This window comes from Rhodoferax bucti (assembly GCF_005876985.1).
Classification (GTDB): Bacteria; Pseudomonadota; Gammaproteobacteria; order Burkholderiales; family Burkholderiaceae_C; genus Allorhodoferax; species Allorhodoferax bucti.
In genome coordinates this window covers 1,176,947-1,291,394 of the sequence record NZ_VAHD01000001.1, presented here as the reverse complement: position 1 = coordinate 1,291,394, position 114,448 = coordinate 1,176,947, and the positions used below count along the sequence as shown (strand labels likewise).

Sequence of the window (114,448 nt, the reverse complement as noted above, 5' to 3'; positions counted from 1 at the left end):
GGCCAATAACCTGAGGGGTACACACCATGGCAAGCGCAATCACCAGCAGCACCGCACTGAGCGGCACCAGTTCCAGCACAAGCACCACGGGTACCGTGAGTGCCAAAGAGCAAACCGACCGCTTCATGAAGCTATTGGTGGCACAGCTTAACAACCAGGATCCGATGAACCCGATGGACAACGCGCAAATGACTAGCCAGATTGCGCAGATCAACACCGTGTCCGGCATCCAAGAGTTGAACGCCACCATGCAAAGCATGGCCAGCCAGTTCACTTCCATGCAAGTGCTGCAAGGGGCCAGCATGGTCGGCCGCGGCGTCATGCTGGAATCCAACACCCTGTCCATCGACGGCGGTGTCGCTAAAGGTGCACTCAATTTGACGAACAAGGCAGACAAAGTCACCGTCAACATCACAACACCGGGCGGGCAAGTGCTAGATACCCTGGAGCTGGGCGCGTTACCAGCAGGCCAGAGCAACTTTGAGTGGGATGCCTCCAAATACCCGGGGCTGACCAGTGCCAACATCACCGTCAAGGCCACACAAGCCGGCCAGACCGTGAGTACCACCACGCTGGCGAAAGACACGGTAACGGCAGTGGGCACCGACAACGGCGCCATGTCTCTGCAGCTCAAAGGCCGCAGCGCTGTGGCCTACAGCGCCGTGAAATCCATTCTCTGACCCAGTACCTATTTAGAGGACACCACCATGAGCTTTCAAACAGGACTCTCCGGCCTGAACGGCGCCAGCAAAAGCCTGGACGTGATTGGCAACAACATCGCCAACGCCAACACCGTGGGCATGAAGTACTCCCGCACCGAATTTTCTGCCTTGGTCGCATCTCAACTGGGTGCCGCTGGTGGCAGCACAGGCCCTGGCATCGGGGTAGCGGTGGGCACGATTGCACAGCAGTTCACGCAAGGCAACATCAGCATCACCGGCAACAATCTGGACGTCGCTATCAACGGCGGCGGTTTTTTCCAGATCACACAGCCCGATGGTTCAACTGCCTACACACGTGATGGTCAGTTCAAGCTGGATGCCACCGGCAACTTGATCACCAATGGTGGCGCCAACATCATGGGCTACCCGACGGACCTGCTGGGAAACCGCACCAGTATCACTCCACAGAATATGGTGATTCCAACTAACGCGCCGATCCCCGCCAAGGCGACAACTGCGATTACCGCAGAATTCAATTTGGACGCGCGTACGAAACCAGCTATTCAAACCTCACCGCCCACACCCATATCAACTTACGGGACAACTCTGACTGCATTTGATTCGCAAGGAAATGAGGTTCCCGTCAATTTGTATTTTGTAAAACGCGGACCAGACACCACCGTCAACCCAGCAGTGACTGTAGATACATGGGATGTTTTTGACGCGACAACTGTGACTGCAGGAACTACCGCGCTAAATACCAACGCAGCAACGTACGCAACACACAAGGCCAACGTGGCCTACAACACGGCCAATCCGGCACCTGCAGATCAAAAACCTACTTTCGCAGTAGTAGGGACTGGGGCATTCGCGGCAGCACGTTTAGCGACTGTAGCTACAGGCGCACTATTCCAACTCAATTACGACGTCAATGGAAAATTGACATCCCCGTCAACGACACAGAACCTAACGCTGACGTCGTCTAATACAGCCATTGGTCCATTTACTGCAACACTCGACGTCAGCAAGACGACGCAGTACGGAACTGCTTTTGCAGTGTCAAATTTGACACAAAACGGCTACACCGCAGGGGACTTGACCGGCATCACCATTGATGAGACCGGTGTCATCACCACCAAGTACTCCAACGGAGAAACGCAGGCGCGCGGCCAGTTGTTGTTGGCAGACTTCCGCAACGTGCAGGGTTTGACGCAAATTGGCGGCGGCAACTGGATCGAGTCCTATGCCTCCGGCCAACCAGTGTTAGGCAGTCCAGGGCAAGGAAAGTTTGGCGCTGTGCGCTCTGGCTCTCTGGAAGACTCCAACGTCGACCTCACCGGTGAGTTGGTCAACATGATGACCGCCCAGCGCAACTACCAAGCCAACGCACAAACCATTAAAACGCAAGACCAGATCATGTCGACCCTGGTCAACCTGCGTTAATTCCAACCACTGGAGCTGAACCATGGACCGTCTGATCTACACCGCAATGACCGGCGCCAACGCGGCGGCAAGCCGCCAGTCGGTCCTGGCCAACAACCTGGCCAATGTCTCGACCAATGGCTTTCGTGCCCAGTTGGCCACCTATCGCGCAGTACCGCTGCGGGGCGATGGGGCCACAACGCGCGTCTTCGCTTTGGAAGCCACGGCCGGCCACCTGAACACCCCCGGCCCCGCCATGCGCACCGATCGCAGCCTGGATGTGATGGCCAAGGGTGACGCATGGTTCGCAGTGCAAGGCCTGGACGGCACCGAGGCCTACACGCGCAATGGCCATGTGGAAGTAGCCACCGACGGCACCCTGACCACCGGGAACGGGCTGCAAATTTTGTCCAGTGATGGTTCGCCCATCACAGCCCCGGCAGGAGCGGATTTGACCATCCAGCCAGATGGCACCGTGAGCGCCAAAGTCGGCAACCAACCCGCCAACGCCATAGGGCGGCTCAAGTTGGTCGTGCCCACTGGCGAAGACCCACTGGTGCGTGGCCGTGATGGCCAGTTCCGCACACTCTCCGGCGATCCGTTGAACAACGAAGATACTGCTCGCGTGCAGGCCGGCATGCTGGAAGGCTCCAACGTGAATGCGATTGAAGCCATGGTCGGCATGATCCAGACCGCACGCCAGTTTGAGGCACAAACCCGCCTCATGCAAACTGCCGAATCCAATGACCGCTCTGCCGGTCAGCTCCTCAACATGCAAGGATAAACACCATGATTAACTCGCTCTGGATCTCCAAAACGGGCATGGAAGCCCAGCAAATGCAGTTGGACGTGATCTCCAACAACTTGGCCAACGTCTCGACCAATGGCTTCAAAAAATCGCACGCGGTGTTTGAAGACCTGATGTACCAGAACCTGCGCCAAGTCGGCTCGAACACGTCGGAGCAGTCCACCCTACCCACCGGCCTGCAACTGGGCTTGGGGGTGCGCACGGTGGCGACCAGCCGCTCCTTTTCACAAGGCAATTTGCAACAGTCCAGCAACAATCTGGACGTGGCCATTCAAGGCAATGGCTTCTTCCAGGTCACCATGCCCGACGGCACCACCGGCTACACCCGTGATGGAGCTTTCCAGATCGACAATGCCGGCCGTATGGTCACATCCAACGGCCTACCCATCTTGAACGGCATCAACATTCCGGCCAATGCCACCAGCATCGCCATTGCCCAAGATGGCGCCGTAACAGCACAAGTCCCCGGTAACGTGGCTCCCCAGCCCATAGGCACCATCACCTTGGCAAGCTTCATCAATCCGGCAGGACTAGAACCTAAAGGCCAGAACATTTATGCGGAAACCACCGCATCAGGCCAGCCCAATGCCGGCACCGCCGGCGCCAATGGGCTGGGCACCCTGGCGCAGGGCTTTGTAGAAACCTCCAACGTGAACGTCGTGCAGGAGCTGGTCACCATGATCCAGACCCAGCGCGCGTATGAGATGAACTCCAAAGCCATTCAAACCTCTGACCAGATGCTGCAAAAGCTCGGCCAGCTGTAAGGAGCCGCCATGTCACACCCCGTTTTCAACCGCCTCGCTGTGGCCGTCGCCGTGGCGCTGTTGGCCAGCGCGTGCCAGCAAATGCCGCAGAAAGTGGCCGTGGACTTTGTGGAGCCCCGCGTGCCCGCTGCCCCCATCACCTCAGTGGTGTCCAAACCTGCCAATGGCAGCATTTACCAAACTGCTGCATTCCGCCCCGCGTTTGAAGACCGGCGCGCCCGCCTGGTGGGCGATGCGGTAACCATCCAGATTGTGGAGAACGTCACCGCCAGCCAGAAATCGACATCCACCGTCAACCGCAACACGTCGGTGGACTCCGCCATCACCGCCCTGCCCGACCAAACCCTGGCCGGTCTGGGCAAATTGAATGTGGGCGCGGCCACCAACAACAACTTCTCGGGCAAAGGCGGCACCGAGAGCGCCAACACGTTCTCAGGCTCCATCACCGCCACCGTGATCGAGACCCTGCCCAATGGCCACTTGGTAGTCACCGGTGAAAAACAAATCGGTGTGAACCAGAATGTGGACGTGCTGCGCTTCTCTGGCACCATCGATCCGCGCATGCTGCAGCCAGGCAGCGTCATCAGTTCCAACCAAGTCGCCAATGTCCGGGTTGAGTCCCGGGGACGTGGTGCCCAAGGCGAAGCGCAAACAGTTGGATGGTTATCACGGTTCTTTTTGAGTTTTCAGCCCTTCTAAAGAAATCCAGAATAGTGCCGAGGGGTAACAGATCCAGTCGGATCGCCCCGTTAACCGACTCGGCACATGACACACTGGAACCAGCTCTCAAACACCTTCCGCCTGCGGCGCTTGGGCGGCTTGTGCGTGGCGTTTTGCGTCGCCGTGCTCCCTGTGGCCCACAGTGCCACCCGCATCAAGGAAGTAGCCGCCATTGAAGGCGTGCGCAGCAACCAGCTGACCGGCTTCGGCCTGGTGATCGGCCTGGATGGCACCGGCGACCAGACCACCCAGATGCCCTACACCACCCAGGGCCTCAAAAACTACATGGAGCAGCTGGGCCTCACGCTCACGCCCGCATCGCTCACCCAGTTGCAAATGAAAAACGTGGCCGCCGTGCTGGTGACCGCGCAACTCCCCGCCTTCGCACGCCCCGGCCAGTTGCTGGACATCAACGTCTCTTCCCTTGGCAATGCCAAATCCCTCAAAGGCGGCACCCTGATTGCCACCCCCCTCAAGGGCGCAGATGGCGAGGTGTATGCGCTCGCGCAAGGCAACCTGATCGTGGCCGGCGCTGGTGCTGCTGCCGGTGGCAGCAAAGTACAGGTCAACCACCTGAGCGCAGGCCGCATCCCCGACGGCGCCCAGGTAGAGCGCGCAGTGCCCACCAGCCTGCAAGACGGCCCTACCATCAACCTCAGTCTGAACGCCTCCGACTTTCAAACCGCCCGTAAAGTTGCGCAGGCTGTCAACAACAAGTTCGGCCCCGGCGTTGCCCAGGCACTCGATGGCCGCACTGTGCAGGTGAAGGCGCCCACCAACCCGAATGACCGGGTGAACTTTATTGCCGACATGGAAGAGCTGCCGGTGGACAACTCCATCGCTGCGGCCAAGATCATCATCAACTCCCGCACCGGCTCCATCGTGATGAACCAAGCCGTGACCTTGGGCGCCTGTGCGATTGCACACGGCAACCTGTCGGTGAGCGTGTCGTCCAGCCCTGTCATCAGCCAACCCAATGCGCTGTCCAACGGCCAGACGGTGGTCGGTGAAAAAGCCAATATCGAAATCAAGCAGGACGCCGGCAAACTGATTCAGCTGCCCCAAGCCGCCCAGCTCACCGATGTGGTGAAGGCCCTGAATTCGCTCGGTGCCACCCCGCAAGACCTGCTGGCCATCCTGCAGGCCATCAAATCCGCCGGTGCGCTGAATGCGGAGTTGGAGGTGATCTGACATGGGCTACGGTTCACTCAACGGAATGTCCATTGCGCCCAGCGCGCAAGACCTCGCTGCCGACGCACGCTCACTGGGCAACCTTAAAGCCAGCGCGGAGCAGGCCACGCCGGAAACCATCCGCGAGACGGCCAAACAGTTTGAGTCGCTGTTCATGCGCGAGCTGATCAAAAGCATGCGTGAGGCCAGCAGCAGTATGAAATCCGGCATGTTGGACAACCCCGGCAGCGACCTGGGCACCGACTTGCTGGACCAGCAGTTCGCCGTGAGCATGTCGGGTCAGCCCGGCGGCCTCTCCGACCTGATTGCCCAGCAACTCGGGCGCCAGATGGGGGTAGACATGCCTGGCAGCGCCGGCACCAGTGGCAACTCCATCACCCCGGTGACCGTGCGGTCACCCGACACCCTGAGCAGCAAAACCGGCAGCACCGACAAGGTCACGGCATCGGACGTGGCGCTCACTCCCGTCAAAACCAAAAAGGCACCGACCGCCACCCAGGCCGAGTTTGTAGCCAAACACTCGGAGACTGCCAGCAAGATAGAAAAAGCTACCGGCATTCCTGCCAGCTTCATGCTCGGCCAAGCCGGCCACGAAACCGGCTGGGGCGCACGCGAAATCAAGACCAAAGGCGGCGAAAACTCCTTCAACCTGTTCGGTATCAAGGCCGGCGCCAGCTGGACCGGCAAGGTTGCTGAAGTCACAACGACCGAGTATGTGAATGGTGTCGCGCAAAAGAAAGTGGCCAAGTTCCGCGCCTACGACTCGTTTGAAGACTCTTTCAAAGACTACGCGCGGCTGATTTCCGACAGCCCCCGCTACGCCAAAGCCAAGGCGCAGACCGGCTCCGTCACCGCCTATGCCAGCGGCCTGCAAAAAGCGGGCTACGCCACCGACCCCGAGTACGCCGCCAAACTGAGCCGCGCCATCAACACCACCTTGCAACTGCGCCGTGCGCAGGTGCAGGTGTAACCGCACGAGCGACGGACCATGAGCATCCTCAACATCGGCACCCGCGCCCTGCAGGCCAATCAGATTGCCCTGCAAACCACGGGCAATAACATTGCCAACGTCAACACCGCAGGCTACTCGCGCCAGAGCGTGGTGCTCAACACCGTGGCCGGCCAGTTCAGCGGCGGTGGCTATGTGGGCAAGGGCGTGGAAGTCAAAACCATTCTGCGCAACTTCAGCAGCTTTCTGACCCGCCAGGCCACGCTGGCCAGCGCCACCCAGAACGCGGATGTCGCCCGCTCCAGCAAGCTCAACCAGCTGCAGGACATCTTCTCAGGCGGCAGCACCGGCCTGGGCGCTGCAGTGAGCGACATGATGAACGCCTTCTCGGATGTGGCCAGCGCGCCTACCGACCTCACTGCCCGCACCGTGGCCCTGACCCGGGTCGATGAAACGGCAGGCCGCTTCCGCTCCGCCTCGCAAGCGCTGGACGACCTGATGACCGGCGTGCAACAGGAGTTGAGCCAGAAGGCAGACGCCATCAACACCCTGGCCCACAACATCGCCGACGTAAACCAGGAAATCGCCCGCGCCCAAGGCTCTGGCCAACCACCCAACGACCTGCTGGACCGCCGCGACCAACTGGTGCGCGAGCTCAACCAGTATGTCCAAACCACCTCCATCCCTGCGGATGACGGCACCGTCGGCATCTTTCTGGCTGGCAGCCAACCGCTGGTGCTGGGGACCACGGTGTCGCCCGTCTCCATCGTGAACGATGACTTTGGCGACCCGCTCAAGAGCAAACTGGCCATGACCCGCGATGGACAGCAAATCCTGCTGGACGAAAACGCCTTGGGCGGAGGCGAAGTGTCCGGTCTGCTGCGTTTCCAGAACACCGATCTGGCCGAGGGCCGCAACCTGCTGGGCCGCCTGACCATGGCCATCACCACCGAGATGAATACCCAGCACGCACTCGGCCTGGACTTGGACGGCAATGCCGGAGGCCCCCTATTCACGACCGTGAACCTGAACACCACCGCCAACATCCGTGCCCCTGAAGCCCCCGCCAAGCTCAACTCCAACCCACTGGTGCAAATCACCATGACGATCACGGACTCCACCCAGCTGGCGGCGTCGGACTACACCCTGAACTTCAACTCGGCCACGACCGGCACCATCACTCGCTTGTCGGATGGCAAGGTCACCAATTTCACCCAAACCCTCCCCTCCACCACCCTGGCCACGGTGGACGGCATTCGGTTCGACATGCCCAGCTCCACGCTGGCCACTCCCCAAACACCCGCCGTGGGCGACCGATTCCTGATAAAGCCGTTCTCCACCTCCGCGAGTAACGTGGCCCGGGTGTTCTCCACCCCACGCCAGCTGGCGGTCGCCAGCCCGATTGCCGGCGCCATGGGCACCACGAACAAGGGCAGCTTGCAGCAGGTATCTCTCACCGCGCTGAGCAACAACCAGAGCGCAACGCCACATGCAGCGATCACGCTAACTTTCGCAGTGAATGCCACCACAGGCGCAGTGACCTATACCCGTTCTGACGATACTGGCCTACCGCCAACTGCTTTTGCATTCAATCCAAACACGGCAATCACCTCTGCTGATTGGAGCCTTAAATTAAGTGGCACACCTAAAACCGGCGATACGTTTACCGTTGTGGACATCAAGGATCCGGCGTACAAACTGGACCTCAAACTCAATGGCGGCAACGCCACGTCCATGATGAACCTGCGGGACAAACCCATGTTTGACGGCGCCGTCATGACCGATGGCTACGCCAGCGCGATTTCGCAAATCGGCATCCGCACCCAGAGCGCGAGCTACTCCGCCACCGTATCCAGCTCCATCGCGGCCAATCTGGAGAAAGACCGCACCGCTGTTTCTGGCGTCAACCTCGACGAAGAAGCAGCCAAGCTCATCCAGTACCAGCAGGCCTACCAGGCCTCGGCCAAGATGATCCAGATTGCACAAAACATTTTCGACACCCTGATCCAAGGACTCGGCCGTTAAGGCCTGAAGGAGTCACCCCATGGCCGTCAATCTCTCCCGCCTCGCATCTGCCAACACTTACGACAACGGACTGGCAAATCTGTCCCAGCGGCAAAATGCCTTGTCTAACTTGCAGGAAAAACTCACGTCCGGCAAAAAAGTGGTGCGTGCCAGCGACGACCCCACCGGCGCCGCCCAGGCCGAGCGCGCGCTTACGCGGCTCTCCCGCATCGCCACCGACCAGCGCGCCCTGGAAGCCCAGCGCAATACCATTGCCAACGCCGAAAGCACCCTCGGCGATGTGGTGGACGCCCTGCAACAGTTCCGCGAACTGGTGGTGAGCGCCGGCAACGGCAGCCACACTGCGGCAGAACGCAAAACCATTGCCGGCCAGCTACAAGGCTTGCGCGAGCAAATTTTGGGCTACGCCAACCGCACCGACACCAATGGCCAACCCCTCTTCGGCGCCTTGGCCAGCGCGGCGGTGCCCTTCAGCGGTCCGACTGCAGGCACCCCCGACTACGCCTACAACGGCCTGCCCGGCCAAACAGCGACCAGCGAAACCGCCATCGCCAGTGCGCTGGATGGTGAGAGCGCATTCATGAGCCAGCCTTCGCGCGACGGGGTATTCAACGTCTCCCTCAGTGTGATTCCTGTCGGGAGATCGCTGCAGACAAGCGGCGTCAGCATCAGTAATTCCGCATTGGTGAAGGGTTCTGCTTACACCTTACAAATCACCGCTGTTGATACAACGACGACGCCGGGAACCACAAGCGTGACGTACTCCGTCACTGAAAACCCCAGCGTTAGCGGCCCCATTCCCGCGCAAACCGGAAGTTTTCCTACTGGGCAACTGACTCCCATGACCATCACCGGCATACCAGGTTTGACCCTCTCCCTCACTGGCACACCGGCTGTCAACGACGTCATCACCATAGACCCCAACCCCAGCATCTTCAGTGTGATGGACGATGCCATTCGCGACATCGGCGGTGCGACCAACGCCAACGCGGCCACCCAAGCGGTGGGGCAGGCGCTGTACAACCTGGATGTGGGCATGAACCGCGTATCGGCCATCCGCGGCCAGGCGGGTGACCTGCTCAACCGCGCAGACCGCATTACCTCCAACCAGGAGAGCAAGAGCATCCAGCTCGAAGCCGACCGCTCCCGCGCGGAAGACCTGGACATGATCAAGGGCGTGGCGGACTTCCAGAACCAGACCACGGCCTACCAGGCCGCCCTGCAGTCCTACGCGCAGGTGCAAAAGCTGTCGCTGTTCAACTACCTGGGCTGATGCCATGACCCAATCGGTACTGGGCAGCATCACCATGGGCTACGAGCCCTTGTGGAACCAATGGCGCAAACGCATCGGCGTGCGCCTGTGGCTGGACCCGGAAAGCAGCAGCGCGGTGGATGCCAGGCACCTCATCGAGTCGCTGCAAGAGCTGTGGCCGGCACCCAAGGAAATTTGCCTGCTGCACGCCCGCTCGCCGGGCCTGCTGTCTGACCTGCTGGACCACACCACCGCGCACAACATCTGGCTCGAAGTGCCCCAGCTCTGGCTGAGCGACGCCCTGCTGGCCGGCCGGGTGCGCAAGGCGCACCAACGCGGCGTGAAGCTGGTGTGGCTCGGCGAGCCGGGCCAACACCCGGAGCCGGAAACCGCAAGCTGGTTTCACACCCACATCCTTTCGCTCACCGCGCAAGAGGCCTTGGCCTCGCTGCGCGCTGCGCTGCGCCACGGACATGACGGCGGCAGCCACGGCCCCCAGCACATTCCCAGCCCGGTGCGCGCCGGCGCTTTGTACGAGGCCCTGGCCAGCCAGGCCCTGGTGGAACACGCGCTGGATCAGCAGCATGTGCAGGGCGTCGCCGGTTGGCCCAACGAGGAAATGCTCTACGCCTACCGCTACCGCCAGATCCAGCCCGCCCGCCAGATTCTGCTGGACCTGGTGCATGCGATTGAGGCGGACGAATCACTCGAAGCGCTGGAGCACACCATGGGCAACGAGCCGCTGCTTTGCTACCGCTTTTTGCGCTACGCCAACTCTGCCGGCTTGGGCCTGCGCAATGAGGTGAGCAGCCTGCGCCAAGGCCTGATGACCCTGGGCTACAGCCGCCTGCGCGCCTGGCTGATGGAGCAATTGCCCCACGCCAGCGCCGACACCAACCTCGACCCCATCCGCCACACCATGGTGCTGCGTGCCCGCATCATGGAGCACATGGCCGATGCGGGCGTGGAAGACGACTTGCGGCGCGAAGTGTTTTTATGCGGCGTTTTCTCGCAGGTCGATTTGCTGCTAGGTGAAAACCTGGGCGCCGCCCTGCACCGCCTGCCCTTGCCGGGGCGGGTGGCGTCTGCCGTCGTGGGCCAAACCGGCCCCTACGCCCCGTGGCTGGAAGTGGCCGCCGCCCTGGAGGGCCGCAACACCAAGGTCATTCGCGAGGTATGCCGCGCCCACCAGATGCCGGCGGACGAGGTAAACCGCGCCCTGCTGCGGGCGCTGGCCCAGAGCTAAGCACCACAAAATAAAGTGCCAAATAAGCCGTTAGCGCTCGTGCGGCATGCGCAAGCAGCTATTCATTTCATAGCAATCAGCTCTTTCCCAGCTGCTCATCCCGCAGCCGGGCAAAAGTCTTCCAGAACTGCGCCTCCTGGGTGCAAGCGAAGTTGATGCGCATCAGGCTGCTCGGCGTACGCCGCGCGTGAAACAGGGCGCCCGGCGCCAGCAGGTAACCCTCGTCGAGCATGCGCTGGCTCAGGGCGTCGGTGTCCACCCCGGTTTCCACCCAGCCGAACAGGCCCACCGGGTCGGCTGCAAACGTGCAGCCGTGGGCCAGCGCCAGCTTCACGCTGCGGGCGCGGGCGCCGTCGAGCTGGGTGCGGATGCGCTCGGCGTGGCGGCGCAGCTGGCCCTGGTCGATACACCAGGCCATGGCTTTTTCCAGCAAGGCCGGCGTGGTCAGGGTAGAGAGCAGCTTGGTGTCCAGCAGGCGCTCGGCCAGGTCTTTGGGCGCCGCCAAGTAGCCGATGCGCCAGTTGGGCGCCAAAATTTTGGCAAACCCTGCCACGTAAATAGTGCGCTGCAAGCCATCCAGCGCGCACAGGCGGGTGGCGTGCTCGGGGGCGAAGTGGCTGTAGGTGTCGTCCTCCACGATATGGAAGTCGTGCTGGTGTGCCAGCTGCAGGATGCGGTAGGCGCTGCTGGGCGAGAGGCAAAAACCCGTGGGGTTGTGGTACACGCTCACACTCACAAACAGCTTCGGGCGGTGCACCTCGCAATACTTGGCCATGACCTCCAAATCCGGCCCATCGGCCCGGCGCGGCACGGGCAAGATGCGGGCCCCCAGCGCATCCAGCCGGGCGAACTCAATCGCCCAGCCGGGCTCCTCCACCATCACATAGTCGCCGGCACGCAGCAGGGTGCGGCTCACCACATCCAAGGCGTTGGTCGCCCCCACGGTGGTGATGATTTGCTCCGGCGCCGCGTGCACCGCCAGCCCCGCCAGCTTGGTGGACAAGGCGCGGCGCAGGCCCACATCACCCGCAGGCTCCCCGTATTGCAACGAAAACGCGTTCAGCGCCTCCACGCTGCAACTGCGCCGCACCGCCGTGGCCAGAAAGGTGCTTTGCAGCCACGTCTGCGGCAACACCCCCATGCCGGGCTGCGGCTTGTTGCTGATGCCCTTGAACATGCCTCGGATCAACGCGGTGGCATTCAGCGGCGCACGGGGTGCAGGCGCAGCCGGTGTGGCAGCCGCACCGGCGGTGGTGCTTCCCGCTACGGAATTCATAGCTGCTCGCGCACTGTGCACGGGCGCTGAAGGCACATCGCGCACATAAAACCCGCGGTTGCGGCGCGCCTCCACCAGCCCCTGCGCCAGCAACTGGTCGTACGCCGCCACCACCGTTGACGGGCTGACCCCCTGCTGCTGGGCACACAGGCGCACCGAGGGCAGGCGGGCCCCGGGGGCCAGCAGCCGGTCGCGGATGCGCTGGGCGAACACTGCACACAGCTGTTCGGCCAGGGATTGGGCGGCGGTTTTCATCAACATGGGCAGTCCTTTGTCACGGCGCTGTAACGGTCGAGTCAGCAATACAGTTTGCAGAGTGTTTGCCAAAACTGTACTGCAAGTGTGCTGTTTTTCAAAGTACAGTGAATCGCATGAATTCCAAAAACGAAACACGCGGCCTCTGGCTGGGCTTGCTCGGTGTGGCGATCTTTGCCGTCACCCTGCCCATGACCCGCCTGGCCACTGGCACCGTCGATGCGCCGCAGCTCAGCCCCTGGTTTGTGACGCTGTGCCGCGCCGCGCTGGCCGGCGGTTTGTCGATGGTGTTTCTGCTGGCCACCCGCTCGCGCTGGCCCACACCGGGCGAGTGGCGCCCGCTGGCCGTGGCCACGCTGGGCAATGCGCTGGGTTTTCCGGTGCTCATCGGCTATGCGCTGCGCACCATCAGCGCCAGCCATGCGGCGGTGATCATTGCACTGCTGCCGCTGGCCACCGCCGTGGTGGCGGCCCTGGTGATGCACCAGCGCGCACGGCTGGGCTTTTGGGTGAGCGCCTGTGCGGGCGCCGGGCTGGTGGTGGTGTTCTCGCTCTACCGTGCGCTGCAGCACGGCAGCGGCATGGCGCTGGAGTGGGGCGATGTGCTCATGCTCGGCGCCGTGGTGTCTGCGGCCCTGGGCTATGTGTATGGCGCCAAGGTCACGCCCTCGCTGGGTGCGGAGCAGGTGATTTGCTGGGTGTGCGTGCTGGCGCTGCCCGTCACCCTGCCGGGCGCCTGGCTCACCTGGCCGGAGCACGCGGTGCAAACCACCTCCTGGTGGGCGCTGGGCTACGTGGGTGTGTTTTCCATGTGGGCGGGCTTTTTCGCCTGGTACCGCGGGCTGGCACTGGGCGGCACACTCAAGGTGAGCCAGGTGCAGCTGCTGCAACCGTTTTTGAGCATTCTGGCGGCCATCCCCCTGCTGGGCGAGTCGCTGGACGGCGTGACCGTGGGCTTTGCCATGGCGGTGGTGGCCACCGTGTTCATTGGCAAGCGTTTTGCCGGCGCAGCGCCGGCCAGCACACCGGCCCCAGCACAGGTGAGAACCGCATGACCCCTGACACCCTGATCGCCGCCGGCCTGTTTGCCGTCGTCAGCTCGGTCACCCCGGGCCCCAACAACACCATGCTCATGGCCTCGGGCGTGAACTTCGGGTTTCGCCAGTCGCAGCGCCATCTCTGGGGCGTGAACCTGGGCTTTACCTTCATGCTGCTGTGCGTGGGCCTGGGGCTGCACTCGGTGCTGGACCGGTTTCCGCAGTTTTACGATCTGCTGCGCTACCTGGGCTCGGCCTACATGCTGTGGATTGCCTGGAAGCTCGCCAGCGCGAAGCCTGCGGCCCCTAGCGGATCGGCAAACGCAAACACAACAACCCCGGCCGCCAGCGGCACGGCCCGCCCCATGGGCTTTCTGGCAGCCGCCGCCTTTCAGTGGGTCAACCCCAAAGCCTGGGTGATGGCCGTGACCTGCATGAGCACCTACCTCGCCCCCACCGCCGGCATGGCACAGGTGGCGCTGTTGGCGGGCGTGTTCATGGTGCTGGGGGCACCCTGCTCGGCGTTTTGGGTGGCATTCGGGCAGGCCATGCGCGGCCTGCTGCAAGACCCGCTGCGCCTGCGCATCTTCAATATCAGCATGGCCTTGGCCCTGGTGGCCTCGCTCTACCCTATGCTCAAGGCTTGAACCCGCATTTTCACGAGAAGACAACCATGACCCACGAAACCCACTGGACCCTGGCCGAACGTGCCGCCAAGATGAACCCCTCGGTGATCCGCGAGATCCTCAAAGTCACCGAGAAGCCCGGCATCATCAGCTTTGCCGGCGGCCTGCCGAGCAGCAAAACCTTCCCGGTGGCCGAGTTTGAAGAAGCCTGCGCCAAAGTGCTCAAGGATGACCCCGCAGGCGCCCTGCAATACGCCGCCTCGGAGGGCTACGGCCCGCTGCGCGAACTGGTGGCCGCCCAACTCAAGGCGCAAAGCGCCGCCGCCGGCGTCACCTGGAATGTGGACCCCAGCCAAATTCTCATCACCACCGGCTCGCAGCAGGGCCTGGACCTGGTCGCCAAAATCTTGATCGACGCGGGCAGCAAGGTGCTGGTCGAGTCGCCCACCTACCTGGGCGCCGTGATGGCCTTCACCCCCATGGAGCCGAATGTAGTGAGCGTGGCCAGCGACGCCGACGGCATCGACATGGCCGACCTGGCCGCCAAGTCTGCCGATGCCCGCTTTTTGTATGTGCTGCCCAACTTCCAGAACCCCACCGGCCGCAGCATGACCGAGGCGCGCCGCGCGGCACTCAGCGCCGAAGCGGCCCGCAGCGGCCTGCCCATCATGGAAGACAACCCCTATGGCGACCTGTGGTTTGACCAGGCGCCCCCAGCCCCGCTGACGGCACGCAACCCCGAGGGCGGCATTTACCTAGGCTCTTTCTCCAAGGTGCTGGCGCCCGGCCTGCGCATGGGCTTCATCGTGGCGCCCAAGGCGGTGTACCCCAAGCTGCTGCAAGCCAAGCAGGCAGCGGACTTGCACAGCCCCAGCTTCAACCAGCGCCTGATTTTTGAGGTGATGCAAAACGGCTTCCTGGACCGCCATGTGCCCACCATCCGCAGCCTCTACAAATCGCAGCGCGACGCCATGCTGCAAGCACTGGCACAGCACTTCCCGAACGCGGCCACCCAGCCCGAGCAGTCGCTCACCTGGAACACTCCGGCCGGCGGCATGTTCCTGTGGGCGCGCCTGCCTGAAGGCATGAACGCGGTGAACCTGCTACCCCACGCGGTAGACAAGGGCGTAGCCTTTGTGCCCGGCGCGCCTTTCTACGCCGGCGAGGCCGATGCGCGCTCCATGCGCCTGAGTTTTGTGACCCCCAGCGTGGAAGAAATCCACCGCGGCGTGGCCGCACTGGCCGAAGCCATCCAGGCACAACGGGGCTGACCATGGCACTGCACATCTGGGGCCGTCTGAGTTCGCTGAACGTTCGCAAGGTGGTGTGGGCCGCGCAGGAAACCGGCGTCGCCTTCACCCGCAGCGATGCGGGTCTGGCCTTCGGGGTGGTCAAAACCCCCGAGTACCTCGCCATGAACCCCAATGCGCTGGTGCCCACGCTGCAGGATGGCGACTTCACGCTCTGGGAGAGCAACGCCATCGTGCGCTACCTCTGTGCAAAGTATGGAGCCCCCACGCTCGGCACTAGCGTGTCCTCGCTGCCCCCCGAGGGGGCGTCGCCTGGCTTGGGGCGGCCCGGCGCGGCGGCGGGCAACGCACATCTCTACCCCCAGGACCTGGCGCAGCGTTTCGACGCCGAGCGCTGGATGGACTGGCAGCAAACCACCCTGAACCGCGAAAGCGGCGGCGCCTTTGTGCAGTGGTTTCGCACGCCTGCAGACAAGCGCGACCCGGCGGTGATTGCCCGCTCCACCGCCGCCACCGAGCCGGCCCTGGCCCAGCTCAACGCCCACCTGGCCGACCGCCCCTGGGTGTGCGGCGAGCATTTCAGCATGGCCGACATTCCTGTGGCCTGCGATGTGCACCGCTGGTTTGGCCTGCCCCAGCCGCGCCCGGACTGGCCGCACCTGGAGCGCTGGTTTGCCGCCATCCTGGCCCGGCCGGCCACACGTGGTGTTTTGGATCTTCCTCTTTCATAGGTTTCAACCGTTTCACACAGAAAGGTTTCTCGTGCCCCAGCAACGCCCCTACTCCCAAGTGGATGTGTTCACCGCCCAACCGTACCTGGGCAACCCGCTGGCCGTCGTGCTCGACGGCGCCGGGCTGAACGAGGCAGACATGCAAGGCTTTGCACGATGGACCAACCTGAGTGAAACCACCTTTTTGCTGCCCCCCAGCCCCGAAGCGGCGGCGCGAGGTGCCGACTACCGGGTGCGCATCTTCACCCCCGGCGGTGAACTGCCCTTTGCCGGCCACCCCACGCTGGGCAGCTGCCACGCCTGGCTGGAGGCCGGTGGCACGTCCCAAGCCCCTGACCGCATCGTGCAGGAGTGCGCCAAGGGCTTGGTGCAAATTTGCCGCGACGGCACCCGCCTGGCCTTTGCTGCGCCAGACTTCACCCGCAAAAACCCCAGCCCGGCCTTGCTGGCCCAGGTCGCCCATGCGCTGGGGCTGACCGCCAAGCAAGTCATCTCCGCCCAGCACCTGAGCAACGGCACCGACTGGCTGGGCGTGCTGGTGGACGACCGCCAGACCGTGCTGCAACTGCAGCCCGACCACCCCGCGCTCAAGCACTTGGGCGTCAAAGTGGGCGTAGCCGCCATGGACAGTGCGCCAGCAGCTCCTGATTCGATAGCAAACCACCTCGAAGTACGCGCCTTTGCCGCGCTCAACGGCATCAACGAAGACCCGGTCACCGGCAGCCTGAACGCCAGCCTCGCCCAGTGGCTGATTGCCGATGGCTACATGCCTGCGCAGTACACCGTGAGCCAGGGCACCTGTATCCAGCGCGAAGGCCGCATCCACATCCGGCAGGACGCGCGCGGCCAGGTCTGGGTGGGAGGCGACTCGGTGACCTGCCTGCGCGGCACCGCCCTGCTCTGACTCTTTTTCTCCGGGAGGCCCCATGCAAGAACGCCCCTACAGCCAGGTGGACGTGTTCACCGACCAGCCCTACCTCGGCAACCCGCTGGCCGTGGTGCTCGATGGCACCGGCCTGAGCACCGAGGCCATGCAGGCCTTTGCCCGCTGGACCAACCTCAGCGAGACCACCTTTTTGCTGCCCCCCAGCCCCCAAGCGGCGGCGCAGGGTGCGGACTACCGGGTGCGCATCTTCACCCCCGGCAGCGAGCTGCCGTTTGCCGGCCACCCCACCCTGGGCAGCTGCCACGCCTGGCTGCAGGCAGGCGGCCAGCCCCAAGCCCCGGACCGCATCGTGCAGGAATGCGCCAAGGGCCTCGTGCCCCTGCGGCGCGAGGGCGCACGCCTGGCCTTTGCCGCCCCCAGCCTGCAACGCAGCACACCGGACGACGCCTTGCTGGCCCGCGTGGCCGCCGCGCTGGGCCTGCAACCCGGGCAGATCGTGGCAGCCCAATGGCTCAACAACGGCCCCACCTGGCTGGGCTTGTTGCTCGACAGCATGGACACCGTGCTCAGCCTGCAGCCGGATGCCGCCCTGCTCCAGGGTTTGGTGCCTGGTGTGGGTGTAGCCGGCATGGACCAAGCCCCACCCGCTCCTGATTTGATAGTGCGCAGCAACCGCGAAGCCCGTGCTTTCGGCGGCCGCGAGCCCGCCACCGCGGAGACAGACGACGACACCCCCACGGTGGAAGTGCGCTTTTTCGCGCCCGACATCGGCGTGCTGGAGGACCCGGTCACTGGCAGCTTCAACGCCAGCCTCGCCCAGTGGCTGATTGCCGACGGCATCACGCCCGCCCGCTACGTGGCCGCCCAAGGCACCTGCATAGGCCGCGCAGGGCGGGTATTCATTACGCAAGACGCGGCCGGCCAGGTGTGGGTAGGCGGCCACTCGGTGACCTGCATTGACGGAAAGGTTTTTCTATGAACGCACTGCTCCCCACCCTGCACGACATCGAAGCCGCCGCCCAGGTGGTGTACCGCGAGTTCGGCCCCACGCCGCAGTACTGCTGGGGCCAGCTCAACGCCCTGTTGGGCACCACTTGCTGGGTCAAACACGAAAACCACGCACCGGTGGGCGCCTTCAAAATACGCGGCGGCCTGACCTACTTTGACCAGCTCGCCCGGCGCGGCACGCTGCCCACCGAGGTCATCAGCGCCACGCGGGGCAACCATGGCCAGAGCATCGGCTGGGCCGCCCGCGCCCACGGCGTGCCCTGCACCATCGTGGTCCCACACGGCAATTCGGTGGAAAAAAACGCGGCCATGCGGGCGCTGGGTGTCACGCTCATCGAGCACGGTACCGACTTTCAAGAGAGCCGCGAATTCGCCATGCAGTGGGCCCGGGAGCGCGGCGCCCACATGGTGCCCAGCTTTCACCCCGACTTGCTGCGCGGTGTGGCCACCTACTGGTGGGAGTTACTGAAAGCCGCGCCCGACATCGCTGTCATCTACGTGCCCATCGGCCAGGGCTCCGGCGCCTGCAGTGCTGTGGCCGCCAAGCGGGCACTTCAGCACAAGACACGCATCGTCGGCGTGGTGAGCGCCCACGCAACCACGTACGCCGACTCGCTGAAAGCCGGCAAGGTGGTGGAGGCGCCGGTCACCACCCAGCTCGCCGACGGTATGGCCTGCCGCGTGGCCGACCCCGAAGCGCTGCACATCCTGCTGGGTGAGATCGACCACATCGTGCAGGTGACCGACACCGAAGTCGCCCAAGCCATGCGCGACCTCTTCGCCTGCACCCATAACGTCGCGGAAGGCGCCGGCGCCGCAAGTTTTGCGGCGGCAATGCAGGAACGCACCAGCCTGCAAGGGCAGACGGTGGGGATCACGCTGTGCGGGGGGAATGTGGACTCGGCGGTGTTTGCAGAGGTGCTGCGAGGTTGACGCCTATTCAAGGCTAGCGCCGTCCAAGCGGGCAAAAACACCCTCCGCATCGCTGAATTCACCTCGTTCAATTTCGTCATTGCCGTGGCGCAACAACCGAAGCAGCAGTTGCGCCTCGTCATGTAGCGCAGCAGCTTTCGCCACAATGTCCAGAGATACATGCCGCTCTTGACTACTCATAGTGCGTCCACATCCGCAGTACCCGCACGATGCGTTCTTCGGGAAAAACCTCGTACACCAGCCGGTGCTGGATGTTGATGCGGCGTGAATACGCGCCGGCCAAATCGCCCACCAACTTTTCAAACGGGGGCGGCTTTTGAAAAGGGTCCGCAGCAAGTACCGCCAACAGCTCTTGGGCTTTGGGTTTGAGTCCTCCAGCCGCCAGCTTTTGCGCATCTCTGAGCGCCTGCTTGGCGAAGACCAGCTCCCAGCTCACCACGCCAAGGCTTTCGCGCTCTCCGCCAAGGGCTCGGCCATGCCCTCCTTGATGGACTCGCGCATGCCGGGCACGGCCAGCAAATACAGAGTTTCCTGGATCGCGCTCCAGTCTTCGGCGGACACCAACACCGCACTGTTGCGCTTGCCGGAAATCATGACGGGCTCGTGCGACTGCGCGGTTTCGTCCATCAAGCGGTACAAATTGGCGCGGGCTTCGCTGGCGGTGAGTGCGTGCATAGGTTGTCCTTTTTTCAAAATGGTACGGAATGACGTACGTTTCGTCAATTACTGAAACCCAATGCATCTCTTGGGATTGCCTCGGGTCAAATCAGTTAAATTCACGTAGTCAGGTATTCACTGCCGTGAATACCCACATCTATTGGGTCTTCCACATGAAAAAAATCAGTACGTTGGTGATCGAGTCGTCTATTTGGAAACCGGCCGCACGGCTGATGCACCAGTTGCGGTTCAGTTCAAAAATGGCGTTGATCTCCACCGCCTTCCTGCTCCCGCTTGGGTGGCTGATGTTTTCTTATGTGAGCTTGCAAATGGAGCAGCTCCGTTTTGTGGAGCGCGAACGCCAAGGCGTACGCTATGCGCAGGCCACCTACGCCGTATTGGACAAAGCCAGCAGCTGGCAGCACCAAGCCCTCAGCGCAGCCTTGGGCGACAGCGCGGACGTTGCAACTGCAAGACAGGCACTGCAGGACGCCCAGCAGAAGCTGGTAGCGGTGCACGCAGAGCTCGGGACGCTGCTGCAAAGTGATGGCGCCTTGGGCCAGGTCACGTCCGCATTGCAAGCAGCATCCGCCGGAACCACCAGCCCGGACACCCTGGCGCAGGTGCCGTTGTCCCTGTTTGCACTTTTGGCCACCATCACGGACAACTCCGGTTTGGCGCTGGATCCGGATCTCGCCTCGTACTACCTGATGAGCGCCGCCCTCATGCATGGCCCGGTGGTCATCGAAGGCACCATGTCCCTGCGTGGCTTGGGGTACGCAGCACTGAAAACCGGGCAAATGTCGCCGGAAACTGCCGCACGCATCAACGCTTTTGCGGCCACCACGCTGCACGAACTCCATGGCGGCAAGGACGCGCTCGCCAAAGTGAAACAAGCATCTGCCGTGGCCGCCGAGCGCATGCTCAGCAACGCACCCGCAGCCAGCGATACGTTTTTGCACCTGGTGCAAAGCCAGTTCCCTCCAGGCAGCCAGAACGTCTCCGGGGATCCGGCGGCCTGGAATCGCAGCGCCCAGGAGACCCTGCAGATCCAGTTCACCCAGGTAGGCAAAAACCTGGAGGTACTGGATCTTTTGCTGGCGCAGCGGCAAGCCGGTTTGACCCACACCATCTGGATTACCTTGGTGATTACCCTGGGGGGCTTGGGTGTAGCCCTGTTTTTGTTCATGGGGTTTCAAAAGTCCTTGCGCGGGGGGTTCAAGGCATTGCGTCGCCACCTCATCAGCCTCTCCATGGGAGATTTGCGCACCCCGATAGAGACCAAGGGGCGCGACGAGGTGGCCGGCTTGCTCAAAGAGCTGCGCAACGTCCAGCTCGCGCTGGCAGAAACCATCTCACAGGTGCACCATGCCAGCGACACCGTGGTGCAATCCAGCTTTGAGATTGCACAAGGCACTCAAGACTTGGCGACACGCACCGAGTCTGCGGCGGCAGCGCTGGAGCAATCATCTGCGGCCCTGGAGCAGACGACATCCACCGTACAAATGACCGCGGAGTCTGTCCAAAAAGCCTCGGAGATCGCCGCACGCAATGCAGACACCGCAGAACACGGCGGGCGCACCATGCACGAGGTAGCCCGCACCATGGAGCGCATCCAGGTGTCCTCCCAAAAGATCAGTGACATCATCGGCGTGATCGATGGCATCGCCTTCCAAACCAATATCCTGGCGCTGAATGCAGCCGTGGAAGCCGCGCGGGCCGGCGAGCAGGGGCGCGGCTTTGCGGTGGTAGCCACAGAGGTACGTGCCCTGGCGGGCCGCAGTGCTGGTGCCGCCAAGGAAATCAAAACGCTGATCCTGGGTAGCTCCGAAGAGATCGAGGCGGGCGCCACCGTAGTGCGCAATGCCGAAGAGACCATGAAAGACATCGTTTCCAGCACAGAGCATGTGCGCAAGCTGCTGGATGATGTGGCCAACGGTGCCCGGGAACAGAGTCTGGGCATTGCCCAGGTGGGGCAGGCCGTGCAAGAGCTGGACCGGAATACCCAAAGCAATGCAGCGCTGGTGGAACAAACCGCCGCCGTTGCAAGCTCGCAGCGCACCGTGGCCGTGCGGATGGCTGCGCAGGTGGATGAGTTCCGCCTGCCCGGGCACCGGCCGGCGGCTGCGGTCGAAGGTATCGATGTAGACACCATCATCGACGCGCACCGGCAGTGGAAGGTCAAACTCCGCGACGCCATCGAGAGCGGCGCCCCGGTGGATGTAGGCACCCTGTCACGCGATGACTGCTGCGCACTGGGCAAGTGGATTTACGGTGACGGACAGCGCTTGGGCAACCGCGCTTCCTTCACGGAACTGATTCAGCGCCATGCCCATTTCCACCGGATAGCCGGACAGGTGGGCACCCTGATCAATGAAAAACGCTTGGCCGATGCAGAAGACGCACTCGCGCCCGGAACCCCGTTCTCCAGCGCTACGGCGGCGGTGGTGCAGGTGCTGTCTGGCGTGAAGCGTTTGGGATTTCACTGAAATTGCTATTAAAAGCATAGCTACTGTCGCGCATTTCACATGGGCTCAGTGCCGTTTCAGCTTAAATTCTGTGCATGGGAAATCTCTACCTCGTCCGCCACGGGCAAGCCTCTTTTGGGGCGGCCGATTACGACCAGCTGAGCGAGCTCGGCCACCGGCAGAGCGTGCGGCTGGGGGAATATTGGGCGGGCAAGGGGCTGCAGTTTGAGGCGGTGATCACTGGCACGCTCAAGCGCCATGCCCAAACCTGGGCAGGCATCGCCCAAGGCGCGGGCCTGACCCACCAGGCACTCGAATGGCCGGGCCTGAACGAGTACGACAGCGAGGCGGTGATCAAAGCCATCCACCCCGGGCCGCTGGCCAAGCCTGACACGCCCGAGATGTACCGCCATCACTTCCGCCTGCTGCGCGACGGGCTTACGCAGTGGATGAACGGGGTACTCAGCCCGCAAGGCATGCCGAGCTACGACGACTTTGTGCACGGCGTCACCAGTGCGCTGGACCATGTGCGCAAGTCGCATACCGGCAATGTGCTCATCGTGAGCAGCGGCGGGCCCATCTCGACCGCCGTGGGCCATGTGCTGGGCACCACGCCGGAGACCACCATCGAGCTGAACCTGCGCATCCGCAACAGCTCAGTGACCGAGCTGGCCTACACCCCCAAGCGGCACATGCTGGTGACCTACAACACCCTGCCGCATCTGGACGACGCGGCCTACGCCGACTGGGTGACCTACTCCTGAGCGACCTGGGCGCAGCCCCGCGCTGACTGGCACGGCTCGTGCTTTGAAGCCTCTGTTGGACCGCACAGAGGAAAACAATGCACCGATTCGGAACGAAGTGGTTGGCCCCTTGCTTGGGCTTGTGTATCTGGGTTTGCGCTCTGGCGTCCTACGCGCAAACAACGCCTTTGTCCAAACCCGGGCTGGTAGCGCAAAGCACGCTGAACGCGGCCGATACCGCCTGGATGATGACCAGCACCGCACTGGTCTTGCTGATGACGCTGCCCGGTATTGCCTTGTTTTACGGCGGCATGGTGCGCAAAAAGAGCGTGATCAACACCATGGCCAGCGTGGTGGCGATTGCCGGCCTGCTCAGCTTGCTGTGGTTTGCGGTGGGGTACTCGCTGGCCTTCACACCTGGCAGCCCTTGGCTGGGCGGCACCGAGCGCATGTGGTTCAGCGGCCTGAACTACATGAAAGAAGCCGGCATGGTGGCGGTGAGCCACGTGGCGCCGAATGTGCCTGAGTCGGTGTACGCCATGTTTCAGCTGACCTTCTTCATCATCACCGGGGCGTTGATTGTGGGCGCGCTGGTGGAGCGCATGCGCTTCTCGGCCATGCTGTGGTTCATCGGCATGTGGTCGGTGCTGGTGTATGCCCCGATTGCCCACTGGGTGTGGGAGCCCGGCGGCTGGCTGGTGCAAATGGGCGTACTGGACTTTGCGGGTGGCGCGGTGGTGCACATCAATGCCGGCATTTCCGGGCTGGTATGCGCCTACATGCTGGGCGCCCGCCGGGGCTATGGCAAAGAGCCGTTTGAACCCTTCAACCTCGGCCTCACCATGGCCGGCGCAGGTTTGCTGTGGGTGGGCTGGTTCGGCTTCAACGCCGGCTCGGCAGTGGCCTCGGATGGCCGCGCAGGGCTGGCCATGGCAGTGACGCACATTGCCGCAGCCGCAGGGGCCATGAGCTGGATGCTGGGCGAGTGGGTGATGCGCGGGCGGCCCTCGTTGCTGGGCTTGTGTTCCGGCCTGGTCGCCGGTTTGGTGGCGATCACGCCCGCCGCCGGTTTTGTGACGCCGCGTGCCGCGCTGGTCTTCGGCCTGGTCGCCGGCCTGGCCTGTTACTGGGGTGCCACCGGCCTCAAGCGCATGCTCAATGCCGACGATTCGCTGGACGTATTCGGCGTGCACGGCATCGGGGGCATTGTGGGCTCGCTGATGACGGGCTACTTCGCCAGCAAAACAATTTCCGGGGTGAATGGCAGCGTGGCCACACAAGCCTTGGGCGCGGTGGTGGTCATTGTGTACAGCGGTGTCATGAGCGCTGTCTTGCTCTGGGTCACCAAACTGATCGTGGGCCTGCGGGTGGACGATAACGCGGAGCTGGTGGGCCTGGATGTATCGCAACACCGGGAGCACATTGCCGGCTAGCTTGAGGCCAAGGAGGACCCCATGTTGAACAGCGAAAAACTGGCCATTGCCGCCCACCTGCACGTGCTGCTGCGCCGCAAAACCGGCCGCGTGACCGACACGGAGTGGATGGCGGCCAACACCGAGTACGCAGCCGAAATCATCCGCTTTGCCCGGGCCGCCGCGCAAGACGATGGCCATGCCGACCTCGGCGAATGGGCGGCCAAGCTGGAGCTGGCCATGGTGCCTCACACCCCCCCGCGCACCAGCCACCGCGACCGGCTGCTGGGCGTGCTGGGCGGCAACTCCCGCCCGGCCCCTTTTTCGGGGGCGGCACCCGGCGCATCGGACTCGCTGATCGGCGCCACGGAGAGCGACGCACACCGCTACATACGCGGCATCCGCTAAGCCGGAGTGCCCTACTGATACAAACTCAGTGTTTACCCTATAAGCAAAAAAAGTATCAATAAATAGCCCGCTGCGCAGTAGTGCGCACATGGCTCCGTTCGTAAGCTTGCGCCATTGATTCGCCAAGAGCCACAACGATACGGAGACAAGCCATGGCACCTTACCTCGAGCTGGTGGGTATTCAGGAACAGGAGTCCTTCAAGGTCTGGACGCACGGGTACCCGTACGAGACCGTGCGTTGGCATTTCCACCCCGAGTACGAGCTCAACCTGGTGACGCACACCTCCGGCCGTTTTTATGTGGGCGACCAGACCGGCACCTTTGCTCCCGGCCAGCTCTACATGGTGGGCCCCAACGTGCCGCACAACTGGATCAGCGAAGTGCCTGACCACTAGCCCGTGCCCGAGCGCTGCGTGGTGCTGCAGTTTTCCCACAAAAGCATGCTGGGCGGCATGGAGGCCTTTCCCGAGCTGGGCCAGATTGAGCGCCTGCTGGCCGACGCCCAACGCGGCATCCTGTTCTCCGCCGCTACCTCTGCCAAGGCCGAGCCCTTGATGCGCGACCTGCTGCACGTCAAAGGCTTTCAGCGCGTGCACAAGTTTTTGAGCCTGCTGGAAATTTTGACCACTGCCTCGGACAGCACGCTGCTGGCCAGCCCCAGCTTCCGGCCCGACACGCAGGACTACCAGTCCTCCACCATCAACCAGGTGCTGTCGTATCTGGCGGACCACCTGGACGAGCAGCTCAGCGAATCCGACATGGCCCGCTACGCCGGCATGGAGCCCAGCGCGTTCTCGCGTTTTTTCCGCCGGCATACCGATGTGCCCTTCATCCAGTACCTCAACCGTCTGCGCATCAACAAGGCCTGCGAAATGCTGATCTCCAGCGACACGCCGGTCACCGACATTTGCTACGCCTGCGGGTTCAACAATGTGTCCAACTTCAACCGGCAGTTTTTGACCCAGAAGAACATGCCGCCCTCGCGCTTCCGGCGCTACTACCGCCTGAACGAGGACTGCGAGGCCGCAGCCTAAGCCCCCCACCCACCGCCCGCCCCTGATTTTTTGGAAGGCTTGCCGCCTTCCCGGGGGAAGGCTTTGCCCGAATTTTGTTTAACCACTTGTAGAACGACATGAACACCTCGCTCCCCCTCACCGGAAAAGTCGCCGCTGTCACCGGCGCAGCATCGGGCATTGGCCTGGAATGTGCCAAGTCCATGCTGGCAGCCGGCGCCACCGTGTTTTTGGTAGACCGCGCCACAGACCGCCTGGCCACCCTGTGCGCCGAGTTGGGTGAGCGCGCCATCCCGCTGACCATTGACCTGCTCGACGGTGCCAGCGTCGCCACCATGGTGCCCAGCATCCTGGCGCGCGCCGGGCAGCTCGACATCTTCCACGCCAACGCCGGTGCCTACATCGGCGGTGAAGTGGCCACCGGCGACCCCGACGCCTGGGACCGCATGCTCAACCTCAATATCAACGCCTGCTTCCGCTCCATCCAGGCGGTGCTGCCGCACATGAAAGAGCGCAAGACGGGCGACATCATCGTCACCAGCTCCATCGCCGGCATGGTGCCTGTGGTGTGGGAGCCGATCTACACCGCCTCCAAATTCGCCGTGCAGGCTTTTGTGCACACCGTGCGCCGCCAGATTGCGCCCCACGGCCTGCGCATCGGCGCCGTGGCCCCCGGCCCGGTGGTCACCGCCCTGCTGGACGACTGGCCTAAAGCCAAGATGGACGAAGCCCTGGCCAACGGCAGCCTGATGCAGCCCAAGGAAGTGGCCGACTCGGTGATGTTCATGCTGACCCGCCCGCGCAATGTGGTCATTCGCGACCTGGTAATCCTGCCCCTGAGCGTGGACCTGTGAGCATGAGCACCGCAGCCTACGTCATCGGGGTCGATATCGGCACCCAAAGCACCAAGGCGGTGCTGGTGAGCACCACCGGCGCCATCGTGGCCCAGCACTCCCACGCCTACCAGGTGGAAACGCCCAAGCCGCTCTGGGCCCAGCAGTGGCCCGATGTGTGGCTGGATGCGGTGGAAATATGCATCAAAGGCGTGCTAGCGCCCGCCGGTATTGCGCGGAGTGCTATCAAATCGATATGTGTGAGCAGCTTGTACGGTGGCAGTGGCATTCCGGTGGATACCGCTGGCAAGGCCTTGTACCCCTGCCTGATCTGGATGGACCGCCGCGCTACCGCAGAGGTGGAGTGGGTGCAGCGCACCGTGGACCTGGAGCGCCTGTATGACATCACCGGCAACAGCGTGGACAGCTACTACGGCTACACCAAGATGCTGTGGCTGCGTGAGCATGAGCCCGCGGTGTGGGCCGCCACCAACAAGTTCCTGCCGCCCAACAGCTACGTGAACGCCCGCCTGACCGGCGAAGTGGCGGTGGACCACAGCTCGGCCGGCAACATCGGCGGGGTGTATGACGTGAAGGCCCGCACCTGGTCTGACGAGGCCTTGGCCATGCTGGGCATTCCCCGCCGCATGATGCCGGACCGCTTGGTGGAGTCCAGCGGCGTGGTCGGCCCCTTGCTGCCCGCGTGGGCCGAGCGCCTGGGCCTGGAGGCCGGCACCCCTGTGGTGGCTGGTGGCGTGGATGCAGCCGTGGCCACTCTGGCCGCCGGTGCCGCCCAGCCCGGCAACCATGTCGCCATGATCGGCACCAGCATGTGCTGGGGCACCATCCGCCCCGGGGTGGATGCCCGCCACGGCCTCATCAGCATGCCGCATGTGTTCAACGGCGCGCAGGATTTGTATGTGTTCGGCGGTGCCATTGCCGCCGGTGCCTCGGTCACCTGGTTCCGCGAGACCTTTTGCCAGGCCGAAATTGCTGCCGCCAAAGTCCAAGGCGTGGACCCGCACAGCCTGCTGGAGCACGACGCAGCCCCGCTCCCCCCCGGCAGCGACGGCCTGCTGTTTTTGCCCTACCTGATGGGCGAGCGCAGCCCCGTGTGGGATGCCAAGGCCAGCGGCGCCTTTGTGGGCTTGGGCTTGCACCACGGCCGCGCCAACCTCTACCGCGCGGTGCTCGAAGGTGTGACTTACGCGCTGCGCCACAACATCGAAGCCGGCATCCGGGGCGTGGGTGCGCTGGACGAGCGCCTGGTGGTAGTAGGCGGTGCCGCCCATTCCGACCTGTGGATGCAGATCATTGCCGACGTCACCGGCCGCCCCGTCTACACCCTGCAAGAAGAGGTGGAAGCCTCGCTGGGCGCCGCCCTGCTGGCCGCCTATGGCGCAGGGCTGATCACCGCCGATGCGGTGCGCCAAGGCTGGGTCACCCCGGTATTGCGCACCACCCCTAACCCCCAGGCACAGGCCGCTTACGACGCACTGTTTGCGCAGTACGTGGCCCTGTACCCGGCCCTGAAACCCGCCATGCACGCTTTGCGTGGCGCACCCACCACGTTAACCTGAGGAGACCCCGCACCGACCCTGACCGCTTTTGCCTTGCCTGTGTTTATTGCATTGATACGACTAACAACTCACGATATTGGAGACAACCATGAAAGTTCATTCCTGGAAATTGGCACGCGCTGCCGCATTGACATCCCTGGTACTGGGCGCCGCTTCGGTGTACGCCCAAACCATCACCCCCGCCAAAGTGGCGTTCCTGATGCCCGACCAATCGTCCACCCGCTATGAGCAGCACGACCGCCCCGGCTTCGTGGCCGAGATGAAGAAGCTCTGCGCCGCTTGCGAAGTGATTTACCAAAACGCCGATGGCGACGCTTCCCGCCAGCAACAGCAGTTCAACTCCGCCATTGCCCAAGGTGCCAAGGCCATCGTGCTGGACCCAGTGGACTCCACCGCCGCCGCCTCGCTGGTGAAAGCCGCCCAGGCCAAAGGCATCAAGGTGATTGCGTATGACCGCCCCATTCCTGCGGCCAAGGCAGACTTTTACGTGTCGTTCAACAACGAAGGCATCGGCAAAGCGATTGCCGACTCGCTGGTGGCCCACCTGAAGGCCAAGGGCGTGTCGCCCAAGGACGTCGGCCTGCTGCAGATCAACGGCTCGCCCACCGACGCGGCTGCCGGCCTGATCAAGAAGGGCATCCACTCCAGCCTGGACAACAGCGGCTACAAAATCCTGGCCGAGTACGACACCCCTGATTGGGTGCCCGCCAAGGCGCAGCAATGGGCTGCCGGCCAGATTTCCCGCTTCGGCAAAAAGATCGTGGGCGTGGTCGCTGCCAACGACGGCACCGGCGGTGGCGCCATCGCTGCGTTCAAGGCCGCTGGCGTGAACCCCGTGCCTCCGGTGTCGGGCAACGATGCCACCATTGCCGCACTGCAACTCATCATTGCCGGCGACCAGTACAACACCATCTCCAAGCCCAGCGAAATCGTGGCGGCGGCGGCTGCCCAAGTGGCCGTGAAGCTGCTGGCCGGCGAAACGCCCAAGGCCGAAATGATGTTGTATGACACCCCCTCGCAACTGTTCACCCCAGCGGTGGTCACTGCCGAGAACCTGAAGGCCGAAATCATCGACAAGATGGTCAGCGGCAAGCCGATCCAGACCGCCGCCGAACTCTGCGTAGACCGCTACGCCGAAGGCTGCAAGAAGCTGGGCATCACCAAGTAAGTACGCACCATGACAAACCAACCAAAGCCAACAACCGCTCCCGCACAGTCCAAGCGCGAGCCGGTTCTGAGTCTGCGAGGCGTGTCCAAGCGCTTCGGCGCGGTGGCCGCGCTCACCGACATCGATCTGGACGTTCATGCAGGAGAGGTCGTTGCCTTGGTTGGCGATAACGGGGCCGGCAAGTCCACACTGGTCAAAATTTTGTCCGGTGTGCACCAGCCAACCTCGGGCACCATGTCCTTCTGCGGCCAGGAGGTCGTACTGGACGACCCCGGCGCCTCGCTGGAACTGGGTATTGCCACCGTGTTCCAGGACCTCGCCTTGTGCGAGAACCTGGACGTGGTGGCCAACATCTTCCTCGGCCGCGAAATGAGCCCCCTGGCGCTCAACGAGGTAGACATGGAAGTGAAGTCCTGGCAACTGCTCAACGAGTTGTCGGCCCGCATTCCGAGTGTGCGCATTCCGGTGGCATCGCTCTCCGGCGGCCAGCGCCAAACGGTGGCGATTGCCCGCTCCCTGCTATCTGCCCCCAAACTCATTTTGCTGGACGAGCCCACCGCCGCCCTGGGCGTGGCCCAGACCGCCGAAGTGCTGGACCTGATTGAACGGGTGCGCGCCAAAGGCCTGGGTGTGGTCATGATCAGCCACAACATGGAAGACGTGCGCGCCGTAGCCGACCGCATTGTGGTGCTGCGCCTGGGCAAGAACAACGGCGTCTTCCTGCCCGATGCCTCCAACCAGGAGCTGGTCAGTGCCATTACCGGGGCCTCGGACAACTCCGTATCCCGCCGCTCCAACCGCCGCCAAACCGCCTCCACCCCGACCGCGTGAGAACCCTCTATGACAAGCGCTAACACTCCTCCCGCCGCGGCCGCCCCTTTGCTGGACCGCAGCGACGAACGCTACCAGGTAGAAACCGGCGTTGCCGGTGCCATTCGCACCTTTATCGACCAGGTCCGCTCGGGTGACCTGGGCTCGCTGCCCGTCATCGTCGGGCTGGCCATCATCTGGACCATCTTCCAGAGCATCAACCCCATCTTTCTCTCCAGCACCAACCTCATCAACATGCTGTTTGATGCCTCGACCATCGGCGTCATTTCGCTGGGTATCGTCTGCATCCTCATGGTGGGCGAGATCGACCTCTCGGTCGGCTCGGTGAGCGGCTTTGCCTCTGCCATCGTGGGCGTGCTCTGGGTCAACCAGGGTTGGCCGGTAGGCCTGGCGATTGCGGCTGCCGTGGCCACCGGCGCCGTCATCGGCCTGTTGTATGCCCAGCTGTTCAACCGCTTCGGCATGCCCAGCTTTGTGTCCACCCTGGCGGGCTTGCTGGCCATTCTGGGCGCGCAGCTCTACATCCTGGGCAGCACCGGCTCCATCAACCTGCCCTACGGCTCGCCGCTGGTGGACCTGGGCCAAAGCCTGTTCATGCCGGCGTGGCTGGCGTACAGCCTGGTCGCACTAGCGGGCTTGGTAATGTTTGTGAGCGGCAAGCGCACCTCTGACCGCCGCCGTGCGGCCGGCTTGTCGGGTGAGAGCATGGGGCATCTGCTGTTCCGCACGCTGACCCCGACGGTGGTGCTGGAAGTGATTGCGCTGTACTTCTACCAAGACCGTGGCATTCCGTGGCTGTTCGGCATCTTCATCAGCCTGGTGGTGGGCCTGAACTACCTGCTCACCCGCACCCAGTGGGGCCGCATGATTCACGCTGTAGGCGGCAACCGCGAAGCCGCGCGCCGCGCCGGTATCAATGTGCGGGCGGTGTACTCCAGCGCCTTCGTGCTGTGCGCGGTGTTGGCCGCTTTCGGTGGTGTGCTGGCCTCGGCCCGCTTGGCGTCGGCCAGCCAGCAGGCCGGCACCGGGGATGTGAACCTGAACGCGATTGCAGCAGCCGTCATCGGCGGCACCAGCCTCTTCGGCGGGCGGGGCAGCGCCTACTCGGCCTTGCTGGGCATCATCGTGATCCAGTCCATCTCCAGCGGGCTCACGCTGTTGGATTTGTCGTCCTCCCTGCGGTACATGATCACCGGTGCCGTGCTGGCGGTGGCCGTGATCGTGGATTCGCTGGCCCGCCAGTCCCGCGTGTCCCACGGACGGGCATAAGGATCGATAAGGTGACGCTCCACCGCCCCATCCGCGCCATCGTGTTCGACATGGATGGGGTGCTGATCGACTCCGAAGTCATCTGGCAGCGCGTGCGTGCCGACTACGCCGCAGCGCTGGGCCACGTCTGGACGCATGAGGACCAGATGGCCATGCTGGGCTGCAGCACCTCGGTATGGTCAGAGCAGATGCGCCAGCGCTTGGGGCTGCTGCACCTCCAGGCGCAGGACGTGGCCGATCAGGTCAAGCAACGGGTACAAGCCGCGTTTGAGTCGGCCTTACCCACCCGCCCCGGTGCAGCCGAGGCGTTGGAGGCCTTGGCGCAGCACTACCCGCTTGCGCTGGCCTCGGGCTCACCCCGCAACCTGGTGGACTGCGCCATGCGGCTCACCGGCTTCGGGCGCTATTTCCAGAGCATCTGGACTGGCGATGACGTGCAACACGGCAAGCCTCATCCCGAGATTTACCTGCGTGCAGTGGCGACCTTGGGCGTTGCGCCCGGCGAGGCCCTGGGCATTGAAGACGCGCCCAACGGCCTCTTGGCCTTGCGCGCGGCCGGCATGCGCGCAGTGGCGGCGCCCTGCCCGGAGTTCCCGCTGGATGCCCCCACCCTGGCGCTGGCCGATGTGACTATCGACAGCCTGCGCTCCCTGACCCCTACGCTGGTGCAATCGCTGTAAGCGGCGCCGGCGAGCGAGCGCAGCCATGCACAATGCGCGCATGACTGCGGCACCTGACTCCCCCACTTTGCATCGTGTTGGCCGGCTCGCGCTGGGCCTGCTGGCCCCGGCCGTATGCGCCAGTGCACTCCATGCCAGCCCCTTGCTGCGCTGCGAGCTCACCTACGCCGGCAGCACCCAAACGCTGGACGCCACGCCGGTGGAAGACCCGTACCCCGTAGCCTCGGTGGAGGTGGGCGGGCGCTTCCGGTTCAAGGCCGTGGTGGTGGGGCGAGGTGCGCAGCCCGACTACATCAAAACCTACGCCTACCTGGATACGCGTACCCAGCCGGTGCTGGTGCAGCAGGTGACCTACCTGCCGCCCTTTCCGGCAAGCCCGCACGGGCAGCGGCTGAGCGGCAAGCAGTTTGTGTATGCAGGCCCGGTCGAGCGCGAGCTGCAGTACGAGTGTGTATTGCACGGGGTGCAGCCATGAGCCGCCGCCTCTCCAGCGCGCTGTTCGGCGTACTACTTGCCTGTGCTGGTTGGCTGGGTAGCGGACACGCTCTCGCGCAGCAGCCAACCACCGCGCCAGAAAAGGCGGGCGTGGTCACCCTGGTGTTTGCCGGCGATATCGTGCTGGACGACGTGGCCGGCGCCATGATCGCGCGGGGGGACGACCCCTTTGGCGGCTTCAGCCATTTTTTCAAGAATGCGGACATCCGCATCGGCAACCTCGAATGCGTGGTCGCCACCACCGGCTCGGCCGGTGACAAAAACTACACCTTCCGCGCCCACCCGCGCACCCTGCCAGTGCTCCGGCGCCACTTTGACGCGCTGGCCCTGGCCAACAACCACTCGGGCGACTACGGCCGCGAAGCCTTTGATGAAATGCTCTCCCTGCTGCCCGCAGCAGGCTTGCAGTACTTTGGGGGCGGCCGCAACCTCAAAGAGGCGCACACCCCGCTGATCCTGGAGCGCAAAGGTTTGCGCATTGCGCTGCTGGGCTACAACGAGTTCATGCCCCGAAGCTTCGAGGCCGACTTTGACGCCCCCGGCAGCGCCTGGAGCGAAGATGAGCAGGTGGTGGCCGACATACGCGCGGCCCGCACCGTACACCGGGCCGACCTGGTTATTCCGGTGATGCACTGGGGGTGGGAAAACGAACCTGCCGCCAACACCCGCCAGCGCCAACTGGCCCGCTTGATGGTGGAGGCCGGGGCGGACGCCGTCATCGGTGGTCACCCGCATGTGACGCAAGACACCGAGCAGTACCGCGGCAAACCCCTCATATACAGCGTGGGCAACTTCGTGATGAAGGAAACCGACAACGACAACCAGCGCCGCGCCTGGGTGCTGCGCCTGCGTATGGACCGGCAGGGAGTGCAGGCTTTTGACACCCGCGCCGTCTTGAAGCAACACAGCTAGCGGCACTACGCCGCTTGCGCTGAACGAGACTTAGCCGCGCGGGCGCACCGTGTCTGCGGGCAGGGCGTTGATTTCTGCCAGCAACTGCGCCAAAGCCCGGCCTGCGGCAGCCAGCACCGCCTGCCCTTTGTCCACCGTGGCGGCCGCCGCGTTGCCCACCGCTCCGGCGGGGTGGTAGTCCTGCATCTGCCAGCCCAGCTTGGCGCTTTTGCCGTTGCCCAGAATCGGGAAGGCTTTGGCGCGCTCTTCCGAGGTGGAGGCAAAGTTTTCTGCCCGGGCCATGTCCACCAGATCGGGGCGCAGGGCCCGCATCATGGAGGTTTCGATATCGCCGGCATGGATGCCGAAGCGGTGTTCGTGCGCACTGAAAAGCGCATGCACATCGCTGCCATCCGGGCCCGTGAGCGGCAGGCCGAACCAGTTCACGCTGTACACCAACATGCCCAGCCGCGCTCGCAGATCGCGCGCCACCACGTCCATCAAGCCCACCTGACCACCATGGCTGTTCAACAGCACCAGGCGCTTGACGCCGGCGGCAGCCACGCACTCACCGATCTCAGTCCACAGGCGGATCACCGTCTCGGCCTTGAGCGTCAAGGTGCCGGGGAAGGCCGCATGCTCGGGGCTGAAGCCCACAGCCTGGGTGGGCAAAAACAAGGCCGGCAGCTCGGGCGTCAGGTGCGGCAGCGCATGGGCAATCACGCCATCGACCAGCGCCGTGTCCACTTGCAACGGCAAGTGCGGGCCGTGTTGCTCGGTAGCGGCCACCGGGAGCACGGCAATCAGGCGGTCCAGAGACCCGGCGCTGCGCGCTGCTTCAAACTGCGGACTGGTCCAGTCCGCCCAAAACCGGGAGAGTGTGTGCATGGAAACGATTCAAAAGGCGCTGGTCGGGTAGCCATCCGGAACGATGACCGGCGCTTGCAGCGGCAAGGACATGCTGAACGTGGAGCCGCTGCCCGGGGCACTTGCCACATGCACCGTACCGCCCAGCGTCTTGGTGACCAGGTTGTAAACAATATTGAGCCCCAGGCCACTGCCCCCCTGGCCGAGCTTGGTGGTGAAGAACGGGTCGAACACCCGCGCCAGATGCGCCTGCGGAATGCCGGAACCATCGTCCTGCACCAGCAGGCGCACGCGGTCGCTGCCTTCCATGCTGGCGCTGATGGTCACCGTGCCGTGCTCCTTGCCTTCAAAGGCGTGCAGCAAGGCGTTGTTGATCAAATTGGTGAGCACCTGCCCCAACGGGCCGGGGAAGCTGTCCATCACGATGCTGGCCGGAATCTCGCTGAGCACCGTGTGCGAGGACTTGCGGATGGAAGGCCCCAGGGTCAGCAAAATTTCGGTGACGGTGCTGTGCAGGTCAAAGGCCCGGCGGTTCACACTGGTCTGGTCCACCGCCACCTGCTTGAAGCTGGACACCAGCTCCGCCGCATGCTGCAAGCCGCGCATCAGAATACCGGCCCCTTGCTGGGTGTTGGCCACGAACTCGTCCAGCCGGCTGCGCGTCAGGCCCTTGCCCATGGTTTCCGAGAAGTTGCTGGCGTGGTCTTGCAAGGTGCTGGCCACGGTAAGGCTGTTGCCGATGGGGGTGTTCAGCTCGTGGGCAATACCGGCCACCAGCGAGCCCAGGGCCGACATTTTTTCGGTGCGTACCAGCTCCGACTGGGCAGCCCGCAGCTGGCCCATGGCATCGGTCAACTCCTGGGTGCGCTCCTGCACCCGGTGCTCCAGCGTGGCATTGAGCTGGAGGATGTTTTCTTCGTAGCGGTGTTTTTCGGTGATGTCTTCAAACGCCATGATGAGCACCCGCTCGTCCCCGAGGGTGACCAAACGACCGGAGAGGTCGCAGAACATGTCAACACCGGTGTCGCCCCGGCGCATCCAGGCCTTGAAGTTCGACACCTCCCCGCGCTCCTGGATGGTGCGCAGCGCGAGCTTGCGTTGATCCACATCGCGCCAGATGCCGGTGCGCGCGCCGTTGGAGCCAATGGCAGTTGCGCGGTCGATGCCGAACACCCGCACCCAGGCGCTGTTGACATCAACGGTAGTGACCTCGCCCTCCAGCAAAGACACCGACATGGCCATGGGCGAGGCATCAAAAATGGCGGCAAATTTGGTCTGGCTGACGCGCAAGGCCTCTTCGGTGCGGGCGCGCTCTTCGAGCTCGCGCTGCAGGGCCTGGGTTTTTTGCTCCCGCTCAGACAGCAGCGCCCCGAGATCAACGCGCATGGTGTCCAGGGCATTGGAGAGCTGGCCGATTTCGTCCTGCTTGGTGCTGGCGAGCGACCCCGTCAGCTCCCCCCGCGCCAGGCGCAAGGCACTCTCCCGCAAACTCAGCAAGGGGCGCACGATGCGTGAGTTAAACAAAGGCCAGATAAACGCAAACGCCAAGCCCACCTGCAGCAGCAGCGCCGCCGCAAAACGCAGCAGCTCGGCACGGGCCTCGCGCTCAATGCGCTGGGACGACATCACCACCGACAAGGTGCCTACCTTGGCGCCGTTGTAGGCAATATCGCGCTGCTCCTGGAGCAGGTTTTCGCCGGCATCCAGCAAGTCGCCGCGCTTGACAAAGGTTTCGCCGAATTCGTCGGTCACCGTCACATTGACCACATCCGGGTTGCGCATGACGGCTTCGACCAGCTCAATCGCCACGCCCCGGTCGAGGTTCCACACCGCCACCGCCATGCCGCGCGACAGCACGTCGGCATATTGTTTGAGAGGGGCCTCTACCCGCAGGGCCACCTCGCTTTGCAATTTGCTGGTGACCTGGAAGCCGGCAAAAAACAAGGCCGGCAACAAAATACCCAGCGCCACCCCCACCATCAAGGTTTGCCGGAAGGACAGGCTGGGTAATTTCACGGTCAACGCCTTGGTTGCGGGTAAATCAAGAAGCCGCACGCATCAGAGCGACAGCGCGAGCGTGTTTCCATACAAAGGGCATCGTTCTCTCTCCTGAAGGTGATGGCGCACCGCACAGCTTGCGGGCACCGCTGTTATAACCTCAACCGCCCCGTCTTGGCGGCCCCCACACCGCAGGAACTTTCAGGCCCCTAGGGCCTCCGACTACTGATGACCGCCCGCCTCCCACTGCCTACCGCCGCCCCTGCACTCTGGGCACGCGCGGTTTTTGCTCTTTTTTTGATAGCTGCTTGCGCACTATTCACGGGTGCAAACGCCCAAATCAACCCCATTTCCAGCAGCACAGCGGCCTCCGCCTTGGGTGGCAACGCCTCGGCCCGCGTCAGCACCGAGCAGGTGCAAGCCGAATTGGTGGTGCACGCGCCGGACGGCGTCACCCCCGGCAAAACGCTGTGGCTAGGCTTGTTGCTGCAGCACCAGCCGCATTGGCACACGTACTGGAAGAACCCCGGCGACTCCGGCCTGCCCACCCAGTTGCAATGGACACTGCCTGCAGGCCTGAGCGCGGGCGACATCGCCTGGCCGGCTCCACGCAAAATTGCCATTGGCACCCTGGCCAACCTGGGCTACGAGGGGGAGGTGCTGCTGCCGGTACCGGTGCAAGTGGACAGCAGCTTCCAGCCTCAAGGGCTGGAGCAACACGCAGAAATCCAGCTCCATGCGAGCTGGCTGGTGTGCCGCGAGGAGTGCATTCCTCAAGAAGGGCAGTTCAGCCTGCGCATACCGGTGCGGGGCTCCACCGCCTTGCATGCGACACGTTTTTCAGCGACCCAAGCGGCAGCACCCACGCCCCTGCAAGGCACGCTGGATGCCCGCGCCGAGGCCGACGGCATGCGCCTGAAGGTGCGCGGCCTGCCCGCCGCCTGGGTGGGCAAGGCCTTGCAGGCCCTGCCGGAGACCGCTGAGCTGCTGCACACCCCTGCACTCCCCGCCTCTACAGACCGCTTGCACAACGAGGCCGCCCAAGCCAACACCTTGCGCGCCGGCCAGCAAGGCTGGAGCGGCAGCACCTGGCAGGCGCTGATTCCGTACTCCGCGCAACGCAATACGGCCCCCGGCGCGCTGGCATGGGTGCTGAGCATGGGCAACAACAGCGTGCGCGCCAACGCCTCTGTGGATGGCACCTGGCCCACCGTGGCCAGCCAGGCCCAGGTGCCTGCCGCCCTGCAAGCTGCGCTGGACAGCAACGCCCGCACGGCCGCCAAGGCTTCCGCGCCCCCACCTGCCACGCCGTCCGGCGGCTGGGTCGTGATGGTGCTGGGCGCCGTGTTGGGCGGGCTGATTTTGAACCTGATGCCCTGCGTGTTCCCCGTGCTGGCCATCAAGGTGCTGGGGTTTGCGACGCAGAGCGGCCAGTCCCGCGCCAGCCAACGGGCGCAGGGGCTGGCGTACACCGCGGGGGTGGTGCTGTCGTTTCTGACCTTGGGCGGGCTGCTGCTGGCCTTGCGGGCGGGTGGCGAGCAGCTGGGGTGGGGCTTTCAGCTGCAATCCCCGGGGGTGATTGCCGGCCTCGCGCTGCTGTTTACCGCGCTGGCGCTCAACCTGGCCGGTGTGCTGCACATCGGCAACTTTTTGCCGGCCGGGCTGGCGGGAGTGCGCTTGCGCCACCCGGTGGCAGAGGCATTTTTGTCCGGAGTGCTGGCCGTGGCGGTCGCATCGCCCTGCACTGCGCCCTTTATGGGCGCCTCGCTGGGCTACGCCATCACGCTGCCAGGACTGCAATCCTTGCTGCTGTTTGCGGCACTTGGTCTGGGCCTGGCGTTGCCCTACCTGCTGGCCAGCTATGTGCCGGCGGTCGGCCGTTGGCTGCCACGGCCCGGTGCCTGGATGGAAACGCTGCGGCAGTTTCTCGCCTTCCCCATGGCGGCCACGGTGGTGTGGCTGGTGTGGGTGCTGGGGCACCTGAGCGGCGTGGATGGCGCGGCCAGCCTGCTGCTCTTGCTTCTGAGCCTGTGCCTGCTGGTGTGGGCGGGGCGCCAAAGCGGTCGGCACAAGGCCATTTTCACTATCATTTCCATAGCTGCTTGCGCACTATCCATAAGCGCTACATGGCAATTCGGCTTAAAAACTGCGCCTGACTCGGCAGCCAACGCCGACAGCAGGGGCGCACCAACCCCAGGCTGGCAGACCTGGTCAGAGCCGGCCGTGCAAGCAGCATTGCAGGACGGCAAGCCGGTGTTTGTGGACTTCACCGCCGCCTGGTGCATCACCTGCCAAGTCAACAAGCAAACCACCCTCCGCCACCGGGAGGTGGAGGCCGCCTTCGCCGCCAAGCACGTCCGCCTGCTGCGCGCCGACTGGACGCGGCGCGACCCCGCCATCACCCAAGCCCTGCAGGCGCTGGGCCGCAGCGGGGTGCCGGTGTATGTGCTGTACGCCCCGGGCAAGCCTCCGGTGGTGCTGACCGAAATCCTCACGCCCGGCGAAGTGATGGCCGCCTTGTCCGCGCTCCCGGCGTGACCCGCACGCCAGCCCCAACCGGAACCGACATGCCCCTGACAGAAGCCCACACCATTGCCGACCTGGTCAGCCGCCCGCGCACCGTGGCGGTCGTTGGCCTGTCGCCCAAGCCGCACCGCGAGAGTTTCAAGGTCGCGCAGTACATGCAGCGCCAGGGCTGGCGGATCGTGCCCATTAATCCCAATGTCAACCCGAATGCGAGCGAGATATTGGGCGAGAAGGTCTACACCAGCCTCACTGAAGCGGCGGCGGTAGAGAAGATTGAGCTGGTCAACGTGTTCCGCAACAGCGACGACGTGCCGCCGGTGGTAGATGAAGCCATCGCCATCGGGGCGCCCGCCCTCTGGCTGCAACTGGGCATCCGCCACGACGCTGCTCTGGCCCAAGCCCAGGCCGCCGGCCTGCAGTGCGTGCAAGACAAATGCCTGCTGGTGGAGCACGCCCGCTCGCAAGGCCAAGCCCACGGTTAAGGTGCGCGCCCCGGGCTTTTGATGGCCGGCTGCCATCGCGTCTTGACTTGAGGCAAGACAAACGCCGGCATGGCCTGAACTGCGACAATTCAGGCATGACCCACACCTCTGCCATGTCCACCGCCTCCACCCCAGCCGCCACCACCTTCGACGGCCTGCATAACCCCACCTTTTTGCAAGCCTGCATGCGCCAGGCCACCGCGCATACGCCGCTGTGGCTGATGCGCCAGGCCGGCCGCTACCTGCCGGAATACGTGGCCACGCGCGCCAAGGCCGGCAGCTTCATGGGCCTGGCCACCAACCGCGAGTACGCCACCGAAGTCACCCTGCAGCCGCTGGAGCGTTACCCGCTGGACGCGGCCATTCTGTTCAGCGACATCCTGACCGTGCCGGACGCCATGGGCCTGGGCTTGAGTTTTGCCCAAGGCGAAGGCCCGCGCTTTGCCAGCCCCATCAAGAATGAGGCCGATGTGGCCAAGCTCGAAGTGCCCGACATGACCAAGCTGCAATATGTGTTTGATGCGGTCAGCAGCATCCGCAAAGCACTCACCGTGGACGGCAAAGGCCGCGTGCCCCTGATTGGTTTTAGCGGCAGCCCCTGGACACTGGCTTGCTACATGGTGGAAGGCAAAGGATCGGACGACTACCGCCTGGTCAAAACCATGATGTACAGCCGCCCGGACCTGATGCACCGCATGCTGGCCATCAACGCCGACTCAGTCGCCGCCTACCTGAATGCCCAAATCGACGCCGGCGCCCAAGCGGTCATGGTGTTTGACAGCTGGGGCGGCGTGCTGGCCGATGGCGCGTTCCAGGAGTTCAGCCTGGCCTACACCGCACGCGTGCTGAAGCAGCTCAAGCGTTTCGGCACCGATGGCAAAGTGGTGCCGCGCATAGTGTTCACCAAAGGCGGCGGTTTGTGGCTGCACGACATGCAGGTGCTGGACTGCGAAGTGCTGGGTCTGGACTGGACGGTCAACCTCGCCAAAGCCCGTGCTTTGGTGGGTGGCGCGGAGAACGGCCCCGGTAAAGCACTGCAAGGCAACATCGACCCCAACGTGTTGTTTGCGCCACCGGCTGCTATCGAAACGGAAGTGGCCAAGGTGCTGGACAGCTTCGGCACACCGTACCAAGGCAACGGCACCGGCCCCACGCACATATTCAATTTGGGCCACGGCATCAGCCAGTACACCCCGCCGGACCATGTGGCGGCGCTGGTGGCTGCGGTGCACAGTTACTCCAAAAAGCTGCGGGCCTGAGCGGCCCCTACCACGGTTTGTGCATAAAAACAAAGTTCTGCGGACTTAGTTATGCACAAAAACCGGGGGTCAGGGTTAACCCGTTGATCCGTTTGGACGGTATGCGCTATCAAAGGAATAGCGCTCGTAAGTGCTTGATTTATAAGGAATCACGGATTTGCTTTTTTTCTGGGCACCGTAAGAAAACCCTTGATTTACAAGGCTTCAGCGGGGGCTCAGGGCACATATCAACAAAGTTATCCACAGAAAACTTGAATCGACTGTAAAGCGCTTGTAAATCAAGCACTTAGCCCACACTCCGCAAGTTCACCTCAACAAGAAGTCCCAAGTGTCATTCCGCATCCTGAGAAGCTCCGGCCTTGCCGGACACCGCCCATGAGCCACTGGCTGCCCGTTTTGGTGCACACGCCGGCGCATGCGGCACTCGGCCCGGTGCTCACCTACCGCAGCGAGCAGTTGCTGCCGGCCGGCACGCTGGTAAGGGTGCCATTGGGCAAGCGCGAAACCTTGGGCGTGGTGTGGGATGCAGCCACTGCGGAGGCCACCGGCGAGTTCGACCCCACCAAGGTGCGTGACATTGCCGGCGTGCTGGAAGGCATTCCGCCCCTGAGCCGCGCCTGGCAACAACTGCTGAGTTTTACAGCGGCCTACTACCAGCGCTCGGCGGGCGAAGTGGCGCTGGCCGCCCTGCCCCCGCAGTTGCGCGAGCTGAACCCCGAGCAGATGGCGCGCCGCCTCAAACGCAAAAAAGCGGACGCAGGCGCCGGCGGCGCGGTACTGGCCGCGCCGGCCCTCACCCCCGAGCAAGCCAGCGCGATTGCGCAGATCGATGCCAACCCCGGTCCCTTTTTGCTCTTCGGCGCCACCGGAAGCGGCAAAACCGAGGTCTACCTGCACTGCGTGCACAAGCTGCTGGCAGCCGACCCGGATGCACAAGCCTTGGTCATGGTGCCGGAAATCAACCTCACCCCTCAGCTGGAAGAGCGCTTCAAGGCCCGTTTTGCCCCGCTCTATGGCGAACAGGCCGTGGTCAGCCTGCACAGCGGCATGACCAACCCGCAGCGCCTCAAAAGTTGGCTCAGCGCCCATGGGGGCGCAGCCCGCATCGTGCTGGGCACGCGCATGGCAGTGTTTGCTTCTCTGCCAAAACTGCGGCTCATCGTCGTGGACGAAGAGCACGACCCCAGCTACAAAAGCGGCGAAGGGGCCCGCTACTCAGCGCGCGACCTCGCGGTCTACCGGGGCAAATTGGAGGGGGCCAAGGTCATCCTCGGTTCGGCCACGCCCTCGCTGGAGAGCTGGCACCACAGCCGGCCGGCCGAGGAAGGCGGGCGCTACCTGCGCCTGCACATGCCCAGCCGGGTGGGTGGGGCTTCCAAATTACCCGCTACCGGAGGGGCATTACCTCTCGTGCGGCGGGTGGACATGAACCACCAGCCCCGGCGCGCCATTTTCTCGACCCCGCTGATTGCCGCCATTACAGAACGGGTGGCGCGCGGCGAGCAAGTCATGGTGTTTTTGAACCGGCGCGGCTACGCCCCGGTGCTGACCTGCGAGGACTGCGGCTGGAAGAGTGAGTGCCCGCACTGCAGCGCCTTCCGCGTGTTCCACAAAATCGACCGCACCCTGCGCTGCCACCACTGCGGCTTTACCGAGCGGGTGCCGCGCGCCTGCCCGGACTGCGGCAATGTGGACATCGCCCCCTTCGGCCGCGGCACCGAGCAGCTGGAAGAACACCTGGCCGAGTTGCTGGTGGATGTGCGACGGCACGGCTCTGTCACCCCCGAGAACCCGGACGGCGAGCATGTGCGCATCGCCCGCATCGATGCCGACAGCACCAAACTCAAAGGCCAGCTCGAAGAGCAGCTGGCCGCCGTGCATGCGGGCGACGTGGATGTGCTGGTGGGCACGCAAATGATTGCCAAGGGCCACGACTTCCGCCGCATCACGCTGGTGGCAGCGGTAAACCCGGACGGCGCCTTGTTCAGCAGTGACTTCCGGGCGCCCGAGCGCCTGTTCAGCCTGCTGATGCAGGCCGCAGGCCGTGCCGGACGCGATGCGTCACTGGGCGCGCAGAGTGAGGTGTGGCTGCAAACCTTCCAGCCCGAGCACGGCCTGTACGCCGCACTCAAGAAGCACGACTACCCCGCCTTCGCCGCTCAGCAGCTCAAAGAACGCGAGCAAGCCAACATGCCGCCCTTCAGCGCCCAAGCCTTGGTGCGCGCCGAGGCCAAGACGCAGGAAGCGGCACAGGCTTTTTTGAACGCCGCCCGCACCTTCGCCCAAACCGAGATGGCCGCATGGGACGGCTGGGCCGAGGCGCTGGAGCAAATCTTCCTCTACCCCGCCGTGCCCATGGCCATCCAGCGGGTGGCCAACATCGAGCGCGCCCAGATGCTCATCGAGTGCCCCTCACGCGCCACGCTGCAGCAGTTTTTGACCGCCTGGCAAAGCGTGCTCCACGCGACCCGCAGCCAGCCCGAATGCAAAGGCCTGATCCGCTGGGCGATTGATGTGGATCCACTAGTGATTTGAAGGAAAATCGCCTCTAGCGCCCGCAGAATATGCGCGAGCAGCTAGCAATTTAATAGCACCCTCAGCGCTTGTCGGTCCCAGACCCGTAAGGCAGGGCTTGGTCATTGCGCACTTCATGCGCCTGCACATCCACCACATCCGCCACGGGCGCGGCGTGCCCGAAACCTCCCGCTGCTGACGGGCCTGCTGCGCCAAAGCCACCGCGCTTGAACTGCTGGCGCGCCTGGTTGAAGCGTTGAAACGTCGTCACAAACGCCGGCTTGCGGCCGGTAAGCAGGGCCTTGAGCAGCACCCAGACGAGGCTGACCAGCGCCACCAAGATCAGGCTCAGCGCGAACACCGCCGCAGCGGCAATCAGCACCAGCTTGAGCACGGTGCGGGTGATGGCGGAAACGAGGCGATTCAAAGTGTCCATAAGGGGATTGTGCCGCGCCGGGGAATACCACCGGCAAATCCAAGGGCGTCCGTAGTTGGCAGCCAAATCAGGCCTTAGCGCAGGTGGAATATGCGCAAGCAGCTACTAAATCAATAGCAACTACATCCCCACCATCAGCGCCACCGCACCGGAGAAGGTAAAGAAGGCCGCGGCAGTGGACACCAGAATGATGCGAGCGATGCGCCCGTTGTCGGCCCCGAAACGCTCCGCCAGCAGCGACACATTGCTCGCGCTGGGCAGTGCGGCCAGCAGCACCAGCACGGTGAGGGCGAACTTGTCGATCGGCACGCCCAGGCTCACCGCCGACACGCCCACCAGCAGCACCAGCAGCGGGTGCAAAAACAGCTTGATGAGCGCCACCGGCACATACTCCTGCCAGTGCACCTCATGCGATTTGTCGTCTTTAGCCAGCATCTGCGAGCGGGCCAGCACTGCGCCGATGGTGAACAAGGCCACGGGCGATGCCGCGTCGGCCAACAGCCCCACCGTGGTTGCCACCGGTTTGGGCAGGTCCAACTGCAGGGCGGAGAACAAGGCCCCCAGCAGGATGGACCAAGGCATGGGGTTGGCCGCCACCCCTTTGAGTGCGTTTTTGGCTGCCTGCGCGGCCGAAGCCCCGCCCTGCGCCGGATCGCCCCCCAAACGGGACAGCGCAATGCAAAGCGACGAGGTCACCAGCATGTCCACCAAAATGGTAACGATGGCCGGCCCCGCCGCCTTGGCCCCCAATAACGCCACCAGCAGGGGTACGCCCATGAAGCCGGTGTTGGGGAAGGCGCCCACCAGCGCACCGAAGGCCGCATCGTTCCAGCCAATGCGGCCGTGCAGGGTGATGGCAATCACAAAGGCCACCATCACCAAGCCGCACAGCATGTACGTCAGCGCCAGCCCCCCATCCAGCAACTGGCCAATGGGCGTGCTGGCGCCAAAGCGGTACAGCATGCACGGTAGCGCGAAAAACAGCACAAACCCGTTCAGCCCCGGAATGGCTGCCAGCGGCAGCATGCCCCGGCGGGCAGCCAAATAACCGCAAAGCACGAGCGCAAAGAACGGGAAAGTGACGATCAGGATTTGCAGCATGGGCGTAATTGTCGGGGATACAGAGGGGTGGCTTCATGGTTGACCTGGCGTGCGCCACACACTCGAACTCCGGGGAGGGGGTGCTTTGCAAAGTGAGGTCAAGGAGGAGCCCGCGCACGCGGGCGGGGGACACGAACGGCGCAATGCACCCCCTCCCAGGAGTGGGCGAACACCAGCCCCCCACGAGCAACCGAGCGACCCGTTAAGATTGTCCGCTCTCCGCACGTCAGGCACTCCATTCCCCCATGTCCTCCCCATCCGCCAACCACGGCATGAACCCCGCCCAGCAAGAGGCGGTGAACTACCTGCACGGGCCCTGCCTGGTGCTGGCCGGGGCAGGCTCGGGCAAAACGCGGGTGATTACGCACAAAATCGCCCGCCTCATCCAGATGGGCATGCCGGCCAACCGGATTGCGGCCATCACCTTTACCAACAAGGCGGCGGCCGAAATGCGCGAGCGGGCCAAACACCTGATCGGCAAGGCGGCCAAAGACGTGGTGGTGTGCACCTTCCACGCCCTGGGCGTGCGCATGCTGCGGGAGGACGGTGCGGTGCTGGGCCTGAAGCCGCAATTCAGCATTCTGGACAGCGACGACGTCACCAGCATCATCAAAGACGCGGGGGGCACCATCGACACCGCCACAGCCCGCCAATGGCAATGGACCATCAGCGCCTGGAAAGGTGCGGGGCTGAACAGCGACCAGGCCTTGGCCGTGGCGGCGGACGACAACGAGCGCATCATCGCCACCGCCATGGCGCGCTACGAAGAGCGCCTGGTGGCCTACCAGAGTGTGGACTTTGATGACCTGATCAGCCTGCCCCTCAAGCTGCTGCGCGACTACCCGCAAGTGCGCGAGCGCTGGCAAACCATGCTGGGCCATGTGCTGGTGGATGAATACCAGGACACCAACGCCACCCAATACGAGGTGCTGAAGTATCTGGTGGGCGATAAGGCCCGCTTTACCGCCGTGGGCGACGACGACCAGTCCATCTACGGCTGGCGCGGCGCCACGCTGGATAACCTCAAAAAACTGCCAGTCGACTTTCCCACCCTCAAGGTCATCAAGCTGGAGCAGAACTACCGCTCCACCAGCGCCATCCTGCGGGCTGCGAACAATGTGATCGGCCCCAACCCCAAGCTGTTTCCCAAGACGCTGTTCAGCGAGCTGGGTGAAGGCGAGCCGGTGCGCATTGTGGATGCGGACAACGAGGAACACGAGGCCGAGCGCGCCGTCGCCCGCATCCAGAGCCTGCGCGCGAACGGTGTACCAGACGCGCAAGGCAAGCAGTACAAAGAGTTCCGCGACTTTGCGGTGCTGTACCGTGCCAACCACCAGGCCAAGCCATTCGAGAAAGCGCTGCGCAAGGCGGGCATTCCGTACAAGGTGTCCGGCGGGCAGAGCTTTTTTGACCGGGCCGAGATCCGCGACCTGTGCGCCTGGTTCCGGCTGTGGAGCAACAACGACGATGACCCGGCCTTCCTGCGCGCTGTGACCACGCCCAAGCGGGGCATTGGCCACACCACGCTGGGGACCTTGGGCACCTTTGCCACCCAGTACAAGCTGAGCCTGTTTGAGTCGCTGTTTTCGTCCTCGCTGGCCAGTGTGCTGAGCGCCAAGGCGCTGGGCAGCCTGCATGAGTTCGGCCGCTACATCAACGACCTGCAGTTCCGCGCCCGACATACCGAAGGCGCGGAAGCGGCCATGGCCTTCATCATGGATTGGCTCAAAGAGATAGGCTACGAAAAGCACCTCTACGACGGCGAAGACAGCGAAGGCGTGGCCTCTGCCAAGTGGAGCAACGTGATGGAGTTCTGCGAGTGGATGGCGCAGCGCTGCGGCGGGCAGATTGACGATGCCGCTGGCGTGACCAACACGCGCGAGATCAAAAACCTGCTGGAAGTGTCGCAAACCATCGCCCTGCTCTCCACCATCAGCGAGCGCGAGAAGGACCAAAACGTGGTGACCCTCTCCACCCTCCACGCCTCCAAGGGCTTGGAGTGGCCGCATGTGATGCTGGTGGGCGTGACCGAGGGCATGCTGCCCTTCAAGCTCGGTGACGGCGCCGACACGCTGGGCGGCTCCACGATGGAGCATGAGTCAGCCAACGAAGACATTGCCGCTCGCCTGCAGGAAGAGCGCCGCCTCATGTACGTAGGCATTACCCGCGCCCAGCGCAGCCTGGCGGTGAGCTGGACGCGCCGTCGCAAAAAGGGGCGCGAGATGGTGGCCGCCCTGCCCAGCCGCTTTATTGCAGAAATGGGCCTGGACCAAGCCACCGCCAAAGAAGACCCGCGCGAGAAGCTGCGTGCCTTGCGCGCCGAATTTGCCGCCAAAGCCCTCGTGACCGCCGCCAACGCAGCCGCTGCCAAGCCATGAAAAACTCGCCTCGAACTGCTATCTTTTTCATAGCTGTCTGCGCTTTATCAGTCAGCGCTACAGCCCAAAATGGCACGGAGGCATTGGCAAGCGACTACCCGCTCGCCGAGGCCACACCCAGCGCCAAACTGTCGGCTCCGGTCGAGGTGGTGAGCTGCAAAAATCCGGCGGCATCGCCCCTCTCCCGCATCTGGGAGCTGGAGCCGGCCAGCGATTGCGGCACCTTTGGGCTGCGGGGCTACCGCCCCATCAGCCTGGCCATCATCGGCTCGGACAGCGTCAACACCGCCTCCAGCTCCCCCGCAGCCGGCCACACCGCGAGCTTTCAGCCCTACACCACCAGCGAAACGCGCATCAACCTGTCGGTGCGCACCAAAATTGCCCAAGGCCTGCTCACCGGCGGCGACCCGAACCGGCTCGATTCGCTGTGGTTTGCCTACAGCCAGCAGTCGTATTGGCAGCTGTTCAATGCCGATTTGTCACGCCCTTTTCGCGCCACCGACCATGAGCCGGAGCTGATTTACATCTTTCCGGTGGAGTCAGCATTGCCGTCGGGTTGGCGCTTGCGCTACGGCGGCATCGGCATCAACCACCAGAGCAATGGGCAGAGCCTGCCGCTCTCGCGCAGCTGGAACCGCATCATCGGCCGCGCCGGGCTGGAGCTGGGCAATCAGGTATCCATCACCGGCGCCCTGTGGCAGCGCATTCCAGAAGACAGCGCGGGCGACGACAACCCCGACATCGTGGACCGCATCGGCCGCGCCGAACTCACTGCCGCGTGGAATATCGATCCCCGCAACTCACTCACCGTCACCCTGCGCCACGCTTTGCAAGGCAGTGACAGCGGCTCGGTCCGGCTGGCATGGTTCAAAAAAATCGGCAGCGCCGCCGACAACGGCAACCGCAGCAGCCTGCGCCTGCACACGGAGCTGTTCAGCGGTTACGGCGACTCGTTGATGGACTACAACCGCCAGCGCACGGTGTTCAGCGTGGGCCTTACGCTGCTGGACTGGTAAACCGCCTTAGCGGTGACCGTCAAACGTGGAGTGGTAAGAGTCTGAAAAGCCCAGCGTGCTGCCGGGGTCGGCCGGGCCAAAAATCTGGTCGTGCAAATCGGCCAACAAGAGCATGGCCTGCGCCGCATCTGGGTTGAACCCCACACGCGCATTGCCCATGCCATCCCCGCCATTCATGATCAGGCGATTGATGTACACGCTGCACTCCTTGTAACCCCACAAGGTGCGGATGGTGTTGGCAATGCGGTGGTGGTAGAGCTCCACCACCTCCAGCGCGGTGACCGCACGTTGCTCGGGCGAGCGCTCTTCCAAGCCCATGGGCTCGGTGGCGACTTCATCAAAATCAGGGAAGGCTTCTGCCGATTTGGTTTCGCTGCGGCTGCGCGGCATGGCCTGCGGCAGGCTGGGCAAGGGAGCGGAGCTAGACAGCGGTGCCATGCCGCTGTAGCGGGAATCTTGCTCCGCAAGCGCGTTGTCCCACATGCTCCAAGAGGTTTCCGGATCGTCCTCCACCACCTCCAGACCGCGCGAATCCACAGCATCCACTCGCTTGGATGCTCCGGAACCGCCTTTCCCCAGAAACCTGCTGAACATGCGATACCCTCTTATTCTTCGACTGCGCTGAACGCGTAGTCTGTATTGTTTGACCACCCTCGTCTGCAGGTCACTCCCATGCCCTTGCAGACTGTGGTGCGAGAGTACTTCCAAGAACGCCGCCATGCAAGAGCCCGGACGGGCTAACGGGCGCTGGAAATGCGTAGGCGCGTGTCTCAGGCAAAGAAAAAGCGGCATTCCCGTGAGGAAATGCCGCTTTCGCGTTTTGGTGGCCTGGGGCGGAATCGAACCACCGACACAAGGATTTTCAATCCTCTGCTCTACCGACTGAGCTACCGGGCCTAAGCCTTGAATTATAGCATCAAATTTAGGCGTGATTTCGTTTGCCGCGAGATAGATCAACGCCCAGCTGTTTGAGCTTGCGATAAAGGTGGGTGCGCTCCAAGCCGGTCTTCTCGGCAACACGGGTCATGGAACCATTCTCTTTGGAGAGATGAAATTCAAAATACGCTTTTTCGAACTCATCGCGGGCCTCGCGCAGAGGCTTGTCCAACCCGAAATCCTGATGGGCTTGCGGGCCTTGCTCTACCGGCTCAACCACTGCAACCACGCTCGTCGATTGCAGCTCTGCAAATACCGGCCCTTGCGGCACCGCTGCAGTGGGTTTGCGTACGGCACCGCGGGCCAAGCCTTGCTCCACCGCTTTCAGCAGTTTTTGCAAGGTGACGGGTTTTTCCAAAAAGGCGAGCGCACCAATTTTGGTGGCCTCTACGGCGGTATCAATCGTGGCGTGGCCACTCATCATGATGACAGGCATGGTGAGCGCGCCCGTGGCAGACCACTCTTTGAGCAAGGTAACGCCATCGGTGTCGGGCATCCAGATATCGAGCAACACTAGGTCCGGCCGTTCGCGCAAGCGAGCGGCACGTGCTTGTGCCGCGTTCTCGGCGAGCTCTACGGTGTGCCCCTCATCATTGAGGATTTCCGAGAGCAACTCCCGGATACCGTGCTCATCGTCCACTACCAATATATTCGCCATATCGCTTGCGCTATTCCTCGTTCAACCTGACTGTGCCTCATGCCTGTACGTCAGGCGCAATGGCCAATGATAACGACACTTGCGCGCCCAGCACGACACCGTCCTTGAGGCGGTTGCCGAGCTCGACGCGAGAGCCATGTTCATCTGCAATTTTTTTCACGACGGCCAAGCCCAAACCGGTACCCCGGGACTTGGTGGTGACGTAAGGCTCAAAGGCCCGTTTGAGAATGTGGTCGGCAAAGCCATCGCCTTGATCCAGCACCGCAAGTCGGACGCGTTTGCTGGCACTTTGCCACTGGGTACGTAATGTCACGGTCCTCGGCTCGCTCACTGCACCCACGGCAGTCAAGCAGGCATCTTGAGCGTTTTGCAATAAGTTGTGAATGACCTGCCGGAGTTGCTCAGCATCTCCCATCACCAAGGGGCATGTCTCTTCGAGCTCCAAGCGAATAGGCACCTTGGCGTTATCCAGGTCATACAAATGCATCACGTCCTGCACCAGGCTATTGAGGTTGAGCGGCTTGAGTTCGGCCGCAGGCAATCGGGCGTAATCGCGAAACTCGTTCACGAGCCGCTTCATGGCGTCGACCTGGTCGACGATGGTTTTTACTGATTTGACGAGCACCGCCTGTTCCGGAGCGGCCACTTTGCCACTCAACTTCATTTCCAGCCGTTCAGCCGATAGCTGAATGGGGGTTAGCGGATTCTTGATCTCGTGCGCCAGCCGACGCGCCACCTCGCCCCATGCCTGCGCACGTTGGGCCGAGACAATTTCAGAAATATCGTCAAACACCAGCAAATGCATCTGGGATGGCAACTCGGCGCCGCGCGCCACCAGCGTGATGGCGTTGTCAAACGGCCCCAGAGCGCGATCTGCGCCCGCGCCTAATTCAAAGGATTGCTGCCAATGGTCCGCCGCCGTATCCAATGGCCGGGAAGACAATTCCTCAAACTGCTTTTGGACACCCGCACCGAAAGACTCTAAACCGGGCAAACTGGCCAAGGACAAGCCCGCTGACGACGCGACATTCATTTGCAAAATACGAGATGCGCCGGGATTCGAGCTGCAGATGTTGCCGGCAGCATCCAGCACGATGACGCCAGACGTCAGGTTGTCCAGAATCGTTTGGAGGTTGGAGCGTGCCGCGTCTACGGCCGACATGCTGCTCTCCACCGCCGCACGGGCATCCGCAAGTTGTTGCGTCATGGAGGCAAATGCGCGGGTAAGCCCCCCCAGTTCATCTTTGCCTTGCAAGGCGAGCTTGGGCGTCAAATCACCGGCCGCCACTTGGCTCACGCCCTCTGTCAGCAGCAGCAAAGGCCGCGCAATTTGGTTGCCCAATATCACCGCCAGTAACACGGCGCCAAACACTGCGAGAAACAGACTGAGTGTCAAAGTACCGATGTACATGCGCTTTAACCCCTCCCGCCCCAGAGCGCGCTCCTGGTATTCGCGGTTGGCCGTTTCCACCGCCAGCGCATTGGCAACCAGATTCGCCGGCAGCGCGCGGGTGACCAGCATGTAACGAGGCTCGGCGTTCAGGCCCAAGCCGGCACTGGCAAGCGGCACAAGCGCCTTGATACGGGCCCCACTCAAAGCGGTAGGAGTGATGTCATCCAAACCTTCTACCCACGCCAGAGACCGCTGCTGGCGGGCGGTGCGAAACTGGCTGGTACTGGGTTTGTCCGGACTGAGCTGAAAGGTAGACTGCCCCACACTGGTGATCAGATTGCCATTGCCACTCCAGATGGCAATATCCGAGGCGCCAAGCTGCTCCAGCAAGCGCTCTGCGAGCTCACCCGCCGCGCTTTCTGGGTTTTCTGCTATCAAATTCGCAGCAGCCTTGGATTTGACAGCCAGGTCTACCGTCAGGGTGTCCAGGGTGACTCGCCCCAAATTCAGCCCCGCCTCCAAGGCGCCTTCCACCTTCACATCGAACCACGTCTCAATAGAGCGGGACACAAATTGGTAAGACACGACATAAATCAACAGCCCTGGCATCACCCCCACCAATGCGAAGGTGGTGGCCAACTTCAGCAATAAGCGGCTACCAAAACGCCCCTGGCGCAAGCGCACGGCCAGGCGATAGCTGACCCAGGCAATAGCCACTGCTAGCAATGTCGCCACGACCACATTGATGGCGAACAGCGTGCCGTAGTTACTCTCGTACAGCTCCCGGTTGTTGGTGGCCTGCGTGAGCAGATAGAGCAGCATCAGGCCGATGATCACCATCGTGACCGCGCCCACGGCGATGGTGCGACGCATGGCCCGGGAGGTGTGGCGAATGCTTGTCACGCCGCCAGGGGCTCCGTCGCCAGACGCACTCACTTGGCCCCCTCTTGCACCAGCGTCACAGAGCGGGCAACGCCGACGTCCCAGTCGGTATGCCCGATGACCCCGATTTGAAAGGGGCGCGGTAGCTGGCTGAGATCGAGCTGAAACCGAAAGTCCAAGCGGTATTTCACCGTGGGATCCAGCTCAGCAGCACCCGCAACCTTCCACTTGGAAATGCGCTTGACCGAGGCCAACGCGGCCTGGAGGCTGTCGAACGACTGGCTGAGCGCCAACCCCTGCCCCGCGCCTGCGCCACTGCCGGTTCCGATACTCAATCGCCACCGGCGAGTGAGTGGCTGAAAGGCCAGCTTGTACTGGCGGGATGCCGAGACAAGGGACTTGTCGTACCAGTACCACCGCTCTTTCAAGACCTCGGCCTCCGCACGGAAGTAGACCGGCACGCCTTTCAGAAGCGCCTCTTCTACGGCGCCAGAAAGCTCGAACTGCAGCTGCGCCGTGATGGACACTTCTTCGCTGCTTCGCTCGACCTCAAACTGACTCAACTCCACGGGGGTTTGAGCCCATGCGGACGTGCACAGGGCCATCCAAGCCCAAACGCAAAAACCGAGCAACAGTTTTTTAAACAGATTTTTTCTCAAACAAGGCATAGAAGAAACCATCGTGATCCCCGAACCCATTGTCGGACACGTCGTCTTCCAGCGCCGATGCGCGCGGCAACAAGTGCCCCGGAGACGGTAAAAGTACCGCATCTTTGTGGTGCGCAAGAAACGAATGCACTTGATCCGCACCTTCTGCCTTGAACACGGAACAAGTGCAATACAGAAAGCGCCCCCCTTCCCGCAACAGCGGCCACAGCGCGTTCAGGAGCCGCTGCTGCTGCTCCGCCAATTGGGCAATATCGCTCTCGCGACGCAACCAGCGGATATCGGGGTGCCTGCGGACAATGCCGGAGGCGGTGCAAGGCGCGTCCAGCAAAATACGATCAAACAACTGACCATCCCACCAGTCAGAGATTTGCCCTGCGTCCGCCACTTGAACCCGGGCTTGCAACCCCAAGCGTGTCAAGGTTTGCGTAATGCGATCTGCGCGGGCGGGGTCTACCTCCAAGGCCACGACCTGCGCATCACTGCGCTCCAGCAAATGCGCCGTTTTGCCACCTGGTGCGGCACATGCATCCAGAATGCGCTCTTGCCCACCGTTGGACTGCACCACATCACCGAGTAGTAGCTCTGCGGCCATTTGCGCCGCACCGTCTTGCACAGACGCAAACCCCTCCGCAAAGTGCGGCAAGGTGTGAACCGGGACCGGCTTTGCCAGCTCCACACCGGCTCGGGTGACACGTGCCACCGCAATCCCTTGCGTACGCAGCAGCTCCGCATACTGGGCAGGCGCAGATTTGCGCGCGTTCACCCGGAGCGACATAGGCGGATGGCGATTGGCGGCGGCGAGCAAAGACTGCCAGCACTCGGGGTGCTCGGCTCGCACCCGCTGTATCCACCACAAGGGGTGATTCCACAAGGCTTCCTGTCGTACGCTGGTTGCCGCTACCAACGCATCACGCTCACGCAAAAAACGCCTCAAGCAGGCATTGATAAAGCTGGACTGCGGTTTGGCTTTCGCATTTGCTTTCGCTGCCTCCACGGCTTGGTTGACCAAGGTGAAGTCGTCATAAAGTGCATCGACCTTGCTCCACAACAGGGCCAACACCAAACACAATAAAACGTCCGCAGCAGGAGGCGGCGTCTTCGGCGCCAGCAGGGACCGCAACGCGACGGCGCGCCCCCACTGCCGCCACGCATGAAATGCAAGGGCTTGAACGCCATTGCGCAAGTCGGGGGCGACCGCCTCCATCGCCACACTACCGGATTGCCCCTCTCGAACGGCCAGCAACACCTGCACGGTTGCATTGAGCTGTTGCCATAAAGCGGGAGCAGTTTTTTCGTTCATTCGTTTCCTAAATAGTTGCGCTGATTTCAAAACCCATACGGCGTGCGACCAGGCGTGCGGGGAGTTCTTGTACCCACTCGTTGTAGGTTGCGATGATGCCGTTCAAGGCATTCTGAACCGCAATGGCTTTGGCAGCACCGCTCTCCCATGCGACTTTGAAGTCTTCCGGCACCGGAGAACCCGCCAAATCGGAGGGACTCGCAATCAGATGACTCCACGCACCCTGCAGTGCTTGCCAGCACTCCGCGCGCAACGCTTGCACCATAGGGCTCAAGGTGTTTTTTTGGACCTGCCCCCATACGCTGTCAACCTGGCGGGCGGCAGTGACTACGCCCAGCCACTGAAGCGAAGCATCAGGACTCATTGGCTCGGCGTCTGTGCCGCCACCCAGTACAGCATGACGCTCCAACACCAACTGTGCACAAGCCCTTACCTGCTTTTCCAACACCCCCAACACTTCAATCGCACGGGCACGTTGCCGGGTGATGCGGTTGTGCAAACCCACCAGCCAAAACAAGACCCCCGCTGCGAGAAGCCACCACCATATTGATGCACTCATGCCTGCCCCTCCAAACCACTTATGCGGCTTTCATAGAAAAAGGCCTCAAGCTGCATGCAACTTGAGGCCTTTACATCGTCAGCGAATGTCAGTTATTCGGCAGACGCTCCGTCACCGGCAGCAACCTCATCGGCAGCATCCGACACGCCTGCCAACTCAGCCGCTTCGGCTTCGGCAATCGCACGGCGCTCCGCATCGTCCATGGTCTCGCGGACTTTGCGTGCTTCGTGGTAGGCCAAGCCGGTACCAGCAGGAATCAAGCGGCCCACGATCACGTTTTCCTTCAGGCCACGCAGCTCGTCGCGCTTGCCCATGATGGCAGCTTCGGTCAACACGCGCGTCGTTTCCTGGAAGGAAGCCGCAGAGATGAAGCTGTCAGTAGACAAGGATGCCTTGGTAATACCCAGCAACAAATTGGTGTAAGTCGCAGGGATCTTGCCGTCGGCGCGCAAAGCGTCATTGGTATTGAGCATCTCAGAGCGCTCGACTTGCTCGCCATTGATGTAGCCGGAATCACCAGCGTTTTCAACGACCACACGGCGCAGCATCTGGCGAACAATCACTTCAATGTGCTTGTCGTTGATCTTCACGCCTTGCAAGCGGTACACATCCTGCACTTCGTCCACGATGTAGCGCGCCAGTTCTTCGGAGCCCAGCAAACGCAGGATGTCCTGCGGATCAGCAGGACCGTCCACCACGGACTCGCCCTTGTTGACCACCTGGCCTTCGTGCACCAAGATGTTCTTTTCCTTGGGCACGAGCTCTTCCCAGACCTTGCCTTCGGGATCGGTGATCTGCAAGCGAACCTTGCCTTTAGTTTCTTTACCGAAGGACACGGTACCGGTCACCTCCGCCAAAACACCCTTGTCTTTAGGCGAGCGGGCTTCAAACAACTCGGCAACCCGTGGCAGACCACCGGTAATGTCGCGAGTCTTCTGGCCTTCGATCGGGATACGGGCCAGCACTTCGCCGGGGCCTACGTCCTGACCGTCACGCACTTGCACCAGGGCGCCGACCGGGAAGCCGATCGTCACCGAGTGGTCGGTACCAGGAATCTTGACTTCGTGGCCGGAAGCATCGATCAGCTTCACCTGCGGACGCACAACCTTGGCAGAACCACGGCGCTTCGGATCGATTACCACCAGGGTCGACAGGCCAGTCACTTCATCCACCTGCTTGGCAACAGTCAAACCTTCTTCGACGTTTTCGAAGTGGGCCTTACCCGCGAACTCGGTAATGATGGGTCGTGTCAATGGATCCCAATTGGCCAGGATCGCACCCGCTTTGACGGTTTGGTCTGCCTTGATGGTCAACACAGCGCCATAAGGAACCTTGTGACGCTCGCGCTCACGACCATGTTCATCATGAATGATGATCTCGCCGGAACGTGCAATCACCACCAGCTCGCCCTTGCTGTTCGTCACATAGCGCATCGTGGCGTTGAAGCCGATGTTGCCGTTGGACTTGGCTTCCACGCTGGAAGCGATAGCTGCACGGGACGCGGCACCGCCAATGTGGAAGGTACGCATGGTTAGCTGGGTACCGGGTTCACCGATGGACTGTGCAGCGATCACACCGACGGCTTCTCCGCCGTTGATCAAGCCACCACGGCCCAAGTCGCGTCCGTAGCACTTGGCACAAATACCAAAGCGCGTTTCGCAAGTCAGTGCGGTGCGGACCTTGACTTCATCGACGCCGGCAGCTTCCAGCATTTCGATTTCGTCTTCTTCCAACATGGCACCAGCATTCAACAGCACGGCACGTGTTTCTGGATGCAGCACATCGTCCGCTGCGGTACGGCCGAGGATACGGTCACGCAGGGATTCAATCACTTCACCGCCCTCGACAATGGCGCGCATCAGCGAGCCATCATGGGTTCCGCAATCCTGCTCGGTCACCACCAAGTCTTGGGTCACGTCGACCAAGCGACGTGTCAGGTAACCGGAGTTCGCTGTCTTCAACGCGGTGTCGGCCAAGCCCTTACGAGCACCGTGGGTGGAGATGAAGTACTCCAACACGTTCAAACCTTCGCGGAAGTTCGCGGTAATCGGCGTTTCGATGATGGAGCCATCTGGCTTGGCCATCAGACCCCGCATACCGGCCACCTGACGGATCTGGGCCGCAGAGCCGCGGGCACCGGAGTCGGCCATCATGTAAATGGAGTTGAAGGATTCCTGTTGGACCTGGTTGCCATGGCGATCAGTGACCAACTCCTTGGACAACTTGGCCATCATGACCTTGGACACTTCGTCACCCGACTTGCCCCAGATATCCACCACCTTGTTGTAGCGCTCACCGGAAGTCACCAGACCGGACACGTACTGCTGCTCGATCTCTTTCACTTCCTTCTGGGCGCGACCGATGATGTCGTGCTTTTCCTGCGGCACCAACATGTCGTCGATACAGATGGAAATACCCGCCTTGGTCGCCAAACGGAAACCGCTTTGCAGCAGCTTGTCGGCAAACACCACGGTTTCCTTCAATCCGCACTTGCGGAAGGACACGTTGATGAGCTTGGAAATTTCCTTCTTCTTCAACGCCTTGTTGATGTTGGCAAAAGGCAAGCCCTTGGGCAGGATTTCGGACAACAAGGCGCGGCCTGCGGTGGTTTCCCACAGCTTTGTTTCTGGCACAAATTCGCCGGTTTCCTTGTTCTTGGTCCATTCGGTCAAACGCACGTTGATACGCGCATTCAACTCCACCTCGCCCGCATCGAATGCGCGCTGGACTTCACCGGTATCCGCAAACACCAGACCTTCACCCTTGCCGTTGATACGGTCCCGGGTGGTGTAGTACAAGCCCAACACCACGTCCTGGGAAGGAACGATGGACGGCTCGCCGTTGGCAGGGAACAGCACGTTGTTGGAGGCCAGCATCAAGGTGCGAGCTTCCATTTGCGCCTCCACCGACAGAGGGACGTGGACAGCCATTTGGTCACCGTCGAAGTCGGCGTTGAAGGCCGCGCAAACGAGTGGGTGCAGTTGAATAGCCTTACCTTCGATCAGGATAGGCTCAAACGCTTGGATGCCCAAACGGTGCAGCGTAGGCGCACGGTTCAGCATCACGGGGTGTTCTTTGATGACCTCTTCCAGAATGTCCCACACCACAGGCGTGCCGGATTCGACTTCCTTCTTGGCAGCCTTGATGGTGGTCGCAATGCCCATGGCTTCCAAGCGCGCAAAGATGAAGGGCTTGAACAACTCGAGGGCCATCAACTTGGGCAGACCGCACTGGTGCAGTTTGAGCGTTGGTCCCACGGTAATCACGGAACGACCGGAGTAGTCCACGCGCTTACCCAGCAAGTTCTGGCGGAAACGACCGGACTTGCCCTTGATCATGTCGGCCAAAGACTTCAAGGCGCGCTTGTTGGCGCCGGTCATGGCCTTGCCGCGACGGCCGTTGTCCAGCAAGCTGTCCACGGCTTCTTGCAACATCCGCTTTTCATTACGGGCGATGATCTCGGGCGCCTTCAACTCCAGCAAACGGCGCAGACGGCTGTTGCGGTTGATCACGCGGCGATACAGGTCGTTCAGGTCGGAGGTCGCAAAGCGGCCGCCGTCCAGGGGCACCAACGGACGCAAGTCCGGTGGCAGCACAGGCAATACGTCCAGCACCATCCACTCGGGCTTGATGCCGGATTTCTTGAAGGCTTCCAGCACTTTCAGGCGCTTAGCGTTCTTCTTGATCTTCAGCTCAGAGCCGGTCAGGTCATTGCGCAGCTTCTCGATGGAGCCATCGATATCGATGCTTTCCAGCAAGTCCTTGATACCTTCGGCGCCCATCTTGGCGGTGAACTCGTCACCGTATTCCTGGAATTTGGCATCAAAGTCGTCTTCGGACATGATGCTGTACTTCTTGAGCGGAGTCATGCCGGGGTCGGTGACCACGTATGCCTCGAAGTACAACACGCGTTCGATGTCGCGCAGGGTCATGTCCAGCACCAAGCCCAAACGGCTTGGCAGTGACTTCAGGAACCAGATGTGCGCGCACGGAGCGGCCAAGTCGATGTGACCCATGCGTTCACGACGCACTTTGGTCTGTGTAACTTCAACGCCGCACTTTTCGCAGATCACACCGCGGTGCTTCAGGCGCTTGTACTTGCCGCACAAGCATTCGTAGTCCTTGATAGGTCCGAAAATCTTGGCGCAGAACAGACCATCACGCTCAGGCTTGAAGGTGCGGTAGTTGATGGTTTCAGGTTTTTTGACTTCGCCGAAAGACCAGGAACGGATCTTTTCAGGGGACGCCATGCCAATCTTGATGGCATCGAAATGCTCATCGGGCGTGAACTGCTTGAACAGGTCGAGTAAAGATTTCATGTGACTCTTTCCCTTGTCTTTAAGAACGATCCAGCTCAATGTCGATGCCCAAGGAACGGATTTCCTTGACCAGCACATTGAACGATTCCGGCATGCCGGCTTCAATAGAGTGTTCGCCCTTGACGATGTTTTCGTACACCTTGGTACGACCTTGCACGTCATCGGACTTGACCGTCAGCATTTCCTGCAACACGTAGGAAGCGCCGTAGGCTTCCAGCGCCCACACTTCCATTTCACCGAAGCGCTGGCCACCGAACTGGGCTTTACCGCCCAGAGGCTGTTGCGTCACCAAGCTGTAAGGACCGGTAGAACGGGCATGCATCTTGTCGTCCACCAAGTGGTGCAACTTCAGGTAGTGCATATAGCCAACGGTCGTGGTGCGCTCGAAGGCATCACCGCTGCGTCCGTCATAGAGCTGGGCTTGCGTACGGGTGGCAGTCAGGCCCTTGGCCTTGGCGACGTCATCTGGGTACGCCAGTTGCAGCATGTCACCGATTTCCTTTTCGGTAGCACCGTCAAACACAGGCGACGCAAACGGCACGCCGCTGGTCAACTCCTGGGCCATTTCTTGCACTTCGGCATCCGACAACTGCGCCAAGTCTTCCTTGCGACCGGTGCTGTTGTAGACCTGCTCTAAGAAGCCACGAATTTCTGTGGATGCGGCTTCGCGTTGCAGCATGTCGCCAATGCGCTGGCCCAAGCCCTTGCCAGCCCAGCCCAAGTGCACTTCCAACACCTGACCAATGTTCATACGGGATGGAACGCCCAAGGGGTTCAACACGATGTCTACCGGTGTACCGTCTGCCAAGTAAGGCATGTCTTCCACTGGCGTGATCTTGGAGACCACGCCCTTGTTACCGTGACGGCCGGCCATCTTGTCACCAGGCTGCAAGCGACGCTTGACGGCGATGTAGACCTTGACCATCTTCAAGACGCCGGCAGGCAACTCGTCGCCTTGTGTCAGCTTCTTACGCTTTTCTTCAAAAGCGAGGTCGAAGCTGTGGCGGGTTTGCTCCAGGGAGTTCTTGATGCTCTCGAGCTGGCTGGCAACTTCTTCGTCCGCCGGACGGATGTCAAACCAATGGAACTTCTCAACGGAAGTCAGGTAAGCCTTGTCGAGCTTGGTGCCCTTGGCCAGCTTCTGGGGGCCGCCATTAGCAACTTTGCCAGTCAACAACTTCTCGATACGGTCAAACGCATCCGCTTCCACGATACGCAGCTGATCGTTCAGGTCCAGACGGAAACGTTTGAGCTCGTCGTCAATGATCTGCTGTGCACGGCGATCACGCTGGATGCCTTCGCGGGTGAACACTTGCACGTCGATCACGGTGCCGGAGCTGCCCTGGTCCACACGCAGGGACGTGTCCTTCACGTCGCTGGCCTTCTCACCGAAGATCGCACGCAAGAGCTTTTCTTCGGGGGTGAGCGTAGTTTCGCCCTTGGGCGTGACCTTACCCACCAAGGTGTCACCCGGCAGAACTTCCGCACCGACATAGATGATGCCAGACTCGTCCAGACGGTTGAGCTGTTGTTCGCTCAAGTTGGGGATATCCCGGGTGATTTCTTCCGCGCCCAACTTGGTGTCACGTGCCATCACGACGAGTTCTTCGATGTGGATGGAGGTGTAGCGGTCTTCTGCCACCACACGCTCGCTGATCAAGATCGAGTCTTCAAAGTTGTAGCCGTTCCAAGGCATGAAGGCGACCAACATGTTCTGGCCAATGGCGATTTCGCCCAGGTCAGTGGATGCACCATCGGCAATCACATCGCCCTTGGAGAGCTTGTCGCCCTTCTTCACGATGGGGCGCTGGTGGATATTGGTGTTCTGGTTGGAGCGCTGGTACTTGATCAGGTTGTAGATGTCCACACCGACTTCACCGGCTTGCGCTTCAGCGTCATTCACGCGGATCACCACACGAGTTGCGTCCACATAATCAACGATACCGCCACGGGTCGCGGTCACCACTGTGCCGGAGTCGACGGCAGCGACGCGCTCGATACCGGTACCCACCATGGGTTTTTCAGGACGCAACACGGGCACGGCCTGACGTGACATGTTGGCACCCATCAACGCACGGTTCGCGTCATCGTGTTCCAGGAACGGAACCAGGGATGCCGCCACCGACACAATCTGCGCAGGCGACACGTCCATGTACTGAACGCGGTCAGCGCTCACCAGAATGGATTCACCCTTTTCGCGGGCAGAAACCAAGTCGCCGGTCAGCGTACCTTCCTTGTCCAAGGCCGCGTTGGCCTGGGCAATGACGTACTTGCCTTCTTCAATCGCAGACAGGTAATCAATCTCATTGGTCACCTTGCTATCGACGACGCGACGGTACGGTGTCTCAATGAAACCGTACTCGTTCAGGCGGGCGTAAAGCGCCAAAGAGTTGATCAGACCGATGTTTGGACCTTCGGGGGTTTCGATTGGGCACACACGACCGTAGTGGGTCACGTGCACGTCTCGCACCTCGAAGCCAGCGCGTTCGCGCGTCAAACCACCTGGGCCAAGGGCCGATACACGGCGCTTGTGAGTGATTTCGGCCAGGGGATTGGTCTGGTCCATGAACTGAGACAGCTGCGAAGCGCCGAAGAATTCCTTCAGGGCTGCCGAGATCGGCTTGCTGTTGATCAGGTCATGCGGCATCAAGGGCTCTTGCTCTGCTTGGCCCAAGCGCTCTTTCACGGCTTTTTCGATACGTGCCAAACCGGTGCGGTATTGGTTTTCAGCCAATTCGCCCACGCAACGCACGCGGCGATTACCCAAGTGGTCAATGTCATCGACATCGCCACGGCCATTGCGCAGATCCACCAAGATCTTGACGACAGCCAAGATGTCCTCGTTCGTCAGCACCATAGGGCCGGTAGATTCCGAGCGACCCATCTTGGCGTTGAACTTCATACGACCCACGCGCGACAGGTCGTATGTATCGGGGTTGTAGAACAAGCGCTGGAACAGGGCCTGAACCGCATCTTCCGTAGGCGGCTCGCCGGGACGCATCATGCGGTAAATAGCTACGCGCGCTGCGAATTCGTCGACCGTTTCGTCGGTACGCAGAGTTTGCGAAATGTAGGCGCCTTGGTCCAACTCGTTGGTGTAGATGCAGGCCAGATCTTGAATGCCTGCAGTACGCAGCTTTTTCAGCAAGGCTTCGGTCAGCTCTTCGTTGGCCTTGGCCACGATTTCACCGGTATCACCGTCCACCACATTGCGTGCCACCACGCGACCAATCAGGAAATCTTCCGGCACGCTAATATGCGTGGTGCCAGATTGCTCCAGTTCACGGGTGTGGCGCGCAGTCACGCGCTTGTCTTTGGCCACCACCACTTTGCCGGACTTGTCGGTAATGTCAAAACGGGCCACTTCGCCACGCAGACGCTCAGCCACAAATTCCATCTGGGCACCGCTGTCCATCAGACGGAAGTTGTCGTTGACGAAGAAGTTAGCCAAGATGGATTCGTTGTTCAGGCCGATGGCCTTCAGCAGAATCGTGACCGGCATTTTGCGGCGACGGTCCACGCGGAAGTACAGCAGGTCTTTGGGGTCAAACTCAAAGTCGAGCCAAGATCCGCGGTAAGGGATGATGCGCGCAGAGAACAGCAACTTGCCAGAGCTGTGGGTCTTGCCCTTGTCGTGTTCAAAGAACACGCCAGGCGAACGGTGCAACTGGGACACGATCACTCGTTCCGTACCGTTGATGATGAAGGAGCCCTTGCCAGTCATCAGAGGCACTTCGCCCATGTAGACCTCTTGCTCTTTCACTTCCTTGACCACCTTGTTTTGACCCGTCGAAGACTCGCGGTCATAAATGATCAATTGCACTTTAGCGCGAACCGCAGACGCATAGGTCAAGCCACGGGTCTGGCACTCACGAACATCAAACGCTGGCTTCGCCAGGTTGTACTCGAGGTACTTCATTTCCACAAAACCATTGTGAGAAACAATAGGGAAAGCGGCTTCGAAGGCGGCTTGCAGGCCTTCATTGGTGCGCTTTTTAGAGGCTACGTCTGCTTGCAGAAATGCGGTATACGCATCTTTTTGCATTTGGAGCAGGTAGGGAATCTCGAGCACGCTATCGCGACTACCGAAGTTTTTGCGAATTCGCTTGCGTTCTGTGTATGTGTAAGCCATTAGATCTCCGGGCAAAGGCTGAGGAATCCTGGGGGTCCTAGGCGACTGTCGCGTTGAGCACCACTCTCAACAGGCTTGGTGATTGGCCACTACCAATCATTGGCGGACGGTCGCGCATTGCACGCAACCCGAACCAAGGCATCTTCTGCAGTCGGATCAGAAGACACTGGAAAGCGGTGAACCACTACTTTCCAGTGCACACTAATTTCGGCACCTACAAGCGGCAAAGGCTGGAGGCCCTTTTGGAACCTCCAGCCCATGCAAATCGGTCGATTACTTGAGTTCGACCTTAGCGCCGGCTTCTTCCAGCTTCTTCTTGGCTGCGTCAGCGTCAGCCTTGGAGATGCCTTCCTTAACAGCCTTAGGAGCGCCGTCCACCAGGTCCTTGGCTTCTTTCAAGCCCAGACCAGTGATTTCGCGCACAGCCTTAATCACGGACACTTTGTTTGCGCCAGCTTCAGTCAAGACCACGTTGAACTCGGTCTTTTCTTCAGCAGCTGCAGCAGCACCGCCACCAGCAGCAGCAGGAGCAGCCATTGCAGCAGCGCTCACGCCAAACTTCTCTTCGATGGCTTTCACCAGGTCGTTGAGTTCCATGACCGTCATGCTGTCCAGCGCGGTCAAAAATGCGTCTTTATCGAATGCCATTTTGATTTCCTAACAATATTGGTTACTACAGACAGGGCGCAATTAAGCAGCCACTGCCTCTGCGGGAGCAGCTTCTGCTGCACCTGCGCCACGCTGTTCCGCCAATGCGGCCAGCACACGGGCTGTACGCGAAATGGGGGACTGCATCAAGCCCAACAACTGAGCCAACAACACTTCCTTCGAAGGGATGCTTGCCAATTGCTTCACGCCGTTCACGTCCAAGGCCTTACCGCCGTACGCACCAGCACGAATCACCAACTTGTCGTTGGTCTTCGCGAATTCGGCAACCACTTTCGCGGCAGCTACTGCGTCTTCGGAAAAGCCGTAGATCAGAGGACCGGTCATCTGGTCGGACACCACTTCAAACGCGGTACCAGCCACAGCACGGCGGGCCAAGGTGTTTTTCAACACACTCAGGCTCACACCAGCGCTGCGCGCGGTGTTGCGCAGTTTGGTCATGTCAGCGACCGTGATGCCACGGTATTCCGCGATCACGAGCGTTTGAGCTTTAGCGGCGAGGCTGGTCACATCACTGATGACCGCTTCTTTCTCACTGCGATTCAGACTCAAGGTCTACTCCTTTAAATGCACTTTGCAACTTGCGTCACTCATGCTCCACATTGCAGCGACCAACTGTTAACAGAATATTCATTCCATCTGCAGCGGGATCGCCATCTGCGTTGGTTGGGGTATTAAGTGCAGCGAACTGCACACCAACGGTCTTGGATGGCCCGGCGCCCCTCGAAAGTTGCGCCAGCCCACCACATCGGACCTTCCGCGAGGAAGGCCCAAATTCACGATTACGCCGCGATGGACTGGATGTCTACGCGAACGCCCACACCCATTGTCGAGGACACGGCCACTTTACGCAGGTACAAGCCCTTGCTGGAAGCAGGCTTGGCCTTGTTCAAAGCATCCACCAGTGCAGCCAAGTTGCCTTGCAACTGGGCGGACTCAAAGGAGCGGCGACCGATGGTGCTGTGCACGATACCGGCTTTGTCCACACGGAACTGAACTTGACCAGCCTTAGCGTTCTTCACGGCAGTAGCCACATCAGGAGTCACAGTGCCAACCTTGGGGTTAGGCATCAGACCACGTGGGCCCAAAATTTGACCCAATGTACCCACGATACGCATCGCATCAGGAGCCGCAATCACGATGTCAAAAGGCATATCACCCGCTTTGACCATGGCAGCCAAATCGTCCATACCGACCACATCCGCACCTGCTGCCTTGGCTTCTTCAGCCTTGGCACCTTGAGCAAACACGGCAACGCGCTTGGTTTTACCAGTACCGTTAGGCAGCACGACAGCGCCACGAACCACTTGGTCCGACTTCTTGGCATCAATACCGAGTTGTACGGCCACGTCGATGGATTCATCAAACTTGGCGTTAGCGAATTCCTTCACCAAACCCAATGCGTCTGTCAGTGCATACAGCTTGTTGCTGTCGATCTTGCCGACTTGGGTCTTTTGCTTTTTGGTCAACTTGGACATTTACACGCCCTCCACATTCACGCCCATGGAACGGGCAGAACCAGCGATCGTACGAACTGCAGCATCCAGATCAGCAGCAGTCATGTCTTTCATTTTGGTCTTGGCGATTTCTTCCAGCTGAGCGCGGGTGATTTTGCCAACCTTGTCCACGTGCGGACGGGAAGAACCCTTGTCCAACTTGATGGCCTTCTTGATCAAGACAGTCGCGGGCGGCGTCTTGATAACGAACGTGAAGCTCTTGTCAGCAAAAGCTGTAATCACGACTGGCAATGGCAAACCTGGCTCGACACCTTGGGTCTGCGCGTTGAACGCCTTGCAGAATTCCATGATGTTCAAACCACGTTGACCCAATGCGGGGCCGATAGGTGGGGATGGGTTAGCCTTGCCAGCTGGCACTTGCAGCTTGATGAAGCCGACGATTTTTTTCGCCATGATTTCTCCTTGCGGGTATAGCGCCTTGAGTTAAAAACAACTCTCAGCTTCCCGGGGTTAACGACTCACTGTGAAGCACCGTGCCGAGTCGATAGAAGCACGATGAGTTGCCGCGCGAACGCGGCGTATTTGTTGTTTACGTCTTCTCGATTTGAGAAAACTCCAACTCCACCGGAGTAGAGCGACCGAAGATGGTGACGGAAACCCGCACTTTGCTCTTCTCGTAGTTGACGTCTTCCACAGAACCATTGAAGTCTGTAAACGGGCCTTCTTTGACCCGCACAAATTCGCCGACCACAAATTCAATTTTGTGACGTGGCTTGTCAGTGCCTTCTTGCATCTGATTGACGATTTTCATCACTTCAGATTCAGAAATGGGAGCCGGGCGATTTTTTGCGCCACCCACAAAACCGGTCACTTTATTGGTGTGTTTCACCAAGTGCCAAGTGTCATCGTCCATGACCATCTCGACCAGCACATAGCCGGGAAAGAATTTGCGCTCAGTGGTTTTCTTTTGGCCGTTCTTGATCTCGACCACTTCTTCCATGGGGACCAGAATCCGACCGAACTTGGATTCCATGCCAGCGCGCTGAATACGCTCCAAGATGTTTCGCTCAACGGCCTTTTCCATACCGGAATAAGCGTGCACTACATACCAGCGCAAATCCGGATTGGTCACGGCGGCAGACGCAGTAGCTTCCGCAGCGGGAACAAGCACATCGTCAGTCATCATTTTTTCCATCCCAGGATCAAGTCGTAAAAGAGCCACTCCAGTGTCTTGTCCGTCAACCACAAGAACACCGCCATGATCAGCACAAATCCAAAGACATATGCCGTGATTTGAATCGCCTCTTTGCGAGCGGGCCAAACCACTTTTTTCACTTCACGCCAGGCATCACGACCGAATGCAATCAACTGACGCCCGGACTCCGACGAGAAGAAGGCGCCCGCAGCCAGCGCGAGACCCACAATTAACGCACCCCATTGCGCCAACTGGCCTTGCTTGCTCAGCAAATAAAAGGCAGCCAGCGCCGCCAATAGCAAAGCAACCGCCACTCCAAGCTTCAGCTTGTCAGCGCCGGTGTTGACCGTCTCAATTTGTGTCGAAGCCATGTTTCTTTTTCGCGTTTGCTTGCATTCAATTTCAGCGACTTTAAGACGCTGAAGCCCGCTACACCGTAGCGGGCTTATTTTTTATCCACCGACCTTGCTTTCGGTGGCAGGGGCAGTAGGAATCGAACCTACAACCTTCGGTTTTGGAGACCGACGCTCTGCCAATTGAGCTATACCCCTACAGACTTTCCTTACGCGATGATTTTGGCAACCACGCCAGCGCCCACGGTACGACCGCCTTCGCGAATAGCGAAACGCAGGCCTTCTTCCATAGCGATGGGGTTGATCAACTTCACAGTGATGGACACGTTGTCGCCAGGCATCACCATTTCTTTGCCTTCAGGCAACTCGATCGCACCGGTCACGTCCGTAGTACGGAAGTAGAACTGGGGACGGTAGTTGTTGAAGAAAGGAGTGTGACGGCCGCCTTCGTCCTTGGACAGAACGTAGATTTCGCCGGTAAAGTGGGTGTGGGGCTTGATGGAGCCGGGCTTGCACAGCACTTGGCCGCGCTGCACGTCTTCACGCTTGGTGCCGCGCAACAGGATACCGACGTTGTCGCCTGCTTGACCTTGGTCCAGCAGCTTGCGGAACATTTCCACGCCAGTGCAGGTGGTCTTTTGGGTGTCAGCGATACCAACGATTTCGATTTCTTCGCCGACCTTGACGATACCGCGCTCCACGCGACCGGTCACCACGGTGCCGCGGCCGGAGATGGAGAACACGTCTTCCACGGGCATCAGGAATGCGCCGTCCACTGCACGCTCAGGGGTGGGGATGTAGGTGTCCAGTGCGTCAGCCAGCTTCATGATGGCTTCTTCGCCCAAAGCGCCCTTGTCGCCTTCCATGGCGAGCTTGGCAGAACCACGCACGATGGGGGTGTCATCGCCGGGGAAGTCGTACTTGGACAGGAGTTCGCGAACTTCCATTTCCACCAACTCGAGCAATTCTTCGTCATCGACCATGTCGCACTTGTTCAGGAACACGATGATGTAAGGAACACCCACTTGGCGAGCCAACAGGATGTGCTCGCGGGTCTGGGGCATAGGGCCGTCAGCTGCGGAGCAAACCAAGATAGCACCGTCCATTTGGGCTGCGCCAGTGATCATGTTCTTCACATAGTCAGCGTGACCAGGGCAGTCCACGTGCGCGTAGTGGCGGTTGGCGGTTTCGTATTCGACGTGAGCGGTGTTAATGGTAATACCGCGTGCTTTTTCTTCAGGCGCAGCGTCGATCTGGTCGTAGGCCTTGGCAGATCCGCCGAACTTGGCAGCCAACACGGTAGTGATAGCAGCTGTCAGGGTGGTCTTGCCGTGGTCCACGTGACCAATCGTGCCCACGTTCACGTGGGGCTTGGTACGGGTGAATTTTTCTTTTGCCATGCTTAGCTCCGAAAAGTAATAGGTTCAAACAAATAACTATCTAACGCCGTACTACCGCCATCACACGCATGCCAGCGGCAACGCCAAATTGGTGCCCTTTGCGGGAATCGGACCCGCGACCTCTCCCTTACCAAGGGAGTGCTCTACCACTGAGCCAAAAGGGCAAAGACTTGTTTGCACAAGCCTTGAGAAATCTTTAACACTGCGCAGCGACTTCAAAACTGTGGAGCGGGGTAGGAGAATCGAACTCCTCGCTTTAGCTTGGAAGGCTAAGGTATTACCACTATACGAACCCCGCACAGGCCCGCCAATCTAACAGTCTTTTATGTCACTGGTGGAGAGGGCTGGATTCGAACCAGCGTACTCGTAAGAGGGCAGATTTACAGTCTGCTGCCATTAACCACTCGGCCACCTCTCCTAGGTGAGCCTCGGATTATGCCAGCTTTCTGGGTAGCTTGTCACCTGACTTGAAGTTTTTTGTGTATCGAGGCCAAAAGAGGTCTCAACGCGCAGGGAACGGTGGACTCAGCAAACCCTCAACCAATGCGCCGCCTGGCTGAAATGACCACATCCCACAAAAGGCACCGGTGGGCGGGAAGCAGACAAGGGCGACGGGTGATTGGCCATCAACACCAGGTGGCGCCCCTCATCAATCAGCGGCCGCTTGGATTGGGCATGCGCGCCCCAGAGCATGAAAACCACCGGATGCGCCGACGCGGACACGGCGCGGATGACACAGTCCGTCAACACCTCCCAGCCTTGGCGGGCATGGCTGGCGGGTAGCCCCTCTTCCACGGTCAAACAGGTGTTGAGTAACAAAACGCCCTGCTTCGCCCACGGCAACAGGCTCCCGGTGGTCACGGGGAACAATGCCTGCGCAGCCGCACCTTCCCGGGCAAGCTCCTTGAAGATATTGCGCAAAGACGGCGGGATGGCGACACCCTGCGCCACCGAGAACGCCAGCCCCTCTGCCTGCCCGCGCCCGTGGTAGGGGTCTTGCCCCAAAATGACCACGCGCACCTCGGGTAGCGGGGTCAACGCCAACATACGCAGCGGTTGCGGCGGGAACACCACCGCACCCGCCTCCAGTCGGGCCTTCAAAAAAGCCAGCAACTGCTGACCCGCCACGCTACTGAAAAATGCCTCCTTCACGCCACTCCAACTGGCATCCACCGGCCACTGCGGAGGATCGGCGGAAGTCAGCTGGCCGGACGCACCGGCAGTGACGCCATCGCCAGCACTTTCGGAAAGCAAAGAGAACTGCATTCCATCAACCAAACAAGGCGGCCAAGGCCTCACCGGGTTCCGGCGCGCGCATGAAAGCCTCGCCCACGAGGAAGGCATTGACGCCGGCAGCCCCCATGCGCAGCACGTCTTCGCGGGTATGGATACCGCTCTCGGTCACCAGCAGCTTGTCGGCCGGCACCATGGAGCGCAGCGTCAGCGTGGTGTCCAGCGTGACGTCGAATGTTTTGAGGTTGCGGTTGTTGATGCCCAGCAAAGGCGTCTTGAGCTTCAGCGCGCGCTCCAACTCGGCTTGGTCGTGCACTTCCACCAACACGGCCATGTCCAGCCCCAGCGCGATGGCTTCCAGATCTTTCATCTGGGCATCGTCCAAGCACGCAGCAATCAGCAAAATGGCATCGGCCCCCATGGAGCGGGATTCATAAATCTGGTACGGGTCCACCATGAAGTCTTTGCGCAGCACCGGCAGCTGGCAGCTGGCCCGGGCTTGCTTGAGATAGTCCGTCTCACCTTGAAAAAACTGCACGTCTGTCAGCACCGACAAGCAGGCCGCACCGTGCTCGGCATAACTCTGCGCAATGTCGGCAGGGATGAAGTCCGCGCGAATCACGCCCTTGGACGGGCTGGCCTTTTTGACCTCAGCGATCACCGCAGGTTTACCAGCGGCGATTTTGGCGCGCAAGGCACCCACAAAGTCACGGGTCAGCACGCGGGACTCCGCATCGGCGCGAACGAACTCCAGCGATTTGCGGTTTTTGGCGGCTGCCACTTCCTGGTGCTTGACGGCTACGATTTTGTCGAGAATGTCGCTCATGGGGTGTCCTGATAAGTTAGTTCGCCAGGCGGCCAGAGAGGGCCACCAGGGCGTCGAGCTTGGCCTTGGCCGCTCCTGATTCGATAGCTGCTCGCGCAAGTGCAATGCCGGCTTCCATGCTATTGGCCACATTGGCGGCATACAAAGCAACACCCGCATTCAACATCACAATGTCTTTGGCAGGGCCGGCCTGGTTGTTCAGCACGCCCAAGAGCATGGCCTTGGAGTCTTCCGCCGTTTCCACTTTCAAGGCGCGGTTGCTGGCCATGACCATGCCAAAGTCTTCGGGGTGGATCTCGTATTCGCGGATTTCACCATCCTTGAGCTCCCCGACCAGCGTACCTGCCCCCAGGCTCACTTCGTCCATGCCATCGCGACCATAAACGACGATAGCGTGCTCGGCGCCCAGGCGCTGCAGCGCGCGCACCTGGATGCCCACCAGATCCGCATGGAACACGCCCATCAGGATGTTGGGCGCACCGGCCGGGTTGGTCAGCGGCCCCAGGATGTTGAAGATGGTGCGCACGCCCATCTCCTTGCGCACCGGCGCCACGTTTTTCATGGCGGGGTGGTGGTTGGGCGCGAACATGAAGCCAATGCCCTGCTCGGCAATGCACTGGGCAATCTGGTCGGGCTTCAAGTTGATGTTCAGACCCAGGACTTCCAGCACATCGGCACTGCCGCTCTTGCTGCTGACGCTGCGCCCGCCATGCTTGCTGACCTTGGCGCCTGCGGCGGCGGCCACGAACATGCTGCAAGTGGAGATGTTGAAGGTGTGCGAGCCATCGCCCCCCGTGCCCACGATGTCCACCAAATGGGTTTTGTCGGCCACGTCCACCTTGGTGGAGAACTCGCGCATCACCTGCGCGGCGGCGGTGATCTCGCCGATGGTCTCTTTTTTGACGCGCAGCCCCGTGATCAGGGCGGCCATCATGACGGGCGACATCTCGCCGGACATGATCTGGCGCATCAGGTGCAGCATCTCGTCGTGAAAAATCTCGCGGTGCTCAATGGTGCGTTGCAGGGCTTCCTGCGGGGTGATCTTGCTGGTCTGGGTCATGTCCACGTCCTTAAGCCTGGGGCGCTGAAGTCAGCGCCAGTTTGATTCCGAATCCTACAAACATCGCGCCGGCGATGCGGTCTAACCAGTGCATGCTCCGCTGCACCACGCCAGCGCGGCGCGCCAGCCAGGCGGCGGCCACCGCCCAGCCCAGGTTGACCCACAGGCCGTTGAAGTTAAAGAGCAAGCCCAGCAGCAAAAAGGCCAACGGCTTGTTCTCCACGCCAGGGGCGATGAACTGCGGCACAAAGGCCAGGAAGAAGAGCGCCACCTTGGGATTGAGCACATTGGTCCAGAAACCGCGCAGGAACACGGTCTTCAAGCCATTTTGGCCTGTAACGCTCGTAGAATCTTCGCCAGCAGCTCCTAATTGCATAGCAGACCCCGTCTTGGCCAGCAGCAGGCGCAAACCCACATAGACCAAGTAGGCGGCGCCCACCCACTTGAGCACGGTGAACGCGGTGGCCGACGCGGCCATCAGCGCGCTCACGCCCACGGCGGCCGCGAAGATGTGCACAAAGCAGCCCGCCGTGATGCCTAGCGCGGCCACCATGCCGGCGCGCGCGCCACTGCGCAACGCGTGGGTCACGATGTAGAGCACATCCGGCCCGGGCGTGAGGTTGAGCAGCACGCCGGCCGCCATGAAGAGCAGGAGTTGGTCGATGGGCATGGCGTCGCTTCAGTACACGGCCGCGCCCCGCGCTGCCGGGACGGCGGTTGCGGTGGCAGGCTGGTCAAAGAAGGTGCGAATACTGGCAAGCGCATGGTCAATGCCGGCCACGTCCACATCCAAGTGCGTGACAAAGCGCAGGCCGATGAGGCCCGTGGCCAACACGCCCTGCGCCTTCAGGTGCGCCAACAGGTCCGGGCCGCGGCCGTCGGCCACGTCGACAAAGACGATGTTTGTCTGGTCCGAGCGCACGGCGAGGCCGCTGATGCCCTGCAGCCCCTGCGCCAGGCGCTGGGCCAAGGCGTGGTCGTCGGCCAGGCGCTCCAGGTGGTGGTCCAGCGCATGGTTGGCCGCGGCGGCCAGCAGGCCCACCTGGCGCATGCCGCCACCGGCCATCTTGCGGATGCGCAGTGCGCGGGCGATCAGCTCCTTGCTGCCGCACAGCATGGAGCCCACCGGCGCGCCCAGCCCCTTGCTGAAGCAGACCGACACGCTGTCGAAGTAGCTGGTGATGCGTTTGGCCGAGGCCAGCGCCGTTTCGCCGTCCTGGCGTGAGGCCACAGCCGCATTGAACAGGCGCGCGCCGTCCAGGTGCACGGCCCGGCCTTTCTCGCGCGCCAGCGCGCTGGCCTGCTGCAGGTAGCTCGCTGGCATGGGGTGACCATTCCAGGTGTTTTCCAGGCACAGCAAGCGGGTGCGGGCGAAGTGGCAGTCGTCGGGCTTGATGGCAGCGGCAATGTCGGCCAGCGCCATCTGGCCGCTGGCATCCTGCACCAGCGGTTGGGGTTGCACGCTGCCCAGCACGGCGGCGCCACCGCCCTCGTAGCGGTAGGTGTGGGCCAGCTGGCCCACGATGTACTCATCGCCGCGGCCACAGTGCGCCAGGATGGCGCAGAGGTTGCTTTGCGTGCCCGTAGGCATGAAGAGCGCGGCCTCAAAGCCCAGCAGCGCAGCCAGCTTCTCTTGCAGCGCGTTCACCGTGGGGTCGTCACCAAACACGTCGTCACCCAGCGGGGCGGCCATCATGGCCGCGCGCATGGCGGCGGTGGGCTGGGTGACGGTGTCACTGCGCAAATCAACAATTTTGGTCATAGTGGCCTCTAGCGCTCGTGGAGTATGCGCAAGCAGCTATCAAAACCATAGCTGCCTGCCTACCGCTTATTGCAGGAAGTTCTTCAGCATGGCGTGGCCATGCTCGGTGAGATTACACACAGAAGTCACAGCGCGGACTTCCGCGCAAAGCCCCACATATCCATCGCAAGCCGTGCGAACTCCGCTTGTCGAGTACGAATAGCTGCGCTGGACCACACTGCGTGCTGAGATAGCAGCTTAGCCGCACGCCCGAAGCTAGTTTTCACACCTACCGACTGAGACTCCGACAGCGACTTCGTCATGAACAAGCCTGACTTCTGATATTCAATACGTTTCAAAGCGAAAAAATCCTGTCCGATTGAGGCGTTTATCGGCTTCTCGAGCAAGGTCAAATTGCCCAGAAGCTGCTTGTAAGCGCCGTACTCCGCCTCTTGGTCAAAGCTGTTCAAATGTTCCTGCGTTGGCGTATTGGGCAAAACATGCTCCACTTCAAACTTTGCAAAATGCCCGATAGGCGCGTCGGCAAGAGGGCTACCCGCGACAAGTTCAAGCTGCTGCGCAAGCCTCCACAAAACAAAACGACAAGTAGTTTTTCGATCCAAACCCAGGCGATCCAGAGCAGCCTCAATTCGGGGATTCAGTCGATCAATCTCTCTTTGGACCCAAACGTCCAACATTGCGTTCAAAGCACTGCCGAAATCTGATTGTCCCAAGTGGTGCGCAATCCACGCTTGCAACTTTGGCGCCTCGTCCGCAAAAATTAAATCAAGCGCCTTTGTGGGTTCTTGCGCCAACACGTAGGCCACCAGCAATCGCTCTAACTGGCGAGTGACTACAGAAAGACTGCTACCTTCCAGCACCTCACACGCCAGCAACACGATCAGATGCTGCCGGGCGCGGCCGGAGAGTGCATAAATATTTGAAAGGTGGAAATCGGGCTCAGTGACAAACTTTCGATAGGCCTGCGCAGATACCAGCAACCTTTTTGCAAATGCAATCGGGTTGGAAGTAATACCAATAGCGTCTTTGTTGTCAGACAGCCATTCGTACAAGTCATCTTCGGTCAACGGTTTATTTTTTTTGCGCGCATTGGCAAAATTCGCCATCATGAAGTAACGCAAAAACCGCAGTGGTTTCTCGCCTCGTCCGGTCTTTTCGATGGTGTGAACCATGTCTTTCCAAATCGAAGTCAACTTGTCAAAGTCGTCTTTCTTTTTGACTTGCATGAACAGCAAGTTCTTCAACAAATCCAGGGCGTTAAGACCCACGCCACGATCGTTAATGGTTTCAAATATTCTCAACGCATCACTGATACCTGCAGTTTGGATGCGAACCAACCTAACGCGTTTTGTCAGATGTGCTTGAAATTTTCGGATCGCAGTCGCATCACCATTGAACTGCTCCTGCAAAAACTCGGAAACAGTTTCATAGGCATGAATCATGTTGCGAGCAGAGTTGGGCAGTCCTTTACCATCCGTTAAGCAACCGAATTGGCCGAGTGCAATGGACTCCAAAACATCCCCAGCGTCCTCATACAAAGGCTTTAGTCGGAGTCTCGTTCCTGTTGTGCCTTCCAACGTCTGATATTGATCTTGAATCATTCCTTGAAGAAACGAGACCGACTCAACATCTTCCGCTTGCTTCCTAGCGTCGCGAATGGCGCAAAGACAAATGAACAGCGTGGTGAGTCTCTGTTGCCCGTCGATAAGCTGAAAAACTCCATCTGCACTTGAATAGACCACGATGCTTCCAATGAAATACTCACCCGTGGTGGGAGAGCCGTTTTCATCAAAGAGAGCGTCTTGTGCATCACTCAGGAGAGAACTAACCTGGGCCTCCTTCCAAACGTACTCCCGTTGAAAAGCTGGAATTTCATAAAAAGACGCTGTGAATACCTCTTCCACCGTTGGGTGTTTAACCTCAATTTGCATTCAAGCTCCCATCAATCAACTGCGTTTTAGTATTCATTCCGGCCTCTAGCGCTCGTGGAGTATGCGCAAGCAGCTATCAAAACCATAGCTGCTTGCCTACCGCTTATTGCAGGAAGTTCTTCAGCATGGCGTGGCCATGCTCGGTGAGGATGCTTTCCGGATGGAACTGCACGCCCTCCATGCGCACCGCATGCGGCAGGCCGGTGTGGCGCACGCCCATGATTTCGCCATCATCGGTCCACGCGGTCACGGCCAGTTCCTTGGGGCAACTGGCGCGCTCAATGGCCAGCGAGTGGTAGCGGTTCACCGTGAACTTCTCAGGCAAGCCGGAAAACACGCCTTCTTGCGTAGTGGTGATGACGCTGGTCTTGCCATGCATCAGCTCCTGCGCACGGATGATCTTGCCCCCCAGCGCAGCGCCAATGCTCTGGTGCCCGAGGCAGACGCCCAGGATCGGCAGCTTGCCCATGAAATGCTGGATGGCGGGCACCGAGATGCCCGCCTCATTGGGCGAGCACGGCCCGGGGGAAATCACCAACCGATCGGCGCCGCGTGCGGCAATGCCTTCGAGCGTGATTTCGTCATTGCGGAACACTTCCACCTCCGCACCCAGCTCACCGAAGTACTGGACGATATTGAAGGTAAACGAATCGTAGTTGTCGATCATCACGAGTTTCATGCTGTTGCTCCTTCCCGCAATCGGGCGAATTCCCGGTGCTCAAATGCAATAGATGCGTCCATCAGGGCGCGGTAGGCGGCTTCCAGCACGTCAGGCTGGCCGCCCAGCTCGGCCGCCATGCGGCGTACGCGCGCGGCGATGAATTCAATGCGCTCCTGGTCGTGCACCTTGGTCACATCCTGTTTGATGCGCGCGGCCTGGCTCATGTAGTGGGTGCGCTCCACCAGCAGCGCGGTGATGCGCTCATCGAGTGCGTCAATGTGGCTGCGCACTTCGGCCATGGTGTTGCAGTGTTTTGCTTGGGGTTGGACTTTGTGTGCGGTGTTCATTGCAAACCTTCCTCCACCAACTCCGCGGCGCGCAAGAGCGCACGCGCTTTGGCTTCGGTTTCTTTCCACTCCAGCTCGGGCACGCTGTCGGCCACCACACCAGCAGCGGCTTGCACATACAAGGTTTCGTTTTTGATGATGCCGGTGCGGATGGCAATGGCCACGTCCATGTCACCCGCGTAGCTCAAGTAGCCGCAGGCGCCACCGTAAATACCGCGCTTGATGGGCTCCAGCTGGTCGATCAGCTCCATGGCGTGCACCTTGGGTGCGCCGGTCAGCGTACCCGCCGGGAAGGTGGCCTTGAGCACGTCCATGCTGGTCATGCCGGGGTTCAAGGTACCTTCCACGTTGCTCACAATGTGCATCACGTGGCTGTAGCGCTCTACGATGAAAGCGTCCGTCACCTTGACCGAGCCGATTTCGGCAATGCGACCGATGTCGTTGCGGGCCAGGTCGATCAGCATCACGTGCTCGGCACGCTCTTTGGGGTCGTTGATCAGCTCGACTTCGGCGGCCTTGTCCAGCTCCGGCGTAGCGCCGCGTGGGCGGGTGCCGGCCAGGGGGCGGATGGTGACTTTGGTACCGGACTTGTCGCCGGCAGTAATTTGCTCCTGGCGCACCAAGATTTCGGGCGACGCGCCCACCACGTGGAAGTCGCCGAAGTTGTAGAAGTACATGTACGGGCTGGGGTTCAGCGTGCGCAGCGCGCGGTACAGGCTCAAGGGGGATGCTGTAAAGCGCTTTTTGATGCGCTGCCCCACCTGCACCTGCATGAAGTCGCCCCCGGCGATCAGCTCTTTGGCGCGCTCCACGGCGGCAATGTAGTCGGCCTTGGCGAAGTCGCGCTGGGCTTCAAAGCTTTGCGAGGGCTTGATATCGGGCGCGCTCACTGCTTGCGCCAGCTTGGCCTTCAGCTCAGTGAGGCGCGCCTGACCGGCAGCATAGGCATTGGGCGTGGCCGGGTCCACATAGACCATGAGGTGCAGCTTGCCGGAGAGGTTGTCGATCACCGCCAACTCTTCACACTGCAACAGCAGGATGTCGGGTGTGCCCAGTTCGTCGGGCGGGCAGCTGTCTTGCAGCTTTTTCTCGATGTAGCGCACCGCGTCGTAGCCGAAGTAGCCGGCCAAGCCACCACAAAAGCGCGGCATGCCGGGCTGCAGCGCCACCTTGAAGCGCTGCTGGTACTGGGCAATGAAGTCCAGCGGATTGAGGGTAGAGGTTTCCACCACCACGCCGTCCGTCACCACCTCGGTGCGGGCTGCGGCGCCGAATCCACTGGCGCGCACCAGCGTGCGGGCGGGCAGGCCAATAAAGCTGTAGCGGCCGAAACGCTCGCCGCCCACCACCGATTCCAGCAAAAAGCTGTGGGCAGCGGGTTCGGCGTCGCCGGCATTGCGGGCCAGCTTGAGGTAAACGGAAAGCGGGGTTTCCAGGTCCGCAAAAGCCTGGGTACTCAAGGGAATGCGGTTGTAGCCTTGCTGCTGCAGGGCCAGAAATTCAGATTCAGTCATCGGGGGGCTGCGCCTCTCAAACAATCTATTCACGGGGGGCTTGCAGGCGAGGCCTCAAACCCGGAAAAGGTGCGCGCAATAGATCGGAGGGGAATCCGTGCCACTTGACCGCGCAAAGCTCACAAACCGTGCGCGATAGCCGCTAGGTGCGGCCGGCAGGTATCAGAGCCCAGGCACAACAGACAAGGTACGCCAGGGCCAGGCTCCCCGGTCGCTCAAACCTGTTCTGCTGATGTGGTGGATAAACATGGGCACAGTGTAGCAAACAGACCCCGTCTGGCGCACACTCTTCGCACGTCACCCGCAAAAACCCTGATGCACTTTTGCGGGTGCGACTGCACAATCCAGCATTCTCAAAAACGAACGACCGTTCTTTTAAGGTATCCCATGACCCTGTTCCACGCCCTCGCCGCCGGTTTGATTGCTTTATGCGCCGCCACCGGGGCCGGGGCCGCACAAGACATCAATGGCGTGAAGGTGGAAGACAACATCACGGTCGCGGGTACCAAGTTGCAGCTCAATGGCGCGGGCATCCGCTACAAGGCCATTTTCAAGGTGTATGTGGGCGAGTTGCACACGACACAAAAAGTCACCTCCCTTGAAGAACTCGTGGCCGCCCCCGGCCCCAAGCGCCTGAGCATGACGTTTCTGCGCGAGATCGAGGCCGGCCCCTTCGGCAAGCTGCTCACCCGCGGCGTGGAGGACAACGTGCCCAAGAACGAAATGTCCAAGCTGGTGCCCGGCCTGATCCGCATGGGCGACATCTTCACCGTCAACAAGGCCCTGATGCCCGGCGACGTTATTCACCTCGACTGGATTCCCGACACCGGCATGGTGATCACCGCCAAAGGCAAGGTGCAGGGCGAGCCCTTCAAGGAGCCTGAGTTCTTCAAGGCCATCATGTCTATCTGGTTCGGCCCTTCACCCGCCGACTTCAAGCTCAAAGAAGCCATGTTGGGCGGCAAATAAGCGTATCTCCGGTTTACTCCAAGCCTCACAGGCCGGCATAGCGATATGCCGGCCTTTTTTTGCTCGAGTGACAAACCCGGCGCTTCCATGTAGATTGGGCCGCGCACGGAGTACACAAAAAACACTGAATAGGGGATTCGGATGAAACTCAGCTTGAAACTTCCGTTGGCGTTTGCCTTGGCATTAACGCTGCTGTTTGTGGGTGGGGTGTTCGGGATTGCCACCGTCAACCATGCAGTCAGCACCTACCGGGTCGACGTCCTGCATCACGTGGACGCCAACAAAAAAGCGGCCGACATCTCCAGCCAGTTCTCCGTCGCCGTCCAGGAGTGGAAAAACGTGCTCCTGCGCGGAAAGAACCCCAAAGACCTCGACACCTACTGGGCCGCCCACCAGAAAGAAATGGCCAAAGTCATTCAGGGCATTGATGCCCTCGCACTGGAGATGGCTGACGAAACCGGCAAGGCCACCAGCGCCAAACTGAGCCAGGCCATGCGTGCGGCCGCCAAAGGGTATGAGACTGCGTTCGAGGCCTACAAATCGAGCGACCTAGATTTCGCCACAGGCGACAAAGCTGCCCGGGGCAAAGACCGCGAAGCCGCCACCCTGCTGCAAGACCTGCGCAAGCACCTCTCCGAGCAAGAGGCCCGCGCCTCCGAGGGGGCCAGTGCCCTCGCCGCACGCGGAAGCATGCTGGCCTATAGCGTGATGGTGGCGGTCACCCTGATCGGCTTCGGCGGGAGCATCTGGCTGAGCCGGCAGATCGTGCGGCCCTTGAGCGAGGCCGTGCATGCGGCCGACCTCGTCTCGCGCGGGGACCTCACCACGACGCTGCGCGCCGAGGGGCGGGATGAAATCGCCGCCCTGCTGCGCTCTTTGCAAACCATACAGCACAGCCTCTCGCAGCTGGTCAACCAGGTACGGGAAGGCGCAGAAAACGTGTCGCACGCCAGTGCCGAAATCGCCCAAGGCAACCAGGACCTGTCCAACCGCACCGAGCAACAAGCCTCCGCCTTGCAGCAAGCCGCAGCGTCGATGGACGAGCTGGGCACCACCGTAGGGCGCAGCGCCGACAGCGCGGTGCGCGCCAACCAGGTGGCCAGCAACGCATCGCAAGTAGCCGTGCGGGGCGGCGAGGTGGTGGACCGGGTGGTGGCCGCCATGGGCGGCATCCACCAGTCCTCCGGCCGGATTGCGGAAATCATCGGTGTGATTGACGGCATTGCCTTCCAAACCAACATCCTGGCGCTGAATGCGGCGGTGGAGGCGGCTCGCGCGGGCGAGCAAGGGCGCGGCTTTGCGGTGGTCGACAGCGAAGTGCGCTCGCTGGCCGGCCGCTCGGCAGAAGCGGCCAAAGAAATCAAGGGGCTCATCGGCTCCAGCGTGGAGCAAGTGGAGCGTGGTAGCGCCGAAGCCGCGCAAGCCGGCCACACCATGAAAGAAGTGGTGGACGCGATCCGCGAAGTGAGCGCCATGGTCAGCGAGATCAGCACCTCCAGCGGCGAACAAAGCATTGGCGTATCCCAGGCGGGCGATGCCGTCACCCGCATTGACCAGGCCACCCAGCAAAACGCGGCCTTGGTGGAAGAAATGGCCGCCGCTGCGGCCGGCCTCAAGCAGCAGGCACGAAATTTGGTTGAAATGGTTTCTGTATTTAAAACAAATAAATTTTCATCAGCAACCTAAACTTTGCATAATTTGGCATTACCCACAGCCCGAGAGACACCCTCATGAAACTCAAGCACCAAATCGTCGCACTCGGGCTGGTCGGCATCGTGGCCTCGGCCTTGGTCGGCGGTATCGGCTTGTTGCAAACCGCGCACCTGGCAGACGCCATTGCCGACTCCGAGCTCATGTCCAACGCGCTGCGCAGCAGCCAGGACGCCGACATGATGCACGACGCCATCCGGGGCGATGTGCTGCTGCTGGTGCAAGGCGCCAGCACCCAGAATGCCGACCAAATGGCCGAAGCCAGCAAAGACCTGCAGACCCATGCCAAAGCCTTTGAAGACGCCATTCGGGAGCTGGAAGATAAGCCACTCCCCCCGGAGGTAAAGGCGCTGCTGCAAACCACCAAGCCCATGGTGACCGACTACATCGCCCACGGCAAAAAGGCCCAGGAGATGGCGGCCAAAGACCTGATTGAAGCCGGCGCCACGATCGACAGCTTTCAGGAGGCCTTCGCCAAGCTGGAAAAACAGATGGGCGCCCAGGCCGATGCGATTGAAAAAAGTGTGGAGGAAACGCGCAAACTCTCGCAGGACAAGGTGCGCAGCTCCAAGATCCAGGTCCTGGTGGCCTGGGTGATTTCCACCCTGCTGCTGGTGGCTGGCGCCATCTTTTTGGCCAAAGAGCTGTCGCACCCCATCGCACACGCTGCCGACATTGCCAACGCACTGGCCGATGGCCATTTGCACACCCGCATCCACCCCGCCGGCAGTGACGAGACGGTGCAGCTGCTCCAGTCCATGGAGCAAATGCAGGCCAGCTTCGGCCGCACGGTGCGCGCGGTGAAATCCAGCGCGGATGCGGTCGCCACCGCCAGCGCCGAAATCGCCCAAGGCAATAACGACCTCTCGGCCCGTACCGAACAACAAGCCAGCGCCCTGGAAGAAACCGCAGCGAGCATGGAAGAACTCGGCTCCACCGTCAAACAAAACGCCGACTCCGCCCGCCAAGCCAACCAACTCGCCATGAATGCCTCAACCGTGGCGATTCAAGGCGGAGAAGTGGTCAGCCAGGTCGTGGAGACCATGAAAGGCATCAACGAGAGCAGCCGCAAGATTGCAGACATCATCAGCGTCATTGATGGAATTGCCTTCCAAACCAACATCCTAGCCCTCAATGCAGCGGTAGAAGCCGCACGGGCGGGTGAACAAGGCAGGGGCTTTGCCGTCGTAGCCTCTGAAGTTCGCTCTCTGGCAGGACGCTCTGCCGAAGCCGCCAAAGAAATCAAAACCCTGATCAACGCCAGCGTGGAGCGGGTAGAGCAGGGCAGCAGTCTGGTAGACAAAGCCGGTGAAACCATGACCGAAGTCGTCAGCAGCATCCGCAGAGTCACCGACATCATGGGAGAAATCAGCGCCGCTAGCTCAGAGCAAAGCGCAGGTGTGTCTCAAGTCGGTGAAGCGGTGACGTCCATGGACCAGACCACGCAGCAGAACGCGGCCTTGGTGGAGGAAATGGCGGCGGCGGCCAGCAGCTTGAAGAGTCAGGCGAATGACTTGGTGCAGGTGGTGGCGGTGTTCAAGCTGGGGGACGAAGGCCACAGCAACCGCCCCCACACCCCGCCGCCGAAAGCCAGCGCCCCCATGGGCAGCGCAGCCGGCAGCACCCAACTCACCACGCCGCTGCCCAAAGCGGCGGTGCGGGCCAACCCACCGAAGCTGACAAACTTTGCCGGGCCAGAGCGCCGCACCACGGCGACCAGCCCCGGCGCAGCGCCGGCTGCAGAGTCCTTTGCCAGTGCGCCCAAAACCAGCAGCCGCGCCACGCCCGCCGGGGGTGACGACGATTGGGAAACCTTTTAAGCGAACTGCAGCTCGGCCAAGCTGTCCACGTAGGCGTCCGCATCCACCGCGCGGATCGGCTCGCCATGGTTGTAGCCATAGCTCACCAGCAACACCGGGCAACCTGCGGCGCGCGCCGCCTGGGCGTCGTTGCTGGAGTCGCCCACCATGAGCGTGCGAGCGGGCTGCACCCCCAGTTGCTCGCAGGCATGCAGCAGCGGCATAGGGTCCGGCTTCTTGCGGGCCACGGCGTCCCCACCCACCACCAGCCCGAAATACGACGCCAAGCCCTTGTCTGCCAGCAGCGCCCGGGCAAAGGTCGTGGGCTTGTTGGTGACACACACCAGGGGCAGCCCGGCGCGGTACCAGGCGTCCAGCCCGGCGACCACACCAGGGTACACCGCTGAAAAGCGGCCATTCACCGCGGGGTAGTGGCGCTGGTAGCTGGCCCAGGCCGATTCGTAAAGCGCTACATTTTCCATAGCTGCTGGCGCAGGCTGGATGTGCGCTAGCACGCTTTTTATCAAGTGTTCAGAGCCTTTGCCCACGCAGCGCTCGACCAGGTCCTTGTCCAGCACATACGAGGCATAAGGCTCGGGCAAATCCCCCAGCATGCGCTGCAAGGCCTGTACAAAATCGCCCAGGGTATCGACCATGGTGCCGTCCAGGTCCACGATGATCGCGTCCCAATCCTGTCGCCGCCAGGGCGTGTGTGTCGTCAAAGTCATGCGGTATCCGTATTGCGTTGCTGTACCCAGGCCACCAGGGCGGCAGCGTCCATAGGCCGGCCGAACCAGTAGCCCTGCCCTTTGGAGCAGCCCATGCCGGCCACCATTTCGGCCTGCTCGCGGGTCTCAATGCCTTCGGCCACGGTGCCCAAATCCAGTGTCTGAGCAACCCGCAGTGTGGCTTCCACCAGCACGCGGTGGTATTGGCTATCGCCCAGCTGGTTGATGAAGGATTTGTCAATCTTGACCGCATGCACCGGCAGCTCGTGCAGGCAGGACAGCGAGGAGTAGCCGGTGCCGAAATCGTCCAGCGCCAAGGCCACCCCCATAGCCCGCAGCGCCTGCAAGGTGCTGTGCACCTGGGCGTCCTGGGCGGCCAGGCTCTCAGTCACTTCCAGCACCAGCTGGTGCGGCTCCATCTGGAAGGTGCGCAGCGCATCGCGCACATCCGCCACCAGCCCCGGCTCACGCAGTTGTGCACGCGACAGGTTGACCGACAAGGTCGGCGGTGCCAAAGGCCCCAGGGTTTGCTGCAGCATCTCAAAGGTGCGGCAAGACTCCAGCAGCACAAACTGCCCGAGTGCCCCGATCACGCCACAGGCCTCGGCCAGCGGAATAAAGTCCACCGGCGACACCGCGCCCCGCACCGGGTGGCGCCAGCGCACCAGCGCCTCCATGCCGGCCAGCGCGTACCCCGGCAAATGCACCAGCGGTTGAAAAACCACATGCATTTCGCCCTGGGCCAGCGCATCGCGCAGGTCGTTTTCGAGCGATACCGAGTCGTTCACCTGCGACCGCATGCCGGGCTCAAACATCACATACCGGGCGCGGCCGGTGCGTTTGGCTTCGTACATGGCAATGTCGGCGTCGCGCAGCACGCTGTCGGCATCGGACTCCACATGGATGCTGCTCACAATGCCGATGCTCACCGTCGAGCTGACCCGGTGCGTCTCCACCAGGTAGGGGGCCGAGAGCACATCGAGCAGGCGGGAGGCCACATGGATCGCATCCAGATCGCCCCGGATGTTGTCAAGCAGCACCACAAACTCATCGCCACCGATGCGGGCGGCCACTTTGTCGAAGTCACCGCCGTGGGCCAGCGCATCGCCGGGGCGCAGGCTGTCTTCCAGGCGGCGGGCGATCTGCCGCAGCAGCGCATCGCCCACGGTGTGGCCCAGAGTGTCGTTGACCTGCTTGAAGCGGTCAAAGTCCATGAACAGCACCGCGAAGTGGTAGCCCGGCTCCACGCTGCGTCGGGCGATGGCTGCGCGGATCATTTCCAGCATCACCGCCCGGTTGGGCAAGGCCGTCAGGTCATCGGTGCGGGCAGCGGTGCGCAGCTGCTGCTCCAGCGTTTTTTGGGCATTCACATCCATCGCCACACCGGCCAAGCGCAGCACCCGCCCCTGCACCGTCCGGTCTGCCGCGCGGCCGGCAAACAAAATCCAGACCCAGCGGCCGGAGTGCTGGCGCAGCCGCACCGAAATGCGGTGCTCCCGAGTTTCATCCCGCAAGTGCTGGCGCATGGAGTCGGTCCAAGCCGGCAGGTCATCCGGGTGCACCAGCTGGGCCCAGGTGGCAGAGCGGGGCGTCAAACTGCCGGTCGGGTAGCCCAGCATGTGCTCCATGCGCTCGTTCCACCCCACGGTGTCCGACACCAGGTCCCAGTGCCAGATACCCAGGCCGGCGCCCGACACGGCCAGCGACAACATCTCCTGCTGGGAGCGCACTTCGGTCAAGTCGGTCGCCACAAATGCCCAGCCCGACATGCTGCCATCCGGCTCGCGGATGGGCTGCATGTCCACCAGCACCCAGCCCAGCTCGGTATTGCGGGTGACCACCCGCACTTCGCGCTTGATGCCCTCGCCCCGCGCCAGGGCCTCGGTGAATTCGGTGAAGTGGGTGGGGTCCGCACTGCGGGCCTTGAGCAAGGTACCGATGCGGCGGCTGCGCGCCATGCGCTGCGAGTAGCCGGTGAGGTCGCTAAACGTCTGGTTCACCCACACCACCCGGTGGGCGCCATCGGTGATGGCAATTGCATTGGAGCTGAGTTCGGCCACCATGGCCAGGCGCTTGAGCCGGTCGGCCTGCTGTGACAGCACACCGTGCTGGCGGCGCACAGCGCGGGCCGTGGGCTCCACCACCGCCAAGGCCAGCAGCAGCGCCAACAACACGATGCCGCCCACAATGCCCCAGATGGCGGTCACCAGGCGCCGGCTGCGCTGCTCCATGTCGGTGTTGAGCGACTGGGTGAGCGCCGCCACGGCCATTTCGGCCCGCTGCAGTGCGGCCTGCAAGTCCAACACCCGCGCCTGCGCCTCGGCCCGCTCGCCGGGCGCCACTGCCAGCAAGGCCTCCAAGCGGGGCCATAGCGCCTCACGGCTGTCGCGCCACTCCTGCAAGCCGCTGAGTGCTGCGACCGATGACAGGGGCGCACGCCCGGCTTGCAGCGTCACCAGCGCATCCAGCCGGGCAGATTCCTGCTGCAAACTGCGGCCCGAGGCCCGCACCACCGCCAGCTGCGCCGGCCCGACTGCGGTGTTCTGCAACTGCTGCACCCGCAGGCCCAGGTGCTGCGCGAGCAGGCGCTGCTCGCTGATGGACTCCAGCACCTCGATATCGAGCTGGCGGTCCTCCTGCCATTGCTGCGACAAAACGCCCCGCAACACCCCCAAAGCCACCAGCAACAGCAGCACCCCGTACATGGCCAGCCGCACCCGCTGGTGCGTGCTGCGCCCATCCATCCAGGTGCCGCTCAGATAGTGCCGGACCCGATCGGTCCAGGGGGCGGGGGTGTCCAAATCGGTCACCGGTGTCAGGGCTTGGGGGTGAAGGTGGCTCAGGCCGCCAGTGCCACGCGCATGGCGTCCACCACCGCCTTGTAGTCCGGCTTGCCGAAGATGGCGCTGCCGGCCACAAAGGTGTCGGCACCCGCATCGGCTACGCGGCGGATGTTGTCGGTCTTGATGCCGCCATCCACCTCCAGGCGGATGTCTTTGCCGCTGGCATCAATGCGCTTGCGCACCGCCTCGATCTTGCGCAGGGCCGAGTCAATAAAGCTCTGTCCGCCAAAACCGGGGTTCACGCTCATGATGAGGATGAGGTCGATGTCGTCAATCACCCAGTCCAGCACATCCAGCGGCTCGGCGGGGTTGAACACCAGGCCGGCCTTCACACCCTTGCTCTTGATAGCCTGCACGCTGCGGTGCACATGGCCCGAGGCATCGGGATGAAAGCTGATGTAGTCCGCACCCGCTTCCGCAAAGCTGGCCGCCAAGGCGTCCACCGGCGAAATCATCAAGTGCACATCAATCGGCACGGCCACGCCTTCGGCGGTCTTGGCATGGGGCTTCAAGGCGCTGCAAATCATGGGGCCGAAGGTCAGGTTGGGCACATAGTGGTTGTCCATCACATCAAAGTGGATCCAGTCCGCACCCGCGGCGATCACGTTTTTCACTTCCTCGCCCAGGCGGGCAAAGTCGGCGGAGAGGATGGAGGGGGCAATGCGGTAGATCATGACAACGACGTCCAGAGGGTGGGGTTTCGGGTTTGTGGGGGTATTTCGAATTGCACATTTTCGCAGGTAGCATTGCCCAATGGCCAAATACGCATTTCTGGTGGAAGTCAAACCCCAATATCTGGCGGACCAGTCCGCACCGGCGGACGATCTGTATGTGTTCGCGTACACCATCACCATTACCAATATCGGCGATGTGACGGCGCAATTGATCTCCCGCACCTGGAATGTGAATGACGCCAACGGCCACACCGAACGCGTCAAAGGCCTGGGCGTGGTAGGCCAGCAACCCCTGCTCAAACCCGGGCAAGCGTTTGAATACACCAGCGGCACCCGCTTGCGCACCCCCACCGGCACCATGCACGGCAGCTTTTTCTGCGTGGCCGAGGACGGTGAAAAGTTTGACACCGACATTCCCATGTTTGTGCTGGACGCCCTGAGCGACGCGGGTGGCCCGCGCACGCTGCACTAACGCGCCCACCATGGCACGCGAAGACATCTCGACCCTGCTGGAGCAATTCGGCGCACATGGCAGCCCGGTAGAGCGGCACATCTGGCTGATCCGCCTGTTCACCTGGATACGCGGCACCGAAGACGCCCCCGAACCCGCCGTGGCCCGTGTGGCCCTGCTGCTGGATATATTGCGCGCCCGCCCTGCCACCACCGAGATCTTGCGCGCCTGGTGGGCCGAGCTGCTGGGCACGGTGGACGGCAGCACCCTGCTGTCGGACTACGGCTTCGGCTCGCGCAACGCGTTTATGAGCGAACTGGTCGAGCGCCTGAACCGCAAACTGCTGCCGGCCACCCCCGAAACCAACGACGCTTCCGAGCTGTTTGCCTTGGTGCTGCACGACCCGCGCGACGCTCGCTGGATTGCCGCCCTGCCCGCTGCCACCCTGGACCAACTGGCCGAGCTGCTGACCCTGCCCGCCCCGGCACACCCCGGCCAGGTGCAAGCTGCGGCCCGGGCAGTGACCGTGTGGCAGTACACGCTACTCAACGCCCTGACCTTTTGCATCAGCCAGATCCGCGCCACCGGCTTCTCGCAGGAAATGCGCCTGCGCATGAGCAGCCCGCTGCGCGACGGCAGCCCGTTTCACACCCTGGCGACCGACCTCGACACGGTGCTGGACACCTGGCTGCAAGGCGCCGACACTTCTGAGGCGGTGCTGCATTTCCGCAGCCAGCTCGACGCCTGCCGGCACGCGGCAGCCACCGTGTACAGCCACCTGGATGCGCATGGCATCTCGGTGGACCTGGTGTTCCGCCTGCGCCAGCTGCGCGAGCGGGTGCTGCGGGTGCGCGCCCTGCTGGACTGCCTGCTGGAAACCGATGGCCACATCGCCACCGCGCGCCTGCTGTCCCACCTGGCCAGCGTGGGCCAGGAGCAGCGCAGCGTGGGCGCCTTGATTGCCTCCAACTCTTCCCTGCTGGCGGCCAAAGTGGCCGAGCGCAGCTCGGAAACCGGCGAGCACTACATCACCCGTAACCATGCGGAATACCGCGCCATGCTGGGCAATGCCGCTGGCGGCGGTGCGCTCACCGCGCTGACCACCGCGATGAAGTTCGGCATCATGGCGCTGGGCTTGTCGGCCTTCTGGTACGGCTTTTGGTCGAGCGTGATGTACGCCGCCAGCTTTGTGCTGATCCAGATGCTGCACTTCACGCTGGCCACCAAGCAGCCCGCCATGACGGCGCCGGCCATGGCCGCCAAGCTCAAAGACATTTCAGACTCCCAGGCCCTGCAGGCCTTTGTGGACGAAGTGACGCACCTGGTGCGCTCGCAGGTGGCGGCCGTCATCGGCAACGTGGTGGTGGTGTTTCCGGCTGCAGCCTTGTTGTCGGTGGCGCTGTTTGGGGTGAGTGGCTCCCCCATGATTTCACCGGAGAAGGCGGACTACGTGCTGCACTCGCTGACTCTGCTGGGCCCCTCGCTGCTGTTTGCGGCATTCACCGGGGTGCTGCTGTTTTCCAGCAGCATCGTGGCGGGCTGGGTGGAAAACTGGTTTGTGCTGCACCGGCTGGACTCGGCCATCCGCTACAACCCGCGCATCACCGCGTGGCTGGGCGCCGCCCGTGCCGACCGCTGGGCCCACTTCATGCGCCACCACATCTCCGGGCTGGCGGCCAACATTTCGCTGGGCTTCATGCTCGGGCTGGTGCCGGCGATTCTGGCCTTCATCGGCCCGGCGCTGGATGTGCGCCACGTCACCCTGTCGGCCGGCCAACTGGGCGCTGCCTGTGCCGCGCTGGGCTGGGAGGTGGTGCGCAACCCGGCCCTGTGGTGGGCTGTGGCGAGCATTCCTTTCATCGGCTTGCTCAATGTGGGCGTGAGCTTTTACCTGGCCTTCCGGGTGGCGCTGCAGGCGCACAACGTGTCGGGCATCGACCGCTCGCGCATCCGCAGCAGCATCTGGCAGCGCCTTCGCCAAGCGCCATTGAGCTTTTTGTGGCCTGCCAGGGAATGAGCGGCGTCGGCGAGTTCGAGCTGATTGCGCGCTACTTCGAGCGCGCCGGCCATCCCTTGCCCACTCAGGTGGTCTTGGGCATTGGCGACGATTGCGCCCTGCTGCAACCCACCCCGGGCATGCAACTCGCCATCAGCAGCGACATGCTGGTGAGCGGCCGGCATTTCTTTGCCGATGTAGACCCCGCCACCCTGGGCCACAAGGCGCTGGCCGTCAACCTCAGCGACCTCGCGGCGTGCGGGGCCACGCCCCTGGGTTTCACGCTCGCCCTCAGCCTGCCCTCGGCAAACCCGGCGTGGTTGCAGGCGTTTTCGCAGGGCTTGTTTGCCCTGGCAGACCGGCACCACTGCCCCTTGGTCGGTGGGGACACCACCCAGGGCCCGCTGAACCTGTGCATCACCGTGTTCGGCGAAACGCCCCCGGGCCAGGCCCTGCTGCGCAGCGGCGCCCGCGCGGGGGACGACCTGTGGGTCAGCGGCACGCTGGGCGATGCCGCCCTGGCGCTGGACGCACTGCTGAGCCACACAGCTTTGCCCCCTGCCACGCTGGCCACCGCCCGCCAGCGGCTGGAGCAGCCCACGCCCCGGGTGGCCCTGGGCCAGGCCCTGCGCGGTATCGCCAGTGCGGCCGCGGATGTCAGCGACGGGCTGCTGGGGGATCTGGGCCACATCCTGAAACGCAGTGGCGTGGGGGCCGAGCTGGATGCATCAACCGCTATGCATTTGATAGCTGCTTGCGCACATTCAGCGAGCGCTAGCGGCCATTTTGATCCTCAAAGCAACTTGGACGCCACAGTGTTGCGCCACGTGCTGAGCGGGGGCGACGATTACGAATTGGTCTTTACCGCGCCTGCCGGGCAACGCGACCAGGTGGTGCAGGCAGGGCATGCCACGGCCACGCCGGTGACGCGCATCGGACGCATCACCACCGGCGCAGGCGTGCGCGTGCTGGCGGCCGATGGCACCCCGCTGCAAGGCGCATGGACCAGCTTTGACCACTTCAAAGCCTGACATTGCGGCGCCCCGCAGCGGCCCAAGCTGTAAAAGTCCGTAAATCAGCAATAGTTCCTTCCCCTCGCGCAGGCTTCCCGCGAAAATAGCCGATCACATTTATTTGGAGTCTGCGTGCAACCGGTGAGCTCTGCGGCCAATGGCTACGTGTACAAACAGCTGCGCAGACTGGGCCTGAGCGACGCCCTTGCTCTCGAGACCGCGCCGCTGGTCAAAGTGCAGGCCCATGACGCGGGCAAGCGCCTCTGGACCAAAGGTGCCGAGGTGGGGCATTGGATGTTCATCATCCAGGGGCTGGTGTCGGCCTCGGTGCCCACCACCAACTCGGAGTCCACCCCCATCTCCATCTACGGCCGGGGTGCGTGGTTCGGGGAGCAGTCCATCATCAACCGCAAACCGAGTTTTGCGGACTATGTGTGCCTTACCGGTACCGAGGTGCTGACCCTGCCCGCCGCCCGCTTTGACCACTTGTTTGTGAACGAGCCCAACTTCGCCCGCTTCGTAGCCAAGCTGATGGCCTGGCGGGTGCAAAAAACTTCCGAAACCCTCACGCTCATGAAACTGGGCAACCCCTGCATGCGGGTGGTCATGGGCCTGGCCCAGTTCGCCGAGGCACTGGCTTACCACTCGGACCGGCCGCCCACCGTAGGGTTCGGCGAAGGGGTAGAGATTCCGATTTCGCAAAACACCCTGGCCTCGCTGTGCGGGGTGTCGCGGACCTTGTTCTCGGAGTATGTGCAGCAACTGGCCCAGCACGGCTGGCTCAAACTGTCTTACGGCAAGCTGGAAATCCTGTCGATCACGGCCTGGCATGCCTTTGCCCGCCGCCAGCGGGAAGACAACCTCAACACCCTGAACGCCAGCATCCAGGACTTGCTGGCCTTGCTGAAGGCCGCCAACACCCCACCCTGAAATCGCCAGGGCCCTACACCCCGGCTTGCCGGCTCAGTGCAGCAGTTGGTAACGGGTGTCCAGCACTGGGGGTTTGGCGGGCTTGCCCGGCACCGTGGCTTGGGGGCCGCGTGCAGGCGTTGCTTCGGGGGTGCGCAGCACCTCGCGGGCACGCAGGTTGAGCGAGCGCACGGGGGCCTCTGCGGGGCTGCCCAAAAAGTAGCCTTGTGCCATATCCACCCCCAGGGCCTGCAGGGCGCGCAGCTCAGCTTCGGTTTCCACCGATTTAGCCACCAGCAAAGCGTTGTGGTTGCGCGTGAGGCGCACCAAGCTGCTGACCACCCGGCCCTGCTCCGCGTCCACGCCGATGTTGTGGGTCCAGCGCGGGGCCATCTTGATCACATTAGGCAGTACCTTGGCCCAGACTTTCATGCTGTTTTCCGAGGCCTTGAAATCGTCCAGGGCAATCGTCACGCCGGCATCCCGCAGGGGACGCAGGGCCTGTATCAGCACCTCCAGCTGGGGCACCCGTGTGTAGCCCGAAATATCCAAGCCCATGCGGCGCGGCGACATGTTGTGCTTGCGCATGAGGTGCAGCAGCATGCCGCTGGCGTCCGACTCCTGCAACTGCACCAGCGTGGCCGCGCTGATGTTCACAAACAAGGTGTCTTTGCCGCTCTGGGCGGTCCATTGCTGCATGGCCAGCTCCAGGCAGGCCAACTCAAAATTCTTCTGGCAGCGCTCTGTCTGGGCGGCTTGAAGCAGCACATCAAAACCGCTCACCTCCAGGCTGCGGGGCGCGCGGATCAGCGCCTCGTGCCCCAGCAGCACGCCGCTGCGCAAGTCCACCAGCGGTTGAAACACCGGCTCCAGGGAACGCTCTGCCAGCAGGCGCATGATGCGGACGCGGGGAGCCTGGCCCTCGCGGCGTGCCCAGGTACGCAGGGCGGATAGGTAATGCTTGAGTTTCGTGGTCTTTTTCATTTTGATTTTCTCCCTCACCGTTCCATCACAGGGCTGAAGGCACGGTGGGTTCGTATTGTGAATCCATATGCCAGCTCGTCCGGCGGCTTGCACGGGGTTCCGGTGGCGGTGCAAGGGCTGCCAATTTGCGTGACAGCGATTTGGCATAAAAGCGCAAGGCGTACTGCAATGCCTGTGCGAATGCCGGCACCAGCACTTGCAAGAAGACCTGCCGCGACGCCTCATCCGGAATGGCGCGCTCCACGGCCTGCATGAGAGCGCCCGCGAAATTGGCGGCGCTGAAGGGGTTGTGCGTTGCCTTGTGAAAACGCAGGCACTCGATCTGCAAACCCACCATCACCTCCAGCTCCGCCGCGCACACGCTTTCCAGCACATTCACGATGCGGCCAGTGCCCACTTTGCGGATCAGCTCGGCATCGGTGGAGAGCTGCAACTCCCCGTCCACCCGCCCCTCGCCCGGCGAGCGGGTGCGCGGTGCCGCATCACTGCGCACCATGCTCAGTGAGGACAGCATGCGGCGCTGCAAGGCCTGGTGAAATTCGTGCGAAAACAGCGGCGCCAACTCCATCAGCCGCAAGCGGCTGGCCTTGTCAAACAGCAAGTCCGACGGAACGTGGTAGCCCTGCCAGGACGCCCCCCGGCTCAGGTAGCTTTCTTGCGACTTGGTGGCATCCCAGGTGATGGACAGCGCATTTCCCATCAGGCTCTGGGCATCGGCCAGTACCTCTAAGGTCATGGCAAGTACAGGGTTTTGAATCATGGGAAGCCCTCCGGGCAGGTGAGTGGGAGCGATTACAAATCCCACGCCAGACACTGGCAAACTCAACCGTCCACCGCTGAACAATTCCGCCGCTACCGCCCCTGTATGAGCCGCCTCGCCCTCACCCGCACCAAGATTTACCACACCGTGGCCCGCCAACTGCATGGGCAAGTTCCCTGCTGGGTCTGCGGCCAGCATGTGGCGCCAGAAGATGCCACGCTGGAACACATCCGCCCCCAAAGCGAGGGCGGCAGCAGCCACCTGGAGAATCTGGCCATCAGCCATGGCGTGTGCAACCGGGGGCGTCACCAGCCCGGCCATCCGTCGCACAATGCGTCGTCGCCCACTCCGGAGTAGTCGCCATGCACGCACCGTTCACCATTTCACGTTTCCTGAAAGCGCCCCGCAGCCTCGTGTGGGAGGTGTATTCCAGCCCGGAGCACCTGCAACATTGGCTGGGCCCCAAAGGCAGCACAGTGACGCACAGCGCGCTGGACTTCCGGGTGGGCGGCACCTACCACTACGCCATGCAAATCGAAGGCGGCCCGGCGCTGTGGGGCAAGTGGCAACTGCAGGAAATCGTGCCGCCGGAGAAGCTGGTGTTGATTCAGTGCTTTTCAGACCCCGCAGGGGGCAGCACACGCAACCCGTGGGCTGCTGGCTGGCCCCTGTACACCCACTCGACCACCACCCTGAGCGAGCAGGACGGCGGCACGCTGCTGAGCCTGGTGTGGGCGCCCCATGAAGCCACGGCGGAGGAACAAGCTCTGTTTGCGTCCAGCCACGCCAGCATGACGCAGGGCTGGAGCGGCAACTTCGATGTGCTGGAAGACTACCTGTCCCTTTTGCAAACCCGCTAGTCGGGCCTGCGCCGGAGGGCGGTGCACCGTCACTCATGGCGCAGCGCATCAATCGGGTCCATACGTGCCGCGCGCCGTGCCGGAAAGTAGCCGAACACCACCCCGATGCCGGACGAAAACACCAGCGAAAGCAGGTTGATGCCGGGGTTGAACACATAAGGCACCTGCATCACCTGCGCCAGGCCGATGGATGCCACCGTGGCCAGCACGATGCCCACCACCCCGCCCAGCGCGGCCAAGACCACCGCCTCCATCAAAAACTGCAGCAGCACCTCGCGCTCCAGTGCGCCAATGGCCAGGCGCAGGCCGATTTCACGGGTGCGCTCGGTCACACTGACCAGCATGATGTTCATGATGCCGATGCCGCCCACCAGCAGGCTCACCGCCGCCACCGCGCCCAAGAGCATGGTCATGACCTGCGTGGTGCCGGAGAGCGCCTCGGCGAGTTGCTGGGTGTCGAGCACGTTGAAGTTGTCGTCATCCCCATCGGCCAGCTTGCGCCGCTCGCGCAGCAGCTGGGTGATGGCGGCCTTGACGCGGCTGCTGTCGCTGCCGTCCTGCATGGACACCAAGAGCGTGCTCACATGCAAGTTGCCAGTCACCCGGCGTTGCAGGGTGTGCAGGGGCACCATGACTACATCGTCCTGGTCATTGCCCATGGCGGCCTGGCCTTTGGACGCCAGAATGCCCACCACTTCGCACGAAAACTGTTTCACCCGCACCTGCGCCCCCAGCGCCGGTTGGCTGCCAAACAGCTCGCGCCGCACCGTCTCGCCGATGATGCAGACCGCCGAGCCGGCCTGTTGCTCCTCGTCGCTGTAGCGCCTGCCCTGGGCCAGCGTCCAGTTGCTCACGTCCAGCCAGGCGCTGGTGCTGCCGGTCACACTCGTCGTCCAGTTGCGGCCGTTAGCCACCACCGTGACGCCCGAGCGGGCCTCGGGCGCGACTGCCTGGATGCCACCAATCTGGGTGGCAATGGCTTGCGCATCACTCTCCTTGAAAGCTGGCCCTCCGCTACCACCAGGGCCTTGGCGTTGGCCGGGGCGCACCATCAGCAGGTTGCTGCCCAGGCTGGATATCTGGTTTTTCACCGCCAACGTGGCGCCCTGCCCCAGCGTCACCATGGTGATGACGGCACTCACCCCGATCACGATGCCCAGGATGGTCAAAAACGAGCGCAGCAGGTTGCGGCGGATAGAGCGCAGCGCCAGCAGCAAGGTACTAAGCAGCATGGGCCACCTCCGCCACAGGGTGCGGGTTGCGCACATCCGAAGCCACCACGCCATCCACAAATCGCACCATGCGCTTGGCGTAGGCAGCCATGTCGGGCTCGTGGGTGACCATGAGCACGGTGATGCCGCGGTCCACATTCAGGCGCCAGAGCAGCTCCATGATTTCATGGCTGCGCTGGGTGTCCAAGTTACCCGTGGGCTCATCGGCCAGCAACACGGCCGGCTCGGTGACGATGGCACGCGCAATGGCCACACGCTGCTGCTGGCCGCCTGAGAGTTCGGCCGGCGTATGGTGCTCCCACCCCGCCAGCCCCACCGAGGCCAGGGCACGGGCGGCCGCCGCTCTGCGCGCTGCAGGCGACTCACCGCGGTACAGCAGGGGCAGCTCCACGTTTTCTTGCGCCGAGGTGCGCGCCAGCAAGTTGAAGCCCTGGAACACAAACCCCAGGTAGCGGCGCCGCAGTCGCGCCCGCTGGTCGCGGCTCAGGCTTTGCACCTCTACACCCTGAAACAGGTAGCGGCCGCTGCTGGGCGTGTCCAGGCAACCCAAGGTGTTCATGGCGGTGGACTTGCCTGAGCCACTGGGCCCCATGATGGCCACAAAGTCCCCCGCCTCAATATCCAGATCCACCCCCTTGAGAGCCTGAAACCGGGTGGCACCCATGCCGTAGTCGCGGGTGATGCCACGCAGGCGGATCAGGGGCACCTGGCTGTCGGGCAGCAGCACCGCGCCTGCAGTTTGCGAAGTGGCTGCGCTCACGGGACAGCTCCTGCGGTGCGCTGGTCGGTAATCACTTTGTCGCCCACCTTCACATCCCCGCTCACCACCTCGGTCATGCGGCCGTCCGAAATGCCGGGCGTGACAGACACAGCCACCGCCACGCCGTCCCGCAGTACCCACACCTGCCGTGTGCCGGAGCTGGCGCCCGCAGTTTTGCGTGCAGCACCGCCGGGCATGCGGGGAATCAGGCTGGAGACAATGCCGCCGCTGCTCTTGCCCGCCGCCGCATTGGTGGCAGGGCTGAAGCGCAAGGCGGTGTTGGGCACCAGCAGGGCATCGCTGCGCTCGGTGGCGGCGATGGTGGCAGAGGCGGTCATGCCGGGGCGCAGGCTCTGGTCCGCGTTGTCTACCTCTAGGTAGGTGATGTAGGTCACCACGTTGTCAGTGGTGGTGGAGCCGAAGGCCACCCGGGTGACTTTGGCCGGGTACTTGCGCGCGGGGTAGGCGCTGACGGTGAAGCTGGCTTTCTGCGCCACCTGCACCGCGCCCACATCGGCCTCGTCCACATTCACTTGCAGGCGCAGCTTGCTCAGGTCTTCCGCCACGGTGAACAAGGTCACGGCCTGCAAAGACGCCGCCACCGCATTGCCGGGGTCCACCGTGCGGGTCAGCACCACGCCGTCGATGGGTGAGCGGATGGAGGCTTTGGACAAGTTGGTTTCATCGGTAGACGCCGCCGCTGTGGCATCGGCCACCGTGGCCTGGGCGCTGAGCTCGGCAGACTTGGCGGTCTCCCAGGTGGCGCGGGCCGTGTCCAGCTCAGTGCGGGCCGGCACTTTGCCGCCCGAGAGGCGGGACACTTCTTCCAGCCGGTCCAGGCTGGTGCGGGCCTCGCGGGTGGCCACCTGCGCTTGCGCCAGCTTGGCCTGGGCAGAGGCCAGCGTAGCGCGCGAGCGCTTCACCAAGTCGCCCAGCTTGGCCGTGTCCAGCTCCACCAGCACCTGGCCTTTTTTGACGCGGTCGTTCACATCCACCAGCACCCGGGCCACGGTGCCGGACAGCTCGCTGCCGATGCTCACCGAGCGCGTGGGCTGCAAGGTGCCATTGGCAATCACCGACAAGGCAATCGGCCCACGGGCCACCGTCTCGGTCACATACGCGGGCGCCTGTGCGGCCTGGGTGCGCTGGCTCCACAGGGTGTAGCCGCCGGCAGATGCCAGCACCAACAGGGCCGCACCCCACAGCCACGGGCGGCGCCACCAAACGCGGGCCTGCGGCTCGTTGATGAGGGCGAGCACATCGTCTTTTTTCAAGGCGGATGCCGCCACGGGGGCAGCGGCCGTAGTGCTTGCTGCAGCTGCAGCTGCGGGTGGCGCTGGCGTGGGAGGGAGGAGGTCTTCAATCAGGTTCATAAAACGGTCTGCGGTAAGAGGCACATGGGGGCGCGGGCTGAGTGGGAAGCTGCGTGGTGGGCTAGGACCAGCCACCGCCCAGTGCCTTGTAGAGGCGTACGTGGTCGGCGCTGACGCTCGCCCGGGCAGATGCCACGCTGTCCTGGGTGGTGAGCAGGGTGCGCTGGGTGGTGAGCACGGTCTGGAAGTCGATCAGCCCGCTTTGGTAGCGCTGGCTGGCTAGCGTGGCGGCGGCCTGGGCCGAATCTGCCGCCGCCTGCAGCTGCTGCAGGCGCAGCCGGTCGCCTTGCAGGGTGGCGAGCGCGTCCTCTACCTCTTTCAGGGCGGTGAGGACGGTGGCGCGGTAGCTGGCGTAGCTTTGTGCCAGGGCGGCCTCTTGGGCACGCACCGTTGCGCGGGCGGCACCGCCATCCAGCAGCGGCGCAGACACACTGGCCAGCAGACTGCTGACGAGCGAGGCCCCATCGGTGAGCGCGCCCAGGGTGAGAGACTGCAGCCCCAAGGTGCCCCCCAGGCTGAAGCCGGGGTAGCGCGCAGCCTCGGCCTGCGACACGCGGGCGCGGGCGGCGGCCACCTGGTATTCGGCCGCCCGCACATCGGGCCGCTGGCGCAGGGTGTCCGCTGGCAGGCTGAGCGTCAGCGCCTCTTGGGGCAGCGGCACCGGCTGCACAGTGGCCAGCGCGTTGGTCAAGGCGTCCGGCGTCTGGCCGGTGAGCACCGCCATGCTGTGCACCATGGTGCTGATGGTGGTCTGCAAGGCCGGAATCTGGGCGGCGGTTTGCGCAACCGCCGTAGCGGCTTGCTCGACCTCCACCTCCGTGGTCAGCCCGGCTTGTGCGCGCCAACGCACGATCTGGGCAGTCTCCGTCTGGCTTTGCAAATTGCGCTCGGCAATGGCGAGCTGGGCCTGGTAGCCGCGCAGCTGGATGTAGGCCACCGCCACTTCAGCTGCCACCGACACCTGCACATGGCCCAAAGTGGTGAGTGCGGCGTCCGCATCGGCCTGCGTGGCATCGACCGCCGCGCGCTTGCCGCCAAAAATGTCGGGCTCCCAACTGGCATCAAAACCGGCCGCAAAACGGTTGCTTGCGGTGGCGCTGCTGCCGGTGCCCGCCGTGCTGCGCTGGGCCGATGCGGTGGCCGACACGGTGGGTCCCAACGCCGCTTGCTGGCCGTCCCGCAGCGCACGGGATTGCTGCAGGGCAGCGAGGGCCGCGCTGACATCGGTATTCGCATCCAAGGCCCGCAGCACCAGAGCGCTGAGCTGGGGGTCGTTGAACCGGCCCCACCACGCCGCCAGCTGGGTGGCATTGCCTGGGGCAGCGGACTGTTGCGACCAGCGCTCGGGCGCAACCAGCGGGGCGGATGCCGGGGACGTGGCGCTAGCGGTAGTGGTGGTGGCGATAGAGGCCTGGGTGCCAATGCTGGCGCAGCCCCCGAGCGACACCAGTGCGCAAACGAGGAGGCTATGCCGCCAGGCAGGGTAATAAAAGAGAGCAGATTTCAAGTCACACCCGGTGCAATCAAAGTTGCCCTGATGGTGACGGCTGCGCTTGAAATGTCTGTGCGCCGGAGGTGAAGCTTTGTAAAGCTAGCTGTCTTGTGTCAACCGCGCGGGCACCCCGGGCGGTGCGGCGGCGCGCAGGTAGTCGGCCAGGGTGCGGCCGGGCTCGTCGTCAAAACGGCCCTCCGGGCCCGCCACCGCGTGCGCCTGCTGGATGCGGTCGAGCCGGAAGCTGCGGAAGTCGTGTCGGGTTTCGCACCAGGCCGCCAAGGTCCAGACAGCGCCCCAGTAAAAACAGCCCAGCGGCCGCAGGATCCGCTGGCTGGTGCACCCTTGGGCGTCCAGGTAATGCACCATGACTTTGCGCTGGGCCTGGGCGGCTTCACGCAGCAGTTGCAGCGTGGCCTGCACCTCGGGCGCCAGCCCCACCGGCGGCGCATACAGCGCCAGGCTTTGGGCGGCGGTGCGCGCAGCGGGTGGCAGCACCGACAAAATTTTGCCCAGCGCCACCTGGCTGCTGCGGGCCAGCGCCGGGTCTTGCCAAACTTGGGCCATGCGCACCGAGGCGACCAGCGCCTGGGCCTCGTCGGCGGTGAACATCAGCGGCGGCAACTCAAAGCCCCGCCCCAGGCGGTAGCCCACGCCGGCCTCGCCCTCAATGGGCACGCCCTGGTGCTGCAGGTCGGCCACGTCGCGGTACACCGTGCGCTCCGACACCTCCAGCCGCTCTGCCAGAAACGCCGCCGTGGTGAGGCGGCGCCCGCGGATGAGCTGGACGATTTGGAACAAGCGGTCGGCACGGCGCATGGTAATTGGGGGTGTTTTAGGCCTCTAGCGCCCATGATACATGCGCAAGCCGCTATCAAAAGTGAAGCATTTACTCTGCCAGAGTACCGACCCGGTGCGCCCTGTTGCGACCGTCAGTCCAGCGCGTGCAGGCCGACGCGGTTGCCATCCAGATCAGTGATGTGGGCAAAGTAGCCCATGCCCGGCGGCAGCGCCGTGCGCGGCAAGACCACCGCCCCACCCTGGGCCAGTACCCGCGTCAGGGCAGCGTCCAGCGAGGGCGAGGCATCCAGGTACACCAGCGTGCCGCCGCTGGACACGGCCGGCGCAGTGGGGCCCTGCATCAGGGCGCCGCCGGTGCCATTGGCCCCGGCGTCATACGCAAACACGGCGCCCAAGCTGGGGCCCATGGCTTCGCGGCGCATGGGGCGGGCGAGCACGGCTTGATAAAAGGCCTGGGCGGCGTCGAGGCGGGTGGTGGGGATTTCGAACCAGCTGATGGCGTTGTGCATACCGGGTGCTCCTGGGAGTGTTGAAGAAGCCCGCATGGTGCGCACCCCCTGCTGACAACGGGGTGTCAGGAGCCTCTTCGGCAGCATCAGAAAAACATTTCTACGTATTTACACCTAAGTAAAATTTTTTCCACTCGCACTATAGTCACCCCTCCCTTTCCATGCCGCCACCGGCCGACCCACCATGCGCTCACGCCTGCCCCTGACCCCTTCTGTCGCCCGCCGGTTGGCATTGCTGGCGCTGGCGGGTTTGACCCTGGTGCTGCTGGCCGTGGCCGCCGCCATGGGCGTGCTGGAGTACCGCAGCACGCGTGCCCTGGTCATCAACGGGGTGGCCGAACAGGTGCAAAGCATGGTGGCCGTGGCCGACACCGCCGACCAGATCAACCGGGGCCTGGTGCTGCGCGCCTACGCCAGCTTCCGCCGCAACTTGGACCGCGAGCTCAAGGTGAACGTGGCCACCGGCGAAATGCAGAGCGGAGGCAGCGCCCTGAACGACGACTTCATTGCTGTGGACCGCTTCACCAAAGAAACCGGGGGCGTGGCCATGGTGTTCGCGCGCAAGGGCGAGGCCATGGTGTGCATCTCCAGCTCCACCCGCACCGATGCGGGCCAGCGCTCGCTGGACATCGCCTTTGACGCCAAACACCCCGCCTACAACGACGTGATGGCGGGCCAGCCCTTCACCGGCTATACCCGCCTGTTCGGCAAGTCCTACCTGGCCCGGTACGAGCCCGTCAAAGCCGAAGACGGCCAGGTGGTCGGCGTGCTGGCGATTGGCAACGACGTGTCGCTGCAGGAGTTTGTGCTGGAACAGCAAGTTTCGAAAGTGCAGATTTTTGACACCGGCGGCATGTACTACCTGGACGCCAGCGGCACCCCGGCGGACTACCGCTTCCTCGTCCACCCCACGGCCAAAGGCCAGGGCGTGCTGGCCACGGCACCGCAGGCGGCCGGCTTTCTGGACGCCCTGGCCCAGGCGGAAGACGGCTATGTAGCCGCCGCCACGCCCTTGCTGGGCGACACCGAAGGCGCCCGCTGGGCCGTGATGCGCAAGACCCGCTCGGGCAACGGCTGGCTGGTGGCCGAAGTGTCGGAAGCCGAGTCCATGCGCGTCTTCTGGCGCAACATCGGCATCGTGGGCGGCCTGCTGGGAGCCACCGCCTTGCTGCTGGGCGGCGGGCTGTTTTATCTGGTGCGCAGCACCGTGAGCGCGCCGCTGGGGGAGCTGACCGCCGCCGTCACGCTGGTGGCCCAGGGCGACCTGACCCAGGCATTTGCCACCGCACGCAGCGATGAAATCGGCACCCTGGTGCGCAGCGTGGAGCACCTGCGCCAGAGCTACCAGCAGGCCCTGGAAAAAGTGCGCGCAGCGGCCGAGAGCATCCGCATCGCCAGCATGGAAATCGCCACCGGCAACCAGGACCTGAGCAACCGCACCGAGCACACCGCCAGCAATCTGCAAAGCACCGCCGCCAGCATGGCCCAGCTCATGGACACGGTGCAGCGCTCTGAGAATGCCGCCCGCCAGGCCAACGGACTGGCCGCCTCGGCCGAGCAGGTGGCCCACCGGGGCGGTACGGTAGTGAGCGAGGTGGTGACCACCATGGGCGAGATCACCCAAAGCTCCCGCAAGATTGCCGACATCACCGGCGTGATCGACAGCATTGCCTTCCAGACCAACATCCTCGCGCTCAACGCCGCGGTCGAAGCCGCCCGTGCCGGCGAGCAGGGCCGGGGCTTTGCGGTGGTGGCCGCCGAGGTGCGCAGCCTGGCCCACCGCAGCGCCGAAGCCGCCAAAGAGATCAAACAGCTGATCGATGCATCAGTAGACCGGGTGGGCTCGGGGGCCCGCCAGGTGCAGGCTGCGGGCGACACCATGCTGGAGATCGTGCACTCGGTGCAGCGGGTCAACCAGATCATGGGCGAGATGGCCAGCACCGCAGCCGCCCAATCAACCGACATCGCCCGCGTCAACACCGCCGTGGTGGAGCTGGACCAGCTCACCCAGCAAAACGCGGCACTGGTGGAGCAATCTGCCGCCGCCTCCGAGAGCCTGCGCGACCAGGCCGACACGCTGGCGCAGGCGGTGGTGGCCTTCAAGCTGCAATCCACACCGGCCCTGCCCCGCTGACCCTTGACCCCGAGGAACCCCATGAAGCACTCCCTTGTGCGGGCCCTGCTCGCCCTCTCGCTGCTCGCCCCCCTGGCCAGCCAGGCCCAGAAAATCGGCCTAGCCATGGCGGAGCAGGATGCGTTTTTGTCGCTGCTCAAAAACGGCGTGCAGGTGGCCAGCAGCCGCAGCGGTGCCTCGGTGGTGGCGGAAAACGCCCGCTCCGACAAGACCGCCCAGCTCAACCAGATTGAAAGCCTGATTGCCCAGAAGGTGGAAGCGCTCATCGTGGTGCCGGTGGACACCAGCGCCACCCAGCGCATCACCGGCATGGCGATGAATGCGGGCATTCCGCTGGTGTACGTCAACCGCAAGCCGGTGGACTTTGAGCAGCTGCCGCCCGGTGCGGTGTTTGTGGGCTCGGACGAAAAAGTCTCCGGCACCTTGCAAGCCCGCGAAATCTGCCGTCTGATGAATGGCCGCGGCCAGGTGCTGGTGCTGATGGGCGACCTCTCCAACGAAGCCGCCCGCACCCGCACGCAGGATGTGGAGGACGTGCTGGCCGCCGCCCCCTGCACCGGCATCAAAGTGCATGACAAGCGCATCGGCAAATGGGAACGCGAGCGGGCCCGGCTGATCACCGGCAACGTGCTGGCCGCCAGCAAACTCTCAGGCAAAAAAATCGACGCCATCATTGCCAACAACGACGAAATGGCCCTAGGTGCGATTACCGCCCTGAAAGCCGCCCAGCAGTGGACGCCGGACTTCATCGTTGGCGGCATCGATGCCACCCCCGACGCTTTGCACAGCATGCGCGAGGGCGAGCTCAAAGTCACCGTGTTGCAGAACGCCGATGCCCAGGGCGCCAAGGCCGTCGAGTCCGCCTTGCGCCTGCTGCGCAAGCAAACGGTGCAGCGCTTTGTGGACGTGCCGTTTGAGCTGGTGACGCCCGCCAACCTGTCCAAATACCTGTCTAAGAACTGAGAGCACTACCCAGGGTGGGGGCACCACAGCGCGGGACCACCGGCCTCGTCATATTCCTGCAACGCGTAGCGGGCACTATGGGTGGCAATACCACTTTGGAGTGCCTGGGGCATGTCTTCTCCTGAACAACGGGTGCACACCCGCGCCATCTTTTTCCGCTTGGGCAGCGGCAGCCACGCAGAAACCTACTTTGCCTTTCGCGATGCCGACAAGCCCGATGCGATTGCCGCGCTGGTGCTGGACGTGAGCGAAGGCGGCATTCAAATCTTGTCGCAAGCGGGTTCGCAGCTGACCGGCAAGTCTTTCCGGCTGGAGCTGCATGTGCGCGGCGCGCAGGGCTTTCAAACCATGGACGGCGGCGAGATTCAGTGGGTCTGGTCCCGCCCCGAAGGCATTTACACCCGCAGCGGCTTCGTGGCGCGGGCCGAAGGCCACACCCTGAGCGACCTGATGCAAGGCCTGCCACTGGAGGGTGAGCACGCGGTGCGCTGCGTGCTGCACCCCGTGGGTCAGATGGCGCTGGCCTGAGCGGCCTGCATCGCCGCCACGCGCCGGGCGGCCTGGGTGGCGCCGCCATAACCCCAGTCCGTGGCGGGTAGCTCCCGCACGATCACATAGCTGGCCGGCTCCAGGCCACCTCTGCCGCCCAGCTGCGCGGCCAACTCGGCGTAGGCCTGCGCCACAAAAGCAGACTTTTCTTCCGCCGTATTGGTGCCTTGGGTGATGCTGATCTCCAGCCAGGCGGTGGGCCTCTGGACTTCGTCGCCACCCACATACCAACGCGCGGCGGGTACGTCGTCGACCATCACTGCCGTCACACCGGCTTGCTTGCCGAGGGTGGAGGCGGTGATGCGGGTCAAAGCCTCCGCCAAGGCGCGGTAGCGGTTGGGGTTTTGCAGCGGTGACACTTTGAGGTGCAAGGTGGGCATGTCAGGCCTCCAGCGTGTGCCAAGGCTTGCGGCTCAGGCGGCTGTGCGCCCACGCCAGCGCTGCGTGCCAGGCGCAGTGAAAGGCCTCGCGATGCAGGCGGCGGGCTTCGCGCCGTGCCTCGGCATGCAAGCGGGCAAGAGTGGCGGTGTCCAGAGGGGTAGAACGCATGGTGTGCTCCAGGGGTGAATCGATGGTTTGAACTTTATTGATTCATCCACCCCCCGGAAACCTCTAAAAATCCACATTGGTTTTGCATAAATTGCAAAACCAGGCACCTCCACAGACAATTACCCCATGCAATTCCACCTGGATGACATCGCCCTGTTCACCCGCATCGCCCAGCTGGGCACGCTATCGGCGGCAGCACGCGAGCGCAACGTGCCGGTCAGCCAGATCACCCGCGCGCTCACCCGGCTCGAAGCCGCCTGCGGGGTGCGCCTGGTGCACCGCAGCACCCACGGCTTGAGCCTGACCGACGAGGGCGACACCTTGTTGGCCTATGCACAGCGCCTGCTGGACACCACCGCCGAGCTCGACAGCGAACTCAGCGGAAAACTCAGTGGCCCCAGTGGCTGGGTGCGCATCAGCGTGAGCCCGCTGCTGGCGGAGTGCGTCATCGCGCCCGGCCTGACCGGCTTGTACGCGCGCCACCCTGGCTTGCACCTGGACATCAGCGCCGATGACCGCATGGCCGACATGGCGCGCGACGGGATCGACATTGCCGTGCGCACCGGCACCCCGCACAGCGATACGCTGGTGGCCGTCAAACTCGGGGAGCACAGCCGCACCCTGTACGCGGCCCCGGCCTACCTCGCCCGCTGCGGCACGCCCCAGCACCCCGATGCGCTGGCCGGGCACCACCTGATTGCCAACAGCGCCAGCCCCGTGCTCAACCGCTGGCCCCGCGCCCCCGCCAGCGGGCACGACGCCCTGACGGTGCCCGGCCACACCCGCACCGACAACACGGCCATTCTGATGAATCTGGTGCTGCACGGGGTAGGCATCGCCCGCCTCAATGACCTCATGGTGGCCCCCTTGGTACGCACCGGCCAACTGGTGCCACTGCTGCAAGAGCACTTTGACCGCAGCCGCACACCGATTTACGCCGTGATGCTGCAAGAGCGCCACCGCCTGCCCAAAATCCGCGCCTGCACCGACTACTGGCGGGAATGGATTGCCACCATGGCCGAGGGCCATGTGCCGCCAGCAGCGCCCCCGGCGTCTGCCGCCGTTGAATAATCGGGGCATGAGCGAACCCGTGACCCTGATCCCCGTAGACACCCAGACCGGCGAACTGCTGTACCCGCCCCGCCCGCGCAAGCCGGCGGGGCCGACCGCCCGATTCATGTTTTCCCACCCGGCGCATGTGATTGCGCTGGGCTTGGGCTCCGGCCTGTCGCGCATTGCACCCGGCACCTCGGGCACCTTGTGGGCCTGGGTGGCGTTTATTGCGCTCTCGCAGTGGCTGGGCGAATTCGGCTGGGGCGTGCTGATTGCCTTGAGCATTCCGGTGGGTTGGTGGGCCAGCACCGTCACCGCGCGGAATATGGGCGTGCTCGACCCCGGCAATATCGTGATTGATGAGGTGGTGGCCTTCTGGCTGGTGCTCTGGCTGGTCACGCCGACCTCGCTGGTGGGGCAGGCGCTGGCCTTTGGCCTGTTCCGCTACTTCGATGCCGCCAAACCCGGCCCGGTAGGGTGGGCAGACCGGCTCTTCCACGACCTGCAAGCCGACACCGACCGCCACGCCTGGACCAAGGCCGGCTGGGGCATCATGCTCGATGACCTGGTGGCCGCCGGCTGCACTTTGCTGGTGGTGGCGATCTGGAGGTTTGTGTAATGCAGTCGCTATCAAATCAGGAGCTGCTCGCGCATGACTTATGTGCGCTAGCGGCCGATTTGATGCTAAAACACCAGTGGATGCTCGCCACTGCCGAGAGCTGTACCGGAGGCCTGATTGCCGCCACCTGCACCGACCTCGCGGGGTCGAGCGCCTGGTTGGAGCGCGGCTTTGTGACCTACTCCAACGCGGCCAAAACCGAGCTCCTGGGTGTGCCCGCAGCGCTCATTGCCACGCATGGCGCCGTGAGCGAACCCGTTGCGCGGGCCATGGCGAGTGGCGCCTTGCAACACTCCCACGCGCAGGTGGCCCTCTCAGTCACCGGTATTGCCGGCCCCAGCGGCGGCAGCCCGGACAAACCGGTGGGCACTGTCTGGTTCGGCTGGGCCACGCCTGGTGGCGTGTGGAGCGAGGTGCAGCGTTTTGACGGCGACCGCGCCGCCGTGCGCGCTGCTACGGTGCAGCACAGCCTGCAGCGTTTGGTCAACCTGCTGCGCACCCCGGACTAGCGCCCACGGCGCATTCAGCGCCTCTCGCCTCCGCCGCGCGCAGGTTTACCGCTTGCGCTTTTGCAGTGGCTTCTCGGGCGGAGCCGCATTCAAGCGGCAACCGGGCCAACTCAGTTTGTCGGCGTAGGTGGAGGTGCGTTTTAGGGCGCGCAACCCCTGGTTGAAGGCCTTGAGGCGGGCCGCACTCTCGGGCAATTTGTCGCTGAACATCACGTGGGTGGTGAAGTTGGGGGCAAAAAGCCGTGGGTGGGCACGCAGGTCTTGCACTTCGTTGTCCATGAAGTGGTGCTGCATCAGGTAGCACGCCACATTGCGCTCCATGGGCACCACGTCCAGGCGGCCACCGATCAGCAGGCGCAAATTGGCCAAGTCGTCTTGCGCCACCGCCGCGTGCAACACGCCCGACTTTTGCAAGGCCCAAAACTCCGGCGTGTAGGTGTAAGACTGCACGATGCCGATGCGCAGGCCCTTCAAATCCGCCAAGGTCTTCCAGTCAAACGGCGTGGTGGGGAAAGCCGCCTGCCGGTACACCAGCACCCACTGCTCGGTGAGCACGTTGTCGCTGATGAGAAAGCCTTTGTCCCGCTCCGGGTTGCGGCCCCAGTAGGCGGTGCCATCCCACAGGCCGGCGCGGGCTTCTTCCAGCGTGCGGGTCCAGGGTTTGAAGGTGTAGTCCACCTCCATGCCGGCAAACACAAAAGCGTTGCGGATCAGGTCGAGCGCAATACCCTGGTCCGCGCGCTCCTGGGTGGCGTAGGGCGGCAGCTCTCCGGTGGCAAAGCGCAAGGTCGTCGCATGCACCGCTACAGCCGCCCAACCCAACCATAGCGCAGCCACGCAGGTGCGCAGACCTGTCAGCCGGGAAATGTGATGGGAAGCCATGGGCGCGTCAGGGGATGTGGCAACGTTTTACCGGCCATCATAGTGGGGGCAGGGCCCATGCCGGCGCGACAGCACCTGCTTTACAAACAGGATACGCTCAAGCCCTCTCACCACTGCAGGAGCCCCCATGGCCTGGTTTGACGGATTTGAGCAGCGCACGTTCGAGGTCAATGGCGTGCGCATCCACGCACGGGTGCCCACCCACCCGCAAGGCACGCGGTCAGCGCTCTTGCTGCTGCACGGCTTTCCGCAAACCCATGTGCTGTGGCACCGGGTGGCCCGGCAACTGCAGCACGACTTCTACCTGGTCATGCCCGACCTGCGCGGATACGGAGATTCCAGCAAACCCGCGGGCCTGGCCGACCACAGCAACTACAGCAAACGCACCCTGGCCGCCGACATGGTGGCGCTCATGGACGCCCTGGGCGTGGCGCAATTCGGCGTGTGCGGGCACGACCGGGGCGGGCGTGTCGCCCACCGGCTGGCGGTGGACCACCGCGAGCGGGTAAGCCGCCTGTGCGTGATCGACATCGCTCCCACGCTGGACATGTATGCCGCCACCGACTTTGCCTACGCCCGTGCCTACTACCACTGGTTCCACCTGATCCAGCCCACACCCTTGCCGGAAACCATGATTCTCGGCGCGCCCCTGCCCTACCTGCACACCAAGCTGGGCGGCTGGGGCGGCAGCGGCACCGGCTTCATCGAGCCCGAAGCGCTGGCCGAGTACGAGCGCTGCTTTCTGCTGCCCGGCACGGTGCACAGCATGTGCGAGGACTACCGGGCGAGTGCAGGCATCGACCTGGAGCACGACCGGGTGAGCCGCGCCCTGCCCGACGGTGCCGGCCGCATTGCCTGCGACACCCTGGTGCTGTGGGGCGAGCGCGGCGTGGTGCAGCAGCTGTTTAACCCGCTGGCGCTGTGGCAAGCGCAATGCAGCGCCACCGTGCGCGGGGTCGCCCTGCCGGCCGGGCACTTCATCCCCGAAGAGCTGCCAGAGTTGACCGCGCAGCACCTGCGGGAGTTTTTTCATGGATAACGCAGCCCTGCAAGCCACGCTGCCTAGCCTTCCCCCTGGCGGACTCGCAGTGGTGGTGGGCGCCAGCGGCGGCATCGGCGCTGCGCTGCTGCACGCGCTCGAAGCCAGCGGCCTGTTTGCCAAGGTCGTGGGCCTGAGCCGCAGCAATACCCCGACGCTGGACCTGCTGGATGAGCAGAGTATTCAGGCCTGTGCACAGAACGTGCAAGCCCACGGCTTGGCACTGCGCTTGGTGATGGACGCTACGGGTTTTCTGCACAACAGCACCTGGAGCCCCGAGAAAAGCTGGCAGCAGCTGGACCCCGCGCACATGGCGCACAGCTTTGCCGTGAACGCTATCGGCCCGGCCCTGCTCATGAAGCACCTGCTGCCGCTGCTGCCCCGCGAGGGCAAAAGCGTATTTGTCACGCTGTCGGCCAAAGTGGGCAGCATTGGCGACAACCGCCTGGGCGGCTGGTACAGCTACCGCGCCAGCAAAGCCGCGCTCAACCAGCTGGTGCACACCGCCGCCATCGAGCTGCGCCGCAAGCACCCGCAGGCCGTGTGCATTGCGCTGCACCCCGGCACGGTGGACACCGGCCTTTCCACCCCCTTCGCCAAAACCGGGCTGGAGGTGCGCACGCCCGAGCAAGCCGCTCTGCGCCTGCTGGCGGTGCTGGAGGGCTTGACGGCCGCGGACAGTGGCGGCTTTTTCAACCACGATGGCAGCCCGCTGCCGTGGTGACAATCCCGAGCCCCGGCACATAAAACAAAGCCCGCGGGCAGCGGGCTTGGTGGATGTCTAGGCGGGCGTGATCACGCGCCGTGGCATTTTTTGAACTTTTTACCGCTGCCGCAGTGGCAAGGGTCGTTGCGGCCGGGCTCGGCTTCTTTGCGCACGGTTTCCACACGGGGGCCGAAGTTGCGCCAGAGTTCGCGCAGGTCGTACACCGCCCACACAGCATCTGAAAAGTCATTGATCCGCTGCTGGCTCACGCTGGGCGGGCCGTTGTCATCGAACACGGCGATGGTCGGCTCGTCGGTGTCGTCTTCGGTCAGCGCGACGATGGATTGCAGGGCCGCGTCCAGCCACTTTTCGGCTTCTTTGTCGCGCGGAGCGGCCCATTCTTCCGGCCAGGTTTCCACTGCAAACATGAAGCCCAGCGCCCACACCTGCCCGAAGGACGGCAGGTCTTCACCCTCCATGGCGGCGCGGTCGGCTTCGGGCAAGCCGGCGACGGCGCCGCGCACGTCCATCACCTCAGGGTGGTAGGCGTTTTCGTCATCCAGGCCTTTGATCTCCACGGCCAGGCCGCGCACCACGTCGTCCCAGCGGCGGGTCCAGAGCTCCATGAAGCGCGCGGCTTGCGCGGCATCCGCAAAGCCACCGGCCTCGCCGGGCGCGGGCAGCTCCATGTCCAGCAGCACCGGGAAGTATTCCTGCGGTGCAATCGGGCGACGGCAAACGACCAGCGCCGCCATGAAGCCTTCGCAGAACTCCCACTGCGGAATCTCGTCGTGGCGGGTGCGCAGGTCGTCGAGGATGGTGTCGATTTCGTCGAACTCCTGGGGGCTCAGGGTGTGCTCGGGGGTCTCGGAGGCGTCGGCAGACGCGTCATTCGGTAATGTGGTGGTCATAAACTGTGCAGACTGTGCAAATGGGGGAGGCAGGCTGGTATTGTCTCTCCGAAGGAGTCTTCCGACATGCTCAATGCGCTCAACGCCATCTTTCCCATCCGGTACACCGTGTTGGGCCTCAGCATTTTTGCCCTGCTGCTGAGCGTATTCAGCTTGCTGGCGCTCGGGGTGGGGGGGGGCGCGTTTGTGCTGTCCGCCCTGCTCGTGGCCCTAGGCGTGTACGACCTGCGGCAAACCAAACGCTCGATCCTGCGCAACTACCCCATCATCGGGCACCTGCGCTTTATCCTGGAGTTCATCCGGCCGGAAATCCGCCAGTACTTCATTGAGGCAGACAACGAGGCCACCCCCTTCTCCCGCGCCCAGCGCTCGCTGGTGTACCAGCGCGCCAAGGGCGAGCCGGACAAGCGCCCCTTCGGCACCCAGCTCGATGTGCATGCCGAGGGCTACGAATGGGTCAACCACTCAGTAGCACCCACCAAAATCGGCTCGCACGACTTTCGGGTGACCATTGGCGAGCACACGGCCCAGCCCTACTCGGCCAGCGTGTTCAACATCTCGGCCATGAGCTTCGGGGCCTTGAGTGCCAACGCCATCCTCGCTCTCAACCAGGGCGCCAAACGCGGCAACTTTGCGCACGATACCGGCGAGGGCTCCATCTCCGTGCACCACCGCGTGCACGGCGGCGACCTGATCTGGGAGGTGGCCTCGGGCTACTTCGGCTGCCGCAACGACGATGGCAGCTTCAACCCCGACAAGTTTGCCGCCAACGCCCGCGAGCCCCAGGTCAAGATGATTGAGCTCAAGCTCAGCCAGGGCGCCAAACCCGGCCACGGTGGCATGCTCCCCGGCCCCAAGGTCACCCCCGAAATTGCCGAGGCGCGTGGTGTGCCGGTGGGTGTGGACTGCATCTCGCCCGCCGCCCACAGTGCGTTTTCCACGCCGATTGAGATGATGCAGTTCATTGCCCGCCTGCGCGAGCTCTCGGGGGGCAAGCCCACCGGCATGAAGCTGTGCATCGGCCACCCGTGGGAATGGTTTGCCATGGTGAAGGCCATGCTGGAGACCGGCATCACCCCTGACTTCATCGTGGTGGACGGGGCCGAGGGCGGCACGGGTGCCGCCCCGCTGGAGTTCACCGACCACGTGGGCGCCCCGGTGCAAGAGGGCTTGCTGCTGGTGCACAACACCCTGCGCGGCGCGGGCTTGCGCGAGCGCATCAAGATCGGTGTGGCCGGAAAGGTGGTGAGCGCCTTTGACATTGCCCGCCTCATGGCGCTGGGGGCCGACTGGTGCAACAGCGCGCGCGGCTTCATGTTTGCGCTGGGCTGCATCCAGGCCCAGCACTGCCACACCGGCCACTGCCCCACCGGCGTGACCACCCAGGACCCGGTGCGCCAGCAAAGCCTGGTGGTGCCCGACAAGGCCGACCGCGTGTACCACTTCCACCAGCAAACCCTGTTTGCCCTCAAGGAGATGGTGCAAGCCGTGGGGGTGCAGCACCCCAACGACATCACGACCCACCACATCGTACGTCGCTCGGGCGACAACAAGGTGCACTCCCTGGCGCAGCTGATGCTCACCCAGTTGCCCAACGGGGCCTTGCTGAACGCCGACATGGCCACCCTGCCGCTCATCTACCGGCATGCCTGGCCCCGTGCGCAGGCGCACAGTTTTGCGCTGGCATTTGACTAGGGCGCTGCCTGCGGGAAACACCCGTTGTAGCCCCCTGCTGGCGCAAGTACATTTGGCGCCAACACCACCAATACGCCAGTTTGCCGACGGCACCCCAGGGACTCCACGCGTGCACATGACACGGTTTTTGCGCCGCTCCATCTTTCTTCTGCTCCTGCAAGGACTGCTACTGCTGGCCAGCCTGCTGCCCCGGGCCGGCACGGCTGCCGAGACAACGCGGGTGTTGATGCTCGCCTCTTACCACCCCGGCATGGCCTGGAGTGACGCTCAAATCGCCGGTGTGCGCGCGGAGCTGGATGGCATGCAGCCCCCCATCGACCTGCAGCTGGAGTTTCTGGACACCAAGCGGGTCGCTCCCAGCGAGCGCTACTACGGGCAGATGGAAGCCTTGCTGCTCACCAAAATAGGCGCACTGCCTCCGGCGGTGATTCTGGTGGCGGATGACGATGCGCTCGACCTGGCCCTGCGGCTGCGCCAGAAATACTTCAAGCGGATGCCCATCCTGTTTTCCGGGGTGGCCATCAGCCGGCGCAAGGCCCTGGAACAGGAAGACAACATCGGCGGTGTGTTTGACGACATCGACGTGGCCGACAGCCTCACGCTCACATTGCAGGCGCTACCCAACACCCGCAAGCTGGTCGTCATCCATGACCAGAGCCGCACGAGTTTGGCCCAGGTGGCGACCGTGCGGGAGGTGCTGCAACGCATGCCGAAGCTGCAGGTGGAGTACCTCACCAACCTGTCTGCCGAAGCCATCCAGGGGCGCCTGGGTCTGCTGGACAACAAGGACCTCGTGTTTGCCCTGCCCTTCAACCGCGATGCGCGTGGCACCGTGTTCACCCACGAAGAGGCGGCCGAGCTATGGGCAGACGCCTCCCTGGCCCCGGTCACCGTGACACGCGATGTCGCCATGCGGCCGGGCATTCTGGGGGGCTTTCTGGTGTCGGGGCGTGAACAAGGCGAAAGCGTGGGGCGCATGGCGCGCTTGCTGATGAGCGGCATCATCGCGTCCCCCTTGCCCCTGGAGTCCAGCCGCAGCCACGCCACCTTCGACTTTGCACAAATGCAGCGCTGGGGCATGGACGTCCAGCGCCTCCCGGCGGATGCAACCATCCTGAACCTGCCCCCCGAGCCCTTTGATGGCCTGCGCCCCCACATGGCGTGGCTGCTGGCGCTGTTTGGCAGCTTGTTGGTCATCATCGGCCTACTGCTGTTCGGCATGCACAGCCGCAAGGTCTCTAGCCGTGCCGTGCGCGAAAGCGAGCGGAAGTACCGGGAGCTGTTTGACCACAGTCCCGACGCCATGGCCGTGCGGGACGCCCTGACCGGCGAGCTGCTGGAGATCAACCCGCGCTTTCAAACCCTGTTCGGCTACACCCCGGAAGAGGCGCGGCAGATCAGCATCCAGGACCTCAGCGCGCCGGACAACCAGTTGAGCCCGGAGCTGGTCCAGGAGCGCATGGCCACCGTTCTCGAGAATGGGTACCACGGCTTTGAGTGGCACCAGCGCCGCAAGGACGGCAGCACCTTCTGGTCCGAAATCTCCATGATGCGGGTGGAAATTGCCGGGCGCACCTGCACCCTGTCCACCGTGCGCGACATCAGCGACCGCAAGCTGGCGGAGCAGCTCGCCCGCGACATGGAATACCGCATCCGGCAGATTTACGAGAACCTGCCGATTGCCGTGTTCGCGATTGACGCCGAGCACCGCGTAACCTTCTGGAACCCCCAGATGACCCGGCTGACCGGCGTCCCCGCCGAAGAAGTGGTGGGCACCAAGGACAGCTGGAGGGGCATTTACTCCACGCCCCGCCCCTGCCTGCTCGATGTGCTGGTAGACGGCGCAAGTGCTGAAGACCTGGAGCGCTACTACCCCGGCCGCTTGCGCCGCAGCGCGGTGGTACCCGGCGCGCTGGAAGGGGAAGACTATTTCACCAGCATGGACCAATCCCGGGGCATGTGGGGCCGCTACTGCGCCGCCCCCTTGCGGGATGCCAGCGGGCGCATCACCGGAGCGATTGAGACCCTGATCGACGTGACCCAGCTCAAGCGCATCCAGACCAACCTGGAAGACCTCAACCGCGAGCTCGAGGCCCGTGTGGAAGCCCGCAACCAGGAACTGCAGCGCGCCATGGGCCAGCTGGTGCAAAGCGAAAAACTGGCGGCGCTGGGCAGCCTGGTGGCCGGTGTGGCCCACGAGCTCAACACCCCCATCGGCAACGTGATGGCAGTGGCCTCGACACTGACGGAAGAAACGGCTTCGTTCAGCGAGAAGCTGCTCTCCGGCGCCGCCCGCCGCTCGGATGTGGAGAAAGGCGCCAAGCGTCTGCTGGAGGCCAGCTTGCTGATCGAACGCAATGCCACCCGCGCCGCCAAGCTCATCAATGATTTCAAGGAAATCGCCGTCGACCAGAGCAGCACCCGGCGCCGCCAATTCAACTTGCAGGCCATGGTGGAAGAGGTGCTGCACACCACGCAACCCGTTTTCAAAGGGCGGGGCGTGCAGATCGACCTGGACATTGAAGACGGCCTGGTGCTGGACAGCTACCCCGGCCCGCTGGAGCAGGTGCTGACCAACTTTTTAACTAACTCGGTGCACCACGGCTTTGATGGCCGGGAGGCGGGGCACATCACCATCCGCGCCTCATCGCGGGACGAGCGGGTGCAACTCCACTACGAGGACAACGGCTGCGGCATTCCCGCCGCCAGCCTGCCGCATATTTTTGAGCCCTTCTACACCACCAAACTCGGGCGGGGCGGCAGCGGGCTGGGCATGTACATCGTCTACAACCTGGTGCACAACGTGTTGGCCGGCAGCATCACCGTCCACAGCGAAGAAGGGCACGGTACCCGGATTGCCCTGGACCTGCCCCGCGTGGCGCCGGCCACGGTGCAAGCGCCCTGAAGGCGCTATCAATTACATAGCTGCTCGCGCAGACGCACCGAGCGCTAGAAGTCTTTTTGCCATGCAAAGCACGGCGTGGTCTTTGCTCAGCACCAAGCAGCGCTGGGCCACGGCCAGGTCGATAAAACGCTGGTCATCCGGGTCTTTGCAGCTGATGGGCGCCTTGGGCGCCACCTCCACCGTGTGCACCCAGGCATCGCGGGCCGCCAACACGGCGTCGGGCGTGAGCTGGTAAAAGGCCAGGCGTTTGGCGATTTGCGGGTAAGCCAACACACGCTCCAGTTCGTCACGCATTGCGGGGGTGGCGATCCAACGGAGCTGCCCCGCCTGCAAAGCGTCCCGCAGTGGCTGGGTGAGCGGGTCCTGGAACACCAACACATCGAGCACGATGTTGGTGTCCAGCACGATGCCGGGCACCTGCTCAGTCATTCGCTTCAGCGGCAGGTTTGGCCAGGCGGCCCTTGACCATGTCGAACTTGAACAAGCGGCACTCCAGCGGCCCGTTCCACATGGGCACGCGGCGCGACTCTTTGAGGCGCATCTTGCCCGGCAGCTTGAGGTCGGGGGTGAGCATCCAGGCGGTCCAGCCGCTGTAATTCTTCTTCCAGTGGCTGGCCAGCTGGTTGAAAAAGTCCACACCGTCATCGGTTTCCGCCAATTCACGGGCGCCGAAGCGGGCCCCCTCGCCCTCGCCGGCCACCCCGCCGATACCGATACGCTCGCCGTAGGGCGGGTTGATCACCATCACGCCAC

General features: G+C 62.8%; 106 protein-coding genes and 5 tRNA genes (2 of these 111 cut by a window edge). 57 read left to right on the top strand and 54 right to left on the bottom strand.

Annotation, left to right across the window (positions count from 1 at the left end; translation table 11 throughout):
* The 11 genes from flgC to FDM28_RS06155 all read left to right on the top strand — a co-directional run.
* Positions 1–9, top strand: the end of a protein-coding gene (flgC, locus tag FDM28_RS06205) for a flagellar basal body rod protein FlgC (protein WP_138514042.1). The gene continues 396 nt to the left of window position 1, outside the view; 9 of the gene's 405 nt are visible here — the last part of the coding sequence; the start codon falls outside the window, past its left edge; its stop codon occupies positions 7–9.
* Positions 10–26: 17 nt separating this feature from the next.
* Positions 27–680 (top strand): flagellar hook assembly protein FlgD, encoded by a 654-nt coding sequence (locus FDM28_RS06200; protein ID WP_138514040.1) that lies wholly within the window; start codon positions 27–29, stop codon positions 678–680.
* 27 nt (positions 681–707) lie between these two features.
* Entirely contained in the window at positions 708–2,105 is a 1,398-nt protein-coding gene (gene flgE, locus FDM28_RS06195; protein WP_138514038.1) for a flagellar hook protein FlgE, read from the top strand.
* A gap of 22 nt (positions 2,106–2,127) precedes the next feature.
* On the top strand, positions 2,128–2,868 hold the full coding sequence (locus FDM28_RS06190; RefSeq protein ID WP_138514037.1) for a flagellar basal body rod protein FlgF: 741 nt from the start codon (positions 2,128–2,130) through the stop codon (positions 2,866–2,868).
* Between the two features lie 5 nt (positions 2,869–2,873).
* Positions 2,874–3,656 (top strand): flagellar basal-body rod protein FlgG, encoded by a 783-nt coding sequence (gene flgG, locus FDM28_RS06185; RefSeq protein WP_138514035.1) that lies wholly within the window; start codon positions 2,874–2,876, stop codon positions 3,654–3,656.
* Positions 3,657–3,665: 9 nt separating this feature from the next.
* The gene (locus tag FDM28_RS06180) at positions 3,666–4,355 is read left to right on the top strand and encodes a flagellar basal body L-ring protein FlgH (protein WP_206021915.1); all 690 of its coding nucleotides are present in this window, start codon (positions 3,666–3,668) and stop codon (positions 4,353–4,355) included.
* A 66-nt stretch (positions 4,356–4,421) separates the two neighbouring features.
* Complete coding sequence (locus FDM28_RS06175; protein WP_138514033.1) at positions 4,422–5,567, top strand: flagellar basal body P-ring protein FlgI; 1,146 nt, start codon at positions 4,422–4,424, stop codon at positions 5,565–5,567.
* A 1-nt stretch (position 5,568) separates the two neighbouring features.
* Complete coding sequence (flgJ, locus tag FDM28_RS06170; RefSeq protein ID WP_240791903.1) at positions 5,569–6,537, top strand: flagellar assembly peptidoglycan hydrolase FlgJ; 969 nt, start codon at positions 5,569–5,571, stop codon at positions 6,535–6,537.
* An 18-nt stretch (positions 6,538–6,555) separates the two neighbouring features.
* Positions 6,556–8,541 carry a flagellar hook-associated protein FlgK gene (gene flgK, locus FDM28_RS06165; protein WP_138514031.1) on the top strand — a complete coding sequence of 662 codons (1,986 nt, stop codon included), beginning with the start codon at positions 6,556–6,558 and terminating at the stop codon, positions 8,539–8,541.
* A 19-nt stretch (positions 8,542–8,560) separates the two neighbouring features.
* Positions 8,561–9,814, top strand: coding sequence for a flagellar hook-associated protein FlgL (gene flgL / locus FDM28_RS06160; protein ID WP_138514029.1), 1,254 nt, complete (start codon positions 8,561–8,563; stop codon positions 9,812–9,814).
* A gap of 4 nt (positions 9,815–9,818) precedes the next feature.
* A complete protein-coding gene (locus FDM28_RS06155; RefSeq protein WP_138514026.1) occupies positions 9,819–11,039 on the top strand; it encodes an HDOD domain-containing protein in 1,221 nt (406 codons plus the stop codon).
* Positions 11,040–11,115: 76 nt separating this feature from the next.
* Here FDM28_RS06155 and FDM28_RS06150 read toward each other — a convergent pair whose 3' ends face one another.
* Positions 11,116–12,576, bottom strand: a complete 1,461-nt coding sequence (locus FDM28_RS06150) for an aminotransferase-like domain-containing protein (protein ID WP_138514023.1) — start codon at positions 12,574–12,576, stop codon at positions 11,116–11,118.
* 110 nt (positions 12,577–12,686) lie between these two features.
* Between FDM28_RS06150 and FDM28_RS06145 the strand changes: the two genes are divergently transcribed.
* The 7 genes from FDM28_RS06145 to FDM28_RS06115 are packed head-to-tail and all read left to right on the top strand — an operon-like array spanning position 12,687 to position 19,041.
* Positions 12,687–13,625 (top strand): DMT family transporter, encoded by a 939-nt coding sequence (locus FDM28_RS06145; protein ID WP_138514021.1) that lies wholly within the window; start codon positions 12,687–12,689, stop codon positions 13,623–13,625.
* Positions 13,622–14,254 (top strand): LysE family translocator, encoded by a 633-nt coding sequence (locus FDM28_RS06140; RefSeq protein ID WP_138514019.1) that lies wholly within the window; start codon positions 13,622–13,624, stop codon positions 14,252–14,254. The genes FDM28_RS06145 and FDM28_RS06140 overlap by 4 nt, the downstream gene beginning before the upstream one ends.
* Before the next feature lie 26 nt (positions 14,255–14,280).
* Complete coding sequence (locus FDM28_RS06135) at positions 14,281–15,504, top strand: aminotransferase-like domain-containing protein (RefSeq protein ID WP_138514017.1); 1,224 nt, start codon at positions 14,281–14,283, stop codon at positions 15,502–15,504.
* A 2-nt stretch (positions 15,505–15,506) separates the two neighbouring features.
* Positions 15,507–16,214, top strand: coding sequence for a glutathione S-transferase family protein (locus tag FDM28_RS06130; RefSeq protein WP_138514015.1), 708 nt, complete (start codon positions 15,507–15,509; stop codon positions 16,212–16,214).
* A gap of 31 nt (positions 16,215–16,245) precedes the next feature.
* On the top strand, positions 16,246–17,118 hold the full coding sequence (locus FDM28_RS06125) for a PhzF family phenazine biosynthesis protein (protein ID WP_170211541.1): 873 nt from the start codon (positions 16,246–16,248) through the stop codon (positions 17,116–17,118).
* 22 nt (positions 17,119–17,140) lie between these two features.
* A complete protein-coding gene (locus FDM28_RS06120) occupies positions 17,141–18,079 on the top strand; it encodes a PhzF family phenazine biosynthesis protein (RefSeq protein WP_138514011.1) in 939 nt (312 codons plus the stop codon).
* Positions 18,076–19,041 carry a threonine dehydratase gene (locus FDM28_RS06115; RefSeq protein WP_138514009.1) on the top strand — a complete coding sequence of 322 codons (966 nt, stop codon included), beginning with the start codon at positions 18,076–18,078 and terminating at the stop codon, positions 19,039–19,041. The genes FDM28_RS06120 and FDM28_RS06115 overlap by 4 nt, the downstream gene beginning before the upstream one ends.
* A 3-nt stretch (positions 19,042–19,044) precedes the next feature.
* Here the strand turns inward: FDM28_RS06115 and FDM28_RS17625 are convergent, their stop codons facing one another.
* Genes FDM28_RS17625 through FDM28_RS06105 form a run of 3 tightly spaced genes read right to left on the bottom strand, consistent with a single transcriptional unit; the run spans position 19,045 to position 19,716 of the window.
* A complete protein-coding gene (locus tag FDM28_RS17625) occupies positions 19,045–19,221 on the bottom strand; it encodes a hypothetical protein (RefSeq protein ID WP_170211617.1) in 177 nt (58 codons plus the stop codon).
* The gene (locus FDM28_RS06110; RefSeq protein WP_138514006.1) at positions 19,214–19,477 is read right to left on the bottom strand and encodes a Txe/YoeB family addiction module toxin; all 264 of its coding nucleotides are present in this window, start codon (positions 19,475–19,477) and stop codon (positions 19,214–19,216) included. Before FDM28_RS06110 ends, FDM28_RS17625 begins: the two co-directional genes overlap by 8 nt.
* Complete coding sequence (locus FDM28_RS06105; protein WP_138514004.1) at positions 19,474–19,716, bottom strand: type II toxin-antitoxin system Phd/YefM family antitoxin; 243 nt, start codon at positions 19,714–19,716, stop codon at positions 19,474–19,476. The genes FDM28_RS06110 and FDM28_RS06105 overlap by 4 nt, the downstream gene beginning before the upstream one ends.
* Before the next feature lie 125 nt (positions 19,717–19,841).
* Between FDM28_RS06105 and FDM28_RS06100 the strand changes: the two genes are divergently transcribed.
* The 14 genes from FDM28_RS06100 to FDM28_RS06035 all read left to right on the top strand — a co-directional run bounded on the left by FDM28_RS06100 (position 19,842) and on the right by FDM28_RS06035 (position 33,510).
* On the top strand, positions 19,842–22,187 hold the full coding sequence (locus FDM28_RS06100) for a methyl-accepting chemotaxis protein (protein WP_170211616.1): 2,346 nt from the start codon (positions 19,842–19,844) through the stop codon (positions 22,185–22,187).
* A gap of 74 nt (positions 22,188–22,261) precedes the next feature.
* Complete coding sequence (locus FDM28_RS06095) at positions 22,262–22,930, top strand: histidine phosphatase family protein (protein ID WP_138514000.1); 669 nt, start codon at positions 22,262–22,264, stop codon at positions 22,928–22,930.
* 77 nt (positions 22,931–23,007) lie between these two features.
* A complete protein-coding gene (locus FDM28_RS06090) occupies positions 23,008–24,342 on the top strand; it encodes an ammonium transporter (protein WP_138513998.1) in 1,335 nt (444 codons plus the stop codon).
* Between the two features lie 21 nt (positions 24,343–24,363).
* On the top strand, positions 24,364–24,729 hold the full coding sequence (locus FDM28_RS06085; RefSeq protein WP_138513996.1) for a hypothetical protein: 366 nt from the start codon (positions 24,364–24,366) through the stop codon (positions 24,727–24,729).
* 152 nt (positions 24,730–24,881) lie between these two features.
* On the top strand, positions 24,882–25,124 hold the full coding sequence (locus FDM28_RS06080) for an AraC family ligand binding domain-containing protein (protein ID WP_138513993.1): 243 nt from the start codon (positions 24,882–24,884) through the stop codon (positions 25,122–25,124).
* Positions 25,125–25,127: 3 nt separating this feature from the next.
* Positions 25,128–25,763, top strand: a complete 636-nt coding sequence (locus FDM28_RS06075) for a helix-turn-helix domain-containing protein (protein ID WP_138513991.1) — start codon at positions 25,128–25,130, stop codon at positions 25,761–25,763.
* Between the two features lie 98 nt (positions 25,764–25,861).
* Positions 25,862–26,596 (top strand): SDR family oxidoreductase, encoded by a 735-nt coding sequence (locus FDM28_RS06070; protein WP_138513989.1) that lies wholly within the window; start codon positions 25,862–25,864, stop codon positions 26,594–26,596.
* Between the two features lie 2 nt (positions 26,597–26,598).
* Positions 26,599–28,155, top strand: a complete 1,557-nt coding sequence (locus tag FDM28_RS06065; protein ID WP_138513987.1) for an FGGY-family carbohydrate kinase — start codon at positions 26,599–26,601, stop codon at positions 28,153–28,155.
* A gap of 88 nt (positions 28,156–28,243) precedes the next feature.
* Positions 28,244–29,323 carry an ABC transporter substrate-binding protein gene (locus FDM28_RS06060; RefSeq protein WP_138513985.1) on the top strand — a complete coding sequence of 360 codons (1,080 nt, stop codon included), beginning with the start codon at positions 28,244–28,246 and terminating at the stop codon, positions 29,321–29,323.
* Positions 29,324–29,332: 9 nt separating this feature from the next.
* Positions 29,333–30,154: an ATP-binding cassette domain-containing protein gene (locus FDM28_RS06055; protein ID WP_138513983.1), complete on the top strand. Its 822-nt coding sequence runs from the start codon at positions 29,333–29,335 to the stop codon at positions 30,152–30,154.
* Positions 30,155–30,163: 9 nt separating this feature from the next.
* Positions 30,164–31,423: a sugar ABC transporter permease gene (locus FDM28_RS06050; protein WP_138513981.1), complete on the top strand. Its 1,260-nt coding sequence runs from the start codon at positions 30,164–30,166 to the stop codon at positions 31,421–31,423.
* Positions 31,424–31,434: 11 nt separating this feature from the next.
* The gene (locus FDM28_RS06045; protein WP_138513979.1) at positions 31,435–32,103 is read left to right on the top strand and encodes an HAD family hydrolase; all 669 of its coding nucleotides are present in this window, start codon (positions 31,435–31,437) and stop codon (positions 32,101–32,103) included.
* A gap of 40 nt (positions 32,104–32,143) precedes the next feature.
* The gene (locus FDM28_RS06040) at positions 32,144–32,578 is read left to right on the top strand and encodes a hypothetical protein (protein ID WP_240791902.1); all 435 of its coding nucleotides are present in this window, start codon (positions 32,144–32,146) and stop codon (positions 32,576–32,578) included.
* Complete coding sequence (locus FDM28_RS06035; RefSeq protein ID WP_138513977.1) at positions 32,575–33,510, top strand: CapA family protein; 936 nt, start codon at positions 32,575–32,577, stop codon at positions 33,508–33,510. The genes FDM28_RS06040 and FDM28_RS06035 overlap by 4 nt, the downstream gene beginning before the upstream one ends.
* A gap of 30 nt (positions 33,511–33,540) precedes the next feature.
* On the opposite strand, the gene FDM28_RS06030 is transcribed toward FDM28_RS06035, so the two are convergent.
* Complete coding sequence (locus tag FDM28_RS06030) at positions 33,541–34,377, bottom strand: creatininase family protein (RefSeq protein WP_138513975.1); 837 nt, start codon at positions 34,375–34,377, stop codon at positions 33,541–33,543.
* 9 nt (positions 34,378–34,386) lie between these two features.
* Complete coding sequence (locus FDM28_RS06025) at positions 34,387–36,372, bottom strand: sensor histidine kinase (RefSeq protein WP_138513974.1); 1,986 nt, start codon at positions 36,370–36,372, stop codon at positions 34,387–34,389.
* 210 nt (positions 36,373–36,582) lie between these two features.
* Here FDM28_RS06025 and FDM28_RS06020 point away from each other — a divergent pair, with 210 nt between their 5' ends.
* The 4 genes from FDM28_RS06020 (at position 36,583) to priA (ending at position 43,156) form a co-directional block, all read left to right on the top strand.
* Positions 36,583–38,892: a protein-disulfide reductase DsbD family protein gene (locus tag FDM28_RS06020; RefSeq protein ID WP_138513972.1), complete on the top strand. Its 2,310-nt coding sequence runs from the start codon at positions 36,583–36,585 to the stop codon at positions 38,890–38,892.
* Between the two features lie 29 nt (positions 38,893–38,921).
* Positions 38,922–39,362: a CoA-binding protein gene (locus FDM28_RS06015; RefSeq protein ID WP_138513970.1), complete on the top strand. Its 441-nt coding sequence runs from the start codon at positions 38,922–38,924 to the stop codon at positions 39,360–39,362.
* A 113-nt stretch (positions 39,363–39,475) separates the two neighbouring features.
* Entirely contained in the window at positions 39,476–40,621 is a 1,146-nt protein-coding gene (hemE, locus tag FDM28_RS06010) for a uroporphyrinogen decarboxylase (protein ID WP_138514294.1), read from the top strand.
* Between the two features lie 375 nt (positions 40,622–40,996).
* On the top strand, positions 40,997–43,156 hold the full coding sequence (priA, locus tag FDM28_RS06005) for a replication restart helicase PriA (protein ID WP_138513968.1): 2,160 nt from the start codon (positions 40,997–40,999) through the stop codon (positions 43,154–43,156).
* A gap of 61 nt (positions 43,157–43,217) precedes the next feature.
* Here priA and FDM28_RS06000 read toward each other — a convergent pair whose 3' ends face one another.
* Positions 43,218–43,571 carry a hypothetical protein gene (locus FDM28_RS06000; RefSeq protein ID WP_138513966.1) on the bottom strand — a complete coding sequence of 118 codons (354 nt, stop codon included), beginning with the start codon at positions 43,569–43,571 and terminating at the stop codon, positions 43,218–43,220.
* 120 nt (positions 43,572–43,691) lie between these two features.
* Positions 43,692–44,672 carry an AEC family transporter gene (locus FDM28_RS05995; protein ID WP_138513964.1) on the bottom strand — a complete coding sequence of 327 codons (981 nt, stop codon included), beginning with the start codon at positions 44,670–44,672 and terminating at the stop codon, positions 43,692–43,694.
* Between the two features lie 245 nt (positions 44,673–44,917).
* Between FDM28_RS05995 and FDM28_RS05990 the strand changes: the two genes are divergently transcribed.
* Positions 44,918–47,050 carry an ATP-dependent helicase gene (locus FDM28_RS05990; protein ID WP_138513962.1) on the top strand — a complete coding sequence of 711 codons (2,133 nt, stop codon included), beginning with the start codon at positions 44,918–44,920 and terminating at the stop codon, positions 47,048–47,050.
* An 83-nt stretch (positions 47,051–47,133) separates the two neighbouring features.
* The gene (locus FDM28_RS05985) at positions 47,134–48,066 is read left to right on the top strand and encodes a phospholipase A (protein WP_240791901.1); all 933 of its coding nucleotides are present in this window, start codon (positions 47,134–47,136) and stop codon (positions 48,064–48,066) included.
* Positions 48,067–48,072: 6 nt separating this feature from the next.
* On the opposite strand, the gene FDM28_RS05980 is transcribed toward FDM28_RS05985, so the two are convergent.
* The 29 genes from FDM28_RS05980 to trpE form a co-directional block, all read right to left on the bottom strand.
* Complete coding sequence (locus FDM28_RS05980) at positions 48,073–48,660, bottom strand: hypothetical protein (RefSeq protein WP_138513958.1); 588 nt, start codon at positions 48,658–48,660, stop codon at positions 48,073–48,075.
* A 227-nt stretch (positions 48,661–48,887) separates the two neighbouring features.
* A tRNA-Phe gene (locus FDM28_RS05975) sits at positions 48,888–48,963 on the bottom strand.
* Between the two features lie 25 nt (positions 48,964–48,988).
* Positions 48,989–49,660, bottom strand: a complete 672-nt coding sequence (locus FDM28_RS05970) for a response regulator (protein WP_138513955.1) — start codon at positions 49,658–49,660, stop codon at positions 48,989–48,991.
* Positions 49,661–49,697: 37 nt separating this feature from the next.
* A complete protein-coding gene (locus FDM28_RS05965) occupies positions 49,698–51,926 on the bottom strand; it encodes a sensor histidine kinase (RefSeq protein WP_138514292.1) in 2,229 nt (742 codons plus the stop codon).
* A 59-nt stretch (positions 51,927–51,985) separates the two neighbouring features.
* Positions 51,986–52,540, bottom strand: coding sequence for a DUF4390 domain-containing protein (locus FDM28_RS05960; protein ID WP_138513953.1), 555 nt, complete (start codon positions 52,538–52,540; stop codon positions 51,986–51,988).
* Positions 52,541–52,574: 34 nt separating this feature from the next.
* A complete protein-coding gene (rsmB, locus tag FDM28_RS05955; protein ID WP_138513951.1) occupies positions 52,575–53,903 on the bottom strand; it encodes a 16S rRNA (cytosine(967)-C(5))-methyltransferase RsmB in 1,329 nt (442 codons plus the stop codon).
* Positions 53,904–53,910: 7 nt separating this feature from the next.
* On the bottom strand, positions 53,911–54,462 hold the full coding sequence (locus FDM28_RS05950) for a hypothetical protein (RefSeq protein WP_138513949.1): 552 nt from the start codon (positions 54,460–54,462) through the stop codon (positions 53,911–53,913).
* A 92-nt stretch (positions 54,463–54,554) separates the two neighbouring features.
* Positions 54,555–58,781, bottom strand: a complete 4,227-nt coding sequence (gene rpoC / locus FDM28_RS05945) for a DNA-directed RNA polymerase subunit beta' (RefSeq protein WP_138513947.1) — start codon at positions 58,779–58,781, stop codon at positions 54,555–54,557.
* A gap of 19 nt (positions 58,782–58,800) precedes the next feature.
* Positions 58,801–62,913: a DNA-directed RNA polymerase subunit beta gene (gene rpoB / locus FDM28_RS05940; RefSeq protein WP_138513945.1), complete on the bottom strand. Its 4,113-nt coding sequence runs from the start codon at positions 62,911–62,913 to the stop codon at positions 58,801–58,803.
* A 273-nt stretch (positions 62,914–63,186) separates the two neighbouring features.
* Positions 63,187–63,561: a 50S ribosomal protein L7/L12 gene (gene rplL, locus FDM28_RS05935; RefSeq protein WP_138513943.1), complete on the bottom strand. Its 375-nt coding sequence runs from the start codon at positions 63,559–63,561 to the stop codon at positions 63,187–63,189.
* A 42-nt stretch (positions 63,562–63,603) separates the two neighbouring features.
* Positions 63,604–64,131 (bottom strand): 50S ribosomal protein L10, encoded by a 528-nt coding sequence (gene rplJ / locus FDM28_RS05930; protein WP_138513941.1) that lies wholly within the window; start codon positions 64,129–64,131, stop codon positions 63,604–63,606.
* Positions 64,132–64,361: 230 nt separating this feature from the next.
* Positions 64,362–65,057, bottom strand: a complete 696-nt coding sequence (rplA, locus tag FDM28_RS05925; protein ID WP_138513939.1) for a 50S ribosomal protein L1 — start codon at positions 65,055–65,057, stop codon at positions 64,362–64,364.
* Entirely contained in the window at positions 65,058–65,489 is a 432-nt protein-coding gene (gene rplK / locus FDM28_RS05920; RefSeq protein ID WP_087495289.1) for a 50S ribosomal protein L11, read from the bottom strand.
* A gap of 136 nt (positions 65,490–65,625) precedes the next feature.
* Positions 65,626–66,219 (bottom strand): transcription termination/antitermination protein NusG, encoded by a 594-nt coding sequence (gene nusG, locus FDM28_RS05915; protein WP_138513937.1) that lies wholly within the window; start codon positions 66,217–66,219, stop codon positions 65,626–65,628.
* Complete coding sequence (secE, locus tag FDM28_RS05910) at positions 66,219–66,602, bottom strand: preprotein translocase subunit SecE (RefSeq protein WP_138513935.1); 384 nt, start codon at positions 66,600–66,602, stop codon at positions 66,219–66,221. Before secE ends, nusG begins: the two co-directional genes overlap by 1 nt.
* A 104-nt stretch (positions 66,603–66,706) precedes the next feature.
* A tRNA-Trp gene (locus FDM28_RS05905) sits at positions 66,707–66,782 on the bottom strand.
* A gap of 11 nt (positions 66,783–66,793) precedes the next feature.
* Positions 66,794–67,984 (bottom strand): elongation factor Tu, encoded by a 1,191-nt coding sequence (tuf, locus tag FDM28_RS05900; protein WP_138513639.1) that lies wholly within the window; start codon positions 67,982–67,984, stop codon positions 66,794–66,796.
* An 89-nt stretch (positions 67,985–68,073) separates the two neighbouring features.
* A tRNA-Thr gene (locus tag FDM28_RS05895) sits at positions 68,074–68,148 on the bottom strand.
* A 60-nt stretch (positions 68,149–68,208) separates the two neighbouring features.
* Positions 68,209–68,282 (bottom strand) — tRNA-Gly (locus FDM28_RS05890).
* 34 nt (positions 68,283–68,316) lie between these two features.
* Positions 68,317–68,402 (bottom strand) — tRNA-Tyr (locus tag FDM28_RS05885).
* A gap of 107 nt (positions 68,403–68,509) precedes the next feature.
* The gene (locus FDM28_RS05880; protein ID WP_138513933.1) at positions 68,510–69,250 is read right to left on the bottom strand and encodes a uracil-DNA glycosylase; all 741 of its coding nucleotides are present in this window, start codon (positions 69,248–69,250) and stop codon (positions 68,510–68,512) included.
* Between the two features lie 4 nt (positions 69,251–69,254).
* Positions 69,255–70,043: an indole-3-glycerol phosphate synthase TrpC gene (gene trpC / locus FDM28_RS05875; RefSeq protein WP_138513931.1), complete on the bottom strand. Its 789-nt coding sequence runs from the start codon at positions 70,041–70,043 to the stop codon at positions 69,255–69,257.
* 16 nt (positions 70,044–70,059) lie between these two features.
* The gene (gene trpD / locus FDM28_RS05870) at positions 70,060–71,103 is read right to left on the bottom strand and encodes an anthranilate phosphoribosyltransferase (protein WP_138513929.1); all 1,044 of its coding nucleotides are present in this window, start codon (positions 71,101–71,103) and stop codon (positions 70,060–70,062) included.
* Between the two features lie 10 nt (positions 71,104–71,113).
* A complete protein-coding gene (locus tag FDM28_RS05865) occupies positions 71,114–71,773 on the bottom strand; it encodes a LysE family translocator (protein ID WP_138513927.1) in 660 nt (219 codons plus the stop codon).
* Between the two features lie 9 nt (positions 71,774–71,782).
* Positions 71,783–72,865, bottom strand: a complete 1,083-nt coding sequence (gene ltaE / locus FDM28_RS05860; RefSeq protein WP_138513925.1) for a low-specificity L-threonine aldolase — start codon at positions 72,863–72,865, stop codon at positions 71,783–71,785.
* A gap of 125 nt (positions 72,866–72,990) precedes the next feature.
* On the bottom strand, positions 72,991–74,796 hold the full coding sequence (locus FDM28_RS05855) for a DUF262 domain-containing protein (protein WP_138513923.1): 1,806 nt from the start codon (positions 74,794–74,796) through the stop codon (positions 72,991–72,993).
* 103 nt (positions 74,797–74,899) lie between these two features.
* Positions 74,900–75,475: an aminodeoxychorismate/anthranilate synthase component II gene (locus tag FDM28_RS05850; RefSeq protein ID WP_138513921.1), complete on the bottom strand. Its 576-nt coding sequence runs from the start codon at positions 75,473–75,475 to the stop codon at positions 74,900–74,902.
* A complete protein-coding gene (locus FDM28_RS05845; RefSeq protein WP_138513919.1) occupies positions 75,472–75,804 on the bottom strand; it encodes a chorismate mutase in 333 nt (110 codons plus the stop codon). Before FDM28_RS05845 ends, FDM28_RS05850 begins: the two co-directional genes overlap by 4 nt.
* Positions 75,801–77,318 carry an anthranilate synthase component I gene (trpE, locus tag FDM28_RS05840; RefSeq protein WP_138513917.1) on the bottom strand — a complete coding sequence of 506 codons (1,518 nt, stop codon included), beginning with the start codon at positions 77,316–77,318 and terminating at the stop codon, positions 75,801–75,803. Before trpE ends, FDM28_RS05845 begins: the two co-directional genes overlap by 4 nt.
* Positions 77,319–77,705: 387 nt before the next feature.
* Here trpE and FDM28_RS05835 point away from each other — a divergent pair, with 387 nt between their 5' ends.
* The 3 genes from FDM28_RS05835 to FDM28_RS18105 all read left to right on the top strand — a co-directional run bounded on the left by FDM28_RS05835 (position 77,706) and on the right by FDM28_RS18105 (position 81,817).
* Positions 77,706–78,287: a chalcone isomerase family protein gene (locus FDM28_RS05835; protein WP_138513915.1), complete on the top strand. Its 582-nt coding sequence runs from the start codon at positions 77,706–77,708 to the stop codon at positions 78,285–78,287.
* A 141-nt stretch (positions 78,288–78,428) separates the two neighbouring features.
* A complete protein-coding gene (locus tag FDM28_RS05830; RefSeq protein ID WP_138513913.1) occupies positions 78,429–79,973 on the top strand; it encodes a methyl-accepting chemotaxis protein in 1,545 nt (514 codons plus the stop codon).
* A gap of 44 nt (positions 79,974–80,017) precedes the next feature.
* Positions 80,018–81,817 (top strand): methyl-accepting chemotaxis protein, encoded by a 1,800-nt coding sequence (locus tag FDM28_RS18105; protein ID WP_138513911.1) that lies wholly within the window; start codon positions 80,018–80,020, stop codon positions 81,815–81,817.
* Here FDM28_RS18105 and gph read toward each other — a convergent pair.
* The 3 genes from gph to rpe are packed head-to-tail and all read right to left on the bottom strand — an operon-like array spanning position 81,814 to position 86,041.
* Positions 81,814–82,524: a phosphoglycolate phosphatase gene (gph, locus tag FDM28_RS05820; RefSeq protein WP_138513909.1), complete on the bottom strand. Its 711-nt coding sequence runs from the start codon at positions 82,522–82,524 to the stop codon at positions 81,814–81,816. The genes FDM28_RS18105 and gph overlap by 4 nt on opposite strands.
* On the bottom strand, positions 82,521–85,334 hold the full coding sequence (locus FDM28_RS05815; protein ID WP_138513907.1) for a putative bifunctional diguanylate cyclase/phosphodiesterase: 2,814 nt from the start codon (positions 85,332–85,334) through the stop codon (positions 82,521–82,523). The genes gph and FDM28_RS05815 overlap by 4 nt, the downstream gene beginning before the upstream one ends.
* Positions 85,335–85,363: 29 nt before the next feature.
* Complete coding sequence (rpe, locus tag FDM28_RS05810) at positions 85,364–86,041, bottom strand: ribulose-phosphate 3-epimerase (RefSeq protein WP_138513904.1); 678 nt, start codon at positions 86,039–86,041, stop codon at positions 85,364–85,366.
* A gap of 79 nt (positions 86,042–86,120) precedes the next feature.
* Here rpe and apaG point away from each other — a divergent pair, with 79 nt between their 5' ends.
* From apaG to FDM28_RS05790, 4 genes are all read left to right on the top strand, one after another.
* The gene (gene apaG, locus FDM28_RS05805) at positions 86,121–86,513 is read left to right on the top strand and encodes a Co2+/Mg2+ efflux protein ApaG (protein ID WP_138513902.1); all 393 of its coding nucleotides are present in this window, start codon (positions 86,121–86,123) and stop codon (positions 86,511–86,513) included.
* A 10-nt stretch (positions 86,514–86,523) separates the two neighbouring features.
* Positions 86,524–88,509, top strand: coding sequence for a site-specific recombinase (locus FDM28_RS05800; RefSeq protein ID WP_138513901.1), 1,986 nt, complete (start codon positions 86,524–86,526; stop codon positions 88,507–88,509).
* Positions 88,506–89,519 carry a thiamine-phosphate kinase gene (gene thiL / locus FDM28_RS05795; protein ID WP_138514290.1) on the top strand — a complete coding sequence of 338 codons (1,014 nt, stop codon included), beginning with the start codon at positions 88,506–88,508 and terminating at the stop codon, positions 89,517–89,519. The genes FDM28_RS05800 and thiL overlap by 4 nt, the downstream gene beginning before the upstream one ends.
* Before the next feature lie 114 nt (positions 89,520–89,633).
* A complete protein-coding gene (locus FDM28_RS05790) occupies positions 89,634–90,431 on the top strand; it encodes a Crp/Fnr family transcriptional regulator (RefSeq protein WP_240791900.1) in 798 nt (265 codons plus the stop codon).
* Between the two features lie 33 nt (positions 90,432–90,464).
* Here FDM28_RS05790 and FDM28_RS05785 read toward each other — a convergent pair whose 3' ends face one another.
* Positions 90,465–91,394, bottom strand: a complete 930-nt coding sequence (locus FDM28_RS05785; RefSeq protein WP_170211614.1) for an EAL domain-containing protein — start codon at positions 91,392–91,394, stop codon at positions 90,465–90,467.
* 25 nt (positions 91,395–91,419) lie between these two features.
* Positions 91,420–92,154 (bottom strand): hypothetical protein, encoded by a 735-nt coding sequence (locus tag FDM28_RS17620; protein ID WP_170211611.1) that lies wholly within the window; start codon positions 92,152–92,154, stop codon positions 91,420–91,422.
* A gap of 105 nt (positions 92,155–92,259) precedes the next feature.
* On the opposite strand from FDM28_RS17620, the gene FDM28_RS05780 reads away from it, so the two are divergent.
* Positions 92,260–92,511, top strand: coding sequence for an HNH endonuclease (locus tag FDM28_RS05780; protein ID WP_138513897.1), 252 nt, complete (start codon positions 92,260–92,262; stop codon positions 92,509–92,511).
* A gap of 5 nt (positions 92,512–92,516) precedes the next feature.
* Positions 92,517–93,014, top strand: a complete 498-nt coding sequence (locus FDM28_RS05775; protein ID WP_138513895.1) for an SRPBCC family protein — start codon at positions 92,517–92,519, stop codon at positions 93,012–93,014.
* A gap of 29 nt (positions 93,015–93,043) precedes the next feature.
* On the opposite strand, the gene FDM28_RS05770 is transcribed toward FDM28_RS05775, so the two are convergent.
* From FDM28_RS05770 to FDM28_RS05745, 6 genes are all read right to left on the bottom strand, one after another.
* On the bottom strand, positions 93,044–94,246 hold the full coding sequence (locus tag FDM28_RS05770; RefSeq protein ID WP_138513893.1) for an ABC transporter permease: 1,203 nt from the start codon (positions 94,244–94,246) through the stop codon (positions 93,044–93,046).
* On the bottom strand, positions 94,236–94,910 hold the full coding sequence (locus FDM28_RS05765) for an ABC transporter ATP-binding protein (protein WP_138514286.1): 675 nt from the start codon (positions 94,908–94,910) through the stop codon (positions 94,236–94,238). Before FDM28_RS05765 ends, FDM28_RS05770 begins: the two co-directional genes overlap by 11 nt.
* A gap of 92 nt (positions 94,911–95,002) precedes the next feature.
* The gene (locus FDM28_RS05760; RefSeq protein WP_138513891.1) at positions 95,003–96,379 is read right to left on the bottom strand and encodes an efflux RND transporter periplasmic adaptor subunit; all 1,377 of its coding nucleotides are present in this window, start codon (positions 96,377–96,379) and stop codon (positions 95,003–95,005) included.
* A 61-nt stretch (positions 96,380–96,440) separates the two neighbouring features.
* Positions 96,441–97,886, bottom strand: coding sequence for an efflux transporter outer membrane subunit (locus FDM28_RS05755; RefSeq protein WP_138513889.1), 1,446 nt, complete (start codon positions 97,884–97,886; stop codon positions 96,441–96,443).
* Between the two features lie 84 nt (positions 97,887–97,970).
* Complete coding sequence (locus FDM28_RS05750) at positions 97,971–98,690, bottom strand: helix-turn-helix transcriptional regulator (protein ID WP_138513887.1); 720 nt, start codon at positions 98,688–98,690, stop codon at positions 97,971–97,973.
* Positions 98,691–98,803: 113 nt separating this feature from the next.
* Positions 98,804–99,181 (bottom strand): VOC family protein, encoded by a 378-nt coding sequence (locus tag FDM28_RS05745; protein ID WP_138513885.1) that lies wholly within the window; start codon positions 99,179–99,181, stop codon positions 98,804–98,806.
* A 184-nt stretch (positions 99,182–99,365) separates the two neighbouring features.
* On the opposite strand from FDM28_RS05745, the gene FDM28_RS18100 reads away from it, so the two are divergent.
* From FDM28_RS18100 to FDM28_RS05730, 3 genes are all read left to right on the top strand, one after another.
* Positions 99,366–101,315 (top strand): methyl-accepting chemotaxis protein, encoded by a 1,950-nt coding sequence (locus FDM28_RS18100; RefSeq protein WP_138513883.1) that lies wholly within the window; start codon positions 99,366–99,368, stop codon positions 101,313–101,315.
* Between the two features lie 21 nt (positions 101,316–101,336).
* Positions 101,337–102,278 carry a substrate-binding domain-containing protein gene (locus FDM28_RS05735; RefSeq protein WP_138513881.1) on the top strand — a complete coding sequence of 314 codons (942 nt, stop codon included), beginning with the start codon at positions 101,337–101,339 and terminating at the stop codon, positions 102,276–102,278.
* 111 nt (positions 102,279–102,389) lie between these two features.
* Complete coding sequence (locus FDM28_RS05730; protein ID WP_138513879.1) at positions 102,390–102,806, top strand: hypothetical protein; 417 nt, start codon at positions 102,390–102,392, stop codon at positions 102,804–102,806.
* On the opposite strand, the gene FDM28_RS05725 is transcribed toward FDM28_RS05730, so the two are convergent.
* Positions 102,788–103,207, bottom strand: a complete 420-nt coding sequence (locus tag FDM28_RS05725; RefSeq protein WP_138513877.1) for a tautomerase family protein — start codon at positions 103,205–103,207, stop codon at positions 102,788–102,790. The two genes, FDM28_RS05730 and FDM28_RS05725, sit on opposite strands and share 19 nt — an antisense overlap.
* Position 103,208: 1 nt before the next feature.
* Positions 103,209–103,376: a hypothetical protein gene (locus FDM28_RS17615; RefSeq protein ID WP_170211609.1), complete on the bottom strand. Its 168-nt coding sequence runs from the start codon at positions 103,374–103,376 to the stop codon at positions 103,209–103,211.
* A gap of 126 nt (positions 103,377–103,502) precedes the next feature.
* On the opposite strand from FDM28_RS17615, the gene FDM28_RS05720 reads away from it, so the two are divergent.
* The 3 genes from FDM28_RS05720 to FDM28_RS05710 all read left to right on the top strand — a co-directional run bounded on the left by FDM28_RS05720 (position 103,503) and on the right by FDM28_RS05710 (position 105,557).
* Positions 103,503–104,447: a LysR family transcriptional regulator gene (locus FDM28_RS05720; protein ID WP_138513875.1), complete on the top strand. Its 945-nt coding sequence runs from the start codon at positions 103,503–103,505 to the stop codon at positions 104,445–104,447.
* 106 nt (positions 104,448–104,553) lie between these two features.
* Positions 104,554–105,048: a phosphatidylglycerophosphatase A family protein gene (locus FDM28_RS05715; protein WP_240791920.1), complete on the top strand. Its 495-nt coding sequence runs from the start codon at positions 104,554–104,556 to the stop codon at positions 105,046–105,048.
* Positions 105,048–105,557: a CinA family protein gene (locus FDM28_RS05710; RefSeq protein WP_138513871.1), complete on the top strand. Its 510-nt coding sequence runs from the start codon at positions 105,048–105,050 to the stop codon at positions 105,555–105,557. Before FDM28_RS05715 ends, FDM28_RS05710 begins: the two co-directional genes overlap by 1 nt.
* A gap of 45 nt (positions 105,558–105,602) precedes the next feature.
* Here FDM28_RS05710 and FDM28_RS05705 read toward each other — a convergent pair whose 3' ends face one another.
* Positions 105,603–106,439, bottom strand: a complete 837-nt coding sequence (locus FDM28_RS05705; protein ID WP_138513869.1) for a substrate-binding periplasmic protein — start codon at positions 106,437–106,439, stop codon at positions 105,603–105,605.
* A gap of 127 nt (positions 106,440–106,566) precedes the next feature.
* Between FDM28_RS05705 and FDM28_RS05700 the strand changes: the two genes are divergently transcribed.
* The gene (locus FDM28_RS05700) at positions 106,567–107,478 is read left to right on the top strand and encodes an alpha/beta fold hydrolase (RefSeq protein WP_138513867.1); all 912 of its coding nucleotides are present in this window, start codon (positions 106,567–106,569) and stop codon (positions 107,476–107,478) included.
* Positions 107,471–108,202 (top strand): SDR family NAD(P)-dependent oxidoreductase, encoded by a 732-nt coding sequence (locus FDM28_RS05695; RefSeq protein WP_138513865.1) that lies wholly within the window; start codon positions 107,471–107,473, stop codon positions 108,200–108,202. The genes FDM28_RS05700 and FDM28_RS05695 overlap by 8 nt, the downstream gene beginning before the upstream one ends.
* Positions 108,203–108,273: 71 nt before the next feature.
* On the opposite strand, the gene FDM28_RS05690 is transcribed toward FDM28_RS05695, so the two are convergent.
* On the bottom strand, positions 108,274–109,095 hold the full coding sequence (locus FDM28_RS05690) for a YecA/YgfB family protein (protein WP_138513863.1): 822 nt from the start codon (positions 109,093–109,095) through the stop codon (positions 108,274–108,276).
* 66 nt (positions 109,096–109,161) lie between these two features.
* Between FDM28_RS05690 and FDM28_RS05685 the strand changes: the two genes are divergently transcribed.
* Both FDM28_RS05685 and FDM28_RS05680 read left to right on the top strand, forming a co-directional pair.
* On the top strand, positions 109,162–110,790 hold the full coding sequence (locus FDM28_RS05685) for an FMN-binding glutamate synthase family protein (RefSeq protein WP_138513861.1): 1,629 nt from the start codon (positions 109,162–109,164) through the stop codon (positions 110,788–110,790).
* 115 nt (positions 110,791–110,905) lie between these two features.
* Complete coding sequence (locus FDM28_RS05680; protein ID WP_206021914.1) at positions 110,906–113,695, top strand: sensor histidine kinase; 2,790 nt, start codon at positions 110,906–110,908, stop codon at positions 113,693–113,695.
* Positions 113,696–113,707: 12 nt separating this feature from the next.
* Here the strand turns inward: FDM28_RS05680 and FDM28_RS05675 are convergent, their stop codons facing one another.
* Together FDM28_RS05675 and FDM28_RS05670 are read right to left on the bottom strand one after the other, a co-directional pair.
* Entirely contained in the window at positions 113,708–114,124 is a 417-nt protein-coding gene (locus FDM28_RS05675; RefSeq protein ID WP_138513857.1) for a putative toxin-antitoxin system toxin component, PIN family, read from the bottom strand.
* Positions 114,117–114,448, bottom strand: partial view of a THUMP domain-containing class I SAM-dependent RNA methyltransferase gene (locus FDM28_RS05670; protein WP_138513855.1) — the final stretch only. 940 nt of this gene lie beyond the right edge of the window; 332 of the gene's 1,272 nt are visible here — the last part of the coding sequence; the start codon falls outside the window, past its right edge; the stop codon is at positions 114,117–114,119. The genes FDM28_RS05675 and FDM28_RS05670 overlap by 8 nt, the downstream gene beginning before the upstream one ends.

Coding starts and splice junctions, on each gene's coding strand:
- FDM28_RS06200 (WP_138514040.1), top strand. CDS start 27: ATGGCAAGCGCAATCACCAGCAGCACCGCACTGAGCGGCACCAGTTCC.
- flgE (WP_138514038.1), top strand. CDS start 708: ATGAGCTTTCAAACAGGACTCTCCGGCCTGAACGGCGCCAGCAAAAGC.
- FDM28_RS06190 (WP_138514037.1), top strand. CDS start 2,128: ATGGACCGTCTGATCTACACCGCAATGACCGGCGCCAACGCGGCGGCA.
- flgG (WP_138514035.1), top strand. CDS start 2,874: ATGATTAACTCGCTCTGGATCTCCAAAACGGGCATGGAAGCCCAGCAA.
- FDM28_RS06180 (WP_206021915.1), top strand. CDS start 3,666: ATGTCACACCCCGTTTTCAACCGCCTCGCTGTGGCCGTCGCCGTGGCG.
- FDM28_RS06175 (WP_138514033.1), top strand. CDS start 4,422: ATGACACACTGGAACCAGCTCTCAAACACCTTCCGCCTGCGGCGCTTG.
- flgJ (WP_240791903.1), top strand. CDS start 5,569: ATGGGCTACGGTTCACTCAACGGAATGTCCATTGCGCCCAGCGCGCAA.
- flgK (WP_138514031.1), top strand. CDS start 6,556: ATGAGCATCCTCAACATCGGCACCCGCGCCCTGCAGGCCAATCAGATT.
- flgL (WP_138514029.1), top strand. CDS start 8,561: ATGGCCGTCAATCTCTCCCGCCTCGCATCTGCCAACACTTACGACAAC.
- FDM28_RS06155 (WP_138514026.1), top strand. CDS start 9,819: ATGACCCAATCGGTACTGGGCAGCATCACCATGGGCTACGAGCCCTTG.
- FDM28_RS06150 (WP_138514023.1), bottom strand. CDS start 12,576: ATGTTGATGAAAACCGCCGCCCAATCCCTGGCCGAACAGCTGTGTGCA.
- FDM28_RS06145 (WP_138514021.1), top strand. CDS start 12,687: ATGAATTCCAAAAACGAAACACGCGGCCTCTGGCTGGGCTTGCTCGGT.
- FDM28_RS06140 (WP_138514019.1), top strand. CDS start 13,622: ATGACCCCTGACACCCTGATCGCCGCCGGCCTGTTTGCCGTCGTCAGC.
- FDM28_RS06135 (WP_138514017.1), top strand. CDS start 14,281: ATGACCCACGAAACCCACTGGACCCTGGCCGAACGTGCCGCCAAGATG.
- FDM28_RS06130 (WP_138514015.1), top strand. CDS start 15,507: ATGGCACTGCACATCTGGGGCCGTCTGAGTTCGCTGAACGTTCGCAAG.
- FDM28_RS06120 (WP_138514011.1), top strand. CDS start 17,141: ATGCAAGAACGCCCCTACAGCCAGGTGGACGTGTTCACCGACCAGCCC.
- FDM28_RS06115 (WP_138514009.1), top strand. CDS start 18,076: ATGAACGCACTGCTCCCCACCCTGCACGACATCGAAGCCGCCGCCCAG.
- FDM28_RS17625 (WP_170211617.1), bottom strand. CDS start 19,221: ATGAGTAGTCAAGAGCGGCATGTATCTCTGGACATTGTGGCGAAAGCT.
- FDM28_RS06105 (WP_138514004.1), bottom strand. CDS start 19,716: ATGCACGCACTCACCGCCAGCGAAGCCCGCGCCAATTTGTACCGCTTG.
- FDM28_RS06095 (WP_138514000.1), top strand. CDS start 22,262: ATGGGAAATCTCTACCTCGTCCGCCACGGGCAAGCCTCTTTTGGGGCG.
- FDM28_RS06090 (WP_138513998.1), top strand. CDS start 23,008: ATGCACCGATTCGGAACGAAGTGGTTGGCCCCTTGCTTGGGCTTGTGT.
- FDM28_RS06085 (WP_138513996.1), top strand. CDS start 24,364: ATGTTGAACAGCGAAAAACTGGCCATTGCCGCCCACCTGCACGTGCTG.
- FDM28_RS06080 (WP_138513993.1), top strand. CDS start 24,882: ATGGCACCTTACCTCGAGCTGGTGGGTATTCAGGAACAGGAGTCCTTC.
- FDM28_RS06070 (WP_138513989.1), top strand. CDS start 25,862: ATGAACACCTCGCTCCCCCTCACCGGAAAAGTCGCCGCTGTCACCGGC.
- FDM28_RS06065 (WP_138513987.1), top strand. CDS start 26,599: ATGAGCACCGCAGCCTACGTCATCGGGGTCGATATCGGCACCCAAAGC.
- FDM28_RS06060 (WP_138513985.1), top strand. CDS start 28,244: ATGAAAGTTCATTCCTGGAAATTGGCACGCGCTGCCGCATTGACATCC.
- FDM28_RS06055 (WP_138513983.1), top strand. CDS start 29,333: ATGACAAACCAACCAAAGCCAACAACCGCTCCCGCACAGTCCAAGCGC.
- FDM28_RS06050 (WP_138513981.1), top strand. CDS start 30,164: ATGACAAGCGCTAACACTCCTCCCGCCGCGGCCGCCCCTTTGCTGGAC.
- FDM28_RS06040 (WP_240791902.1), top strand. CDS start 32,144: ATGACTGCGGCACCTGACTCCCCCACTTTGCATCGTGTTGGCCGGCTC.
- FDM28_RS06035 (WP_138513977.1), top strand. CDS start 32,575: ATGAGCCGCCGCCTCTCCAGCGCGCTGTTCGGCGTACTACTTGCCTGT.
- FDM28_RS06030 (WP_138513975.1), bottom strand. CDS start 34,377: ATGCACACACTCTCCCGGTTTTGGGCGGACTGGACCAGTCCGCAGTTT.
- FDM28_RS06020 (WP_138513972.1), top strand. CDS start 36,583: ATGACCGCCCGCCTCCCACTGCCTACCGCCGCCCCTGCACTCTGGGCA.
- FDM28_RS06015 (WP_138513970.1), top strand. CDS start 38,922: ATGCCCCTGACAGAAGCCCACACCATTGCCGACCTGGTCAGCCGCCCG.
- hemE (WP_138514294.1), top strand. CDS start 39,476: ATGTCCACCGCCTCCACCCCAGCCGCCACCACCTTCGACGGCCTGCAT.
- priA (WP_138513968.1), top strand. CDS start 40,997: ATGAGCCACTGGCTGCCCGTTTTGGTGCACACGCCGGCGCATGCGGCA.
- FDM28_RS06000 (WP_138513966.1), bottom strand. CDS start 43,571: ATGGACACTTTGAATCGCCTCGTTTCCGCCATCACCCGCACCGTGCTC.
- FDM28_RS05995 (WP_138513964.1), bottom strand. CDS start 44,672: ATGCTGCAAATCCTGATCGTCACTTTCCCGTTCTTTGCGCTCGTGCTT.
- FDM28_RS05990 (WP_138513962.1), top strand. CDS start 44,918: ATGTCCTCCCCATCCGCCAACCACGGCATGAACCCCGCCCAGCAAGAG.
- FDM28_RS05980 (WP_138513958.1), bottom strand. CDS start 48,660: ATGTTCAGCAGGTTTCTGGGGAAAGGCGGTTCCGGAGCATCCAAGCGA.
- FDM28_RS05970 (WP_138513955.1), bottom strand. CDS start 49,660: ATGGCGAATATATTGGTAGTGGACGATGAGCACGGTATCCGGGAGTTG.
- FDM28_RS05965 (WP_138514292.1), bottom strand. CDS start 51,926: ATGCGTCGCACCATCGCCGTGGGCGCGGTCACGATGGTGATCATCGGC.
- FDM28_RS05960 (WP_138513953.1), bottom strand. CDS start 52,540: ATGGCCCTGTGCACGTCCGCATGGGCTCAAACCCCCGTGGAGTTGAGT.
- rsmB (WP_138513951.1), bottom strand. CDS start 53,903: ATGAACGAAAAAACTGCTCCCGCTTTATGGCAACAGCTCAATGCAACC.
- FDM28_RS05950 (WP_138513949.1), bottom strand. CDS start 54,462: ATGAGTGCATCAATATGGTGGTGGCTTCTCGCAGCGGGGGTCTTGTTT.
- rpoC (WP_138513947.1), bottom strand. CDS start 58,781: ATGAAATCTTTACTCGACCTGTTCAAGCAGTTCACGCCCGATGAGCAT.
- rpoB (WP_138513945.1), bottom strand. CDS start 62,913: ATGGCTTACACATACACAGAACGCAAGCGAATTCGCAAAAACTTCGGT.
- rplL (WP_138513943.1), bottom strand. CDS start 63,561: ATGGCATTCGATAAAGACGCATTTTTGACCGCGCTGGACAGCATGACG.
- rplA (WP_138513939.1), bottom strand. CDS start 65,057: ATGTCCAAGTTGACCAAAAAGCAAAAGACCCAAGTCGGCAAGATCGAC.
- rplK (WP_087495289.1), bottom strand. CDS start 65,489: ATGGCGAAAAAAATCGTCGGCTTCATCAAGCTGCAAGTGCCAGCTGGC.
- nusG (WP_138513937.1), bottom strand. CDS start 66,219: ATGACTGACGATGTGCTTGTTCCCGCTGCGGAAGCTACTGCGTCTGCC.
- secE (WP_138513935.1), bottom strand. CDS start 66,602: ATGGCTTCGACACAAATTGAGACGGTCAACACCGGCGCTGACAAGCTG.
- tuf (WP_138513639.1), bottom strand. CDS start 67,984: ATGGCAAAAGAAAAATTCACCCGTACCAAGCCCCACGTGAACGTGGGC.
- FDM28_RS05880 (WP_138513933.1), bottom strand. CDS start 69,250: ATGCAGTTCTCTTTGCTTTCCGAAAGTGCTGGCGATGGCGTCACTGCC.
- trpC (WP_138513931.1), bottom strand. CDS start 70,043: ATGAGCGACATTCTCGACAAAATCGTAGCCGTCAAGCACCAGGAAGTG.
- trpD (WP_138513929.1), bottom strand. CDS start 71,103: ATGACCCAGACCAGCAAGATCACCCCGCAGGAAGCCCTGCAACGCACC.
- FDM28_RS05865 (WP_138513927.1), bottom strand. CDS start 71,773: ATGCCCATCGACCAACTCCTGCTCTTCATGGCGGCCGGCGTGCTGCTC.
- ltaE (WP_138513925.1), bottom strand. CDS start 72,865: ATGACCAAAATTGTTGATTTGCGCAGTGACACCGTCACCCAGCCCACC.
- FDM28_RS05855 (WP_138513923.1), bottom strand. CDS start 74,796: ATGCAAATTGAGGTTAAACACCCAACGGTGGAAGAGGTATTCACAGCG.
- FDM28_RS05850 (WP_138513921.1), bottom strand. CDS start 75,475: ATGAAACTCGTGATGATCGACAACTACGATTCGTTTACCTTCAATATC.
- FDM28_RS05845 (WP_138513919.1), bottom strand. CDS start 75,804: ATGAACACCGCACACAAAGTCCAACCCCAAGCAAAACACTGCAACACC.
- trpE (WP_138513917.1), bottom strand. CDS start 77,318: ATGACTGAATCTGAATTTCTGGCCCTGCAGCAGCAAGGCTACAACCGC.
- FDM28_RS05835 (WP_138513915.1), top strand. CDS start 77,706: ATGACCCTGTTCCACGCCCTCGCCGCCGGTTTGATTGCTTTATGCGCC.
- FDM28_RS05830 (WP_138513913.1), top strand. CDS start 78,429: ATGAAACTCAGCTTGAAACTTCCGTTGGCGTTTGCCTTGGCATTAACG.
- FDM28_RS18105 (WP_138513911.1), top strand. CDS start 80,018: ATGAAACTCAAGCACCAAATCGTCGCACTCGGGCTGGTCGGCATCGTG.
- gph (WP_138513909.1), bottom strand. CDS start 82,524: ATGACTTTGACGACACACACGCCCTGGCGGCGACAGGATTGGGACGCG.
- rpe (WP_138513904.1), bottom strand. CDS start 86,041: ATGATCTACCGCATTGCCCCCTCCATCCTCTCCGCCGACTTTGCCCGC.
- apaG (WP_138513902.1), top strand. CDS start 86,121: ATGGCCAAATACGCATTTCTGGTGGAAGTCAAACCCCAATATCTGGCG.
- FDM28_RS05800 (WP_138513901.1), top strand. CDS start 86,524: ATGGCACGCGAAGACATCTCGACCCTGCTGGAGCAATTCGGCGCACAT.
- thiL (WP_138514290.1), top strand. CDS start 88,506: ATGAGCGGCGTCGGCGAGTTCGAGCTGATTGCGCGCTACTTCGAGCGC.
- FDM28_RS05785 (WP_170211614.1), bottom strand. CDS start 91,394: ATGAAAAAGACCACGAAACTCAAGCATTACCTATCCGCCCTGCGTACC.
- FDM28_RS17620 (WP_170211611.1), bottom strand. CDS start 92,154: ATGATTCAAAACCCTGTACTTGCCATGACCTTAGAGGTACTGGCCGAT.
- FDM28_RS05780 (WP_138513897.1), top strand. CDS start 92,260: ATGAGCCGCCTCGCCCTCACCCGCACCAAGATTTACCACACCGTGGCC.
- FDM28_RS05775 (WP_138513895.1), top strand. CDS start 92,517: ATGCACGCACCGTTCACCATTTCACGTTTCCTGAAAGCGCCCCGCAGC.
- FDM28_RS05770 (WP_138513893.1), bottom strand. CDS start 94,246: ATGCTGCTTAGTACCTTGCTGCTGGCGCTGCGCTCTATCCGCCGCAAC.
- FDM28_RS05765 (WP_138514286.1), bottom strand. CDS start 94,910: ATGGGTGCCACCCGGTTTCAGGCTCTCAAGGGGGTGGATCTGGATATT.
- FDM28_RS05760 (WP_138513891.1), bottom strand. CDS start 96,379: ATGAACCTGATTGAAGACCTCCTCCCTCCCACGCCAGCGCCACCCGCA.
- FDM28_RS05750 (WP_138513887.1), bottom strand. CDS start 98,690: ATGCGCCGTGCCGACCGCTTGTTCCAAATCGTCCAGCTCATCCGCGGG.
- FDM28_RS05745 (WP_138513885.1), bottom strand. CDS start 99,181: ATGCACAACGCCATCAGCTGGTTCGAAATCCCCACCACCCGCCTCGAC.
- FDM28_RS18100 (WP_138513883.1), top strand. CDS start 99,366: ATGCGCTCACGCCTGCCCCTGACCCCTTCTGTCGCCCGCCGGTTGGCA.
- FDM28_RS05735 (WP_138513881.1), top strand. CDS start 101,337: ATGAAGCACTCCCTTGTGCGGGCCCTGCTCGCCCTCTCGCTGCTCGCC.
- FDM28_RS05730 (WP_138513879.1), top strand. CDS start 102,390: ATGTCTTCTCCTGAACAACGGGTGCACACCCGCGCCATCTTTTTCCGC.
- FDM28_RS05725 (WP_138513877.1), bottom strand. CDS start 103,207: ATGCCCACCTTGCACCTCAAAGTGTCACCGCTGCAAAACCCCAACCGC.
- FDM28_RS17615 (WP_170211609.1), bottom strand. CDS start 103,376: ATGCGTTCTACCCCTCTGGACACCGCCACTCTTGCCCGCTTGCATGCC.
- FDM28_RS05720 (WP_138513875.1), top strand. CDS start 103,503: ATGCAATTCCACCTGGATGACATCGCCCTGTTCACCCGCATCGCCCAG.
- FDM28_RS05715 (WP_240791920.1), top strand. CDS start 104,554: ATGTTTTCCCACCCGGCGCATGTGATTGCGCTGGGCTTGGGCTCCGGC.
- FDM28_RS05710 (WP_138513871.1), top strand. CDS start 105,048: ATGCAGTCGCTATCAAATCAGGAGCTGCTCGCGCATGACTTATGTGCG.
- FDM28_RS05705 (WP_138513869.1), bottom strand. CDS start 106,439: ATGGCTTCCCATCACATTTCCCGGCTGACAGGTCTGCGCACCTGCGTG.
- FDM28_RS05700 (WP_138513867.1), top strand. CDS start 106,567: ATGGCCTGGTTTGACGGATTTGAGCAGCGCACGTTCGAGGTCAATGGC.
- FDM28_RS05695 (WP_138513865.1), top strand. CDS start 107,471: ATGGATAACGCAGCCCTGCAAGCCACGCTGCCTAGCCTTCCCCCTGGC.
- FDM28_RS05690 (WP_138513863.1), bottom strand. CDS start 109,095: ATGACCACCACATTACCGAATGACGCGTCTGCCGACGCCTCCGAGACC.
- FDM28_RS05685 (WP_138513861.1), top strand. CDS start 109,162: ATGCTCAATGCGCTCAACGCCATCTTTCCCATCCGGTACACCGTGTTG.
- FDM28_RS05680 (WP_206021914.1), top strand. CDS start 110,906: ATGACACGGTTTTTGCGCCGCTCCATCTTTCTTCTGCTCCTGCAAGGA.
- FDM28_RS05675 (WP_138513857.1), bottom strand. CDS start 114,124: ATGACTGAGCAGGTGCCCGGCATCGTGCTGGACACCAACATCGTGCTC.